Raw genomic sequence first — 102,161 nt, forward strand, 5'->3', positions numbered from 1 at the left:
ATAGCACGATCCTTTCCTGGCGCGAGTTTTGCGGTAAAAGCGGCCATGACGTCTTCCAATCCCGCCGCGATCCCCGATTTCTCCGTCGTCGTGCCCGTGTTCGACGAGGGCGGCGCGGCGCCGGCCCTGGCGCGCGAGATCGCGGCCGCCTTCGCTGGCGAGTCCTACGAGATGATCTTCGTCGACGACGCCAGCCGCGACGACACCAAGGCCCTGCTGACCGCCCTGAAGGCCGAGATCCCGCAGCTGCGCGTGCTGGGCCACCGCAAGAACTCCGGCCAGAGCCGGTCGATCCGCAGCGGCATCCTGGCCGCCCGCGCCCCGATCGTGGTCACCATGGACGGCGACGGCCAGAACGACCCGGCCGACGCGCCGCGCCTGGCCAAGGCTTTGCAGACGGCTCCGGCGCAGCTGGCCCTGGTGGGCGGCGAGCGGGTCAAGCGCCAGGACAGCAGCGCCAAGCGCTTCGCCAGCAAGTTCGGCAACGGGGTGCGCAAGCGCCTGCTGAAGGACACCGCCAACGACACCGGCTGCGGCCTGAAGGCCTTCCGCCGCGAGGCCTTCCTGCGCCTGCCCTACTTCGATCACATCCACCGCTACATCCCGGCGCTGATGCTGCGCGAGGGCTACGAGATCGCCTTCCAGCCGGTGAACCACCGTCACCGCGAGACCGGGGTGTCGAAATACACCAACTTCGGCCGCCTGAAGGCCTCGATCAGCGACCTGTTCGGCGTGATGTGGCTGCAGTCGCGGGCCCGCAATCCGCAGGGCGTGGACGAAGCGTAGGGCGGGGCGACGTTCGGGGCCTCGGCCATTTTCCACCGAGTATCCCCGCTAAGGCGAGGATCCAAGCCGAGGCTGAACATGGCCCACGGCCGCGCCTTCTCCCGAAAGTCAGCTTGGGTCCCCGTTTTCCGCGGGGAAATCGGACTTGAAGAACGGCGCAGAGTCGATCCGACCTGAGCGCCGTCGGCCGTCCTTCCGCGCAAATGAATCCAGGGTTGTATTTTTATCAACCTCTCGCTTGACGACTTTCTCACTTGGAGAGAACGTTGTTATCCAAAGCTCGGCCTTGGCTGGGCGCCGGTTCATTCGCGGGGGCGGGCATGAGCGAGGGCGGGGCCGGTACGGCCAGCGAGATCTTTCGGCTGAGGCTGAACAGTCGGCGGGGCTATGTCGGCTGGGGGTTGGGATTGCTGCTCCTAGTGTCGCTGCTGCTCGGCGGGGTCATCACCTTCGTCAAGGGTCGTGACGACAGCGCCATCTGGTTCGTCGGCCTGCTGGTCATCTTCATTACCGCGATGGCGACCACGGCGGTGGTCTTCAAAGGGCTGAGGCTGGGATCGGCCCAGGAGGCTTTCGGCCTACCGTCGGGGTCGATCCGGGCGCTGTTGGCCGTCGGCATCATGGTGCTGTTCGTGGTCTTCGGCCTGAACTACGTCACCTTGAGCCAGAAGCCGGAGGTTCTGTCCTTCCTCACCGAGACCTCCGTCGCGGCGGATCAGGTCCAGGCCGAACGCGCGCGGTATGAGGCCCTGGGCTTCCGGGTGGCGATCAGGGATGTCGGCGCGGCGGCGGTTCCCGCTTCGGCGGGGGTGGCCGCAACGCCCGCCAAGCCCGCCAAGCTGGCGCTCTACAGCACCAATGGTCCGAGCACGGAGTCCCAGGAGTTGGTGCGCCAACTGCTGACCGCCATCATCACCCTTCTGACCACGGTGATCGGCTTCTACTTCGGCTCGCGCACGGCCGTCGAAAGCCGCAAGGAAGAAGGGCCGGGCGCGCCCGCAGCGCCGCCGTCGCCGCTGGTGGTCGAACGCGACGCCCTGGGCAAGGACCTAGAGGCCGTAACCGGCGAGCTCACGCCGCTCGCCCAGCGCCTCCAGCAGGTCGTCCAGGCGCCCGATTTGGCCGATCCGCTCGAGCAGGCCAAGCGCAAGGCCTTGCAGGCGACCGCCGTCGCCGACGGCAAGACCCTGGAGGACCAGTGCGCCGCAGCCGCCAAGGGGCTGGAAGACTACGACAAGGAGGCCGCCGCGCTCGCCGCCGGACCGCAGCCGGACGCTCTGGACGTCCACCGGACGGCGGCCGCCGAGGCGATCAAGGCCGCCCGGAGGGCGATCGAGCAGATCCGCGCCGGCCTCGACGCCTACAAGCGTCAGGTCGAGGCGCTCGAACAGCTGACGGCGGAGGGCTGAGTCATGAGCGTCTATCGCGTCACCGCGCACGCCCTGAACCTGCGGGCCGAACCGGCCAAAAGCGCCACGCGCCTGGCGGTCATGCCGGGGGGAACCTTGGTCGACAGCGAAGGTCCCAGCAGTGATCCTGCCTGGCTTAAGGTGGCCTGGAACGGGCTCGCCGGCTATGCGGCGGGGCTGCACCTGGCGCTCGATCCCGGCCGCGTCAGCGCGCCGACGTCGCCCGCGACCACCTGGCCCTCGACCTTTCCACCCGCGCCGTCGGTCGAGAGCCGCGATCGCCGGGACGACCATCTGCACCCCGCCGTACGGGAAGCGGTTCAAAAGGTCCTGGCGACCCTGAATGGCGAAAACATCCCATTCGCGCTGTTCGAGGGCTATCGCACGCCGGAGCGCCAGGCCTGGCTCTACGCCCGGGGGCGGACCAGTCCCGGGGACAAGGTGACGCGCGCCCAGCCCTGGAGCTCCTATCACCAGTACGGTCTGGCTTGCGACCTGGTGCTGTTCGAGAACGACGCCTGGAGTTGGAACGACAAGGGCGAGCGAGGGGCCTGGTGGGATCGGATGACCGAGGTGGCCAGGGCCTACGGCCTGGAGACCCTGAGCTTCGAGCGACCGCACGTGCAGTGGGCCGGCGTGACCGACCTGGCCAAGGGGCACGGCTTTCCTCCCGACGGCGATGTGAGCTGGTACGAGAACCTAAGCCTGTGCGCCGCGCGCTGGAGTCGGGGCGGACGCTCGCCCGGCGCCCCGCCCCTGACCTTCGCCGAGCGGCCGCCGTTGCCCGAGCCGTAGGGCCCTGGGCGCGACCGGGGTCGGTGGCGGGCTACACCGTGGGCCTTAGGGGCGGGGTCGCTCGCCCGACAGGCGGCCCCGGCTTCACCACGGCCCCGAAACCGGTTAACCCTGAAAGCCGTCTCGGGGGAATTCACCGCAATGTTCGCCGCCTTTCCGCTGCTGGCCCTGCCGGTGCTGATCTACAATCTGCTGGCCCTGACCGTCGGCGGCGGCTTTTCGTCCGACGCGGCCAGCTACCGGTTCGGCGAGCAGCTGTTCCGCATCCACATGGCCTCGCGGGTCGACTGGATCGTCAGCTGGGGCGACCTCTTGCTGGGCGCCTCGCTGGTGGTGCTGTTCGTCGAGCTCCTGAAGTCGACGACCAGCCGCAAGATCGCGATCATCAACCACTCGCTGTCGATGGTGCTGTTCATCGTCTGCCTGGTGCAACTGCTGCTGCTGCCGGCCTTCGCCACCTCGGTGTTCTTCCTGATCACCCTGATGGTGCTGCTGGACGTGCTGGCCGGCTTCATCGTCACCATCGTGGCCGCCCGTCGCGACGTCGATTTCGGCGACCGCTGAGGCGTTTCTTCAAGCCGTGGGCCGGCCGCGCGCGTTAGCCTCCCTGCCCAGGAGGCCCCGATGGACGACGACCAGCCGCCGGAAGACAGCAAGCTCACCCGCAGCAAGGAAGCCTGGGCCAGGGCCGGCAAGTTTCTGACCGGCCACACCGCAAGGCCCGAGGCCGAGCGCCTGCCGCCCGGCCAGCACCTGACGCGCGACTGGCCGGTGCTGGATCTGGGCCTCAAGCCCGACCTGCCGACGGCCGACTGGCGGCTGCGCATCGACGGCCTGGTGGCCCGCCCCGCCACCTGGGACTTCCAGGCCCTGCTGGCCCAGCCGCAGAGCGCGCCGGTGTCGGACATCCACTGCGTCACCACCTGGTCGCGCTACGACAACCACTGGCAGGGCGTGCTGACCCGCGACCTGGCCGAGGCCGTCGCGCCCAGGGACGAGGCGCGTTTCGTGGTGCTGCATTCGTACGACGGCTACACCACCAACCTGACCCTCGACGACTTTCTGCATGACGGCGTGCTGCTGGCCCACGGCTGGGAGGGCGCGCCGATCGCGGCTGAGCATGGCGGGCCGGTGCGGCTGGTGGCGCCGCACCTCTATTTCTGGAAAAGCGCCAAGTGGCTGAAGCGGATCGAGTTCGTCGCCGCCGACAAACCGGGCTTCTGGGAGGAGCGCGGCTATCACAATCGCGGCGATCCCTGGGCCGAGGAACGCTATTCGTGAGGGCGGCGGATTTCGACAAGCGCGGCGGTCCGCGCGCGCCTATCTATCGGTAACAGACCCTCTTACGGACGCCGTTCATGACCGCTTCCAACCTCTGGCTCGCCGCCGGCCTGCGCACCCCCTTCGCCAAGGTGGACGGCGCCCTGGCCGCCCATGACGCCATCGACCTCTCCGTGCCCGTGGTGAAGGCCATGCTGGAGAAGGGCGCTCGACCCGACTTCGCCGTCTGGGGCACGGTGATCCCCAACCTGACCTGGAGCAACATCGCCCGCGAGGTGCTGCTGGACGCCGGGGCCGATCCCACCGTCCCGGCCTTCTCGACCGTCATGGCCTGCTCGACCAGCATGGCCGGCGTGCTCGAGGCGGCCGGCATGATCGACGGGCGCGGCCGGGATCTTGCTTTGGTCGGCGGCGTCGAGGCGATGAGCCGGGTGCAGATCGGGCTGTCGGTGCGGCTGTCGGACTGGATCCGCCGCTTCCAGCAGGCCCGCGACCTGAAGGGACGGCTCAGTGTGCTGTCGGCGTTCAAGGCGGCCGATGCGCGGCTCTATGTGCCCAAGGTGGCCAATCGCACCACGGGCCTGTCCATGGGCGAGCACACCGAGATCACCGCCAAGGAATGGGGTCTGGCCCGCGCCGACCAGGACGCCATCGCCTTCGCCAGCCACCAGAACGCCGTGCGCGCCTGGGAGAGCGGGTTCTTCGACGACCTGGTGATCCCCATCGGCGAGGCCCGGCGCGACACCATTCCGCGCAAGGACAGCACGCTGGAGAAGCTGGCCAAGCTGAAGCCGGCCTTCGACAAGACCAGCGGCCAGGGCACGCTGACGGCCGGCAATTCCTCGCCCCTTACCGATGGCGCGTCCAGCATCTGGGTGGCTTCGGAGGCGGGGCTGGCCCGCCTGCCCGAGCGAACGCCACGGGTGAAGATCCTCGACTACGAGGTCACCGCCATCGACCTGCGCAACGAGGGCCTGCTGATGGCCCCGGCCTACGGCGTGCCGCGCATGCTGGCCCGCAACGGCCTGACGCTGGGCGACATCGGGCTGTGGGAGATCCACGAGGCCTTCGCCGCCCAGGTGCTGTCGCACATCGCCGCCTGGGAGAGCAGAAAGTTCCTGGCCGAGAAGGCCGGCGTCACTGCCGACCTCGGGGCCTTCCCGCGCGAGCGGATGAACCCCACCGGCGGCAGCCTGGCGATCGGCCACCCGTTCGGGGCCACCGGGGCGCGGATCCTGTCCCAGGCGACCAAGGAACTGGCCGCGCGCGGCAAGGGCGAGAAGGCCATCGTCAGCATCTGCGCCGACGGCGGCCAGGGCACGATGATGCTGCTGGAAGCGGCGTAGGCGCTTTCTGTCCGTCTGCACGATTCCCGTGAAACGGTAGCGAAAATCTGCCGATGTGCTGGAGGCTGGACGTAGAACCGGCCCGAGGACTAGGGGCAACCTCGGGCCGGCGGTACGCATGTCGCGTTGTGGGGGGTGAACGCGACGTCCTGAAATTGAACCCGCTCGCCCCTTCAATCAAGCGAATGAACGTCGCTCGGCGCTTTTGTCGCAGGGAAGCGTTGTCAGGAAAACGTTGTCAGGTCAGGGCCGTGAAGATCAGGGTGACGACGGCGACGTCGAAGGCTCGGATCAGGAGGGTCAGCATAGGTCGGCGCGCTCTGCGGAAAGATTCAGGGCTCGACCTAGCAAGACTGGCGCCAAGCCGGCCTTCGGCGCTAACAATTCCACATGACGTTGTTTTTCGACCCTGGGTGGTATGACGCGCGGCTGGCCGAGCGCGGGCTCGATCGCGCCGCCCTGGCCGCGGCGGCGGGTCTGAGCGCCGAGGCGCTGGATCTGGCGTTCAAGGACCAACGCGAGCTGAGCCCGGCCGAAGTGGCGGTTTTCGCCGAAATGCTGGGGGTTTCGCGCGAGGAGGCCGCGCAAAGGGCCGGGATTGGCGCGCATGCGGCGCCGGTCGATCCCGCCGCGCGGCGCATCGCCGAACTGGAGGCGAGGGTGGCGGCGCTGGAAGCCCGGCTGGCCGCCCTGGAGCGCTAGATCTCGGTCTTCTTGATCAGGCCCGCCTTGGGACGGCGGTCGGCCGGGCCGGAATATTCCGTGCCGAGATAGGTCGAACGGGCGTTGTCGAGCACTTCCTGCCCACCGCGCAGCCCGCGCTTCTGGCCGGGCTGACCCATCAGGTGGGCGGCGAAAGTCGCGAAGGCCCCGCGCCGCGGAGGCGGCGGCGGGGCCGGCGTTTCCTCTTCCTCGCGAACATGAGTCACGTCTTCCCCGTCCGCCTCTCGGCGGTCGGAGTCCCGGGGCGCTGGCAGCGCCCGGCGTGCGTTGGCCGCACGTCGGATGGGATCGATCGGACCGTTCATGGTGAGTAACCCTAGCGGCGCGTCCGTTAAGAACGAATGCGCCGGCATGGTTGACGCCCGTTCAGGATTTACGGCTTGGTCGCCAGCTTGGCGATCTGCTCCTGCATCGCTTCCAACTGGCGCTTGAGGTCGGCCAGGCTGTCCTCGCTGGGCGCGGACGGGGCCGGCTGCGGCGCCGGGGCGGGCGAGGCCTCGGCGGCCGCCCCGTCTTCCGGGCGATTGTAGGCGAAGGGCGAGAACATCTTCATGGCCCGGTCGAACAGGGCCATGTTCTGGCGGATCTGTTCCTCGTAGATCGCCATGCCCGGCGCTGCGGCCTTGCCGGCCAGGCCCTGGCCGGTGAACTGCTGGCGCATGCGCTCCTGCTGCTTGGAGAAGCTTTCCAGCGACATCTCCAGGTAGCTGGGCAGGAAGGCCTGCATCGAGTTGCCGTAGAAGCCGATCAGCTGGCGCAGGAACTGGATGGGCAGCAGGTTCTGGCCGCCGCCGCGGTTCTCTTCCTCGAAGATGATCTGGGTCAGGACCGAGCGGGTGATGTCGTCGTTGGACTTGGCGTCATAGACGACGAAGTCGACGCCCTCCTTCACCATGTCCGACAGGTGCTCGAGGGTGACGTAGGAACTGGACGCGGTGTTGTAGAGCCGGCGGTTGGCGTACTTCTTGATGACGACGCGCTGGCCCGACCCTTTTTCAGCTTTGTCAGCGCCGGGGGCGGCTTCGCCTTTTTCGGGGTTCTCGGACATTTCGTTCCCTGGGACAGCGGTGTCGCCCGCCTTTTCGCATCGCACTATCGCCAATGCAAAGGCATGGCGCCAGTCCCGCGAATAGCTGGACTGCGCATCATGACGTGAAAATGTATTCGTGACGAACGCCGTTCGTTTCGGCATGGTGCTGTTGCACTGCAAAAGTGTGGGCGCCGCACCTGCGAAGGCGTCACCGAACAGTCACGGGAAAACGAAAGCCAATGACCGACATCGTCATCGTCTCCGCCGCTCGCACGCCGGTGGGCTCCTTCCTCGGCGCGCTGTCCAGCCTGCCGGCCTCCGAGCTGGGCAAGACCGCCATCGTCGCCGCGGTCGAGCGGGCGGGCCTGACTCCGGCCGACGTCGATGAAGTGATCCTGGGCCAGGTGCTGCAGGCCGGCGCCGGCCAGGGTCCCGCCCGCCAGGCCTCGGTCAAGGCCGGCGTGCCGGTCGAGAGCCCGGCCTGGAGCCTGAACCAGCTGTGCGGGTCTGGCCTGCGCGCGGTGGCCCTGGGCGCCCAGCAGATCCTGTCGGGCGACGCCAAGATCGTGGTGGTCGGCGGCCAGGAGAGCATGAGCCAGGCCCCGCACGCCCAGGCCTTGCGCACCGGCCAGAAGATGGGCGACCTGGGCTTCGTCGACACCATGATCAAGGACGGCCTGTGGGACGCCTTCCACGGCTACCACATGGGCCAGACCGCCGAGAACATCGCCAACCGCTGGCAGATCACCCGCGAGGACCAGGACAAGTTCGCCGTCGCCAGCCAGAACAAGGCCGAGGCGGCCCAGAAGTCCGGCAAGTTCGCCGACGAGATCGTCGGCGTGACCATCAAGGGCCGCAAGGGCGACACCGTCGTCGACCAGGACGAATACATCCGCCACGGCGTGACCCTGGAGAGCATCTCGGGCCTGAAGCCGGCCTTCGCCAAGGACGGCTCGGTCACCGCCGCCAACGCCTCGGGCCTCAATGACGGCGCCGCGGCCCTGGTGCTGACCACGGCCGAGGAAGCCGAAAAGCGGGGCCTCAAGCCCCTGGCTCGGATCGTCTCGTGGGCCAACGCCGGCGTCGATCCGGAGATCATGGGCACCGGCCCGATCCCGGCCAGCAAGAAGGCCCTGGAAAAGGCCGGCTGGACCGTCGCCGACCTCGACCTGATCGAGAGCAACGAAGCCTTCGCCGCCCAGTCGATCTCGGTGGTGCGCGAGCTGGGCCTCGACCCGGCCAAGGTCAATGTCAACGGCGGCGCCATCGCCATCGGCCACCCGATCGGCGCCTCGGGCGCGCGGATCCTCACCACCCTGGTGCACGAGCTGAAGCGCTCGGGCGGCAAGAAGGGCCTGGCGACGCTGTGCGTCGGCGGCGGCATGGGCGTGGCCCTCTGCATCGAGGCCGTCTGACCCCGGAAGAAGTCTTCGTGACAAATCGCGTCCGGGGCTTGCGCTCCGGACGCGATGGCGTGCAACCATGACGTAACGGTAGCGGGAGACTTCTGAATGGCTAGAGTTGCATTCGTGACCGGCGGCACGCGAGGCATCGGTCGGGCGATCTGCGAGCGGCTGGTGGCCGACGGGTTGAAGGTCGCCGCGGGCTATTCCGGTAACGAGGCGGCGGCCGAGGCCTGCGCCAAGGAACTGGGCGTGACGGTGGTCAAGGGCAATGTCGGCTCGTTCGAAGACTGCCAGGCCGCCGTGGCCAAGGTCACCGCCGAACTCGGCCCCATCGACGTGCTGGTCAACAACGCCGGCATCACCCGCGACGGCTTCCTGCACAAGATGACCTACGAGCAGTGGTCGGAAGTGATCCGGGTCAACATGGACTCGGCCTTCAACATGACCCGCCCGGTGATCGAGGGCATGCGCGAGCGCGGCTGGGGCCGGATCGTCAACATCAGCTCGATCAACGGCCAGAAGGGCCAGGTCGGCCAGACCAACTATTCGGCCGCCAAGGCCGGGCTGATCGGCTTCACCAAGGCCCTGGCGCTCGAGAACGCCAAGAAGGGCGTGACCGTCAACGTCATCTGCCCGGGCTATATCGACACCGAGATGGTGGCCGCCGTCCCCGAGACGGTGCTGGCCGGCATCATCGGCGCCATCCCCGTCGGCCGCCTGGGCAAGGGCGAGGAGATCGCCGACATGGTCTCGTTCCTGGCCGGCGAGCGGGCCGGCTTCGTGACCGGCGCCACCCTGTCGTTGAACGGCGGCCAGTACCTCGCCTGACGGTCGTTGCGCCCGGGCCGGAAGGCTTGTGGCTTGACCGCACGGTCCCGGTCGGCGTCTGTAGGCGCCGACCGGGATGTTCAGGGGGCGCGTGGCGATTGCCGGGTGCCAGGGAAGCGTTGCAGAAAAGTCGCATGGCGACGCTTGCCAGGAAGCGCCGCCTCCACGTCCAAGAATCGCCCCAGTCGGGGACCATCACCGTCGCCATGATACGACCGACGGTGGAAACGATGGGGCCGAGAGGCTGCGCGGCCGCGCTGGCGCTCACCCTGATCGGAGCAGGGTTCTGCGCCTCGCCCGCCGCCGCCCAGTCCAAGCACAGCCTGCGCGACGCCCTGTTCGGCGACCGCGCCACGGCGGAAGCCCGCAAGCCGCCGGCGCCGCCGGTGGCCCGCTACGTCTCGGAAGGCGGCGGGGCCTTCGTGCTCGACCGCGCCACGCCGACCGCCCTGCTGAAGTTCGAGAACAGCAGCGAGGTGTGGGTGCTGTCGCCCCACGCCGGGCCGCGCGGCGACGTGATCTACAAGAACGAGCTGGGCGAGCCGGTGCTGCGCGCCACCAAGCTGGGCGGCATGATCCTGTTCACGCCCGACCGCCCGGCCGGCGCCGCCGCGGCCCTGATGGGCCGGGCCACGACCATCCAGCCGCCGGCCTTCATCAAGCCCAGCGCGCTCTTCCTGCGCATGGCCCAGGCCGCCGACCGCGCCAGCCGCGCGGCGCGCCACCAGGTCAGCTTCGAGACCGTGCAGGACGCCCGGCCCGAGACCTCGGTGCTGGTCGCCGAAAGCGCCAATGTCGCGGCCGAGGCCTTCGAGCGTATGGCCCGCAACGGCGACCGCAACCTGCTGAACCGCATCGGCCGCGTGCTGCTGGCCGAGGGCCGCAAGCCCGGCGCGGCGATCAAGGACGACGCCCTGATCATCACCTACGCCTCGGGCAAGGGCCTGGCCGGCCGCCCGTCGTCGGAGCGGATCATCAAGGTGGTGGACCAATAGGCCTCGCCTATCGGAGCGTTTAAGGGGCGCCCAGCCTCGGCTGTGGACTCCCGGAAAACTTGGCTCTAGGGTGCCTGGATGATCCTCGCCGCCAGCCAACAGCTGTTTTGGTATTTTAGCTATCCGACGCCTCTGGCGCCGGGAGGGGATCGTTTGGCCTGAGATCAGGCCGCCAAAAACGCCTTTCACCAGCCGCCAGGGGTCTCCCGGGCGGCTTTTTTAATGGCCGCCGGACCTCCCGAACTTTTCCGAACCTTCAGGAACCGCGCCATGCCTTCTTCTTCCACCGCCGCCAGCCTCGTCTCGCTGCCCGTTCCCACCGACGACCTGCGCATCTCGCGCCTGCAGACCCTCAGCCCGCCCGCCCAGGTGATCGGCGAGGCGCCGGCCTCCTCGTCGACGGCCGAGATCGTCGGCGACGCTCGCCAGGCGGTGCATGATGTGCTGCACGGCCGCGACGACCGCCTGGTGGTGGTGATCGGCCCCTGCTCGATCCACGATCCCAAGGCCGCCCTCGACTACGCCCAGCGCCTGGCGGCCGAGCGCGAGCGTCATGCCGGCGAGCTGGAAGTGATCATGCGGGTCTATTTCGAGAAGCCGCGCACGACGGTCGGCTGGAAGGGCCTGATCAACGATCCCGACCTCGACGGCGGCTTCCGCATCAACGAGGGCCTGCGGCTGGCGCGGCGGGTGCTGCTGGACGTGTCGGCCCAGGGCCTGCCGACCGCCTGCGAGTTCCTGGACGTCACCACCCCGCAGTACATCGCCGACCTGGTGGCCTGGGGCGCGATCGGCGCCCGCACCACCGAAAGCCAGATCCACCGCGAGATGGCGTCTGGCCTGTCGTGCCCGGTCGGCTTCAAGAACGGCACCAACGGCGACGTGAAGGTGGCGATCGACGCGGTGACCGCCGCGGCCCAGCCGCACCATTTCCTGGCCGTGACCAAGGAGGGCCGCGCGGCCATCGCCACCACCACCGGCAACGCCGACAGCCACGTGGTGCTGCGCGGCGGCAAGACGCCCAACTACGACGCCGCCAGCGTCGGGGCGGTGGCTGAAGCCCTGGTCAAGGCCGGCCTGCCGCCCAGGATCATGGTCGACGCCAGCCACGCCAACAGCGGCAAGAACCACGAGAACCAGCCCGCCGTCGTCGCCGACATCGCCGCCCAGGTGGCGACCGGGACCTCGCCGATCATGGGCGTGATGATCGAGAGCAACCTCGTCGCCGGCCGCCAGGACATCGTGCCCGGCAAGCCCCTGACCTACGGCCAGTCGGTCACCGACGCCTGCATCGACTGGGATGCGTCGGTGCGCGTGCTCGAGGAGCTGGCCGCCGCCGTGCGGGCCGGTCGCGCCGCCAAGGCGGGCTGAGGCGCTCGCCGCCAACGAAAAAGGACCCCGGCATGCTCCGCCGGGGTCCTTCGCAGTGGCCGCTTCTGATCCGCTTGGGATTGGGGACCGGTAATCGCGGGCGGCGGCCTCGTTGACGCGCCCAGACTGGGCCGCGCCAGACTGGGCCGCGAGCGAGGCGCGGGTGAAGTTACAAGCGCGACAGGTGGATTAAATCGCCGACAGGGTAGGCTAGGGTCGTCCTTCTCCCCTTGCGGGAGAAGGTGGCGCCCCCGGGTCCGGCGAAGCCGGCCCGAGGGTAAACTCCGGCCGTCGGATGAGGGGTTTCTCAAACTTTCGACGCTGGGGCCGGTCGATCCGCTCGTCGCGGCGGACAGGATTTTCGACCCCTCACCCGACCTCCCTCCGGGAGGCCACCCTCTCCCGCAAGGGGAGAGGGATCAGGTCTCAGAGGCTGGTGCCGCCCACCGTCAGGCCGGTGATCTTCAAGGACGGCTGGCCCACGCCCACGGGCACGCCCTGGCCGGCCTTGCCGCAGACGCCGATGCCGGGATCGAAGTCGAAGTCGTTGCCGATCATGGTCACGCGGGTCAGGGCGCTGGGACCGTCGCCGATCAGGGTCGCGCCCTTGACCGGCGCGGTGATCTTGCCGTCCTCGACGAGGTAGGCCTCGGTGCACTGGAAGACGAACTTGCCGTTGGTGATGTCGACCTGGCCGCCGCCGAAATTGGCGCAGTAGAGACCCTTCTTCATCGAGGCGATCATCTCGGCCGGGTCGTGGTCGCCCGCCAGCATGCCGGTGTTGGTCATGCGCGGCATCGGCATGTGGGCGTAGGACTGGCGGCGGCCGTTGCCGGTGGCGGCCATGCCCATCAGCCGGGCCGACATGCGGTCGTGCATGTAGCCGACTAGGATCCCGTCCTCGATCAGGATGGTGCGCTCGGTCGGCGTGCCCTCGTCGTCGATGGTCAGCGAGCCGCGGCGGCCGGGGATCGAGCCGTCGTCGAAGACGGTGACGCCCTTGGCGGCCACCCGCTCGCCGATGCGGCCCGAGAAGGCGCTGATGCCCTTGCGGTTGAAGTCGCCTTCCAGGCCGTGGCCGACAGCCTCGTGCAGCAGCACGCCGTTCCAGCCGGGGCCGAGCACCACGTCCATCTCGCCGGCCGGGCAGGCGACGGCGTCGAGGTTCACGAGCGCCTGGCGCAGGGCTTCGTCGACCTGGTCCCGCCACTTGTCGGGGCTGATCCAGGCAGCGAAGCCGGCGCGGCCGCCGGCGCCGGACGAGCCGGCCTCGCGCTTGCCGTCCTTCTCGACCGTGACCTGGACGTTGAGGCGCACCAGCGGGCGCACGTCGCGGATCAGCTTGCCGTCGGCGCGCAGGATCTCGACCACGCGGCGCTCGCCGGTCAGGCTGGCCATCACCTGGGCGACGCGGGGATCGCGCTGGCGGGCGAAGGCGTCGATCTCCTGGAGCAGCGACACCTTCTCGGAGAAGGCGGGCGAGGAGACCGGGTCGTCCTCGCCATAGAGCTTTTCGTTGGTCGAGCGTGGACCCTCGGCCGAAATGCCGGCATGGCCGCGCTTGGCGAGGCTGGCCGAGGCCGCGGCCCGGCCGATGGCGGCCTCGGAGATTTCCGAGGCGTGGGCGTAGCCGGCCGTCTCGCCGGCCACCACGCGCAGGCCGAAGCCTTCGCCCGAGTCATAGGAGGCGGTCTTCAGCCGGCCGTCGTCGAAGACGAAGGCCTCGCTCTCGGACCGCTCGAGGAAGAGCTCGCCGTCGTCGGCTCCGGCCAGGGCCTCGCCCAGGATGGCGCGGGCGCGTTGCGGATCGACGCCGGCGGCGTCCAGCAGGGAAGGGGCGGAGAGGGGAGCGGTCATCCGTACAAGTTAGGCGCTCGAAGGCCCCGCGTCATCTCCCTCCGCCCCGCGATCCTGTCGCGGGGCGGAGGGGAGGGGCTCACCAGTCCTCGTTGACCTCGCCCGAGCCGGCGATCGACTTGGACAGGCGGGCCGGGCGCTCGGTCAGGGTGACGTCGCCGCTGCCGGCGATGCTGACGTCGGCCTCGCCCGTCGGGCCGAGCTTGGCCTCGCCGCTGCCGGCGATCTCGACCTTGGCGTCGGCGACGGTCAGGGCGCTCAGCTCGGCCTCGCCGGATCCGGCGATGTGCAGGTCGACGGCCTTGGTCTTGCCCGAGGCGTAGACCTCGCCGCTGCCGTTCAGCGCCAGGGCCAGGCTCGGCTGGTCGTAGGACTGGATGTCCAGGTCGCCCGAGCCGTTGAGCACGAAGCTCTTCACCGACGGGGCCGAGACGCGGATGATCAGGTCGTCGGAATGGGCCAGCAGCCGCACCCCGTCGCCGGTGATCGTGAAGCCGCGGCCATTGCCGTCGCCGTCGAGGTGCAGGCGGTCGCCCGACAGCACCACGCGGCGGACCAGGCCTTGCGGACCCTCGACGGTGACGCCCGCCTTGTCGCTCTGGGTGAAGATCACCCGGGCGGGCAGGTCGATGCGCAGGGCCTCGCCGCCGGTCCAGGCGATCTGGCGGGTGGTGTTGGGACCGTGGTCCTCGATCGTCACTTCGCCGTTGCGATGGACGGAGACGCGGCCGTCGTTGTCCTCGACGTTGAAGTGGATGTTGGCGGGGATGGTCCAGCCGCCTTGCTGGATCATCTGGCGGCCGCCGATGGCGAAGGCGGTTCCAAGGCACGCCACGGCCAGGACGAAGCTGGCGACGGCGATGATGGTCAGGTTGCGGATCATGGCGCGACCTCAGGCTTGCGGTTCGATGGCCGGCTTCAGCAGCCGGTAGTGGAGGCGGCCGTACCAGACCAGCACATTGACCAGGCCGACCGTGACCAGGCCGGTGACGGCGGTCAGGGCGGTGGCCGCGGCCATCAGGCCGATGCCGCCCAGGATGGCGACGGCGGGGCCGCCTGGCGGGTTGAAGAACGGGCCGGCCGAGAACACCAAGCCCCCGGCGATGAAGACGCCGATCCCGGCCATGAAGAAGCCGAAGATCGCGCCGATCACGCCGATCAGGAAGGGCAGCAGGATCAGGATGTCGATCGCGCCCAGGCCCAGAACCGCGAACACGGCGGCGGCGGCGGCCGACGGGTTCTTGGTCTCTTCCCAGCGCTTGAGGCCGGCTTCGGCGCGCAGCTCGCGGGCCAGGCGTTCGGGATCGCCCAGGGCGGCGGCCGTCTCGGCCTCGGTGCGGCCGGCGGCGACGGCGTCGTCGAAGTGGGCGTCGTAGTCGGCGACCGCGTCGGCGATGGTGGTGGCCGGCAGGCCGGCCAGGCCGCGCTTCAAGCGGCTGATAAATTCGGCGCGGGTCATGCGGCGGCTCCCAGGATGTCGTCCACGGCCTTGGTGAAGGCGGCCCATTCGGCCTTCTGGGCGGCGAAGCTGTCGCGGCCGGCGGTGGTCAGGCGATAGTATTTGCGGGGCGGACCGCTGGTCGACTCGACCAGGTAGGTCTCGACCAGTCCGTCGGACTGCAGGCGTCTCATCAGCGGGTAGATGGTCCCCTCTCCCATGTCGATGTCGTGGGCCAGCTGGCTGGCGATCTCGTAGGCGTAGCTGTCGGCCTTCGACAGCAGGGCCAGCACGCACAGCGCCAGCACGCCCTTCTTCAATTGTGTTTCGATGGCTTCAGGCACGGCTCTCGGTTCCTGTTGGTAGGACCCTTGTACCGACAGGTAGTGTGTGATGCAAGGTAGCTGTTATTACAAGTTATCAATGTTCGGAGATCGGCGTGATTCGCCTGTCGGTCGTGCGGATGGATTTGGCGAAGTTATTGAGAATGCTTCGCAACTGGTGCGATTCCCCTGCTCCACATGTGGTTTCGGGTGCTTGGCAACAGGGATTGATGCGCGTATGCACGCCTGCGACCGATCGGCGCCATGGGGAGAGCTCCGACTTGTTGCAAAGTCGATTGCTTGAACCCCGGTATCCGGTCGTATTGTGCAAGTCGGCGCGGCGGGAGACGGAGTGTCACCCCGTTAGAACGCCGCCGAAACGGGCCGAGAGGGAAATGAAGCAATTCCAGGGGATGCGGCGGAAGTGGGCTGGCCTTTGCGCCGCCGCCGCCACGATGGCGTTCGCGGGGCAAGCCTTCGCCGAGGATCTATTGGGTCAGCCGACGCCTGGGGGGATCGCCCTCCAGCCCGCCGCGTCGGTGCTGAAGCATGACGCGATCTGGTTCCACAACTGGATCCTGCTGCCGATCATCACGGCCATCACCCTGCTGGTCCTGGGCCTGATCATCTGGATCGCCGTGCGCTACAACGCCAAGGCCAATCCGGTCCCCGCGAAGTTCAGCCACAACACCACGATCGAGATCATCTGGACGCTGGTGCCCGTGCTGATCCTGATGATCATCGCGATCTTCTCGTTCAAGCTGCTCTTCCGCTACAACGACATGCCCAAGCCCTACATGACCGTGAAGGCCACGGGCTATCAGTGGTACTGGGGCTACGAGTACCCCGACCAGAAGATCCCCGAGATCATCTCCAACGTGCTCACCGAGGAGCAGGTGGCCGCCAAGGGCCTGCCGCACAGCCTGTACCGGCTGGCCGCCAGCGAGGCGATGGTGGTGCCGGTCAACCAGGTGGTCCGCGTGCAGGTCACCGGCGCCGACGTGATCCACGCCTTCGCCCTGCCGGCCTTCGGCCTGAAGATCGACGCCATCCCGGGCCGCCTGAACGAGACCTGGTTCAAGGCCGAGAAGGTGGGCACCTACTACGGCCAGTGCTCGGAGCTCTGCGGCATCGACCACGCCTTCATGCCGATCGAGATCAAGGTCGTCAGCCAGGCCGAGTTCGACGCGTGGGTGAAGGCCAAGGCTCCGGCCGCGGCCCCCGCCGCCACGCCGGCCGCGACCGAAGCCGCCGCGCCCGCGGCCGCCCCGGCCACGACGACGCCCGCCGCCGCTGCTCCGGCCGCCGCTCCCGCTTCCGCTCCGGCCGCGGCTCCCGCCGCCGCGCCGGCGGCCTAAGAACGCTTTAGGATATCAGTCCGATGGCTCACGCCGCTGACATCGATCACCACGACGACGGCCATGGCGCCGACGAAAAGCCGCCCTTCTTCGCCCGCTGGTTCTTCTCGACGAACCACAAGGACATCGGCACGCTCTACATCCTGTTCGCCATCATGGCGGGCATCGTCGGCGGGGCCCTGTCGGGCCTGATCCGCTGGGAGCTGATGCACCCGGGCATCCAGGTCTTCACCGACAACGGCCTGCTGGCTCAGCTGGGCGTTTTCAAGGGCAAGCACGGCTACAACGCCGTGGTCACCGCCCACGCCCTGATCATGATCTTCTTCATGGTCATGCCCGCCATGATCGGCGGCTTCGGCAACTGGTTCGTTCCGATCATGATCGGCGCGCCGGACATGGCCTTCCCGCGGATGAACAACATCTCGTTCTGGCTGCTGGTCGCCGCCTGGGTGCTGCTGTGCACCTCGATGTTCGTCGACGGCGGTCCGGGCCACGGCTTCGGCGGCGGCTGGACGATCTATCCGCCGCTGTCGACCACCGGCCACACCGGACCGGCCATGGATCTCGCGATCCTGTCGCTCCACCTGGCCGGCGCCTCGTCGATCCTCGGCGCGATCAACTTCATCACCACGATCTTCAACATGCGCGCGCCGGGCATGACCCTGCACCGCATGCCGCTGTTCGCCTGGTCGGTGCTGATCACCGCCTTCCTGCTGCTGCTGTCGCTGCCCGTCCTGGCCGGCGCCATCACCATGCTGCTGACCGACCGCAACTTCGGCACCCACTTCTTCGACCCGGCCGCCGGCGGCGACCCGGTGATGTTCCAGCACCTGTTCTGGTTCTTCGGTCACCCGGAGGTGTACATCCTGATCCTGCCGGGGTTCGGCATCATCAGCCACATCGTCTCGACCTTCTCGAAGAAGCCGGTCTTCGGTTACCTCGCCATGGCCTACGCCATGGTCGCCATCGGCTTCGTCGGCTTCATCGTGTGGGCCCACCACATGTACACGGTCGGCATGAGCATCAACCTGCGCGCCTACTTCGTGGCCGCGACGATGATCATCGCCGTCCCGACCGGCGTGAAGATCTTCTCGTGGATCGCCACGATGTGGGGCGGTTCGATCAGCTTCAAGACGCCCATGCTGTGGGCGATCGGCTTCATCTTCCTGTTCACGGTCGGCGGCGTCACCGGCGTCGTCCTGTCGAACGCCGGCATCGACTACAGCCTGCACGACACCTACTACGTGGTGGCCCACTTCCACTACGTGCTGTCGCTGGGCGCCGTCTTCGCCATCTTCGCGGGCTTCTACTACTGGTTCGAGAAGATGTGGGGCGTGAAGTACAACGAGTTCCTCGGCGCCCTGCACTTCTGGATCATGTTCGTGGGCGTGAACCTGGTGTTCTTCCCGCAGCACTTCCTGGGCCTGGACGGCATGCCCCGCCGCTATGTCGACTATCCGGACGCGTTCGCGAAGTGGAACTACGTCTCGTCGGTCGGCTACATGATCACCGTGGCGGGCGTCGGCGTCTTCCTGCTGGTGCTCATCGAGGCCGCCGTCCGTCGCCGCAAGGCCGAGGCCAACCCGTGGGGCGAAGGCGCCACCACGCTGGAATGGACCCTGTCCTCGCCGCCGCCGTTCCACCAGTTCAGCGAGCCGCCGGTCATCAAGGCCGACGATCATCATTGATCACTGGCATCACTGATCTCTGGTAAGATAGCAGTATAAGCGCGGGGGGCGCGGATCCGGCGACAGCCGGGCCCGCGCCCTTCGCCCATCAAGACCCAGCTTTCCAAGATACCGTATCCCATGGCCAAGCCCGCCGTTCTCCCGTCAGACACGCACCGGACCGAGCCGGTCCGCGCCGCGCGCTGGCAGGACTATTTCCAGCTGATGAAGCCGCGCGTGATGTCGCTGGTGGTGTTCACGGGCCTGACCGGCCTGGTGGCCGCCCGCACCCACATCCACCCGCTGCTGGGCGCGGTGGCGGTGCTGTGCATCGCCGTCGGGGCCGGGGCCTCGGGCGCGCTGAACATGTGGTACGACGCCGACATCGACGCCAAGATGCGCCGCACCCGCGGTCGCCCGGTGCCGGCCGGCCTGGTCGAGGGCTCCGAAGCCGCCGCCCTGGGCGTGGTGCTGAGCCTGCTCTCGGTCATGCTGCTGGGCATGGCCATCAACTGGCTGGCGGCGGGCCTGCTGGCCTTCACCATCGTCTTCTACGCCGTGGTCTACACCATGTGGCTGAAGCGCTGGACGGCCCAGAACATCGTCATCGGCGGCCTCGCCGGCGCGCTGCCGCCGGCGATCGGCTGGGCGGCGGCCACTGGCTCGGCCCCGCTGAACGCCTGGCTGATGGTGCTGATCATCTTCCTGTGGACCCCGCCGCACTTCTGGGCGCTGTCGCTCTACATCAGCACCGACTACGCCAAGGCCGGCGTGCCGATGCTGCCGGTGGTCAAGGGCGCCAAGGCGACCCGCCAGCAGATCCTGATCTACAGCCTGATCTTCATTCCCGTCTGCCTGGCGCCGGCCTTCACCGGCCTGGGCGGGCCGCTGTACCTGGCCGTCTCGGGCCTGGGCGGCCTCGTGTTCCTCACCCTGGCCTGGCGGGTGTTCCGCAGCGACGCCGGTGACGCGGCCGACCCGCGCGCCGCCGACCGCGCCCTCTACGAGGTGGACGCAGCACCCGCTCCCGCCGCTGAACCGGCCCTCGAGGGCAAGCGCCCGCCGCCGGTTGGCGGGGCCAAGGACGCCCGCAACCTGTTCGCCTTCTCGATCCTCTATCTCTTCGCCCTGTTCGCCGCCCTGCTGGCCGAGGCCATGATCGGCGTGAAGGCTCTGGAGCTGATTTCTTGACCGACCCGAAGAAGACCCTCTCCGTCCAGCCGGACAAGGCGGACGCCATCAAGGCCCGCAACGGCCGCAACATCGCGCTGGCCGTGGGCCTGGTCGCCTTCGTCGTGCTGGTGTTCGTGGTCACCATGGTGAGGCTGGGCGCCAATGTCGGAAACCGGTTCTGATCCCACGCCGGGCGGGGCCGGCGCCGACAAGACCACGCTGCAGGCCCGCCGCAACAAGCGCGTGGCGCTGATCTGCGCCGTCGCCTTCGTCGGCATGGTCGGCGCGGCCTATGCGGCGGTGCCGCTGTACAAGCTGTTCTGCCAGGCCACCGGCTTCGACGGCACGGTGCGCCGCGCCGAAGCCGCCCCGACCAAGGTGCTCGACCGCACCGTCCAGATCCGCTTCGACGCCAACGTCCGCAGCCTGCCCTGGACCTTCACCACCGAGCAGGTCAGCCAGGACATCAAGCTGGGCGCCTCGGGGCTGGCCTTCTTCAAGGTCACCAACACCAGCGACAAGCCCCAGACCGGGCGGGCGATCTACAACGTGGTGCCCGAGCAGGCCGGCCCGTACTTCCAGAAGATCGAGTGCTTCTGCTTCTCGAACCAGACGATCCAGCCCGGCCAGACGGTGGAGTTCCCGGTCGTCTACTTCGTCGATCCGCGCTTCGCCGAGGATCCGGAGACCAAGGGCAAGTCCGAGATCACCCTGTCCTACACCTTCTTCCCGGCCGTCGAAGGCCAGGAAGGCAAGACGGACGTGCCTCGCATCGTCGAGCCTCTTGGCGGAACAGCGTCCGGCAGACTATAGCTTTCGGCAAGGGAGAGGCGCGGGCCGGGGGGACCCAAGCGACGCGCCATCAATAAGATTAAAGAGGGTTCGCGACACATGGCCCACGGCGCCGTCAAACACGACTACCACATCCTGCCGCCCAGCCCGTGGCCGTTCGTCGGCTCGGCCGCCGCCACGGTCATGGCGCTCGGCCTGATCGCCTGGATCAAGGGCGGGGTGTTCGGCATCGAGAAGGGCCAGTGGTGGCTGTTCGCGACCGGCCTGGCCGGCGTGCTCTACACGATGTTCGGCTGGTGGCGCGACGTCATCAAGGAAGCCAACGCCGGCGACCACACCCCGGTCGTCTCGATCGGCCTGCGCTACGGCATGGTGCTGTTCATCGCCTCGGAAGTGATGTTCTTCGTGGCGTGGTTCTGGATCTTCTTCGAGATGGCCCTGTTCCACCATCACCGCACCCTGTCGGGCATCGAGGAAGTGCGCACCGCCTGGGCCGCCTGGCCGCCGGCCGGCGTCGAGACCGTCTCGCCTTGGCACCTGCCGCTGGTCAACACCCTGACCCTGCTGCTCTCGGGCACGACCATCACCTGGTCGCACCACGCCCTGCAGCAGGGCGACCGCAAGGGCGCCCAGTGGGGCCTGATCCTGACCATCCTGCTCGGCGCGCTGTTCACGACCATCCAGGTCTACGAATACGCCCACATCAACCACGAGCAGCTGTTCTACAACGAAGCCGCCGCCAATTCGGGCCTCTACGGCTCGACCTTCTTCCTGGCCACCGGCTTCCACGGCTTCCACGTCTTCGTGGGCACGCTGTTCCTGATCGTCTGCCTGATCCGCCTGATGAACGGCGCCTTCACGCCCAAGCAGCACTTCGGCTTCGAAGCGGCCGCCTGGTACTGGCACTTCGTCGACGTGGTCTGGCTGTTCCTGTTCGCCTTCATCTACGTGATCTTCGGCGCCTCGACGCACTAGAGGTCACGGAGTTCCGAAAGGCCCGGAGCGCAGACCAGCGTTCCGGGCCTTTTTCGTTTTCAGCGTCTGCGGGGATCGCATGCCCAAGACCAACCCCTACGCCGCCGGCGCCGCCGGGCGATGCCCCGTCTGCGGCGAGGGCTTCCTGTTCGAGGGCTTCCTCAAGATCGCGCCGCGCTGCGAGGCCTGCGGCTACGACCTCGCCAAGCTCGAGACCGGCGACGGGGCGTCGACCTTCGTCATCCTGATCGCCGGCTTCCTGTGCGCGTTCGGGGCGCTGTTCTCGATGTTCGCCTGGAACTGGCCGGTATGGCTGCTGCTGGTGGTCTGGCTGCCGTTGACGGGGCTGGCGTGCCTGTTCCTGATGCGGCCGGCCAAGGGCCTGATGGTCGCCGCCCAGATCGCCAACAAGGCTTCGCAAGCGGGGCGCGACGATGTCTGAGACCACCCCGAAGAAGCCCGGCTTCCCGATCGGCCTGACGATCGCCACCCTGATCGCCTTCGCCATCCTCTGCGGCCTGGGGACCTGGCAGGTGAAGCGCCTGGCCTGGAAGGAAGACCTGCTGGCGCGGATCGAGAAGCTGAAGACCGCGCCGGCCATTCCGCTGGCCCAGGCCCTGGCCCGCGCCGACAAGGGCGAGGACCTCGCCTGGACGCGGGTCGAGACCGGCTGCCGGCCGGTGGCGCCTGGCGCATTGTCGCCCTTGGTCTACGGGGTGCGCGACGGCCAGATGGTGTGGCGGCCCCAGATATTGTGCGGGTCCGACCATGGGCCGATCATCGTCGATATCGGGGTGGCCGAGGGCCTCACCGGCCAGGTCCAACCCGATCGTCATGTGACCTTCGGCTACCCCTCCAGGGTCACCGGCGTGCTGGTCGCCGCCGATCAGCTGGGCGGCAAGGAGCGTGAAGGCCTTCTTACCGACGAAGCTGGAAAGTCGCCCAAGTACGTCCTGATGGCCGAAGCCACGACACCCGCCGTTCCCGGCGTCACGCCCGCGCCCTTGCCGGCAGAAATTTCCAACCGGCACCTGGAATACGCGCTTACGTGGTTTGGTCTTGCCGTCACCCTGCTCTTTATCTATGCCGCCATGCTCTGGCGGAGGATGAGGCCCTGATGCGTTACGTCTCGACCCGGGGCGAGTCCCCCTCGATCGGTTTCCTGGACGCGGTGCTGGCCGGCCTGGCCCCCGACGGCGGCCTGTACGTGCCCGAGACCTGGCCGACCTTCACGCCCGAAGAGATCGCCGCCTTCGCCGGCAAGACCTACGCCCAGGTGGCCGCCGCCGTGCTCGGCCGGTTCGTCGGCGACGACATCCCGGCCGACGACCTGCAGACCATGTGCGACGAGGCCTATGCCAGCTTCACCCACGCGGCGGTGACGCCGCTGAAGCAGCTGGCCGCCAACCGCTACCTGCTGGAGCTGTTCCACGGCCCGACCCTGGCCTTCAAGGACGTTGCGATGCAGCTCCTGGGCCGGCTCTACGACTACGTGCTGTCGCGCCAGTCGCGGACCATGACCATCATCTGCGCCACCTCGGGCGACACCGGCGGCGCGGCCGTCGAGGCCTTCCGCGGCCGCAGTAACGCCCGCATCGTCGCGCTCTTCCCCGAGGGCCGGATCAGCGAGGTACAGCGCCGGTTCATGACCACGGCGGCCGACGCCAACGTCAGTTGTGTGTCGGTGCAGGGCTCGTTCGACGACTGCCAGGCCATCGTCAAGCAGGCCTTCCAGGACGACCAGTTCCGCCACGCGGTGGATCTGTCGGGCGTCAACTCGATCAACTGGGCGCGGATCGCGGCCCAGAGCGTCTATTACTTCACCGCCGCCGTCAGCCTGGGCGCGCCGGCCCGCGAGATCGCCTTCGTCGTGCCGACCGGCAACTTCGGCGACGCCTACGCCGCCTTCGTGGCCAAGCAGCTGGGCCTGCCGATCGCCAAGGTCGTGGCCGCCACCAACAGCAACGACATCCTGGCGCGCGCCTTCGAGGATGGCCGCTACGCCCGCGGGGCCGTGGCCGCCACCCAGAGCCCGGCCATGGACATCCAGGTCGCCTCCAACTTCGAGCGCCTCTATTTCGAGGCCGTGCGTCGTGACGGCATCGAGACCGGCCGGGCCTTCCGTGGCTTCGCCACCACCGGCGTGCTCGACATCCCGCCCAGCGCCCATGCGATGATGCGCGAGCTGTTCGTCGGCGCTTCGGTCAGCGAGGCCGACACCGCCAAGACCATGCTGGCCACGCTGAACGAGACCGGCGAGATCGTCGATCCGCACACGGCCGTGGGCCTCGCCGCCGCCGCCCGCCTGCGCCTCGAGGATCCCACGACTCCGGTCGTGGTGCTGTCGACCGCTCACCCGGCCAAGTTCCCCGAAGCCGTGCTGGCCGCCACCGGCGTCGTCCAGGGCGTGCCGCGCGGCGCGCCCGACCTGTCGGCCAAGCCCGAACGCTTCGACCGCCTGCCGGCCGATCCGGCGGCCGTGAAGGCCCACGTGCGGGCGTTCGCGGGGAAGTGACTTGAGAGAACCTCCCCCTGTGGGGGAGGCGATCGCGCAAGCGATCGGTGGGGGGAGCGGGCGATTGACGGCTTCGCAAAGCGGAAGCTGAAAACGTCCCCCCTCCGGCCTTCGGCCGCCTCCCCCACAGGGGGAGGTTCCCGGATCTGTGGCTTTCGCGCGCTTACGCGTCTACACGGAGGGAAATGACCCTTCCGACCCTCCACACCCTGCCCAATGGCGTCCGCGTCGTCTGCGATCCGATGCCGGGGCTCGAGACCCTGGCCCTGAGCGTCGTCGCCGGGCGTGGGGCGGCCTATGAGGATCCGGCGCGGTCGGGCTGGTCGCACCTGCTCGAGCACATGGTGTTCAAGGGCGCGGGCGGCCGCAGCGCGCGCGACATCGTCGAGGTGGTCGAGGCCCAGGGCGGCCAGATCAACGCCGCCACTGGCTATGAGCGCACCAGCTTCCAGATCCGGGCGCTGAAAGGCGGCCTGCCGCTGGGCGTCGAGGTCCTCGCCGACCTCGTGCGCCGGCCCACGCTCGACGCCGCCGATCTGGCCCGCGAGAAGCAGGTGGTCGCCCAGGAGATCGCCGAGGCCGCCGACGCGCCCGACGACTACGTCTTCGACCTGCTGCAGAAGGGCGCCTGGGGCGACCATCCGGTCGGCCGGCCGATCCTGGGCACGGTCGACACGGTCGAGGCCGCCACGCCCGAAGCGTTGTCGGACTGGCGCGCCAGCCTCTACGCCGCCGACCGGCTGGTGGTCAGCGCCACCGGCGCGGTCGAGGAAGCCGAGCTGCTGGACCTGGCGCAGAAGGCCTTCGGCGACCTGCCGGCCACGCCCGGCGCGCCGGTTCCCGAGCCCGCTCCGTTCGTCGGCGCATCCTTCGCCGAGACCCGCAAGCTGGAGCAGGCGCACTTGGTGCTGATGCTGCCGGCCGCCGGCTCGCGCGACGACGACTATTTCGCGCTGCGCGTCTTCGCCGAGGCCCTGGGCGGGGGCATGTCGTCGCGGCTGTTCCAGGAAGCCCGCGAGAAGCGCGGTCTGGCCTACAACATCGACGCCTATGCCGACACCTATGCCGACATAGGGGCGCTAGGCATCTATGCCGGCTGCGCGGCCAAGGACGCAGGCCAGACCGCCCAGGTCTGCGCCGAGCAACTGCTGGCCCTGGTCGAGCGCATCGACGAGGCCGAGCTCGCCCGCTGCAAGGCCCAGCTGAAGGCGCACATGTTCATGGCCCGCGAGCAGCCCCTGGCCCGCGCCGAGCAGGCCGCCGGCCAGGCCCTGACCTTCGACCGATTGTTCTCGCCCGCCGAGCTGGCGGCCGGGGTCGACGCGGTCGGCGCGGCCGACATCGCCCGCCTGGGCCGGCGGATGCTGGCGCCCGCCAAGGTCGCCACGGCGGTCCTGGGGGCCAAGGGCGCGCTGGGCGCCGGGGAAATCTTCCGGCGGACGTTGTTCGGCGGACAATAAGCCGCAATTGTGCGGCCCTGCTGTTCGAGACCCGTCCTTGTCCGCCATTCTCCGTCTTCTCCGCATCGACCAGGGCCCGCGCATCGAGGGCGATCGGGTCTATCTGCGCCTGCCGCGCCTGGGCGATCACAAGCCGTGGGCGGAGCTGCGCGGCGGCTCGCGCGCCTTCCTGACGCCGTGGGAGCCGACCTGGCCGGCCGACGACCTGACACGGGCCGCCTTCCGCCAGCGTCTGGCCGCCTACGCCCGCGAACTCGAGCTGGGAGAAGCCTTTCCGTTCTTCGTGTTCCGCAAGTCGGACGACGCCATCGTCGGCGGCGTGCGGCTGTTCAACATCCGCCGGGGCGTGGCCCAGACGGGTGTGGTCGGCTACTGGGCCGGCGAGGCGCATGCGGGGCAGGGCTACACGACCGAGGCCGTGCGGGCGGTGATCGATTTCGCCTTCGGTCCGCTGGGTCTCCACCGGCTGGAAGCGGCCTGCATGCCGCATAACGCGCGCTCGGCCGGCCTGCTCACGAGATGCGGGTTTTCCGAGGAGGGATATGCGCGCGCTTATCTTAAAATTAACGGCGAGTGGCGAGATCATCGTCTGTTCGGGTTGATTGCTCCGTCGTGAGTTTCGCCCCGGACCGCACGCCGTCCATCCATGGGGGATCGGGCGGCGCGGGAACGGGCATGTCTTTCAAGGTAGCCGAGCGTAGGATCTGGGACGCGACGACCACGCTGGAAGCGTTGGGCGCCGCGGAGGTCGCGCTGTGGCACTGGGACCCCGAGACCGACCGGCTGCGCATCAACGGCGCGGCCCGGGCCCTGGGCCTGTCGCCCCTGGCCCCCGAATGCGCCTCGGCCGCCTTCCGCGCGCTCGCCCTGCCGCAGGACCGCGCCCAGGCCGAAGAACTGCTGCGGGTGCGCGAGGCCGGCTCCGAGATCGTCGTGCGCATGCGCATGCGCGGCGGCGAGACCTGCATCTGGCGCGGCGTCTGGCTGGAAGAGGGCCTGCGCGCCGCCGGCGTCATCGCCCCGGAAGTGAAATTCGCCGCCTCGGGCAAGGACGACCTCACGGGGCTCCTCGACCGCCGCAGCTTCATCGCCCGCGCCCGCGAGCGCCTGACCCATACCGGCGTGCATGAGCTGGTGGTCGCCGACCTCGACCGCCTGCGCCGCCTGAACGAGGCCCTGGGCCACGAGCGCGCCGACCTCGTCCTGGCCGCTCTCGGCTCGCGCCTGGCCGCCGCCTTCCCCGAGGGCTCGATCCTGGGCCGCATCGGCGAGGACGAGTTCGCCGTGCTGTGCGAGCCGCACGGCTACGAGCCCGCCGAGTTGCTGCGCTCGGCGCTGGAACAGCCGTTGCGCATCGCCGGCTTCGACATTCACCCGACCCTGACCATCGGCGCCGTCTCGGCCGAGGGCGGCGAGGACGCGCCGGAGGCCGCCGAGCTGGTCCGCCGGGCCGAGCTGGCCGTCGAGGCCGCCGCCGCCAACGGACGCGGCTCGGCCGCCGCCTACGGCCGCTCGATGGAGACCGACGGCCTGTCGCGCCTGGCGCTGGAAGCCGACCTGCGCGGCGCCATCGGCCGTGGCGAGATCATCCCCTATTTCCAGCCGGTCGTGCGCCTGTCGACCGGCGCCCTTTCGGGCTTCGAGGCCCTGGCGCGCTGGATCCACCCGCGCCGCGGCCTGCTGCCGCCCGACGAGTTCCTGCCGCTGATCGAAGAGATGGGCCTGATGGCCGAACTCGGCGAGCACATGATGCGCAGCGCCGGCAAGCAGCTGGCCGCCTGGCGTCACACGCACCCGGCCGTCGGCGCCCTGACCGTCAGCGTCAACCTGTCGACCGGCGAGATCGACCGTCCGGGCCTGGTGCACGACGTGGCCCAGGTGCTTCGCGAGAACGGCCTGCCGCGCGGCGCGCTGAAGCTGGAAGTCACCGAAAGCGACATCATGCGCGATCCCGAGCGGGCCGCGGTGATCCTGCGCAGCCTGCGCGAGGCGGGGGCCGGCCTGGCGCTGGACGACTTCGGCACCGGCTTCTCGTCGCTGTCCTACCTGACGCGCCTGCCGTTCGACACGCTGAAGATCGACCGCTATTTCGTGCGGACCATGGGCGGCAACGCCGGCTCGGCCAAGATCGTCCGTTCGGTGGTCAAGCTGGGCCAGGATCTCGACCTGGAAGTGGTCGCCGAGGGCGTCGAGAACGCCGAGATGGCCCATGCGCTGCAGAAGCTGGGCTGCGACTACGGCCAGGGCTTCGGCTACGCGCCGGCCCTGTCGCCGCAGGAGGCCGAGGTCTATCTCAACGAGGCCTATGTCGACGGCGCCGCGCCGGTGAAGGCGCGGGGCTGAGGCTCCGCACCTCCGCCCACTAACTTTCCGTCATTCCCGCCCTTGTGGCGGGAACCCCTCTGTCAGCCGCAAGTGCGGATGGGGCGGCGTGCTGAGCACGCCGCTTGTGTCTCAGGTGTCAGCGGAACCAGGGTTTCCCGCCACAAGGGCGGGAATGACGGGAGAAAAGGGAAGGGCCGTTGCGCCTGTATCCCTGCAGCCCCTCACCCCTTGGCTAAGTCCCCGTAGAGCCAAGCGGCCGTCACTCCGCCGTCCATCAGGATGTCGCTGCCCGTAATGAAGCCGCCGTCGGGACCCATCAGCAGGGCGCCGACGGCCCCGACCTCGTCGGGCGTTCCGGCGCGCCCCGCCGCCGATCCCTCGATCATCCGGCGGTAGCCTGCGCCGCGCGGGCCGGTGAGTTCGTCGCGGGCCAGGGGCGTCATGACGATGCCCGGGCTGATGGCGTTGATCCGTGCTCCACGCGCGCCCCAGCGCACGGCCTGGGCGGCCACCCGCAGGGAATTGCCGCGCTTGGAGAGCTGGTAGGCGTTCAGCGGATCGGTGACCACTTCCGGAGCCAGGAAGGGCAGGGCCAGCAGCGCTTCGGTCGGGGTGGTCGCCAGGGCGTGGCTCTGCTCTTCGGGCAGCGGCGGCAGGCGGTGGCCCGATTGCGAGGCGATGACGACGCCCGATCCGCCCCTGGCGATCACCTCGCCGAACAGCTCCAGCACCAGCGCCGTCCCGTAGAGATCGACCTTGAGGATGACGTGCGCCGGCGCCTGGCTGGGCGAGACGCCGGCGGCGTGGATCAGGCCGGTGACCGGGCCCAGGGCCGTGGCGGTCGCCACCAAGGCCTGGACGCTTTCCCGCGAGGCGACGTCGACCACGGCGACGTGGGTCTCGTAGCCGGCGTCGGCCAGCACCTCGGCGGCGGCCTGCGCATTCTCGCGCTTCATGTCGGCCAGCAGCACGCGCTTGCCGACGGCCACGCGCCGGGCGATCGCCTGGCCGATCTGGCCGGCCCCGATGACCACGATGACGTCGCTCATGAGCTTCTCCTGCGTTCAGGAGGCTCAGATAGCGCCCTTCAGGCGACGGGATTAGCCACGGGCGCGTCCACGGCCTGCTGAGCCCGCTTCAGCAGTCTGGGCGCTCAGCCCTCGGCGTCGCTCAGCACCATGGCGAAGGGGACCTGGGCACCATCGCGGTTCACATAGCCGCTGACCAGCTTGTGGCCGGGGTTCAGCACGCCCAGGTCCACGTCCTCGGTGGGGAAGACCACGGTGCGGCGGTCGCCGACGCAGACCACCAGTTCGTAGCCGTCATAGGCCCGCTGCGACATCGCCTTGATGCGGCGGTAATAGGGCTCGCGCTTCCAGGCCGCCGGCTTGCCGGGATCGACCACCACGTTGAGCCGCTTGCCGTCGCGGTCGGAATACATCAGGAAACCGGCCTTGTCGGGCCGCCAGGTCTCGTCGAGTTTTTCCGAGGTCAGCCACAGGCAGTGGAAGCCGCGGCAGGCGCCCGGACGGGTCTCGTAGGAGCCGCAGCCGCCGCCCTTCCTGAAGTGGCCGCACCAGACGCCGTCGGGCTTGTTCAGTTCGTCGATGGCCAGCACCTTGCAGCACATGCCGCAGGAGCCGCAGGCCTTGCCTGGGGCGGGGCCCGGAACCGGCGAAAGCGCGACGTCGCTCATTGGGGGGCTCCCGCGAAGGGCTTGGCGGCCATGTCGCGGACGATGCCGAGGTCGACATCGCCGTCGGCGCGGATCTCGAAGGCGCGCGGGCCGACCAGCACGTTGAGGGTCAGGCCGCCAGCCGCGCCGCGCCGGGCCCAGTCGCGAAAGGTGGCGTGGTAGGGGGCCTTGCGCCAGGCCTGGGGCTGGGCCGGATCGACCTCGACGATCAGCCGCCGGCCGCCGTCCTCGCGGTGCAGGACGAAGCGGGCGCGGTCGGGCCGCCAGTCGTCCGACAGGCCCTCGGCGTTCAGCCAGTAGCAGGAGAAGTCGGCGCAGGCCGTGGGACGGTCGGCATAGATCGCGCAGCCGGCGCCTTTGCGGAAGTGGCCGCACCAGGCGTGCGGCGCCTTGCCGATGGCCTCGACGCCCATCAGCTTGCAACACATCCCGCAGTCGCCGCAGCTCCGCTGGCCCACCTGGATTCCCCAATCGTCAGGGTGCGGAACTTAGCGGGGGTTTGTGACGGTTTTTCAGGTTCCCTCTCCCCTTGCGGGAGAGGGTGGCCCCGCGGAGCGGGGTCGGGTGAGGGGTCTCTCAGAACTGAAAGCTGCGTGGGGCCGGCCAGGCCGGGTGAGGGGTCTCCCATCTGAGAGACCCCTCACCCGTCGGCTTCGCCGCCACCTTCTCCCGCAAGGGGAGAAGGATCATTCGAATCCCGTCGCGCTCCATACGGCCAGCTCGTTCCCCGCCGGATCGAGGAAGTGGAACCGCCGGCCGCCGGGGAATTCGAAGATCGGTTTCACGACCACGCCGCCGGCGGCCGTCACCTTGGCTTCCATGGCTTCCAGATCGACGGCGTAGAGCACCACCAGCGGCTTGGCCGGTTCCTCGGTGACGTCGCCGACGAAGCCGCCGTCGGCGCCCTGGCCTTCGAAGGCCGCGTAGTCGGGGCCGTAGTCGGTGAAGGTCCAGCCGAAGGCGGCCGAATAGAAGGCCTTAGTGGCCGGCAACTCGCCGCCCGCCCACTCGATATAGTCGATCTTGCCGTCCTCGCGCATGGGCGGGCCTCCACTTATGTTCCGCAAATGTTCTAGTTTGGCGTCAGGGCAGAGTCCAGACGCTGGTGCGCTTGACGGCCAGGTCTTCCAGCTCGCGGGTGGTGGGCACCTGGTATTCGGCCAGCTTCACCAGGCCCTCCTTGGGGAAGTAGGTGCGGCCCGGATCGCCGACCAGCACCGTCGCCCCGGCCGCGCGGCCCTGGGCCAGCCAGGCCATGACCGCCTTGGCCATCGGGCCCTCGTAGCAGATGTCGCCGGCCAGCAGCACGTCGGCGAGCGGCGGCGGGGCGTCCAGCAGGTTGACGTCGGTGAAGCCGATCTCGACCCCGTTGGCCTCCGCGTTCATCGCCACCGCAGCCTCGCAGAAGACGTCGATATCGGCCGCCAGCACGCTCGCCGCGCCGGCCTTCATGGCCGCGACGGCGACGATGCCCGAGCCGGTGGCGAAGTCGATCACGTGCTTGCCGCGCACGATCTCGGGGTGGTCCAGCACGTAGCGCGCCAGAGCCTGGCCGCCCGCCCAGGCGAAGGCCCAGAACGGCGGCGGCAGGCCGATCTCCTCCAGCGCCTCTTCGGTCAGCTTCCAGATCGGCGTGATCTCGTCGGCCAGGTGCAACAGGAGTTCCGGCGCGTGCGGCGTGGGCAGCAGGCGGGTGTTGTCGCGGATGAAGGCCCGACGGCCTTCCAGGGTCTGGACGATCATGGGCGGGTTATAGGCGTTTCGCGCTCACGCGAGACCCCCTCAGTCGCTCCGCGACAGCTCCCCCAGAGGGGGAGCATCTTGATGGCGGGGCGTCGCTAGATCCTCCCCCTTTGGGGGAGGTGGCCCGGAGGGCCGAAGGGGGCTTACGCCGCCACCTTGCTCGACGCCGCCTTCAGCACCGTCAGATAGCCCGGCGCGTTCAGCATGCCCTCGGTCAGCCCCTTCTCGGCCAGCAGCCGGTGCGCCCGGGGCAGGTTCCAGCACGGTACGTGCATGAAGAGGTGGTGCTCGGCGTGGAAGTTGACGTGGTAGGGCGCGACCAGGGCGCGCTCGAGCCAGTTGGCCTTGGTGGTGCGGGCATGGCGGAAGGGATCGGGCTCGTCCTTGGCGACCAGGGCGTGCTCGGCGATGTTGCGCAGGCGCGTGACGAGCGGGAACCAGGTGGCCATGGGCACGATCCAGAGGGCCAGCCACGCCCACCACAGGCCGGCGGCGCTGAGCGCCACCAGCATGGCCAGGTTGATCAGCAGGAACCGTTTCTGGCCTGCCGCCGCGCGGGCGAAGATCGCGCCCGGCGCCTGGCCGTGACCGCGCTTCTTCAGGCCCGCCAGGATCGGCCCGAACCGCTGCTTGAAGAAGGTCTGGCCCGTCAGGTCACGGATGATCTTGCGGCGCAGGGACGCCCGCGTGGTCGGGAACGGGGCCGACAAAACGAGGTCCGGATCCTCGGCCTGCTGGGCGAACTTGTGGTGGGTCAGGTGGTAGGGGCGGTAGGCGTTCAGCGACGCCCCCAGCGGGGCCGCGCACAACCACTCGCCCAGCCAGTCGTTGACCTTGAGGTTCGGGTGCAGCCCGCCATGAGCAGCTTCGTGCATCAGGATCGCCAGGCCCAGTTGCCGGGCGCCGATCAGCATCACGGCGACGATATAGGTCAGCGGGTTGGGCCAGACCACGAAGACGGCTCCGGCCAGCAGGATCACGCCCCAGGCGTGGGCGACCATGGCGATCCCGCGCCAGGACGAGCGGCGCGACAGGCGGGCCCAGTCCTCTTGCGAGAACAGTTCCTGCGGCTTGATGCGAGCGGCGACGGCCATGGAACGGATCATCGCACATTCAGGTTCCAGCCGACAGAATGCCGTTAGGTCAGGTCCTTTTCCGGAGGTTTTTCATGCGCTTGCCTGTTGTCGTCGCCCTTATTTCGCTTGGCCTCGCGGGGGCTGCTCACGCCGCCAGCTTCGACTGCGCCAAGGCCAGGAGGGCCGACGAGAAGGCGATCTGCGCTGATCGCAGCCTCGACAACAAGGATGTGCGGATGAGCGTGCTCTACGACGTCAACAAGAAGACGATGGGCATGGGCGCGCGCGGGGCGCTGATGGACGAGCAACAGGCCTGGTTGAACGAGCGGGCGGGCTGCAAGGCCAACCGGGCCTGCCTGGCGCGGGCCTATGACCGGCGGCTGGGCGAGCTGGAGCGGTCGATGGAGCGGATCTACCGCGCGGGGCCGTTCTGACCGGGGAAGCCCCCTCCGGCCCTCCGGGCCACCTCCCCAGAGGGGGAGGATTTAGTAGCGCCGAGCCAAGGAGATGCTCCCCCTCTGGGGGAGCTGTCGCGGAGCGACTGAGGGGGTCTTGCGGCCTCAGAACCCCGCCGGCGTCCAGGCGCCCGCCACCAGCGCCAGCACCAGGATCGCGCCGGCCTGGGCGTTGGACTTGAAGAGCTTCAGCGCGCCCGGCCCGTCGTCGAGCTTCACGGCCACGGCCTGGCGCGACAGGTGCAGGCCGTAGAGGCCCAGCAGCGGCAGGAACAGCGGTCCGAGGCCGCCGGCCCAGGCGGCCGCCAGGGCCAGCACGAAGGCCAGGATGTAGAAGATCGCCACGCCCTGGCGGACCTTCGATCCCAGGCGACGGGTCGACGACTTCACCCCGGCCAGGGCGTCGTCCTCGATGTCCTGGATGGCGTAGATGGTGTCGTAGCCGAGGGTCCAGAAGATGCCCGAGGCGTAGAGCAGGGCGGCAGACCAGCTCAGCGAATGGGTGGCGGCGGCGTAGCCGAGCAGGGCGCCCCAGTTGAAGGTCAGGCCCAGCCACGCCTGCGGCCACCAGGTGATCCGCTTCATGAACGGATAGCCGGCCACCAGCAGCAGCGAGGCCACGCCCAGGCCGATCGCCAGCCAGCCCAGGCAGATCAGGATGAGGAAGCTGGTCAGGCTGCATCCCACCAGGAACAGCCAGGCCTGCTTGACGGTGATCAGGCCGGCCGGGATCGGGCGCAGGGCGGTGCGAGCCACCTGGGCGTCGAAGTCGCGGTCGACGATGTCGTTGAAGGCGCAGCCGGCCGCCCGCATCAGGGCCGCCCCGACGAAGAAGGCGATCAGCAGCCAGGGATTGGGCAGTTGGCCCTTCTCGGCCGCGGCCAGGGCGATGCCCTGCCAGCCGGGCAGCATCAGCAGCCAGATGCCGGCCGGGCGGTCGAACCGTCCCAGCTTCAGCCAGGGGCGCAAGGCGGCCGGGGCGTAGCGGTCGACCCAGTTGGCGGCGGCGGCGTCGGGCAGGATGGCGGTCATGGCCCTGGATTAGACCGCCGGACGCTCCGGGTCGAGGCGTGGCCGTTCAAGACCCGCCCTATGGTCCTGCCTAGAGTCTGATAGATCGAGCCGATGCTGTCGGCAAAAACGATCAATTGGATTTATCGGATGCCGCCTGGGACAGTGGCGCTACGAGATGACGAGGGCCGAGATGACCAAGATCACCATGACGACGAGCGCCGGGGCGCCGATCGCGGACAACCAGAACAGCCTGTCGGCCGGCCCGCGCGGGCCCCTGCTGATGCAGGACTATCAGCTGATGGAAAAGCTGGCCCACCAGAACCGCGAGCGGGTGCCCGAGCGCGCCGTCCACGCCAAGGGCTCGGCCGCCTACGGCGTGCTGAAGATCACCCACGACATCAGCGGCTGGACCAAGGCCGCGGCCCTGCAACCGGGCGCGGAGAGCGAAGTGCTGCTGCGCTTCTCGACCGTGGCCGGCGAGCGCGGCGCGGCCGACGCCGAGCGCGACGTGCGCGGCTTCGCCCTGAAGGTCTACACGCAGCAGGGCAACTGGGACCTGGTGGGCAACAACACCCCGGTGTTCTTCCTGCGCGATCCGCTGAAGTTCCCCGACTTCATCCGCACCCAGAAGCGCCATCCGGTGTCGAACCTGCGCTCGCCGACGGCGATGTGGGACTTCTGGAGCCTGTCGCCGGAAAGCCTGCACCAGGTGACGACCCTGTTCTCGGACCGGGGCCTGCCGCAGAGCTATCGCCACGTCCACGGCTTCGGCAGCCACACCTACAGCTTCATCAACGCCGCCAATGAGCGCGTGTGGGTGAAGTTCCACTTCAAGACCCAGCAGGGCATCAAGAACTGGACCAATGCCGAGGGTAACGCGGTCATCGCCAACGACCGCGAGAGCGCCCAGCGCGACCTCTTCGAGTCGATCGAGAAGGGCGATTTCCCGCGCTGGACCTTCTACGTGCAGATCATGACCGAGGCCCAGGCCGCGAGCTTCCGCTGGAACCCGTTCGACCTGACCAAGGTGTGGCCGCACGCGGACTATCCGCTGATCGAGGTCGGGGTGCTGGAGCTGAACCGCAATCCGGACAACTACCACGCCGAGGTGGAGCAGAGCTCGTTCTCGCCGTCCAACATCGTGCCGGGCATCGGCTTCTCGCCCGACAAGATGCTGCAGGCGCGGATCTTCGCCTACGCCGACGCGCACCGCTACCGGATCGGCACCCACTACGAGGCGCTGCCGGTGAACCGTCCGCGCTGCCCGGTGCACCACTACCACGCCGACGGCGCCATGCGGTTCGACAGTCCGCCGCGCACCGACGCCTGGTACGAGCCCAACAGCTTCGGCGGGCCGGTGGAGGATCCGTCGGTCGCCGAGCCGCCGCTGCCGATCCACGGCGACGCCGACCGCTACAGCCACCGCGACGGCAATGACGACTACACCCAGCCGGGCGACCTGTTCCGGCTGATGAGCCCCGACCAGCAGCGCCAGCTGTTCGACAACATCGCCGCGGCCATGCACGGCGTGCCGGTCGAGATCCAGAAGCGCCAGCTGGTGCACTTCCATCGCGCCGATCCGGCCTACGGGGCCGGCGTCGCCTACCGACTGGGGATCTCCGCCGACGAGATCGCCATCGCCGCCGAATAGCCTGGAAAGGACTATCCGGCGGCCCGAGGAGGACCGCCACACCGCCCAGCCCCCGGCGGTCCTCCTCGACCCCACAAGAAAGGAGCACGACCATGACCCGTCCTGATCGCATCACCGCCCGTGCAGCCGGCTGGAGCCTGCTGGCCCTCGGCCTCGCCGCCGGCGTCGTCGCGCCGCATCCGGCGACCACGGCGCTGTGGTCGGCGGCCGCCCGGGCGTTCCGCCGGGCGGGGGACGAGGTCATGGTCGCGCGCCTGCTGTCGGCGACGAAGTTCGGGCCGCGTATCCGCCGGGGGCTCGCCCAGCCGATGGCGGGGACGCTGTATTACGGTCGGGCGGGGCTGGCTTAGGCCGGTCCGCCTCCACGGCGGACGGTCCACCCTTGGCCGCGGTCCCGCGTGGCGGTTCTCGGGCGTGTGGGTGCGGGAGCGGGAAATCTTTCGAAACTCGACGAGGCGGGGGCGGCGCGGCAGTCTCGCGTCAAGCCAAGTGCTGACGGGTCCGGCATCCAGAAGCGCTCAAGGCGAAATCGAGAGCAGAGGCCGATGCGCTCGCCCATCGTCAACTCCGAACTGCGCGTGAGCGAGGCCAACGACGCGGTGGCCGCGCTCGCTCGCCGGCTGGCCGACCTTCCCCCGCCCGGTGGCGATGGCTCGCGCGAGCGCGCCCTGGCGGTCTGGTTGCCGCCGCCCTGGCGGCAACGCATCCGGGACAACACCCGCGACCCGCTCTCCCCCTTCCTGACTGGCGAGGAACGCTCGCTTTCCACCTTCCTGGATCGCCGGCCGCTGGATCCCGTAGGGCGCACGCTCTGCGCCAACGCCGCCTTTCCGATGACGATCGACCGGCTGCGACGGATCGCCGGCGGGTGCGTCGGCCGACGAGGACAGCAGATCCGGGCAAGCCAGCATCGAACCCAACCGGACAAGGATGGGCGCGCGGTGGATTTCATTGCGCCGGAGGAGGTGAAGCCGGCCTTGGAGCGCATTTGCGCGCGTTGGGACGCCTTGTCGGATGAGACGCAAGAGGCGGCGGTCGCCTCGGCGGTGTGGATCCTGGTGGCCGTGCTGAACACCCACGCCTTTCCGAACGGCAACGGTCGGCTGGCGCGCGTGCTGTTCAGTGGCGCGCTGGCCCGCGCCGGCGCGTGCCGCCATGGCTACATCCCGCTTGGCCCGCTGATCTACGCGACCCAAGGCAATTTCGAGGTCAGCGTGCGCCGCGCCGAATTGCACGATGATTGGGGTTCGGTCGTGCGGACGGTCGATCGAATGATCACGGACTATGGAGCCCTGCTGCCCGACTTCGAACAGCATCTGGCGACGCTCGCGCCCCGGACCGGTGATCCCACGTGAACGACAATCGGAGCGCCGCGGCGGCGCTGGGCTTTCCGGTCTACGTGGCCGCCGAGGCCGAAAGTTTCCCAGGCAATTCCAGTCCCTACGTATTCGAGCGCGACGACCTCTTCCGGCAGTTCGGGGGCGACGCGGTCCGCCTCGAACTGCTCAGGAGGCTGGAGGGGTTTCTGTTGCGGCTAGAGGCGCGCGGGGTCATCGCCGATGCGGTGTTGATTGGCGGCGGCTTTGTCCGGCGCATCCCCGACCCGCCCAGCGATCTCGATGGACTCGTGCTCTATCGCCTGGCGGACGAGGCGCCCGCCGCGGCGATCCAGGTCCTGACGGACGCGCGTCGGCAGGCCCGGCGAAAGGGGCTGGACCTGCGATTCTGCGCCGTCGACGCCGATGCGGTGACCATGACGCGGTCCATCGCCTTCTTCACCATGCTCTACGCCAAGGCGGCGGGCAGCCTGGAACTGCGCAACGGGCTGCTGCTGTACGACCGGCGGAGCGACCAGGGCGCTCGGGTGTTCAACGAGGCTTGAAGCCGCGCCTAGGCCTCGATCGATTGCGGGGCCGCGGGAGAGACGGGCGGGGTCCGCCGGATGGCGAACTCGGCTCCGGTGCCCACGAAGGCGCCCCGCTCGAGGTCGAAGACGCGATCGGCCGTTCGGATGGTCTCGATCCGGTGCGCTATGACGACCCGCGTCGTCTTCAGCCCCTTGAGGCTGCGGTTCACGTGACCTTCGCGACGGACGTCAAGGTGAGAGGTCGCCTCGTCCAGGAAGAGCAGCGACGGCTGCTTGTACAGCGCCCGGGCGATCAGTAGGCGTTGCTTCTGGCCGCCCGACAGCGCCCCGCCCATGTCGCCGACGAAGGTCTCGATCTGCATGGGCATGGCCGTGATCTCCTCGCGCAGGCCCGCGGCCTCCAAGGCGTCCCAGATGCGGTCGTGGTCGATGGTCTCGTCGAAGAACGCGACGTTCTCGGCGATCGTCCCCGATAGCAGTTCGTCATCCTGCAAGACCACGCCGCAGGTCGAGCGGAACGCCCGCGGTCCCCAGGCCGAGACGCTCTTGCCGTCGACCCGGACCTCGCCGGCCGACGGCGTATAGAGCCCGCACATGATCTTCAGCAGCGTGCTCTTGCCCGACCCGGACCGGCCGACGATGGCGACGTACTCGCCCGCCTCGATGGTGAAGTTCAGGTTCTTGAAGATGTAGCCGTCCTGGGTGGAGTAGCGGAAGGCCAGGTTCTCCACCTCGATGCGGCCCTGGAAGCGGATATCGCTGGTCTCGACGCGATCGATGCCTTCCTCGCGCGGCGTCAGTACGATGTCGGCCAGGCGGAAGGAGTAGATGTCGGTCAGCCGCACCTGGATCACCTGCTCGATGACGTTGGTGACCGCCGACGAGAACTGCGAGCGATAGGACAGGAAGGCGTAGAGAACGCCCACGGTCATCTGCTTCTCGATGATCTCGTGCACGCCGATGAACACGACGGAGGTCGCTGTGAGGACCTCCAGCACCTGGAACGCGGCCTTGATCGCCGCCTGGGTGCGGTTGTTGATGAAGTCGCGCCGGACGTAGTTCGAGAACTTGTTGGCCCATTGGGCCTCCTGCTCGTTTTCCGCCCCCATCACCTTGATGGTCTGGATCGCCTTGATCGTCTCGATCCGCTTGCTGTTCTCGGCGATCTGGGCCCCGAGGGTCTCGGCGCTCATCCGCATCGACAGCGGCAGGGTGGACAGCCGCAGGATCGCGTACAGCGCCACGCCCGCCGCCACCACGGTCGCCAGCCGCCACGAGACGTAGAACATCAGGCACAGCGTGGTGATCGCCAGCAGGCCGTCGATCAGGGCGGTGATCAGGGCGCCCGACAGCAGGTCGCGAATGGGCTTGACGGAGTCGAAGCGCGAGATGGTGTCGGCCAGGCGTCGCCGCTGGAACCAGCCCAGCGGCAGGCGCACCAGGTGCCGAAACAGCCTGAGGCTCATGTTCCAGGACAGGGTGGCGCCGATCTGCTGTATCGCGAAGCTGCGCAGCACCGAGGCGCCGGCGTTGAACAGGCCGAACAGGCCGAAGCCGATCGCCAGGGTCGTCAGCATCTGCAGGTCGCCGCGCAGCGCCGCCTGATCGACCGCCAGCTGGATGTAGAAGGGGCTGGCCACGATGTAGGCCTGCATCATCAGCGACAGCAGCAGCACCTGGCCCAGGCCCGCCATCATCTGCGGTTCGAAGCTCACCCACGACCAGATGGTCAGGGGGCTGCGCTCCTTGCGGCGGCGGAACTGTTCGGAGCGGTGGATCTCCAGGGCGACGCCGGAGAACAGCCGGCCGGCTTCCTCCAGGCTGAAGGTCAACCGTCCCTTCGCGGGATCGTGGACGACGACGCCGTTCTTGCGCACCCGATCGAGCACGACGAAATGGTTCATCCGCCAGTGCAGTATGGCCGGCAGCTTCAGTCCGGCCAGCTCGTCGAGTTCGCAGCGCACGGCCCTGGCTTCGAGATTCAGCGCTCCGGCGATGTCCGCCATCTGCTTGAAGGACAAGCCGCGCGACGAGCCGCCGTACTTGCGGCGCAGCTCCGCCACGTCGAGGTCGGCGCCCAGGCGCGACGAGGCGTAGGCCAGGCAGATCAGGCCGCACTCGGCGTTTTCGGTCTGATGGTATTTCACCGCGGGGTTTCCGATGCTTGCTGCGGCGGCGCGCCGCCCAGTTCCCGGGCCAGGAGCAGGATGACCGAGTGCTGTCGTCCTCCGATGACCAGGAGCGGGTTTTCCATGTGGTCGTAGGGGTGCTCGACGAACCTGGCCTGGCTCGGCCCGCACAGGCGGTAGTCCTCGCGCGGATGGACCGTGGCGTCGTCGCGGCCGACGATGATCGTCGTCGGCGCCTTGAGCGGGCAGGCGGTCAGGCCGGCGAAGAAGCGGTTTTCCCGCTCCATCGTGCCACGCCCCCAGCCCTGCTCGTTGATCGCCTTCCAGATCGGCTCTTCGCGCATGTCGACCGAGCCGCTGGGCGCGTCGAGGACGCGGCGGTCCAGCCGCGCCAGGAAGGCCGCGCTGAAGTGGCGATAGAACAGCCCGCCGAAGCTGTTTGCGTAGAGCGAAACCTTCTGGTCGTCGCGATAGGTCGCGGCGACATAGGCCTCGATGGTCGCCGCGTCGCGGTCGATCGAAGTCGGCCCTTCGAGCAGCAGGCGGTTGGACAGGTCGAAGGTGTAGCTCGAACCGCCATAGTGGACGACATCCACGTTCAGGCCGCTGTCGAGAAAGGTCAGGATGCGGTCGGGCAGTCCGGCGGCGAGGTTCACGTAGCGCGACGGGCCGCCGTAGAGGAACAGCGCCGTGGCGGTCGCGCCGGGCCGCCGATAGCGGTCGACGAACAGGAAACTCCCGGGTCCGCCGATCCGCACCACGTCGTGCTGCGCCGGCGCGCCGCCGCCACAGTCGATCTCGCGGCGAACCCCGTCGCGGACATAGAGGTGGCGGTAGGTCGCGCCGCGGCCGGCCTTGGTCTCGGCGAGCAGGGGGCCGGTGCTGATGACGAAGGCGGCGGAACGGTTGTTGACGCTGATCCCGGACACGTCGGCCAGGGATGATGCGGCCAGGCTGGCCCTGAGCGGGCCCAGCGTAGCCGACGCGGCGCCTTTGAGTTCCGCGCCCTCGGCGCTCCAATAGCCGTAGTAACCGGCGGGGTCGTCGCCCAGGACCAGGGCGGCGCGCGAGCGCCCCTTGGTCAGGTCGCGCGGGGCTCCCTGCCCGATCCTCAGCACCCCGCCCTGGGCCAGAACCACGACGTCGTCGCCGTCGAAGCGGAAATCCAGGTTGCGCGTGCGCTCCTCGAAGGCATGGCCGTTCGGCCACAAGGCGCGTTCCTGGCCGTCGCGGCCGTACATGACCGAGAAGTCCGCGTCGCGACGATAGAGATAGACGAACGACTTTCCGGAGATCCGTCCGTACAGGTTGCGGATATTGTAGGTCTGTTTCGACTGCCGCGAGGCGGCGAGGTCGAGCCGCGCCTGCACCGACTTCCAGTAGTCGCCGCCGTCTCGCCCGTCGGGCGGCGAGACGTCGATGGCGTCCAGGACGTCCTGGTCGGTGGGCAGTGGAAATTGCGCGACCTGGGCGGGCGCCAGGCCTTTCGACGCCTGCTGGGCGTCGATCTCGTACACCGTGTTGCCGCTGGTGGCCCGACCGCTCTGCGAAACCCCGGCGCCATAGGCGAAGAGGCGCCTGTCGTCGGCGTCGAATTGGATGTCGCCGCGGGCCAGGGGCGCTGGATTCCAGACCTCGGTGACGTCGCAATCGGCCGCTGGCGAGGCCAGGCAATCGGCGCGGGCCACCAGGATGCGCGAGGGCTTGCGGGCGAAGACATAGGTTCCGCCCGGCGATATCTCCAGGCGTTCGGCCTTGCAGAAGTCCTGAAGAGTCTCCGCAAGCGAAGGCGCATGCGGGATCGTCGCCAACACGGCGCCGAGGAAAATACCGTTACGCGACATCCGCTGCTCCGGTGTGACCTTGCGCGCTTGCGCGCGCAAGGTCGGTTTTACGCTTACTGATCGGGTCTTACGGCTTCAGGTCGGCGATGACCTGATCGCCGGTGCCGTTGGCGTCCCAGTCGGCCGAGACGATGCCGGTATCCGAGTTGTAGAGGATGCCGGTGTCGATCACGCCGTCGCCGTCGCGGTCGGCATAGAGATTGCCGCTGTCGCTTTCGTAGATGGTCACGTCGTCGACCTTGCCGAGGGTGTCCATCTTGTTGGTGTCGACGCTCTCGTTGTCGTAGCCGCCGGCGATCTTCAAGAAGAGCTCGTTGGCGTCGACCCCGACGGCGTTCCAGTCGATATCGCTGAGCGCCTTGGCGATCGCGGCGGCCGCCTCGGCGAGTTCGGCGGCCTCGGAAGCGCCGGAGCCGCCGCCACCGCCACCGCCGCCGCTGTCGATCGTGTCGATGTAGGTGTAGGAGGTGTACCAGCTCGTGGTGCCGGAGCCGGGGGTCACGACGATCGAGGAAACCTCGTTCGAAGAATCGTAACCGCCGCAGATAACTTCAAGTTCTGCTTTCGTAAGACTACGCATATTTGCCCCTTTTGAGATAAACTTAAGCGTACAACTTGATGGTTCTGGTTGATGCTGAGTTTTGATTGCTTGGCTGGCGTTCTCCTGGGCTGTGGAATGAATGCTGAGCGGCGGGATCAGAGCGCTGAGCGCTCTCGCGTCGCCGCGATGGGGTCGAGAAGCCATTCCAGCAGCGACTTCTCGGACAGCACGAGATCGGCGGTCAGCCGCATCCCCGGCGTCAGCGGCCAGTCCTTGCCGTAGGCGCGCAGGCTGCTGCGCTCGAGGCGGGCCGTGATCTTGTACATCTGCTCCTTCGTCTCGATCGGGACGGGGAGGTCGCCGGGCATGATCGGGGCGCGCGAGATTTCCGAGACCCGGGCCCAGACCACGCCGAAGGTCTGGTAGGGAAAGGCGTCGAACATCAGTCGCACCTTGTCGCCGGGCCGGACGAAACCGACGGCGCGCGAAGGCGCCCACAGGGTCACTTCCAGGTCGCCGCCGCTGTCCGGCGCCAGCAGGGCCAGGGGCGCGCCGGCTTCCACCGCGTCGCCAGCCCGAACCTGGAGGTTGGTGATGCGACCGGCCTTGGGGGCCACGATCCGCACGCCCCTGGCGGCCTCGTCCTGCAGGCGCTTCTCGGTGAGTTGAGCCTGGGCCAGGTTCAGGTTCGCCAGGGCCTCTTCCCGCGAATAGAGCAGGTTGGCCCGCTGCGCCTTGCCCTGGGCGATCTGGCTCGAAGCCTCGCTGATCGAGCGGTCGAGGTCGGTCAGGCCTTGCCGGGCCGAAAGCAGGGAGTCCTCGCGCTGGCGCAGGACCACCGACGACATCAGGTTCTGCGCGGCCAGGGCCTGGGAGGCGGTCACGGTCTTCTCGAGCAGGACGATCCGGTCCAGCTGGATCCGGCGCTGCTCGCGATAGGCGCCGACCGCCTGGGTCAGGCTGTCGGTCTTGGCGTCGAGTTCGGCGATCGCCGCGCTCACCTGGCCGCTCCTGGCCTGGCCCTGCATGCGGCTGGCTTCCAGCTGGTCGCGGCCGACCGCCTCCATCCGGCCGCCCAGTCTGGCGCCGTTTTCCAGGACCGTGTCGTAGGACAGCATGAAGAGGGTCTGGCCGGCGCCGACCTGGCTGCCGCTGGGCGTCAGCACCGTCCGCACCACGCCGGCCTTGGGGGCGAAGATCCGGGCGACCCCCGCCGAAGGCGTGACCTCGCCGAGCGCCGTCTCGGTCTTGGCGTAGCGCGCCAGGCAGAGGAACGCGACGGCGACGCTCAGGGTCGCGGCCATGAAGAGCGTGAGGGCCCAGCCCGCCACGCCGGTCATCTCGACGGGGCGCCCCATGCGGGAGCGGGCCGACTCCACGGCCGAAGTGCGAAAAAGTTCAACGCTCACTGACATCGCAACACCTACTCGTGCTTGTGAAGGCAGCACGCTGCAGCGCAGGTTTGCAAATAGAATTTTAGATCAAAAAAGTTCTGTATAATTCAAATTTGAAAAACTAAAGCATAAAATAGAAGATTGACAGTCGCATTAAGTGAATATCTGAGTTGCTCACCTCGAAACGCTATCGCTATTCGGCAGCATTTCGGGATCTGCGGCGTCTATTTTTGCAGTTTTGTAAAAAGGGTGAGGTGTTGCTTAACGTAGATCAACTGTATCGGCGGGAGCACGACCTCCCCGTCGTTCCTGGAGGCGCGCGTCAGACCTACATGGTCGCCTCCGTTCCGCGAAGCGGAAGCACCTATTTCGTTCTGAGGCTTTGGGCGGCCGGCGCATTCGGCGCGCCGCTCGAATACCTGAACATGAACACCAACCGGCCGGTCTTCAATCGGCTGCCGCACAATACTCTGGATGAATATTGGCTGGCGCTTCAGAGGATCAGAAGCGGCGGCAATGGCGTCTTCGGCTACAAGATGTTCATCCCGAATTACCGGGAAGTATCAGATCGAGAGGACGCTTTCCTGCAGCGGATAGCGCCCGATCACGTGCTCTACTTCACGCGCGAGAACAAGGCGGCGCAGGCCGTCTCCTATGCGCGGGCCATCCAGACCAAGCGCTGGTTCGCCATCGCCAAGGAGATCAACGAGCCGACCTACGACTATGCGCTCATTCGCCGGCAGGAGCTCTCCGTCGCCAAGCAGGAGGCGGCCTGGGAGAAGATCTTCGCCCTCACCGAAACCGCGCCCTTGCGCATCGGATACGGCGAGGTGCTGGACGATGAGGAGGGGGTCCTCGACCGGATCGCCGCCTTCATGGGGGTTGAATACGACCGGAGCCGGCGGGTCGAGATCGGCCGTCTGGATCGTCAGTCCGACAGCCTCAACGACGAATGGATCGAGAGATACGTCGCGGACAAGAAGGAACGCGGCGACGACCAAATTCCCAATGCACGGAGCGTGGAACATGCGGAATCTGTCTAAGGAAGAAGTCGCTCTGGTGACCGGAGGCTACGACAGCGAGGTCGTCTCCACCATTTCGCCGACGACGTTCTACACGACGACCTCGTATCCGATCTCGACCCCCTATACCTACAGCGCCGGACCGGGAGGCTCGTCCCCGGCCAACGACCTGCAGACGATCGCCGATGCGCTGGCGGCCCTGCCCCAGAACGGCGCCGCCGTGAACGCCGCCGAAGCTTCCCTTGCCGCGAACGGCCTCTACAACGGCCTGACCACGGCGAACGCGTCGCTGACCGCCGTCGCCGTCAGCGGCGGCGCGGTCGTCTACGCCGACGACAACGGCGCCCTCTATGGCGACCGCGACGGCGACGGGGCGGTCGATACCGGCATCCTGGTCGCAGACGGCGTCGCCTCGCTCGACCTGAACTGCGATGGCGTGGCCGACCAGGCGCTGACCTCGCTCTGAGGCCTGCCAATCAAATACGAGGGGGCGCAACATCCGCTCGCGCCCCCTCGACGACCCCTTCCCGCAAGGGGACAGGGATCAGAAGCGGGGATGAAAATCCCTCGGACTCCACCCGAAATCCCTGACCGCATCGGCGGCGTCGAAGGTCAGGTCCTGGCTCATCCGCGCGCCCATGGCCGCCGTCGCGCCGGGGAAGAACGGCCGGGCCAGGGTCAGCAGCAAGCTGAACAGCCACGGCGGCAAGGGCGCGATCAGCGGCCTGCGGCCGAGGCCCTCGTAGATCCGGCGGACCATGTCGCGATAGGCCAGGGTCTCGCCGCCGACCAGGGCGTAGGCCCGGCCGGCCGCCGCCGGGGCGGTCGCCGCCGCGATGGCGCCGGCCGCCAGGTCGTCGGCATGGACCGGCTGGCGCAGGCCCTCGCCCGAACCCGACAGCGGCAGCACCTTGAAGCGGCGGATCAGGCCGGCCAGGCGGCTGACGTTGCCGTCGCGGCCCTCGGCGTAGATCAGGGTCGGGCGCAGGATGGTCCAGGCCACGCCATGTTCCGAACAGAAGGCCTCGACGGCGGCTTCCGCGTCGGCCAGGGCCTTGGCCACGGCGCGCTCGGCGGGCTCGGGCGAGGCCTCCTTGGTGAAGCGGCTGGTCGAGGAGAAGGCGACGAGACGTGTCATGCCGCGGGCCTTCAGCAGCGGCAGCACGTCGGGCAGCAGCCAGATCGGCGACAGGGCGAAGACGGTGGCCGCGCCGGGCAGCTGCTCGGCCAGGTCGTCGGCGCGCAGGTCGGCGTCGATCCAGCAGGCGTCGCCTCCGGGAGGCCGTCGCGACAGGCCCATGGGCTCGTGGCCGGCGGCCTGCAGCCGCGCCATCAGGAAGGTCCCGATCAGGCTGGTGGCGCCCAGCACCAGGATCGGCGTCTTCAGAGTGTTTTCCGCGCTCATACTGCATCTATAGTCGCGGTACGGGAGCTTCGCCCATGCCCATGACGTATGAAGAGGTCCGCGCCTTCGCCTTTTCCCTGCCGCTGGTCGCGGACGGGACGTCCTATGGCTATGCCTGCCTCAAGGCGAACGGCAAGTTCCTGACGAGGCTGAAGGAGGACGGCGATACGCTCGTCCTGACCGGCGTGCCGTTCGACGAGCGCGAGATGCTGATCGAGGCCGCGCCCGAGGTCTTCTATTTCACCGACCACTACCGCAACTATCCGATGGTGCTGGCCCGGCTGTCGGCGGTGGAGCCGGGGACGGTGAAGCGCATTCTCGAACGGCAATGGCGCGCCAGCGTCCCCAAGAAGGTTTCCAAGGCCCATGACCAGCCCAATGACCAATAGGGCTGAGCGCGCCTGGCGCCTGGTCGCGGCGGCGATCGTCTGGTTCGGCGTCGTGCTGCAATACGGCCTGACGATCGAGGGTCGGGACCTCGGGGTCCAGACGGTGAAGTTCTTCAGCTACTTCACCGTGCTCAGCAACATCCTGGTCGGGACGGCGCTGGTCGCCTCGGCCCTGGCCCCGGAAAGCCGCCTCGGCGTCTGGGCGCGGCGGGCGGGCACGCGGGTGGCGGTAGGCGTCTATATCGGCGTGACGGCGCTGGTTTATCACGTGCTGCTGGCCGGTCTGTGGGACCCGAAGGGCTGGCAGCTGCTGGCCGACACCCTGCTGCACACGGTGACGCCGCTGCTGTTCCTGGCCGACCTGCTGGTCCTGCCGCCGCGCGAGGCCGCCCGCTGGGGCCAGGCCTGGAAGGCGCTCGCTTTGCCGTTTGCCTTCGGGGTCTGGACCCTGATCCACGGGGCGCTGTCGGGCTGGTATCCCTATCCGTTCCTCAATGTCGCCAAGCGGGGTTATCCCTCGGTGCTGGTGACGATGGTGGTGATGGCGGCCGGGTTCTTCGCCCTGACCCTGGTGCTCACCGGCGTGCAGCATCTGCAACTACGGCTGGCGAAGCGGGACCGGGCGCCTATATCCGCCTGAGCGTTTTTCCAGGAGTTTCCCCATGGCCCAGCCTACCGTTCGCTCCGGCGACATCGACATCCCGGCCATCGGCCTGGGCACCTACCAGCTGGAGAACGGCCTGGCCCAGACCGTGACCGAGAAGGCGCTGGAGGTCGGCTATCGCCATGTCGACACCGCCCAGATCTACGGCAACGAGCAGGACGTCGGTGCGGCCCTGGCGGCCACGGGCGTGCCCCGCAGCGAGATCTTCGTCACCACCAAGGTATGGATCGACAAGTTCACCGACGGCGACCTGCAGCGCTCGGTCGACGAGAGCCTGAAGAAGCTGCGGGTCGACCAGGTGGACCTGCTGCTGCTGCACTGGCCCAAGCCCAAGCCGGCGCTGGCCGAAACCATCGCCGCGCTGAACGCGGTCAAGACCGACGGCCGCACGCGGGGCATCGGCCTGTCGAACTTCCCCTCGGCGCTCTGGGAGGAGGCGGCGGCCCTGTCGGAGGCCCCGCTGGCCACCAACCAGGTCGAGTATCACCCCTACCTGTCGCAGAAGACCCTGCGGGCCACGGCTGAGAAGCTGGGCGCCTCGATCACCGCCTGGTCGCCGCTGGCCCAGGGCAAGGTCGGCGACGACCCGGTGCTGAAGGCGATCGGCGCCAAGTACGGCAAGACGCCGGGGCAGGTGACGCTGCGCTGGCAGGTGCAGCAGGGCGTGGTGACCATTCCCCGCACCAAGAACCCGGCGCGGCTGGCCGAGAACTTCGCGATCTTCGACTTTACGCTGACCGACGAGGAGATGGCGCAGGTGTTCGCGCTGGCCCGTCCGGACGGCCGCATCGGCGACTGGATCGACGCGGCGTTCCGCTGGGACGTCGACTAGTTTCTGAAGATGCTCCCCCTTTGGGGGAGCTGTCGCGGAGCGACTGAGGGGGCCTTACGCGCCGCGTCTGCCCCCTCCGGCCCTCTGGGCCACCTCCCCCAGAGGGGGAGGATCTACGCAACTGAACTCCTCCCCCGCTTGCGGGGGAGGGGGACCGCGAAGCGGTGGAGGGGGCGAGACTGGACGCCGTGCCGGCCGTCGCCCCCTCCGTCACGGCGCGGATAGCGCCGCGCCACCTCCCCCGTTTCACGGGGGAGGAGCTTGGGCTCCGGACCAACAAAAAAGGGGCCGCTTTCGCGGCCCCTTTCCGTATCTCGAAAGACTAGAACCCTTACAGGTCCAGCAGCAGGCGCTGCGGGTCTTCCAGGGCTTCCTTGACCTTCACGAGGAAGGTCACGGCGCCTTGGCCGTCGACCACGCGGTGGTCGTAGGACAGGGCCAGGTACATCATCGGACGGACTTCGATCTTGCCGTTGACGACCATGGCGCGTTCCTTGATCGCGTGCATGCCGAGGATGCCCGACTGCGGCGCGTTGAGGATCGGGGTCGACATCAGCGAGCCGTAGATGCCGCCGTTGGTGATCGTGAAGGTGCCGCCCTGCATGTCCTCGATGGCCAGGCCGCCCGAGCGGGCCTTCTTGCCGAGGTCGCCGATGGCCTTTTCGATCTCGGCCAGGTTCAGGGCGTCGGCGTCACGGACGACCGGAACCACCAGGCCCTTGTCGGTGCCGACGGCGACGCCGATGTCGTAGTGGTTCTTGTAGACGATGTCCGTGCCGTCGATCTCGGCGTTGACGTCCGGCACGGCCTTCAGGGCGGCGACGACGGCCTTGGTGAAGAAGGACATGAAGCCCAGCTTCACGCCGTGGCGCTTTTCGAAGACGTCCTTGTACTGGGCGCGCAGGGCCATCACCGCGCTCATGTCGACCTCGTTGAAGGTCGTCAGCATGGCGGCGTTGTTCTGGGCTTCCTTCAGGCGACGGGCGATCGTCTGACGCAGGCGCGTCATCTTCACGCGCTCTTCGCGCTCGTGGATCGGACGCGGGGCCGACGGCGCGGCGGGCGCCGGAGCCGGGGCGGCGGCGCGGGCTTCCAGGGCGGCCAGGGCGTCGCCCTTGGTCACGCGGCCGTCCTTGCCGGTGCCGGCGACCTTCGACAGGTCCAGACCCGTCTCGGCGGCGATGCGGGCCGGGGCCGGGCTGACCGGAGCGGCGGCCGGAGCAGCCGGAGCGGCGGCGGCGACGGGAGCCGGAGCGGGCGCGGGGGCCGGAGCAGCGGCCGGGGCGGCGGCGGGAGCGGCCGAGGCGGTCGCGCCTTCGGTCACCACGCCCAGGACCGTGCCCGGAACCACGGTGGCGCCTTCTTCGGCGCTGATGGCGACCAGGACGCCGTCGGCCGGCGAGACGACTTCGAGGCTGACCTTGTCGGTTTCCAGCTCGACGAGCAGCTCGTCCTTCTTCACGGCCTCCCCGGCCTTCTTGGTCCAGCGGGCGACCGTCGCTTCGGTGACGGATTCGCCCAGGGCGGGGGTCATGATGTCGGCCATGGTTAGGTTCCGATGTCTCTTTTTGATCTGGCGGTCAGGGTCGGGTGCGAACTTAAACCGCCGCGCCTATCGAACAAGTCGAAGGGCGCGGCGGCTTGAAGGTTTGAACTCTTAGGCGAAGGCTTCGGTGAGGAAGGCTTCGAGTTCCTTGAGGTGGCGGCTCATCAGGCCGGCCGCGGTGGAGGCGCTGGCCGGGCGACCGACGTAGCGGGCGCGCTTGGCCTTGATGTCCATCTTGTCGAGGGTGAGCTCGATCCACGGATCGACGAAGGTCCAGCCGCCCATGTTCTTCGGCTCTTCCTGAACCCACAGCAGCTCGGCGTTCTTGAAGCGGTTCAGCACGCCCATGACCGACTTCAGCGGCCACGGATAGAACTGCTCCAGACGCAGGATGTAGACGTCGTCGCGGCCGGTCTTGGCGCGCTGGTCGATCAGGTCGAAGTAGACCTTGCCCGAGCACATGATGACGCGCTTGATCTGATCGTCGCTCTTCAGTGTGATCCCGCCGACGTCGCAGCCGGCTTCGGCGCCGTCCACCATCACGCGGTGGAAGGCGGTGCCTTCGGCCAGATCGCTCAGGTTCGAGACGGCGCGCTTGTGGCGCAGCAGGCTCTTGGGCGACATCACGATCAGCGGCTTGCGGTACTCACGGTGCATCTGGCGACGCAGGGCGTGGAAGTAGTTGGCCGGGGTGGTGCAGTTGACCACCTGCATGTTGTCTTCCGCGCACGACTGCAGGAAGCGCTCGAGCCGGGCCGAGCTGTGCTCGGGACCCTGGCCTTCGTAGCCGTGCGGCAGCAGCATCACGAGACCGCTCATCCGCAGCCACTTGCGCTCGCCCGAGCTGATGAACTGGTCGATCACCACCTGGGCGCCGTTCACGAAGTCGCCGAACTGGCCTTCCCACAGGGTCAGGGTGTTCGGGTCGGCCAGCGAGAAGCCGTACTCGAAGCCCAGCACCGCCTCTTCCGACAGGGCCGAGTCGATGACTTCGTAGTTGGCCTGGCCCGGACGGATGTTGTTCAGCGGCGTGTAGTGCTCTTCGGTCTTCTGGTCGATGACGTCGGAGTGGCGCTGGGTGAAGGTGCCGCGGACCGAGTCCTGGCCCGACAGGCGGACCGGGAAGCCTTCGTCGAGCAGGGTGGCGAAGGCCATGTGCTCGGCGGCGCCCCAGTCGAGGCCTTCGCCTTTGGTGAAGGCGTCGCGACGGTTCTCGATGGCGCGGCGCACGGTCTTGTGGGCGTCGATGCGCTCCGGGATGGCCGTGATCTTGGCGGCCAGTTCCTGCAGCTTGGCGAGCGGCACGTCGGTCTTGCCGCGGCGCTCTTCGTCGCCGGGCTGGGCCAGGCCCTTCCACTTGCCGTCGAGCCAGTCGGCCTTGTTGGCCTTGTAGCTCTTGCCGCTCTCGAATTCGTTGTCGAGGAAGGTCTCGAACTCCGAGACCCAGCCGTCGGACTCGCCCTGGGTGATCAGGCCTTCGCCGATCAGGCGGTTGGCGTAGAGTTCGCGGGTCGGCGGGTGACCCTTGATCTTCGCGTACATCAGCGGCGACGTCATGGTGGGATCGTCGCCTTCGTTGTGACCGAAGCGACGGTAGCAGACCATGTCGATGACCACGTCCTTACCGAACTTCTGGCGGTATTCGGTGGCCACCTTCGAGGCGAACACGACCGCTTCCGGGTCGTCGCCGTTCACGTGGAAGATCGGGGCCTCGACCATCAGGGCCATGTCGCTCGGGTACGGCGAGCTGCGCGAGTAGCGCGGGCTGGTGGTGAAGCCGATCTGGTTGTTGACGATGAAGTGGATGGTGCCGCCCGTGCGGTAGCCCTTCAGGCCCGACAGGGTGAAGCACTCGGCCACCACGCCCTGGCCGGCGAAGGCCGCGTCGCCGTGCAGCAGCAGCGGCAGCACGTGGCCGCGGCCGGCGTCGGGGGTCTCGCGCAGCAGGAAGGCCTGCTTGGCGCGGGCCTTGCCGATGACGACCGGGTTGACGATTTCCAGGTGCGACGGGTTGGCGGTGAGCGACAGGTGGACCTTGTTGTCGTCGAACTCACGGTCCGACGAGGCGCCCATGTGGTACTTCACGTCGCCCGAACCCTCGACGTCCGAGGGCACCGACGAGCCGCCTTGGAATTCGTGGAAGATCACGTGGTAGGGCTTGCCCATCACGGCGGCCAGCACGTTCAGGCGGCCGCGGTGCGGCATGCCCAGGACGATGTCCTTCACGCCCAGCGCGCCGCCGCGCTTGATGATCTGCTCCATGGCCGGGACCATGGCTTCGCCGCCGTCGAGGCCGAAGCGCTTGGTGCCGGGGAAACGCTTGTGCAGGAACTTCTCGAAGCCCTCGGCCTCGATCAGCTTCTTGAGGATGGCGACCTTGCCCTCCTTCGAGAACACGATCTCCTTGTCGCGACCCTCGATGCGCTCCTGCAGCCAGGCCTTCTCGTCGGGGTTCGAGATGTGCATGTACTGCACGCCGACGTTGTCGCAGTAGGTGCGGCGGACGATCGACAGGATCTCGCGGATCGTGGCGGTCTCCAGACCCAGCACGAAGTCGAGGAAGATCGGGCGGTCATAGTCGGCTTCGGTGAAGCCGTAGGTGGCCGGGTCGAGCTCGGGCGCGGCCTTCGGCGGCTCCAGACCCAGCGGGTCGAGGTTGGCGGCGAGGTGGCCGCGCATCCGGTAGGCCCGGATCATCATGATGGCGCGCAAGCTGTCCAGCGTGGCGGCGCGGACCGCTTCGGCGGAGACGCCGGGAGCCTTGGCCTCGACGGCCTTGGCGATCTTGGCTTCAACGGCGGGGGCGACGGTGGCCCACTGGCCGTCGAGGGCCGAAAGCCAGTCGGGACGGACGCTGGGGACCTTCTTGGGGGTCCAGGCCGGGTCCTGGGCGGCGCGCTTGACCTGGTCGGCCTGCTCGGCCAGCGAGGAGAAGAAGGCGTTCCAAGAGGGCTCGACCGACCCGGGGTTCTCCGCCCACTGGGCGTAGAGGTCCTCTACGAAGGCGGCGTTCGCGCCGTAGAGGAAGGAGGTCTCGGTCAAGACCTGATTGATGATGCCTGCGTCGTCCGCCATCGTCTTCGCCTCGATGCTCGCCCGCCGAGGCCATCCGGCGGGATCACGAGCTCGTTTGAAACATGAAGCGCGACGACCGGTTGGCCGCTATCCATTTTCGGCCGCCACGCTTCGGATCCGTTTACGGGACCGGTGGTTAGACCGGTCCCGTAAATATAGTCTGTCAATCTCCCGTCGCCCGCGCCGGATGGCGAGGCCCAGGTGATTTTTTCGGATCGTCGACTGGCGGTCGCAAAAAACCTGGGCCCCGCACGGGGCGGGGTTTCGGTGTAGTTCTTAGCCCTTGAGGACTTCGAGCAGGGTCTCGCCCAGCTTCGCCGGCGACGGCGAGACGCGGATGCCCGCTTCTTCCATCGCAGCGATCTTGTCCTCGGCGCCGCCCTTGCCGCCCGAGATGATGGCGCCGGCGTGGCCCATGTGACGGCCCGGAGGAGCCGTGCGACCGGCGATGAAGCCGACCATGGGCTTCTTGCGGCCGCGCTTGGCTTCGTCCTTCAGGAACTGGGCCGCTTCTTCTTCGGCCGAGCCGCCGATTTCGCCGATCATGACGATCGACTTGGTGGCTTCGTCGGCCAGGAAGAGTTCGAGCACGTCGATGAACTCGGTGCCCTTCACCGGGTCGCCGCCGATGCCGACGGCGGTCGTCTGACCGAGACCGGCGTTGGTGGTCTGGAACACGGCTTCATAGGTCAGGGTGCCCGAACGCGACACGACGCCGACCGAGCCTTCCGAGAAGATGCCGCCCGGCATGATGCCGATCTTGCACTGGTTCGGGGTCAGGACGCCCGGGCAGTTCGGGCCGATCAGGCGCGAACGCGAACCCTTCAGGGCCTTCTTCACGCGCACCATGTCCAGCACCGGAATGCCTTCGGTGATGCAGATGATCAGCGGGATTTCGGCGTCGATGGCTTCCAGGATCGAGTCGGCCGCGAAGGGCGGCGGGACGTAGATCACCGAGGCGTCGGCGTTGGTGGCTTCCTTGGCTTCGCCGACCGTGTCGAACACCGGCAGGCCGATGTGCGTCTGACCGCCTTTGCCCGGGGTGACGCCGCCGACCATCTTGGTGCCGTAGGCGATGGCCTGTTCCGAGTGGAACGTGCCCTGGGCGCCGGTGAAGCCCTGGGTGATGACCTTGGTTTCAGAACCGATGAGGATCGACATGATTAGCGAGCACCCTTCACGGCCGCGACGATCTTTTCGGCGCCGTCAGACAGATCGTTGGCGGCGATGACGTTCAGGCCGCTTTCCGAGATGATTTTCTTACCCAGCTCGACGTTGGTGCCTTCCAGGCGAACGACGAGCGGAACCTGCAGGCCGACTTCCTTCACGGCGGCGATGACGCCTTCCGCGATGATGTCGCAGCGCATGATGCCGCCGAAGATGTTGACCAGGATGCCCTTCACGGCCGGATCGGCGGTGATGATCTTGAAGGCCGCGGTGACCTTCTCCTTGTTGGCGCCGCCGCCGACATCGAGGAAGTTGGCCGGCTCGGCGCCGTACAGCTTGATGATGTCCATGGTGGCCATGGCCAGGCCCGCGCCGTTGACCATGCAGCCGATTTCGCCGTCGAGGGCGATGTAGGCCAGGTCGTACTTCGAGGCTTCGATTTCCTTGGGGTCTTCTTCGGTCTCGTCGCGCAGGGCGCGGATGTCCGGGTGACGGAACAGCGAGTTGCCGTCGAACGACAGCTTGGCGTCCAGGACGCGCAGGTGGTCGTCGGCCGTGACGATCAGCGGGTTGATCTCCAGCATGGCCATGTCCTTGGCCAGGAACGCCGTGTAGAGCTGCGTCAGCAGCACGGCGGCTTCCTTGGCCAGGCCGCCGGTCAGGCCCAGGGCCTTGGCCAGCGCGCGCTGGTGGGTCGGCCACACGCCGGTGGCGGGGTCGATCGAGAACGAGTGGATCTTTTCCGGGGTGGCGTGAGCCACGTCCTCGATGTCCATGCCGCCTTCGGTCGAGGCGACCACCGAAACCATCGAGGTTTCACGGTCGACCAGCAGCGACAGGTAGAATTCCTTGGCGATCGCAGCGCCTTCCTCGATGTAGAGGCGGTTCACTTGCTTGCCCTTGGGACCGGTCTGGTGGGTCACCAGCACGCGGCCGAGCATTTCCTCGGCCGACGCCTTGACGTCTTCGACCGACTTGACGACGCGGACGCCGCCCTTGGCGTCGGGGCCGAGGCCCTCGAACTTGCCCTTGCCGCGGCCGCCGGCGTGGATCTGGCTCTTCACGACGAAGACCGGACCGCCCAGCTTCTCAGCGGCGGCGACGGCTTCGTCGGCAGTGAACGCCGCGAAGCCACGCGGGACGGGGGCGCCGAACTCCGCGAGGACGGCTTTGGCTTGATGCTCGTGAATGTTCATGAGGGGACCGGTCTTCCGCGACGGTTCTTGAATGTGGCGGCGTTATAGGAGCGTGATTTCGCAGGCGCAACCGCATGGGGGCGATAAGGCGCCCCCTTCTGCCGATCGATCGTCAGAAAGAACGCCCGCGCCCCATCGGAGAAGGCGAGAGGCAGGAAAAACCTGCACTTTTACGAAAGCGCCCACAGACTCCGGTTATCTGGAATGGCGGTTTTGGACGCGCGCCGACGGCGGTCGGTTTTTTGGGCGTGCGGCGCCTGCGAAATGGGCGGCGTGAGGCCCGGAGAGGGTCGGGCCGGGCGCGAGGCGCTTTTGTCGCAGAACCGCGATCTTCCACTCAAGCTTAGCCATTCGGCGCTGAAGCTTCTCGAAGAAACAACGGCTTAAATACGATGCTTTTCGTGCGCAATAGGCTGGCGGGAGTCGGGCTCTACTTGGGGTTTCGAGACGCTGCCGTAGTATAAATAATCTATTTACCGCATCGAAGCTCTTGCTAGCCCGACACGCGCCCGGCGACCCCCTTGTCCCGGCCTGCAATGGAAGACTTCCATGTTCAATCGCTCGCAAGTCCAGGCCGTCGAGACCCTGGCCGCGCTGGACCGGTCGCTGGCGACCATCGAGTTCGATCCCAAGGGCCGGATCCTCACCGCCAACGAGAACTTCTGCGCGGCGATGGGTTATGCGCTGTCGGAGATCGTCGGCCGCCACCACAGCCTGTTCGTCGAGCCGGACTACGCCGCCAGCGCCGACTACGCCGCCTTCTGGGCCAAGCTCGGGCGCGGCGAGTTCGACGCCCGCGAGTACCTGCGCGTGGGCAAGGGCGGCCGCGAGGTCTGGATCCAGGCCTCCTACAATCCGATCCGCGGCGCGCGCGGGGGCGTCACCCGCATCGTCAAGGTCGCCACCGACATCACCGAGCAGAAGCGCCGCGCCGCCGAGCAGCACGGCAAGATGGAGGCCGTCAGCCGCGCCCAGGCGATGATCGAGTTCACCCCGGCCGGCGAGATCGTCACCGCCAACCAGAACTTCCTCGACGCCCTGGGCTATACGCTCAGCGAGATCCAGGGCCGCCATCACCGGATGTTCGTCGACGGCGCCTATGCCAACTCGCCGGACTACGCCGCCTTCTGGGACCGCCTGAACAGCGGCGAGTTCGTCGCCGCCGAGTTCAAGCGCGTGGGCAAGGGCGGGCGCGAGGTGTGGATCCAGGCCTCGTACAACCCGATCTTCGACCACAAGCGCCGCATCGCCAAGGTCGTGAAGTTCGCCACCGTGGTCACCGGCCGCGTGCACGCGGTCAACGAGATCGCCCAGGGCCTCGACCATCTGGCCCGCAACGACCTGACCTATCGCATCAGCAAGCCGGTCGATCCGCAGTTCGACAAGGTGCGCAACGACTTCAACAGCGCCATGTCGGCTCTGGACGGGGCCATGGGCGTGGTGTCGTCGGCCACCCGCAGCGTCGGGGCCGGGGCGCAGGAGATCTCGATCGCGGCCGACGACCTGTCGCGCCGCACCGAGATCCAGGCCGCCAATCTCGAGGAGGCCGCCGCCGCCCTCGACCAGATCACCGCCACCGTCAACCGCAGCGCCGAGGGCGCGCGCGAGGTCTCGCAGGTGGCTTCGGCCGCCCGCGTCGACGCCACCCGCTCGGGCGAGATCGTCGGCGAGGCGGTCGCGGCCATGGGCGAGATCGAGGAAAGCTCGGGCAAGATCACCAGCATCATCGGCGTGATCGACGAGATCGCCTTCCAGACCAACCTGCTGGCCCTGAACGCCGGGGTCGAAGCCGCGCGGGCGGGCGACGCCGGCAAGGGCTTCGCGGTCGTGGCGTCGGAAGTGCGGGCGCTGGCCCAGCGCTCGGCGGAAGCCGCCAAGGAGATCAAGGCCCTGATCGCCAAGAGCACCTCCCAGGTCGGTCGCGGCGTGCGGCTGGTCGGCGAGACCGGCGAGGCCCTGTCGACCATCGTCGAGAAGGTCGGCCGCATCGACGGCCTGATCCTGGAGATCGCCGAGTCCTCGCGCGAGCAGGCCACCGGCCTCTCGGAGGTCAACACCGCCGTCAACCGCATGGACGAGGTGACCCAGCGCAACACGGCCATGGTCGAGGAGGCCACGGTGGCCTCGGCCAGCCTGAAGATGGAGGCCGCCGAACTGGCCCAGCTGATCTCGCGCTTCAGCACCAGCGGCGGCGGCCAGATCGCCCCGTCCGAGATCCGCCGCCAGCCGGCGTCGCGTCCCGGCCGGTCGCGCCCGGCCCCTCGCAAGGTCGCCAGCGGCGGCGGGGCCGTCGCCGCGGACGAGTGGACGGAGTTCTGATCCCAGGAACCTCCCCCTGTGGGGGAGGCGATCGCGCAGCGATCGGAGGGGGGAGTGTCTGCGGACCTGCCGAGGCTGCGGAAGCTGAGACCGGCCCCCCACCGGCCTTCGGCCGCCTCCCCCAGAGGGGGAGGTTCTCTACCTACTTCACCGCCGCGGTCGCTCGCCGTTCCAGCTTGCCCCAGCCGACGCGGCCGCCGCGCACGGCGGTCAGCACCGACTTGACCACCACGTAGTACATCAGCTGGCGGTAGCCGAAGCGCTGCACCGGCAGGTAGGGCAGGTCGGCCCAGGGGGCGCGCTTTTCAAGCGCCATGCCCAGGGCGCCGGCCGACAGGTCGACCAGGATGAACACCGCCCAGTAGAGCAGGCCCCGGATGGTGTCGTCGGGACGCCATTCCACCGGGTGGGCCACCGCGCCGTAGAGGCCCGAGACCAGGCTCCAGACCACGGCCAGGTCGACCAGCGGCGCGGCCACGGCCAGCAGGATCTGGAACAGCCAGATCTGCGGCAGGGCCACGAAACCCAGCACCGGGGTCTTGGGGTTGAACATCGCCGAGCGATGCTTCCACACGCACTGCAGGGTGCCGAACGACCAGCGGAAGCGCTGCTTGAGCAGGCCGCCCACCGTGTCGGGCGCCTCGGTATAGGCGCGGGCGGCCGGGTCGAAGGCCACCTTCCAGCCGGCGCGCTGGCAGGCGATGGTCAGGTCCTGGTCCTCGGCCAGGGTGTCGGACGGATAGCCGCCCAGGGCGTCGAGCACGCTCTTGCGCCAGGCCCCGACCGCGCCGGGCACCACGGTGACCGCGCCCAGCGCCGCCAGCGCCCGCCGCTCCAGGTTCTGGGCGGTGACGTATTCCAGGGCCTGCCAGCGGGTGACGATGTTGAGGCGGTTGCCGACGATGGCGTTGCCGGCCACCGCACCGATCTTCGGGTCGGCGAACCAGCGCACCAGGCGGCCGATCGTCGACTTCGGGAACAGGGTGTCGGCGTCCAGCGCCACCACGAACTCGCCCTTGGCCACGGCCAGGCCCCGGTTGACGGCCCGCGCCTTGCCGCCGTTCTCGAACGACAGCAGCGTCACGCGCGGGTCGCCGGCGAAGTGGTCGCGCACCTCCTGGGCCGTGCGGTCCTTGGAGCCGTCGTCGAGGACCAGCACCTCGATATTGGTCCAGTCCGACTCCAGGATCCGGGCGATCGAGGCGGCGATCACCTTCTCCTCGTTGAAGCAGGGGATCAGCACGCTGACCAGCGGACCGGTGGCCGGATCAAGGTCGTCCGGCGTGTGCTCGGTCGCCTTGTGGACCAGGGCCAGGGCCGCCAGGAACACCAGCCGCGCGACACCCAGCGCGATGGCGGTGATGAACAGCCAGGTCAGCAGGGTGTTCAGTCCCCGGAAGAAGCCGAAGCCCAGGCGGTCCAGCGCCAGGCCGACCGGGTCGCGGGTGGTCGGCGGCATCACCTGGTCGGGCGTCATGCCGGCCAGCTCGCCGACCGTGACCAGGCGGTAGCCGCGGGCGCGGATGCCGTCGATCAGGCCGGGCAGGGCCTTGATGGTGTTCTCGCGGTTGCCGCCGGCGTCGTGCAGCAGCACCACCTGGCCGGGGTTGGGACCCGGATTGTCGAGGCGGTCGAGGGCGCGGTCGATGATCGTCTGGGGCGGCGGCTTCTGCCAGTCGTCGGTGTCGATCCGCAGGCCGACGATCAGGTAGCCCAGGGTCTGGGCGATGACGAGGGGATCCACCTCGCGCGGGGTCGAGGGCTCGGCGTCGCCGAAGAACGGCGGACGGAACAGGCGCATCGAGCGGCCGGTGACCACCTCGAACAGCCGCTGGGTGGCGTTCAGCTCGACCTGGGTCTGGGGCAGCGGCGTCTCGCCGATGTTGGGGTGGGTCCAGGTATGGCCGCCGACGTCGTGGCCCTCGCGCATCTCCCGCTCCACCAGGCCCGGATGCTTCTGCATGTTCTGGCCGATGACGAAGAAGGTCGCGGGCGCGTTCTTCTCCTTCAGGATGTCGAGGATCTTCGGCGTCCAGCGCGGGTCGGGGCCGTCGTCGAAGGTCAGGGCCACCAGGCCGGGCCGCTGGCCGTAGCGCTCGATGACGTAGGAGCTGGGCAGGACGTCGTAGGTCTCGCCCGAGATCAGGCCGGTGTCGGGATCGGTCTCGAGGCTGCGTTTGCCGGGCGTGGGCAGGGACGAGACGCGCAGCACCTCGCCGCCGCCGTCGAAGTCGACGCTCTGGCCCGACGGGATGCGGGTCAGGCCCGCGGCCGTGCCCTTGCCGTAGGGCTGGCCCAGCACGCTCCACACGCCCGGATCCTCGCCGCCCATGCGCCACAGGCCATAGCCGCGCGGCCGGAACGGGTCGCTGGCCTTGACCTGGTTGAACAGGGTGGGGGCGTCCAGGAACCAGACCACGTGCTTGTCGCCGTTGTCGGCCTGGTAGCCGTAGGTGGGGTTCAGGGCGTCGTCGTCCATGCGGATGTCGGCGCCGGCGTCCTGGGCGTTGCGGATGGCCTCGTGGAAGGTGGCCGCGTCGCCGCTGGCCGCCGTGCCGTCGGCCTTCAGCGTCCAGTCATAGCCGTAGGCGCCGAGCGCCAGCACCGTGCGGGCCGGGTCGAGGGCCGAGAAGCGCTTGTCGAGCTCGCTCTCGTACCAGTCTTGCCCTGCGTTGGGGCCGGGGTCGCCGCCGCCGTAGTGCTGGTCGTAGGCCATCAGCACGATGGTGTCGGCCGACTGCTGCAGGCGCTTCAGCGGCCAACCCTGCTCGTCGAACGGCGCGGTGACCCAGACCTCGCGGCCCGAGGCCTTGAAGGCCGCGCGGGCCTCGTCCAGCAGCAGCGGATAGTTGGCCAGGCCCTTGGGCGACAGGTTCTCGAGGTCGAAGATGTAGCCGCCGAAGCCGCGGCGCTGGGCCAGGGCGGTCAGGTTGTCGATCAGGGCCTTGCGGGCGGCGGGATTGGCCAGCAGGGCGTCGGCCATCGGGCCGTCGAACTTGGCGTCGGCCGAGTTGTGGACCAGCGGCAGGACGGTGGGATGGTTGGGCGCGGCGGCGATGCGGGCGGTGCCGATCGGATCATCGTCGGCCGTGATGTCGCCCGTCCGGCCCTTCAGCGCCACCCACTGCGGCGAGACCACGTCCAACTGGGCGACGTGACGGCGCAGGGACTCGCGGCTGTCCTCGTCCCAGGGCACGTAGAAGCCGACGCTGAGCGGCTTGGCCGCGCCGATGGCGGCTGGGGTCTTCGGGGCGGGCAGACGGCGCCAGGCCGAGGGCTTGCCGGGCTTGAGGCGGTGCACGGTCTCCTCGTGCAGGGCCGACAGCACGTGCGGGTCCTTCAGCGTCACCGCCGGCAGGCGCGGGGCGAAGGCCAGGGTCGCCAGGAAACCGGCCACGACGGCCGCCACCCCGGACAGGGCGATCCCCGCCGCCAGGGTGAACCTGCGCCGGCGCTTGCCGGTGGGGTCGTGGAAGATATGCCGATCGTCGCCGCTCATCGCGCCAAAACCTGTCCGTCCCGCCAATAACACGGTTTCGGCGGCGCAATGATCCTGGATCATGTCCGAACGGTGGCGCTAGGACCCTCGTTACGCGCCTGCGACTTTTTGGCTGTGCACGGCCCCCTCCCGCACCTCTCTCTCCCGTCATTCCCGCCCTTGTGGCGGGAACCCCTCGTTCCGCCCACACGTGAGGCGCAAGCGGATCGCCGGCGATCCGCCCCACCCACCCTTGCGGCTGACAGAGGGTTTCCCGCCACAAGGGCGGGAATGACGGGAGTTGGGGGGATCCTAGTCCACCCAGTCCTTGTCCAGGCGCTTGCTGGCCAGGAAGAACAGCAGGGCGGCGACGAGGTAGAAGCCCATGCCGCTGTAGATCGACCAGCGCAGCGACTCCGCCCCGAAGGTCGGCTTCAGCAGGTCGGAGACCAGGCCGAAATAATAGATGCCGACGGCGATGCCGAGCAGGTTGTTGATCAGCAGGAACAGGGCCGAGGCGGTGGTGCGCATCGGGGCCGGGCCCAAGTGCTGGACGGCGGCGGTGATTGGGCCCAGCCACGCCAGGTTCAGGCCCGTCGGGATCAGGAAGATCACGAAGGCCACGGCCAGCGAGGCCTTGCCGCCGAGGCCGCCCATCAGGCTGCCGCTGTTCATGGCCAGCAGGAAGCACGGCACCGAGATCAGGAAGGCGATGGCCGGGGTGATCGGATAGCCGGCCTTGGACTTGGCCCCCAGCCTGTCGGCCACCGCCCCGCCCAGCCAGATGCCCAGCAGGCCGCCGAACAGGGCGATGCCCGAATAGTACCAGGCCGTCTGCGACAGGGTCAGGCCCAGGCTGCGCATGAAGAAGCTGGGCAGCCAGGCGGCGACGCCGTAGCCGCACACCGACGACGAGGCCGCGCCGAAGGCCAGCAGCCAGAACGACGGCTTGGCGGCCAGCAGGCGCGCGGCCTGGCCCAGCGGCATGGCCGGGGCGGGCGGCGCTGGCGGCGCGCCTTCCACGCGGTCGGCGCCGCCGCGCACCGGATCGCGAACGACAGCGCGGAAGATCGGGGCCAGCACCACGCCGAGGCACCCGACGACGATGAAGGCCGTGCGCCAGCCGTAGGTCGCCGCCAGCAGGCCGCCGACCAGCGTGCCCAGGCCCGAGCCCAGCGGGATGCCGAAGGCGTAGGCCGCGAGCGCCCGGGCGCGCTGGCGCTTGGGGAAGTAGTCGGCGATCAGCGAATAGGCCGGGGCGACGCCGCCGGCCTCGCCGATGCCCACGCCCATGCGGGCCAGGAACAGTTGTCCGAACCCGCCGGCGAACCCGCACAGGGCGGTGAAGCCGCTCCACACGGTGAGGGCGGCGGTCATGATCCAGACGCGGCTGAAGCGGTCGGCCAGCCAGGCGATCGGGATGGCCAGGGTGGTGTAGAGCAGGGCGAAGGCCAGGCCGCCCATCAGGCCGAACTGGCCGTCGGTGAGGCCGAACTCGTCCTTGATCGGCTTGGCCAGGATCCCGAGGATCTGCCGGTCGAGGAAGTTCAGGGTGTAGACGAGGATCAGCGTCGCCAGCACCAGATAGCGGTAGCGGCTGCCGCCCGTCGCGGCGCCTTCGCCGTTCGCTTCGCTCATCGCCCGCCCCCTTGAACTGTACGCATGCGCCTTCCGGAAAAGGACGACGGGGCCCGTTGCAGCGGGCCCCGTCAGATCTCGACCGAGAAGCCTTTGGTTTAACGCATTTTCTTCACGCGAACCGGAGTCCGCTTCGCTCGAAAATGCTTCAGAAGTTGAACTCCAGGCTCGCCGACACGCTGCGCGGCGGGCCGTAGAAGCCGATGACCGAGTTGTTATAGGTCGCGACGCCGAAGTTGTAGCCGCCGATGCGATAGGTTTCGTCGGTCAGGTTCTTGCCGACCAGCGAGACCTTGTAGCGGCCGCCCGGCGCGTTCCACACGGCGCTGAGGTCGACCAGGGTGAAGGCCTTCTGGTCGAGGGTCGGCAGCGGCTGCTCGAACTGCTGGTACTTGTCGCGGTAGCTGACCATCGGGGTGACGGCCAGGCGGCCGCCCAGCAGTTCGCCGGTCCAGGTCACGCTGAGGTTGGCGGTCTTTTCCGGCGTGTTCTGGAAGCCGTAGAGGTTGGCGACGTTGACGATCGTGCCGGTGACGGCGTCGTAGCGCTCGAACTCGTCGTACTTGGCCTTGATGTAGCCCAGCGCCAGGGTGCTCGACAGGTTGGGCGTGAAGCGCGCCGTGCCTTCGAACTCCAGGCCCCAGATGGTCGAGGCGCCGGCGTTGTCGACCGAGCTGGCGATGCCGCTGGGCACGGCCACCTGGGTGGTCACCTGCTGGTTCTTGTACTTCGAACGGAAGGCCGCCGAGGCGAACGACAGGCGGCGGTCGAACAGATAGCCCTTCAGGCCGGCCTCGTAGGCGTCGACCGTCTCGGGATCGTAACCGGACGTCGTCTGCGGGGTCAGGAAGGCGTCGCCGCGCATGTCCCAGCCGCCGGACTTGAAGCCCTTGGAATAGGAGACGTAGCCGGTCAGGTCGTCGGAGAAGTCGTAGGAGGCGCTGACCCGCGGGGTGAACTCCTCGAAGGTCTTGGTGGCGGTGTAGTTGGTGCGGGTCTGCAGCACCGGCCGAGCCGTTCCGCCCTGCCACGGGGTCTTGGTGGCGCCCAGATAGAACAGGCGCACCACCGTTCCGGTCTTGTGGTCGCGTGTGGCGCGGCCGCCCAGCGAGACCTTGAAGCGGTCGGTGAAATTGGCCGAGACGTCGGTGAACACCGCGAAGCTGCGGGTGTTGACCTTGCCGGCGGCGGCGATGGCCACGCCCAGGTTGCCGGCGATGGTGTCGAACTCGCCCGAGGCCTGGCTGTTCATGTAGTAGACGCCGAACACGCCCTGGAAGGTCTCGTCGGCGTAGACCGCCTGCAGTTCCTGCGAGAACTGGCGGTCGCCATAGGTGGCGGGCACGTCCAGCGTCGGCAGCGGCGTGCCGTCGAAGTCGATATTGGTCTGGGTGTGGCCCTTGCGGTTGGCCGTGATCGACTTGAAGGTCAGGTGCTCGCTGGCCTTCCAGGTGGCCAGGGCCGAGACGCCTTCGGTCTCGACGTGGTTGGCGTCGCCCAGGCCGGCCTGGGTGTCGTAGGTGTCGAGCACCTTGTAGCCGCCGGTCAGGGTGGGCAGCTCGCGGTGGCCGTGGCGGGCGTTGCTGTCGTCGACCACCTTGTCGTAGGCGATGCGGAAGAACAGGTCGTCGTTGGGCGCGTACTCGACGCTCAGGCGGCCGGCCTGGACGTCCTTGTTGTACTGCTCGGCGCCGGTGGTCAGGTTCTTGCCGTAGCCGTCGCGCTTGTAGATGGCGAAGGCGCCGCCGACCGACAGGCCGCCGCCCAGCGGGGTCGAGGCGGCGATCAGGCCGTCACGCTGGTTGTACGAGCCGACCGTGCCCTTCAGCTTCAGCGCCGTCTCGTCGTCGTGCTTCTTGGTGACGTACTTGATGGCGCCGCCGATGGTGTTGCGGCCGTAGAGCGTGCCCTGCGGGCCGCGCAGCACCTCGATGCGCTCGATGTCGAAGATGTCGAGCACCGCGCCCTGCGGGCGGGCCACGTAGACGTCGTCGATATAGAGGCCGACGCCCGGCTCGAAGCCCCACAGCGGGTCCTGCTGGCCGACGCCGCGGATGTAGCTGATCAGGGTGGAGTTCGAGCCCCGGGCCACCTGGACGGTGATGTTGGGGGTGGTCTGCTGCAGGGTGGTGATGTCGGACGCGCCCTGGCGTTCCAGCGCCGCGGCGCTGAAGGCCGAGACGGCCACCGGCACGTCCTTGAGGGTTTCCTCGCGCCGGCGGGCGGTGACCACCACCTCCTCGACGCCTACGCTTTGCTCCGCGGCCGGCTTTTCCTGGGCCACCGCCAGGTTGCAGGTCGCACCCCACGCCGCGCCAGCCAGCAGCGCAGCCTTCCACATCGTTTTCATAGGCAAGCCCCTCTTCCCTAGATGCGTTTCGTCCCTTCCGCCGATCGAGCCATCTCACGCAGCCTCGTATCCGGCGTTTCCCGCACGATTTCACCGCCGCAGGAATTCGACGGCACTGTCACCTAGGTTGAGGGAATGCGCCAGCGTTTTTTCACCAGGTGATGAAAAGTGCAATCCGGGGGCGGATGGTCGTCATTGGAAAGCCCTCCCCCTCGATGGGGGAGGGTTGGGTGGGGGTGGTCGCGGAGGCGGCGGCTGAACCGCCGCGTCACCCCCATCCCCGGCCCTTCCCCCATCCGCCAACGGGAAGGGAGCTAGGCTTTGCGCTTGGCGACCACGGCCTCGAAGCCCGCCGCGCAGTAGGCGAACAGCCGCGCGCGCACGGCCTCCAGGTCGCTGGAGTGGCACAGGCCTTCCGACAGCGAGTCGATGCGGCCGGTCTCAGACAGGGCCAGCATCATCGAGCCGGTCAGGAACTGGTAGCACCAGTAGAGGTCGCGATATTCCGCGTCGGGACGGACGATCTTCAGCGTGTCGACCAGCTGGTGGACGACGGGGTCGAAGAACCGGGCCATGGTTTCGCCGCCCCAGGCCGGGGTGTTGTTCACCTGGGCCACCAGGGCGAAGTAGCTCTTCCAGCCCTGGCCGCCGTCCTGCGAGATGCGCAGCAGCGGGTCGATGAAGGCTTCGATCACGCCTTCCACCGTCATGGCTTGGCCGTGGGTCTCGACATAGGCGTTCATCGAGACGCTGCGGGCCTGGTTGAGGATCTCGGCGCGGCGCACGAACACCGCGTCGAACAGCTCGCGCTTGGCGCCGAAATAGTAGTGGATCAGGGCGGTGTCGACGCCGGCCTCGGCGGCCACCTGGCGGGTGGTCACCCCATGGAAGCCGTGGCGCGCGAACAGGCCCTCGGCGGAGTCGAGGATGGTCTCCTTCAGGTCCAGGCCCGTGGCCTTGGAAGGACGGCCCCGCCCGCCGGAACGGGCGCGGGGCTTGGCGGCGGTCATGTCGGGGAGGCCTCTCCGAGAACTTCGCTGTCCCCGGATAGGCCTGCTTTCGCTACCCTGGCAAGAGCGCCGCCGTTCCGTGAACGAAGCGTCAGGCCGTGAAAATCCCGTGGAATCCCAGCGGCAAGGCCGTGTTCGCCCGCCAGGTGACCAGCGGACCGTCGGCGACGCGGCGGGCGTCGAAGGCGTGCAGCTCGGTCGCCTGGGCGTCGAGATTGAGGCTCGTGCCGACCAGCCAGCCGTCGAACTCCTCGGCCGATCCGGGGCGGGGGACGAACACCATCTCCTCGACCAGATGCCGGCGGCCGAAGTCGAAGGCGGTCTCGCGGCCGGTCTTCCAGTCGCGCACGGCCAGGCCGTGGAAGGCCGGCTTGCCGACCTCGCCGATCGCCGCATGGACGCTGAAGCGGCGGCCCTGGCCGGCGAAGCGATCGTCCGAGCGCGGGAACTCGGCCACCGTCTCGAACCGCTGCAGGTCGGCCTTGCCGTCGGCGTGCAGGGTGACGAAGCCGAGTTTGGGCGGGGCCACGCCCTTGAACGGCACGCCGCGCAGCAGTTGCTCGCCGGCCGCGGCCGTGCCGCGGGGATCGTCGTCGATGCAGGCGTCGAAGCGGATGGTTCCGTCCTTGTCCTCCCAGGCGTCGCCCAGGTGGAAGAAGAAGAACGGCGGCAGGTCGAACACCCGGCGCTGGGTCAGGTCGGCCTTGTCGAGCACCAGCACCTGGGTTCCCAGCTCGGGCTTCCAGGCCATGCCGGCGATGTAGGGCACGCCGCCCCGCTCCTGGATCCAGGGCTGCAGCACGATCACCAGGTGGCGCTCGGTGGCGGTGAAGTCGTGGATGTAGCTGGCGCGGGGCAGGGCGATCAGCTGGGCGTCCTCCAGGCTGCCGTCGGCGGCCAGGCGCCAGACGATGGCGCGGTGGCCGGCCAGGCCCAGGTTCCAGGTCCGGCCGTTCGGTTCGCGACGGGGATGGGCCAGGAACGGCATGGCCTTGAGGTCGGGCCGCAGGGTCTTGAAGCCCTTGGTCTCCAGGGTGACGGGATCGAGCACGCAGGGCGAGCCCGGCTCCCACAGCGCCCACAGCTCGCCGCCGGCCATCATCACCGAGGTGTTGGCGGCGTTGGCGTCGTCGGGACCGCCCACGGCCGCCCCGGGGCCAGGGGCGGTGCCGAAGCCGGGGGTGATCACCGCGTGGGCGGCCGTGTCGGCGCGGCGCTTGGGGGTGTCGACGAAGCGGGCGGCCAGGGTCGCCTCGCCGTCCTGGATCGAAAAGCGCCGCACCAGGCCGTCGCCGTCGAACCAGTGGCCGACCGACCCGCCCGGCCGGCGGAAGCGGGCCGGGCCGTTGCGGACCAGGGCGCCGGCCAGGTCGGCCGGGGCCTTGCCGCGCAGGCGGGTCAGGCCGGTGGGGGCGATGTCGGCCTCGACGTTGCGGAAGCCCAGGGTCCAGTCGGCCGCCCCGGCGGCGAACACGGTCTCGGGGGTCAGCAGGGCGGCGGCGCCGGTCAGGCCGGCGGCGCGGAGGAAGGTGCGGCGATCCATGGGTCTTCCGTCTGTCTTGGTCTTTTAACGCAGGGCGATGGCCTGGGCGTTGTCGCCCGGCGTGACGGTGAAGGCGGCCGCGGCGAAGGCCGGCGGGCCCATGTTGGCCTTGGCGCCGCCCGAGAAGCCGTAGGGCTCCACCGGCAGGCCGAAGGGGTTCATGCTCAGGCGCTGATCGCCGTCGAGGTCCTGGAACACCCGGGCCGCGTAGGTCCCGGCGGCCAGGTCGTGGATCTGCACCATCGGTTCGGCCGACGCGGCCTGGACGAAGGCGACCCGCACGGGCTTGCCGCCGGCCCAGGCCGCCTGGCTGTCGAACAGGGCGACCATCAGCACGCCGTCGTGCGACTTCAGGGCGGGGAAGACCAGGGCCAGGCTGGCGTCGCCGGCGGCGGGAGCGGGGGTCGGAACGGGAGCCGCGGCGGCGTCCGGCACGACGGTCTGGCACAGGCCGGCGGCGGGAGCGGTCAGCAGGGCGGCGCAGGCCAGGAGCGGGAGAAGGCGCATCGGAAGGGTCCTTGTGGTTGGAGGTGCGAGGAAAGGGGTTGGTCGGAGCGACAACGCTCAGCCGAAGAACACGCGCCACATCAGGCGGCCGGGCAGGAAGGCGAAGCCGCCGGCGACGATCAGTCCGCCGACGAACAGGCCGGTCATGAACCGGCGGTGCAGGCTGACCTTGTGGCGGCGGGCGGCGTAGACGGCGATCGGCAGGGCGATGATCGTCCAGCCCGACAGCAGGTGGATCCAGCTCATGGCGCCGTGGTTCATCTCGTGGATGAACAGCGAGCTGATCGCCGTGGTCGCCATGGCGATCACCCAGGCCCAGCCCAGCGTGCGGTGGAGGGCCGAGCCCTTGACCCCGATCATCAGCACCGTGCCGATGACCAGAGCGCTGAGGGCGGCGGTCAGGTGGATCTGGATCTTGGTCGGGGCGGCCAGCACCAGCGACAGGTCGGGCAGGTGCGCCCCGCTCCGGCTCGCCAGCAGCACGGGGGCGGCGGCGAGCGCCGTGGCGACGAGCACCCCGGCCACGCCGCGGCGGCGGATGCGGCGGGCGTCGGCGTCATGCATTGACAGAGCGGTCTCGGACATCTTGATCTCCGTGGGCGGCGGGCTTGCGTCGCCGCTTTCGAAGACCGCTTTAGGAGCCCGCCGGGCCGTGCCTCAATCGACGTTACGCCAGCCGACGGCCCCGCTTCGCCAATCGCCGCCGGGCGCCGTTCACGCTTCGCGAATGGCGGTCCTCGTCGCCCGTCACGGGCGCGGCTTTCTGGTGGCGGGGATCGCCGGCGTGTTCCTGGCCCTGGTCGGCGCGTTCGGCACCGGCGACGCGCCGCTGGGGATCCGCATCGCCTACTGGCTGGTGCTGTGCTGGTCGGGCGCGGCGGCGGGAGCGGGCGTCAGCGCCCTCGTCCAGAACAGCGGCCTGACCGAGCGGCGGCCGTTCATTGGCGGCGTGGTCATCACCCTGGGCGTGGCCCTGCCGGGCACGGTCTATGTCTGGGCGGTGTCGAGCCTGCTGTTCGGCCAAGTCCCGCACGCGGCGACCCTGCCGCGCTTCTTCCTGCCGGTGCTGGTGATCACCGCGGCGATCACGGCGCTGAACTTCCTGACCACCCGCCAGCCGGTCGAGACCCACGCCGCCGCGCCCGAGGCCCCGCCGCCGCGCTTCCTGGAGCGCCTGCCGGCCAAGCTGCGCGGCGCGACCCTCTACGCCGTCGCCGCCGAGGACCACTATCTGCGCCTGCACACCTCCAAGGGCGAGGACCTGATCCTGATGCGCCTGTCCGACGCCGTCGCCGAACTGGAAGGCATCGAGGGCGCCCAGACCCACCGCTCCTGGTGGGTGGCGCGCGAGGCGGTGGTCGAGGCCAGACGCGGCGACGGCCGCGCCACCCTGACCCTGGCCTCGGGCGCCGAGGTCCCGGTCAGCCGCGCCTACGCCAAGGCCCTGCGCGAGGCCGGCTGGTTCTAGCTGGCCGCGCCGCTCGTCCGGCGCTCGGCCAGCAGGGCCTGCAGGCGCGTCCAGCCCTTGTCGGCGGCCCGCTGATCGATCGAACCTGCGGCTGGCGCGCCGCTGGGGGGCGGCCCGACGGCGGCGCCGCCTTCGACGAGGACGACGGCCAGATCCTCGGTGTCGGCCGCGTCCAGCGGCCTGAAGCCCTGGCTGTCGCGAACGTTCGGGTCGGCGCCTCGTCGTAGAAGCAGGCCTGCGACAGCCGCCGACGTGACCCGATGCAGCGGCGTGCGGTTTTGCTCGTCACGCGCGGCGGGGCTGGCGCCGCGATCCAGCAGAAGCTTCGCCGTGGCCAGGGCCTCCTTCTCGGACGCCCAATGCTCGCACCAAAAGGCGTTCGGCGGCGTCGCGGTGAAATCGAAGCGGGCGCCGGTGTCGAGCAGGGCGTTCAGCATGTCCGGCCGGCACCCTCGCGCGGCGGAGGCCGCAAGCCGCGCACGCGCGGCCGGGGTGACGCTGTCCAGGGCGCCGGCGGCGATCAGGATCCTGGCGGTCTCGTCGCGCCGGTTGTCCAGGGCGACGGCCAGGGGCGTCGCCGCAGCGGGGTCGTATCGTTCGACGCGGGCGGCGCGGTCTATCGGAAAGCCCGCGGCGATCAGCGCCCGCATGGCGTCGGGCGAAAGCGACCTGGCGGCCTGGACGACCAGCCTCTGGCCGCCGATGGAGCGCGGATCGATCCCATGCTCGCCGAAGAGTTCGAGCGTGTGGTCGTCGGCGGTCAGCCAGCGGCGGGGCGAGGCGAGCTGGTCGACGCCGACGGCGATCTCGCCGAACGGGGCCGGCGCGCGGCCGCCAAACAGCCTGGAGCCGCGGGAGCTCACGCACTTTTCCCGCACGCCCTGGCGAAGGCAGACGGTCGTCGTGTAGTCGCCGCCCAGGAAGGCGCTGTAGCGGGGCCGCAGCCAGCGGAAGCGGGAATTGTCGACCAGGGCGAAGAAGGCGGCCACCCGTTCGGGAGGCGGCCGATAGACGTGTCGCCCCGGCAGCAACACCTCGGGGCCGCCTTCGAACACGACCTCGCCGCCGCGATGGATCTCGATCTTGTGGACTTCGGTCGGGTCGCTGCTGGCCTCGTAGGCCATGAAGACGACGTCCGGCGCGCCGAGCCCCGCGACGGGCGGGGTGTTCCGTCCTTGTCGGATCAGCAGGAAGGCGGCGAGGACGCCGATCGCCAGGGCCAGGCCCAGAAGGGCGAGACGCACCTTCGGGTCGCCGAACACGGCGACGGCGGGCTTCATCGCCGGCTCAGCCGGCCTCGGATGGTCTTCGCTCACTTCGCCCCCGACGGATGGGGGCAGAGGACAGCCAAACCGCTAGCTTTGCAATCCGCGCTTAAGGCCGCGCAGCTTGAACGCCGTGAAGACGATCGACGAGATCAGCGCCAGCTCGCCGGCGTTGCCGAGCCAGAAGATCCCGCTGCCGGCGGCGGCGAACATCGACAGGGCGCCGAGACACAGCCACGGCAGCTTCTCGCGCCGCCAGAGGATCGCGCCGACCCCGATCAGCACCACCACCGTCACGATCGAGGGGATGGGCGGGCTGGCGTGGGCGTAGGCGTAGCGCAGGGTGCCGGCGTATTCCCGCACCTCCAGGCTCATGTGCACGAGGTCGGTCCAGACGCCGACGGCGATCAGCGCGGCGGTCAGCACCCAAACCCACAGCCGGCGGCGCAGTCCGGCGACGCCGAACACCACCAGGATCAGCATCGGCGTCAGCACCGCGTGGGCGACGTAGCGCGGGATCGACAGGTTGCGCAGCAGGTCGCCGGCCCCGATCGAGGATCCGGCGGCGATGATCAGGTTGTCCCAGCACAGCGCCGCGGCGATCAGGGCCAGCAGCCATATGCGCAGCGAGCCTGCGAAGGCGGCGGCGGCCAGCATGCCGGCGGCCAGCAGCCAGAACACGATAGGGATCACAGGGCGCTCCGTCCGATTCGTCAGCTAGGACAGTAGAGCCCCATCGGGCGCCGGGGACGGCGGCAATGGGAGTCGTCGCTACACGGTCACGGGCGTCATGCCGACGGGGCGACGGCCTTGAGGCGTCCGGCGACGCGTGCGACCTCATGGGCATGATGCGCTTTCCGCCCAATCCTCACGACATGCTGCGGTTCGACTGGGAGGCGGTCGAGGGCGTGCGGGTCTCGGCCGTGCTGGCTTACGAGACGCCGGCTGAACCGGGCGAGGACGCCGGCGCGCCGGGCCAGTGGGAAAAGATCGCCTTCGTGCTCGATGGAGAGGCGGTGGTCGTCTCCGTCGACTTCGACACCGACCAGCTGTTCGTCGAGCGCCTGCCGTTCGACCCAAAGGCCCCGCTCTGGGTTCCGCCGCCGGCGCTGGCCTATGCTGTGGGCCAGCGGTTGGGTTGGGCCTGGGAGGTCCGCAACTATCGCGGCTATCTGGACGGCTTCATCCTGGCCTTCGAGGCGGACGAAGACTTGAGCGCGACCCTGGCGCCGCGTTGCCTGCTGCTGGGCGTCGCCTCGCGGATCGAGATCCTGGCGATCGGCTGATCAGGGCGTTTGGGGCGTCAGCTCCCGGAGATCGCCGCACGGCAGCTTGCGGGCGGGGCGGACGGTCCCGTGCGGCTTGCACAGGGCCTGCAGGCGGCACATCGCCGGCATATAGGCGCCGACCATCCTACTCTCGTTGAAGCGGACGCTTTCGTCAGCGCCGCCAAAATCGCGGATCTCGCTAGCCGGGGGCAGGGCGCTGATCAGCAGGTGGCGCATCTGCTCGATCTTCGACATCCCGGCCGTTCGTCCGCGTTCAGCCAGGATGTAGTAGCGGAAGTCGCGGCTGAACTCCTTTGGATCGGTCATCTGCGCCGCCGGCAGGGATAGGTAGAAGTCGAAGATCGCGCCGCCGGGAAGCTGCTCGGGGTCGTATTCGTACGGACCTCGAAGGCTTTCGCCGCTGGACCGGGCGAGGCGGATCTGGTCGCGGTTGTTCCACCGCGTCGCCGCGCCGAAGACCGCGCAGATCTGCTTCTCGGTCGAGCCCACCGGCATCCAGTCCGAGCTTTTGAAGCTTTCTTCGCGAAGGGGCGCCGTGCCCTCGCAGGAGGCCGCCACGAGGGTGGCCTCCACGGTCTTGGGCGCATCGGCCAGGTCTTCCGGCAGGCCGAACGCCTCGTAGGGGATGTGGCTCTTCTGGGTGTAGCCCTCGACCAGGCGGGCGACGCAGTCGCGCTCGCAGCGCCGGATCGCGTCGGCCTTCAGCGGATAACGCTTGCCGGCGACCTGCAGCACGATGGGTCCGCCGTCGGGGCCGCCGTTCAGAATCCAGTCCTCGCGCATGCAGACGGGCGTCTTGCTGGAGGCCTCGAACAGCAGCGAGATCACGCCGTGCTGGGGCTGGTCGACCACCGTATGGGGCAGGATTTCCGGGACCGGGCCGGATGAGGCGAGCGCGAAGGCGGAAAGCACCAGTCCGATCATCCGCAGTCGCATTCGACGTCCCCCGACACCATCCGGTCCGCTTTGGAGACCGGTGTTCGTGTCGTGGTTTAGATTGCCGCGTCACGCAACGAAAAAGGGCGGCCCTCGCGAGCCGCCCTTTCCGTCAGTGGCTGAACCGGTCGGCTCAGAACTCTTCCCACTCATCGACCTTGGTCGCGGCGGCGGTGGCCGCGCCGCCGGAGCGGCCCGGGCGGACGAAGGTCTGGGCGCGGGCCTGGGCGGCGTGCACCGGGCCGGGCGCGGAGGCGGGGGCGCGGATGGCGCTTTCTCCGCCGACCCGGAAGCGGCCGACCAGGGCGGCCAGCTCGCCGGTCTCGCCCTTCAGCGAGTGGGTGGCGGCGGTGGCTTCCTCGACCATGGCGGCGTTCTGCTGGACGACCTGGTCCATCTGGTTCACGGCGCTGTTGACCTGGTGCAGGCCGGTCGACTGCTCGGTGGCCGAGGCGGCGATCTCGTTGACCAGGCTGTCGATGGTGGCGACCTGGTCGACGATGCGCTGCAGGGCCTCGCCGGTCTGGCCGACCAGGGACACGCCCGAGCCGACCTGCTGGGTCGAGGTCGAGATCAGGGTCTTGATCTCCTTGGCGGCTTCGGCCGAGCGCTGGGCGAGCGCCCGCACTTCCTGCGCCACGACCGCGAAACCCTTGCCGGCGTCGCCGGCGCGGGCGGCTTCGACGCCCGCGTTCAGGGCCAGCAGGTTGGTCTGGAAGGCGATCTCGTCGATCACGCCGATGATGTTGCCGATCTGGCCCGAGGACTGCTCGATGCCGGCCATGGCGCTGACGGCCTGGCTGACGATCTGGCCCGAGCGCTCGGCGTCGGCGCGGGCGGCGGCGACCACGCTGGAGGCTTCCTTGGCGCCGGCGGCGGTCTTGCGGACGGTGGCGGTGATCTCGTCGAGGGCGGCGGCGGTCTCTTCCAGGCTGGCGGCCTGTTGTTCGGTGCGGCGCGACAGGTCGTCGGAGGCCTGGGCGATTTCTTCCGAACCGGCGCGGATGCCGCCGGTGGCGCCGTTGATGCCGCGCATGGCGTCCTGCAGGCGGCCGGCGGCGGCGTTGAAGTCGGACTTCAGCTGCTCGGCCTTGGGCGCGAAGTGGGCGTCGATGCGGTAGGTCAGGTCGCCGTCGGCCATGGCGCCTAGGGCCGAGCCCAGGGCCTGGATGGCGATGCGGTCGGTCTCGGCCTCGGCGGCCTTCTCGGCTTCGCGTTCGGCGCGCTCGCGCTCGGTGCGGGCGGCGGCGGCGGCGGCCTCTTCTTCCAGGCGCAGCTTGTGGATGGCGGCGTCCTTGAAGGTGGCGACGGCGCCGGCCATCTCGCCGATCTCGTCCTTGCGGCCGGCGGCGGGCACGGCGACGGTGTTGTCGCCGGCGGCCAGGCGGCGCATGGCGGTGGTCATGGCGGCGACCGGAGCGGCGATGCCGCCCGTCAGCATCAGTCCGCCGGCGACGGCGACGGCCAGGACGATGGCGATGCCGATGGCCAGCACCAGGGTGTTGCGCAGCGAGGCGGCGGCCTGGGCTTCGGCCTGGGCGGTGACGACGGCTTCGGCGTCGTCGGTGATGGCCTGGATGGCGTCTTCCACCGGCTCGACGGCCTTGTCGGCGACGCCGTCATGCTTGACCAGATCGACGGCCTGGGCGCGGGTCGCCGGATCGGCGCCCAGCTGCTCGGCCGGCTCGATGGCCATCTTGCGATAGTTGGCGTAGGCGGCCTCGACGGCGGCGATGCGGTTCAGGTCGGCTTCGTCGCCGCCGGCCAGCTTGCGCAGGTCGTCGAGCGCGCCGAGGAACTTCGGCTTGTGAGCCTCTTCCAGGCGCTTGACGTAGTAGTCGTCGCCCGAGAGCAGGAAGCCGCGCAGCGAGTTTTCCTGGCGGGTCAGGCGGAAGGCGGCCGTGTCGGCGGCGCGAAGACTCTGCTGGGCGAGCGTCGACTGCTTCACCGAGGCCTCGTAGACCTCCTGGTTGACGTAGAGGGTAACACCCATCGCCAGGATCGCGGCCAGCATCACGCCGAACACGACCATCAGCTTCTGGGGAATCTTCAAGTCACCAAACCGCACAGCCCGCCTCCAGAGTTCATTCCCGACATCTGTGCCCACGAGCACATGTCACGACGGAAGCTCTGGCGAGTTCGCGGTTTCCACGACATTAACCGTACTGTGGCGGAACGTCGCACCCTGGAGACTGAAAATGTCAGCCATTCGCAGCTGGCTCGACCTGCGGATACTCAGGATTGCGCTGCGTAAAGGGTTACCGCTGATAACACGACGCCCGCTCCACCTGGGGCGGAGCGGGCGTGCGACAAAGGCGCAGTGAAGTTTTTTGCCTGCAACGTTGATTTAGTGGGCTTCGTCCCAGTTGCTGGCGGCTCTCGCCTCCACCGTGAGGGGAATGGAAAGCGCCACGGCCGGCTCGGCCGCGCCCTCCATCACCCGGCGAGCGAGCGCGCAGACGGCCTCGGCCTCGGCTTCCGGAGCTTCGAAGACCAGTTCGTCGTGAACTTGCAAAAGCATGCGCGCCTCGAGGCCCGCCTCTTCCAGCGCGCCCGGCATGCGCACCATGGCCCGGCGCATGACATCAGCGGCCGCGCCCTGGATCGGGGCGTTGATGGCGGCGCGTTCGGAGAACTGCCGCTGGCCCACCGACTTGGCGTGGATGTCGGGGATGTTGATCTTGCGGCCGAAGATCGTGGTCACGTAGCCGTGCTCGCGCACGAAGGCCCGCGTGGCGTCCATATAGGCCTGGATGCCGGGGAAGCGCTCGAAATAGGTCTTGATGTAGGCCCCGGCCTCGCCCTGGCCGATGCCCAGCTGGTTGGCGAGACCAAAGGCGCTGATGCCGTAGACGATGCCGAAGTTGATGGCCTTGGCCCGGCGGCGGATCAGCGGGTCCATGCCCTCGATCGGGGTGTCGAACATTTCCGAAGCCGTCATGGCATGGATGTCGAGGCCGTCGCGGAAGGCCTTTTGCAGCTGCGGGATGTTCCCGATGTGGGCGAGTAGACGCAGCTCGATCTGGCTGTAGTCGGCGCTGATCAGCACCTTGCCCGGCGCGGCCACGAAGGCCTTGCGGATCTTGCGGCCTTCCTCGGTGCGGACCGGGATGTTCTGCAGGTTGGGGTCCGACGACGACAGGCGGCCCGTGGTGGTCGCGGCCAGGGCGTAGGAGGTGTGCACCCGGCCCGTGCGCTCGCTCATCGCGGCGATCAGGTTCTCGGTATAGGTGCCCTTGAGCTTGCTCAGCTGGCGCCAGTCGAGCAGCACGCGGGGCAGCTCGTGGCCTTCATTGGCCAGGCTTTCCAGCACGTCGCTGTCGGTCGACCATTGGCCGGTGGCGGTCTTCTTGCCGCCCTTCATGTTCATCTCGCCGAACAGCACGTCGCCGATCTGCTTGGGGCTGCCCAGGTTGAACGGGCGGCCGGCCAGCTTTTGCGCCTGCTCCTCGAACTCGGCCATGCGCAGCGAGAACTCGTTGGAGAGCCGGCGCAGGGTCTCGGGATCGACGCGTATGCCGTCGTTCTCCATGGTCGCCAGCACGGCCGGGAGGGGCCGCTCCAGGGTCTCGTAGACGGTCAGCAGGCCCTCGGCCGCCAGACGCGGGCGCAGCACGTTGTAGAGCCGCAGGGTGACGTCGGCGTCCTCGGCGGCGTAGGCGGTCGCCTTGTCGAGGGCCACGTGCTTGAAGCTGATCTGGCTCTTGCCCGTGCCCGCCACTTCCTTGAAGGAGATGGGCTTGTGGCCCAGCCACAGCTCCGACAGCTCGTCCATGCCGTGGCCGTGCAGGCCGGCTTCCAGCACGTAGCTGATCAGCATGGTGTCTTCGATCGGGGCGACCTTGATCCCCCGACGCAGCATCACGGCGATGTCGTACTTGGCGTTCTGGGCGACCTTCAGCACCGAAGGGTCTTCGAGCAGCGGCTTGAGGGCGGCCAGGGCCTCTTCCTCGGAGATCTGCTCCAGCTTGGCGGGGGCTTCGAAGATCAGGCCGCCGTCCTGGGCCTTCTCCTCGTGGCTGACGGGGATGTAGCAGGCCTCGCCCGGCGCGATGGCCAGCGACACGCCGCACAGGCCGGCGTTGGCCGACGACAGGGCGTCGGTCTCGGTGTCGAAGGCGACCACGCCCTTGGCGCGGGCCTTGTCGATCCAGACCTGAAGCGTCGCCAGGTCGCGCACGCAGACATAGGCCGCGGTGTCGATGGCGACGGGTTCGGCCACAGGGCTGGCCGCGGCGCGGGCGGCGGCCGAGGCGTAGGAGACGGTGGTGACCGGCGCGGTCACGGGCTTTTCCGAGGGACGGGCGTCGAGCGAGCGGGGCGCGGCCGCGGCGTTGCCGTCGCCGACCCGGCGAGCCAGGGTGCGGAACTCCATCTGCTCGAGGAAGTCGGCCAGCACGGCCTTGTCGGGCTCGCGCACCACCAGGTCGTCCAGCGGCTCGGGCAGGGGGGTGTTGCAGTCCAGGGTGACCAGGGCCCGCGACAGGCGGATCTGGTCGGCGAAGTTGATCAGGGTCTCGCGGCGCTTGGGCTGCTTGATCTCGCCGGCCCGGGCCAGCAGCGTGTCGAGGTCGCCGTATTCGGTGATCAGCTGGGCGGCGGTCTTGACGCCGATGCCCGGCGCGCCGGGAACGTTGTCGACGCTGTCGCCGCACAGCGACTGCACGTCCACGACATGCTCGGGATAGACGCCGAACTTCTCGAACACCTCGTTGCGGCCGATGCGCACGCCCTTCATGGGGTCGAACATCGAGACGCTGTCGCCTACCAGCTGCATCAGGTCCTTATCGGACGAGACGATGACCGCCTCGCCGCCGGCGTCGCGCGCGGCGCAGGCATAGGCGGCGATCAGGTCGTCGGCCTCGTAGCCCGGCAGCTCGATGGCCGGCACGCCGAAGGCCCGGGTGGCGTCGCGCACCAGCGGGAACTGCGGGATCAGGTCTTCCGGCGGCGGCGGACGGTGGGCCTTGTACTGGTCGTACAGTTTGTTGCGGAACGTCTTTTCCGAGTGGTCCCAGATCACCGCTAGGTGCGTGGGGGCGTCGCCCTGCATGTCGCGCATCAGCTTCCACAGCATGTTGCAGAAGCCCTGCACCGCGCCGACGGGCAGGCCGTCGCTCTTGCGGGTCAGGGGCGGCAGGGCGTGATAGGCGCGGAACAGATAGGCCGAGCCGTCCACCAGGAAGAGGCGCATGGTCGGACCGTCCTGGGTGAGGGGACGGGTCTGGGCGGAATCGGGCGCGGCGACGTCGGTCATGGCGGCGAACATAAGGGGCCGGGAGCCCATCGGAAACCGCCTTGGCGAGACCTGCACGGTAACGCTTTGCAACCATCATTCGCCCAAATAAGGCGAGATCGCCCTTAAGGCGCCCCAGGCTGGACCTGTGGACGGTTTAGAGGCAAAAGCGCGTCCGCCTCTCCGGCGGACCACGTGCCGCATGGCGCGCCCGGGAACCGACGGGCATGTCTGCGACTTGGTTTCAGTACGTAAAAGCGCCCTCCCCGACGCGGATACCTTTTTGACCATGACCTTGAAGAAGACCATCGCCCTGGGCCTTGGCCTGGGAACCTGCAGCCTTGTCGTCGCCGCCGTGCTGGCGACCGGGACCTTCAGCCCGCCGCCGGTTTCGGATCATCCGACCAGCGAACCGGTCGAGCTCCGCGCGCCCCTGGCGCCGGCCGAGCAGGGCGCGCCCCTGCCCAAGCAGTACGTGGTCTGAGGCTCCGCCCTTTCCAAACGCCCGTCATTCCCGCCCTTGTGGCGGGAAGCCCTCTGTCAGCCGCAAGGGCAGATGGGGCGACGTGCCGAGCACGTCGCTGGCGCTTCACGTGCGGGCGGAACCAGGGGTTCCCGCCACAAGGGCGGGAATGACGGGCGGATAGGGTATGGAGGTCTAGCCTAGGGCTTCGACTTCGCCGCTTCGGTTTCCTCGGCCGGCGCAGGCTCAGGAACCCCCGCCAGGGTCAGGTCGAACACCGAGCCGCCGGGGCCGGTCTCGACCAGCGCCAGGTCGCCGCCGTGGCCCTGGGCCAGTTCGCGGGCGATGGCCAGGCCCAGGCCCGTGCCGCCGCGGCGCACCGATCCCACGAACGGCTGGAACAGGTTGGCCCGCGCCCGCTCGGGCACGCCGGGGCCGTCGTCCGACAGCCGCAGGTGGCTCATGCCGTCGACGCGGCGCAGCTCCACGAACACCCGGCCCTTGCCGCCGCGATCGGGCGCGCCCTCGATGGCCTCGCGGGCGTTGCGCAGCAGGTTGGTCAGGATGCGGTGCAGCTGGTCGGGATCGGCGATCACCAGTTCGCGTGGGTCGATCACCGTCTCCAGGGCCACGCCCTTGGGCGACAGGCCGGAGTCCTCGGCCGCCATCTCCAGCGCCGCGCGCAGGGCCACGGTGCGCGACACCGGGGCCGGCTCCTTGGACTTGCCATAGGCCATGACGTCGCTGGCCAGGGTGATGGCGCGGTCGAGAGCCCGTTCCAGGCGCGGCAGGGCCTGGGCCACCTTGGGATCGCCCAGGGCGGCCAGGCGGTCGGACGCCATCTGGGCGCTGGTCAGCATGTTGCGCAGGTCGTGATTGATCTTGGCCACCGCCTCGCCCAGCGCCGCCAGGCGGGCCTTGGCCTGGAGGGCGGTGCGCAGGTCGGTCTGCATGGCGTCGAGCTCGGCCTCGGCGCGGCCGATCTCGTCGCGACGGCGCGAGACGACGACGCGGGCCTCGGGATCCTCGGGATCGGCGCGGAACCGCTCCATGGCCTTGGTGATGCGCTGCATGGGGCGCACCAGCAGGAAGTTCAGCGACAGATAGATCAGGCCCCCGGCCAGGCCCGCGGCGAACAGGGTGACGCCCGCCAGGCGCCAGAAGTTGGCGATCAGATAGGCCTTCAGCGGGGCGTCGGGCAGCACGATCTCGACGAACTCGGCCTCCTGGCGGAAGCGCGGCTCGGCCATGACCCGCACCAGGCTGCCGGGTTTGCTCTTCAGGGTGAAGAACGGGGCGGCCAGCCACGAGCCGGAGTTCTGGCGGCGCAGGTCGACGAGATAGGGCTGCTCGATGCTGCGCGGCTCGGTCGGCAGGACGAGACGCCGGGCGCCGTCGACCTGCAGGGCCACGATGACCACGCCGGCCTGATCGAGCAGGCGCTGGGAGACCTGGTCGGTGACCCGGCGCTCGGGATCGGCGTCGGCGATGGTCGAGGCCAGTTCGGCGGCGCGCACTCGGTCGAGCAGCCACTGCTTTTCCAGGTCGGCCAGGGCGGGCGGCAGGATGCAGGCGCCGGCCAGGAACACGAACAGGGCGGTCAGCAGCAGCAGGCGCGCCGATAGGCCGCCGGGCCACGGAAGGCGTCTTCCGGGCGGCTTGTCGGGTGCGGCGGGCGGCGTGACCGGTTCGGCCATGTGTCTGGGTTACTTCACGTCGGGGGCCGGGGCAACGCGGCGCCTGCGCGCGGTCTTCCAGAGCGGCGGGATCAGCGCCAGCACGCCCAGGCCGACGATCGGCAGATAGATGCGCGGCGAGGCCAGGGTGGACAGGGTCACCGGCTCTCCCGTGGCGAACAGATGACCAAGGCCCGAACCGATCCCGGCATAGATGAACGAGCTCGGCGCCATGCCCAGCACCGAGGCCAGCAGATAGGTGCGGAAGGGGATGCGCATCAGGCCCGAGGCGACATTGACCAGCAGCAGCGGGAAGGCTGGGATCAGTCGCAGGGTCAGGAGGTAGGAGAAGGCGTCGGCCTTGAAGCCTTCCTCGATGCGGGTCAGCAGGGCGCCCGGCTTGCGCCGCAGGAAATCGCCGAAGGCGGTGCGGCAGGCCGCGTAGACCACGGTCGAGCCGCCGGTGACGCCGGTCAGGGCCAGGGCGCCGCCCAGCGGGCCGAACAGAAAGCCGCTGCTCAGCGACAGGATCAGCGCTCCGGGCAGCGAGACCGAGACGGTGGCCACATAGACCAGCACGAAGATCACGGCGCAGCGCGCCGGATGCCGGTGGGCGAAGGCCTGCAAGGCCTGGCCCTGGGCCTGGAGGGTCTCCAGGGAGAGTTTGCCGGCCAGGCCCGACCCCAGAGCCACGGCGAGCAGGATCGCCAGAACCGCGAGCGGTCCGAAGCGTCTCAGCCAGGCCAGGCTCTGGTCGGGATTCATGCGGTCCCGATCGCCTCGGAAACGCTGGCGAAGCCCTCGGCGCGCAGGCGGGCGGCCAGGTCCTTCTTGATGCGGACCACCAGGCCCGGCCCGCCATAGACCAGGGCCGAATAGAGCTGCACCGCGCAGGCGCCGGCCTTGATCTTGGCCAGGGCGTCGGCCCCGCTGGCGATGCCGCCGGCCCCGATCAGCGCCAGGCGGCCCTTGGCGGCGGCGTGGAACTGGGCCAGCACCGCGGTCGAGGCGGTCAGCAGCGGCGCGCCGGAAAGCCCGCCGCCCTCGCCCTTCTGCGCCGAGCGCAGCGTATCGGGGCGGGCGATGGTGGTGTTGGAGACGATGATCCCGTTCAGGCCCTGGGCCAGCACGGTCTCGACGATGGCCTCGACCTCGCCGTCCTCCAGGTCGGGCGCGACCTTCAGGAAGATCGGATAGTCGGCGCCGCCCTTGGCCAGGCCCGCGCGCGCTTGCGCGATCCGGCCAAGCAGTTCCTCGAGCGCCGCCTTGGTCTGCAAGGCGCGCAGGCCTGGCGTGTTGGGCGAGGAGATGTTGACCGTGAAGTAGTCCGACAGGCCCCACAGGCGGGTCAGGCCCGTCACGTAGTCGCCGATGCGATCCTCGGCGTCCTTGTTGGCCCCGATATTGGCGCCGAACACGCCCAGGCGGTCGGCGTGGGCGTGCTTGCGGGCCGCAAGACGCGCGGCGAAGGGCTCCAGCCCTTCGTTGTTGAAGCCCATGCGGTTGATCACCGCCTGGTCGTCCGTGAGCCGGAAGAGGCGCGGGCGCGGATTGCCGGCCTGGGCCAGGGGCGTGACCGTGCCGGCCTCCACGAAGCCGAAGCCGGCGGCCAGCATGGCGTCGGGAACCTCGGCGTTCTTGTCGAAGCCGGCGGCCAGGCCCACGCAGTTGGACAGTTGCAGGCCCGCGACGCTGGTGGCCAGGATCGGATCATCGACGCCGCCGTCGCGCGGGCCCAGGCCCCACTTCAGGCCGCGGATCGCCCAGCCGTGGGCGTCTTCGGGGTCCAGCGCGTGCAGGGCGCGGGAGGCGATGTCATGCAGGCTCATGCGGAAAGGTCGCCCAGTTGCGGCACGCCGTCGGCGTCGAGGGGGATCGGCTTTTCCGAAACGGCTTCGGCCGGAGACAGCGACCGGAAGAGGTGCGGGAACAGGGCCCCGCCGCGCGAGGCCTCCCACTTCAGGTCCGGACCCAGGGCGTCGGCGTCGAAACCGACCAGGAGAAGATCCTCCTGGCCGCGGAAATAGAGGGCGGCGGTTTCCTGGGCCTGGCCGGCGGCCGACAGGTGGATGAAGCCGTCGGCGTGGTCGATGGGGGAGCCGTCAAAGCGGCCGGCCGCCTTGGCCTCGTCCCAGAGGGCCTTGGGCAGGATCTTGTAGACCAGGGTCATTCGCCGCCGTGCCCGCCGTGTTCGGATGCGTAGAAGACGCGCGCCAGCCGCGGGGCGCCGGACGCGTCGATGTCGAAGACCGCCGCCGTGGCGGTGGGAAAGCGGCCGCGCAGCTTGGAAAGCTCGCCCGCGTCGGCCGGACCGCCGAGGGCCAGGCGCAGCGACAGGTCGTGCAGGCCCGGATTGTGGCCGACCACCATCACCGTGCCGGCGGGGGCGTCAGCCTCGCGCACGGCGGCCAGAACCTCCTGGGCCTCGGCGTGATAGAGGCTCTTGTCGATTTCGGCGGTCGCGCCGGGGAAGGCGCCGGCGGCGGCGTCCCAGGTCTCGCGGGTGCGGCGGGCGGCCGAGACCAGCACCAGATCGGGCGCGAGGCCTTCCGAAGCCAGGGCAGACGCGATCAGCGCCACGTCCTGGCGGCCGCGCTCGGCCAGAGCGCGCTCGAAGTCTCCGCCCTGGGCGGCGTGCCGCTCGGCCTTGCCGTGGCGCATCAGGATCAACCGGTCCATGCGGCTCTCCATAGAGCGGTTTCTTGACGGGGCAAATGGCGAGAAACGCCGTCTCGACGATCTCCTCATACGGGGCCGGGAGCCTGGCGCAAAGCGCATGGTTGACACCTTCGCCGACAGGCGGTCCAAGGCGACATGGCCGATCTCGACCTGGACGTTTCCGCGCCGCTCGGCGGCGGTGTCTGGCGCTTCCCCGCCGACCGTCCGCTGGTGCTCGATTCAGGGGCGAAGATCGCCGGCCTGGAGATCGCCTACCAGACCTATGGCGCGCTGAACGAGGACGGCTCCAACGCCATCCTGATCTGCCACGCCCTGACCGGCGACCAGTACGTGGCCGGGGCCAATCCGACGACGGGCAAGCCCGGCTGGTGGACGCGGTTGGTGGGCCCCGGCAAGCCGATCGATCCGGCCCGGCATTTCGTCATCTGCTCCAACGTCATCGGCGGCTGCATGGGCTCGACCGGCCCCGCCTCGATCAATCCGGCCACGGGCGAGCCCTGGGGCCTGTCGTTCCCGATCCTGACCATCGCCGACATGGTGCGGGCCCAGGCCATGCTGATCGACGCGCTCGGGGTCGACACCCTGCTGGCGGTGGTCGGCGGCTCGATGGGCGGCATGCAGGTGCAGCAGTGGGCGGCCGACTATCCGCAAAAGCTGTTCAGCGCCGTGATCGTGGCCTCGGCCTCGCGGCACTCGGCCCAGAACATCGCCTTCCACGAGGTGGGCCGCCAGGCGATCATGGCCGATCCCGAATGGCGCGGCGGGGCCTATGCCAGCCAGGGCGCGCGGCCCGAGAAGGGCCTGGCCGTGGCGCGGATGGCCGCCCACATCACCTACCTCTCCGAGCCCGCCCTACAGCGCAAGTTCGGGCGCGAGCTGCAGCGCGACGGCCTGTCCTGGGGCTTCGACGCCGACTTCCAGGTCGAGAGCTATCTGCGCCACCAGGGGGCGGCGTTCGTCGATCGGTTCGACGCCAACTCCTACCTCTACATCACCCGGGCCATGGACTATTTCGACCTGGCCGCGCCGCACGGCGGGGTGCTGGCCAACGCCTTCAAGGCCGCGCGCGAGGTCAGGTTCTGCGTGCTCAGCTTCACCAGCGACTGGCTCTATCCGACCTCGGAGAGCCGCCACATCGTCCGCGCCCTGACCGCCGCCGGCTGCCGCGCGGCCTTCGCCGAGATCGACAGCGACAAGGGCCACGACGCCTTCCTGCTGGACGAGCCGGTGATGGACGCGGCGCTGACCGGGTTCATGGCGTCGGTGGAGCGGGAACGGGGGATCGGGCGATGAGGGCTGTACTTCGGGAACCTCCCCCCGTGGGAGAGGCGATCGCGCAGCGATCGGTGGGGGGAGTGTTGCAAGGACGATCCGCCGCCTCGGAAACTGAAAACGGCCCCCCACCGGCCTTCGGCCGCCTCCCCCAGAGGGAGAGGTTCCTTTGACGTTCATCCGCGAGGACTTCCGCGAAATCCTGCGCCTCGTTCGCCCCGGCGCGCGGGTGCTCGACGTCGGCTGCGGCGAGGGCGCGCTCCTGGAGCTGCTGACCCGGGAGAAGGAGGTCGACGGCCGGGGGCTGGAGATCAGCGCCCACGGCGTGGCCGCCTGCATGGCGCGGGGGCTGTCGGTGGTGCAGGGCGACGCCGACCAGGACCTCGACCACTTCCCCGACAAGACCTTCGACTACGCCATCCTGTCCCAGACCCTGCAGGCCACGCGCAATCCGCGCCACGTGCTGGACGAGCTCTTGCGCATCGCCGACCGCGCGATCGTGTCGTTCCCCAATTTCGGCCACTGGAGCGTGCGCTGGTCGCTGCTCAGCCGGGGGCGGATGCCCGAGACCAAGGCCCTGCCGACGCCCTGGTGGGCGACGCCGAACATCCACCTGTGCACCCTGGCCGACTTCATGGCCCTGACGGAGGACCTGGGCGTGCGCGTGGATTCCAGCGCCGCCTTCGCCGGAAACGGCCCCGCGCGGCCCATCGACCCGACCAAGGCCCTGGAGAACTGGCGCTCGGAGAGCTGTCTTTTCCTGCTCAGCGGGGGGGCGCCCGCTCAGCGTGTGGAACCTAGCGCCGTTTCAGGCGATCTTCTGATCCCATGAAGCTGCGGCTGATGACCTACAACGTCCACCGTTGCGTGGGCGGCGACCGCAGGCTCGACGTGGAACGCGTGGCCGAGGTGATCTCGGCGCATGAGCCCGACGTCGTGGCCCTGCAGGAACTCGACGTCGGCCGGCTGCGCACCGGCAACGTCGATCAGGCCCACCGTCTGGCCGAATTGCTGAAGATGGGCTTCCACTTCCACCCGGCCATGACGGTGGAGGAGGAGCTCTACGGCGACGCCATCCTCACCCACCTGCCCGAAAAGCTGATCAAGTCCGGCCCGCTGCCGTTCTATCGCGCCGTGCCGGGGCTGGAGCCGCGCGGGGCGCTGTGGGTCGAGGTGATGGTCGGCGGCAAGCCGGTGCAGATCATCAACACCCACCTTGGTCTGGTGCCCCAGGAGCAGAAGCGACAGGCCGCCGCCCTGGTCGGCGAGGCCTGGATGGCATCCGATCGCTGGACCGCGCCGGGCGTGCTGCTGGGCGACTTCAACGCCACCCCCTATTCGGCCACCTACCGCCTGCTGAAGGCCGCCGCCCGCGACGCCCAGACCCTGGCCTCGGGCTGGGGCAAGGCCCCGACCGCGACCTTCCCCTCGAACTTCCCGTTCATGCGCATCGACCACGTCTTCCTGACCAAGGGCCTGCGCACGGTGAACGTCTTCTCGCCCTATGACGCCCTGGCCCGGGTGGCGTCGGATCACCTGCCGCTGGTGGTGGATCTGGAGATCGAGGAAGGGTGAAATCCCTCTCTCTTTGAGAGAGGGAGGGGCCCGCCGCGAAGCGGTGGGAGGGTGAGAGGTTTCACCGTCGGCCGGAGAAACCCTTACAGGTTCCGCTCCGCACCCAACCGCGCTCAATTCTGTGAGGGTGTACCCTCTCACCCTCCCACGCCTACGGCGTGGGCCCCTCCCTCTCTCCATGAGAGAGGGGTCTACAATTGCAAATGCTCCGGCGGTTCCGGCGGCGGGGCGGTCAGGCGCGCCAGGTCGTGCCGCAGCCGCTTGCGGCGACCCCAGGGGCGCCAGGCGTCGTCGGGGGCGATGGCGTCGCCCAAGCTCCAGTCGGCGACGAACTTCTTGAGACCCTTCAGCGGCACCACGCCCACCGGCTCCAGCCGGCGCGGGCCGGTCTTGCCGTCCAGCGCCTCGATGGCCGGGCCAAGGCCGCCATATTCCAGGAAGGCCTCCAGCAGCACCTCGGTCTCGACCCCCAGGAAGTGGCCGACCAGCCGCCCGAGGAAGGCGGCGATGGCCAGGCGCTCGTCCTCGTCGCGGGCCTCGAAGCCGATGTCGCACTCGGTGTCGAGCCCGATCGAGCGGTTGTTGAGATTGGCCGAGCCCAGGCGCAGCACCCGGTCGTCGGCCACCGCCACCTTGGAATGGACGATGATCGGCGCGCCCTTGGGCGTGCGGGCGCTGAAGGCGTAGAAGCGGCCGTGGACGTCGACCTCGCGCAGGCGGTTGATCGCCGCGGTGCGGGCGCTGTCCATGGTCACCTGGTCGAAATAGCTCGGGCTGCGGGCCGGGCCGATGGTCACCACCTCCGGACCGTCGGGCTCGGCCAGGCGCTCGGCCAGGGCTTCGACCACGATCGGCGAGGTCAGGTACTGGTTCTCCACATAGATCAGCCATTGGGCCGTGCGGATGGTCTGCAGGTGCAGCTGCAGGCACTCGGTGATCTCGGGGTCGTGGCGCCAGGCCGGCTGGGTGCGGGCGATGGCCACCGGCACGCGGCGCAGCAGCGGCGTCAGGCCTTGGGGCCAGGGCGTGATCGCCGGACGCTGAGGCGGATCGACCGTTTCACCCGTCGCCTTTCGCCAGCGCTCGGCGAAGAGCTCGCCCAGGGCCTCGGCGGTGCGGCCGTCGACCAGGGCGGCGACCTCGTGGCGGGCCGGATAGTGATGCCCCGTGGGCAGGCGCCGGCGCGGATCGTTGTCGAGGTGGGCGGTGGTGTCCCAGCGGTCGACGCCGATGTCGCCGCCGCTGAGCAGGGCCGTGACCCCGTCGACCACCACCACCTTCTGGTGATGGCAGGCGCTGGCCGGCAGGGTGTTGTCCAGCCGGTACTTGACCTTGGAGCCGGCGAAGAAGGCCGCGCCGCGCTGGGGGCCGAACAGCTGCGAGGCGGCGATCGGGAACGGCATGTCCCAGGCCAGCACCCGCACGTCCAGCGCCGGGTTCAGCGCCGCCTGCCGGCGCAGCAGAAGGCCGATGCGGTCGGCGTGCTCGGGATCCCGGCTCTTCTTGACCCGGTCGGGATCGAGCCTGGTGAGCGGATCGAACACCCAGGCCAGGATCCAGATCGAGTGCTTGGCCGACAGCAGCAGGGCCTTCAGCGCGTCGAAGGCCTCGTCGTTGTCGATGAACAGCGCAAGCCGGTCGGCGGTCTCGACCCGCCAACAGGTCGAGCCCGGACAGAAGACGGATTCGGATTCTGCCATGACGCCCCTACGCCGCTACTCCGCTCGAAAACGTGCGGCGGCGAATATGGCTCCGCTTGCCGGAAAGATCAGCCGGCGATGGCGGCGGCGTCGCGCTCGCCGGTGCGGATGCGCAGGGCCTGCTCCAGGTCCATGACGAAGACCTTGCCGTCGCCGATCTTGCCGGTGTTGGCGGTGCGCTGCAGGGCCTCGATCACCGCGTCGGCCACGTCGGTGGGCACGGCGATCTCGAGCTTGACCTTCGGCAGCAGCTTCACCTCGTACTCGGCGCCGCGATAGACCTCGGTCTTGCCCTTCTGGCGGCCGTAGCCACGTACTTCGGTCACCGTCAGGCCCGAAGCGCCGGCTTCTGTGACCGCTTCGAGCACGGCGTCCAGGCGGCTGGGCTTGATCACGGCGACGATCATCTTCATGGCGCGGCATCCCCTTCATACGCGGCCGGTTACGGCTGTGTCGGCGACTCCAGGCTAGGCCCTGCCGCCACAGCTTCCAATAGTATTCCGGTCCTTACGGTTCCCGGCGCCTTTCGAACAGGCGCCGCGCCCGCCGGAACGGGCGGCATGACCGGCGCGAACACCCGCGCCCGGGCCCGCGTGCCCCGCGGCTTGACCGCGAAGGTCTGCTTGACCGCCTCCATCAGGATCAGGCCGGCGAAGCGCGGCCACAGGCGCGCGCCGACCTGCTCGAAGCCCTCGGCCCAGCCGGCGGTGAAGGCCATCGGCGGCGCGTAGAGCGCCCGCGTCCAGCCGGCGGGCTCCAGGTCGGCCTCGCGCAGCAGGCTTTCCAGCTGGCTGCGGCTGAACGGGCGGCCGTGCCCGAAAGGCGTGCTCTCGGCGCCGGCCCAGACGCCGTCGCGCGAGGCCACGGCGACGATCAGCCGGCCGGACGGAGCCATCACCCGCCAGATCTCGCGCAGCACGGCGGCCGGGTCGTCGGCCTCCTCCAGGGCGTGGACGGCCAGGATCCGGTCGAACATGGCGTTGGGAAAGGGCAGGGCGGTTTCTTCGACCAGGGCCGCCTGGTTGCGCTCACCGCCGGGCCAGACTTCCACGCCTTGGGTGGCGGGCATGGCGGCCACCACCCGGCGGGCCTTGGCGCGGGCCTCGTCGAGGAAGGGGGTGGCGTAGCCCAGGCCCAGCACGTCCAGCCCGTTGGCGTCGCCCCAGGCCTCGGCCACCTTGCGGCCGAGCATCTCCCGCGCCACCCGGCCGAGCGGGGCGGCGTAGAAGGCCCTGAGGTCGAGCACGTCGCGGCGCATTGAATCTCCGTGGCCCAGGCGTCACTTATTTAGGCGGGCGAATCCTCCACGTCACGCCCGCCGACCCCCGTCCGTGACCGAGGCCGTTCGCATGTCGCTCGAAATCCACCAGTTTCCCTGCCTGTCCGACAATTACGGCTTTCTCGTGCGCGATGTCGCGACCGGCAAGACCGCCTGCATCGACACGCCGGACGCCGACGCCATCCTGCTGCAGCTGGAAAAGCTGGGCTGGGGTCTCGACATGATCCTCAACACCCACTGGCACCCCGACCACGCCGGCGGCAACGAGAAGGTCAAGGCAGCCACCGGCGCGACCATCGCCGGCCCGCAGGAGGTGACCCGCATCGCGCCGCTCGACCGTGCGGTTGCCGGCGGCGATGTGGTCGAACTGGGCGAGACGACGTTCGCGGTCATCGACAGCGGCGGCCACACCCTGGGCCACGTGGCTTATCACGACGCCGGCGACCAGATCGCCTTCGTCGGCGACACCCTGTTCGTCCTGGGCTGCGGGCGGATGTTCGAGGGCGATCCCGAGCAGATGTGGGCCTCGCTGTCGCGGCTGGCCGACCTGCCCGACGACACCACCGTCTACTGCGCCCACGAATACACCGCCTCCAACGCCCGCTTTGCTTTGTCGGTCGACGCCGACCCGGCCCTGAAGGCGCGGGCGGACGAGGTGTTCGCCGCCCGCGAGCGCGGCGAGGCCACCGTGCCCACTAGCATCGGCCTGGAGAAGGCCACCAATCCGTTCCTGCGCGCGCCGTTGCTGCGGCCGGGCCTTGCGCCGGCCCAGGCCTTCGCCGAGATCCGCGCGGCCAAGGACAGTTTCAAGGGATGAGTTCGATGACTTTGGCTGGAATCTCCGGCGCGGCCCTTTCGGGTGATTTGGGCGCGGGCGAGATCGTGCGCCTGCTCGGCATGGCGCCGCATCCCGAGGGCGGCTGGTACGTGCGGGTGTTCGAGGACGCCCCCAACGCCGAGGGCCGTCCGGCCTCGACGGCGATCTACTACCTGCTGGAGGCCGAGCAGATGTCGGCCTGGCACCGCATCGACGCGGTCGAGGTCTGGCACTGGTACGCCGGCGCCCCGATCTCACTCACCCTGTCGCCGCCCGACGGCGTCGGCATGACGCCGCATACGCTGGGTCCGGACCTGCGGGCCGGCTGCCGGCCGCAGGTGGTGGTGCCGGTGGGGTGGTGGCAGACGGCGGTGTCGCTGGGCGCCTGGACCCTGGTCGGCTGCACCGTGGCGCCGGGGTTCCGGTTCGAAGGGTTCGAGCTGGCCCCGGACGGGTGGCGGCCTAAAGCGTAGGTCTGGAGTCCGATGGCGTCACTCAAGGAAACTCCCCCTGTGGGGGAGGCGATCGCGCAGCGATCGGAGGGGGGAGTGTCGACAAAGCCGGCCTTATCAGCGGCAGTTGAAAACGTCCCCCCACCGGCCTTCGGCCGCCTCCCCCACAGGGGGAGGTTTCTCTAGGATGGCCTTCGCCGACACCTCTCCCTTCAGGGAGAGGGTCTCTGACGCCACTCCGTCCGCGTCTGCCCCCAAACCTCATTCGGAACCTCCGAATACGGCGCCGGCAACGGCTTGGGCCCCCGGTTGCTCGACCCCAGCCGGATCGCCACCTGCTGCGAGGCGACGTTCTCCGGGTGGATGCAGTGGATCACCTCGTCCCAGCCCAGGTGGTCGAAGGCCCAGTCGATGGCGGCCGTGGCGGCCTCCACCGCATAGCCCTTGCCCCAGGCGTGGCGGATCAGGCTCCAGCCGACCTCCGTGCCCGGCCAGCCCTCCGGCCGCCAGGGGCCGATGCGGCCGACCCACTCGCCGGTCGTCTTCTCCAGCAGCGAGAACATGCCGAAGCCGTTCATCGCCCAGGAGCCGGCCATTGAGGCCATGCCGCGCCAGGCGGTGTCGCGGTTCTGGTAGCCGCCGATATATTGGGCGGCCTGCGCGTCGCCCATCAGTTCGGCCCAGCCGTCGAGGTCCTCGGCGGCGGTGGGGCGCAGGGTCAGGCGGGCGGTCTCCAGCGTGGGACCAGGCGCTGTGGCCATCGAACTTCCTCCCTCTTTTTCTTCTCTAGATGACGCAGGCTTCCAGGCCGTCGCGGCGCACCGTGCCCGAGGCCGCGCCGATCCGGCGCGAGCGCTTCTGGACGTAGCGGCCGGGCTTGACGGCCTTCCACTTCAGCGGGCTTGGCAGGATCGCCGCCAGCCGCGCCGACTGGGCGGGCGTGAGGTTGGCGGCGCTGGTCTTGAAGTAGCGCTGGGCGGCGGCCTCGGCGCCATAGATGCCGGGGCCGAACTCGATGGAGTTCAGATAGACCTCCATGATCCGCTGCTTGCCCCAGCCCAGCTCGATCAGCACCGTGAACCAGGCCTCCAGCCCCTTGCGCAGGTAGGAGCGGTCCGGCCACAGGAAGACGTTCTTGGCGGTCTGCTGGCTGATGGTCGAGCCGCCGCGCACCTTCTTGCCCTTCTCGTTGTTCTCATAGGCCTTCTGCAGGGCCTCGACGTCGAAGCCGTGGTGCTCGCAGAAGCGGGCGTCCTCGGCGGCGATCAGGGCGCGGGGCAGGCTGGGCGAGACCTTGGACAGCGGCCGCCAGCGGTGGTCCCAGCCCCTGCCCTCGACCGCGCGGATGACCATCAGCGGCGTCGCCGGCACGGGCACGAAGCGATAGACCAGCACCGCCAGGATCGGGCCGACGACCAGCACGATGAACAGCGCCAGGAAGATGTTGCGCAGCAGAACCTTCAAACTCGACGCCCCTTGCCTTGACCTTGCGGCCGGATGCTAGCCAACGATCGAGACGCTCGATAGGGCGCGTTGGTTAGGGAGGCCTTGATGCCTGATGGCATGAGCGTGTCGGAAGCGGTCGCCGCGCGGTTTTCGGCGCGGGCCTTCAAGGCCGATCCGGTGCCGGGCGAGACGGTGCGGGCCATCCTCGAGGCCGCCGCCCGCGCGCCCTCGGGCGGAAATCTCCAGCCGTGGAAGGTCCACGCCGTCGCCGGCGAGGCGCTGGCCGACTTCAAGGCCCAGGTCGCCGCCCGGCTGGGCTCGCCCGACGAGGCGCAATACGCCGTCTATCCGGCCAATCTCTGGGAGCCCTTCCGCAGTCGCCGCTTCCAGGTGGGCGAGGACCTCTATGGCGCGCTGGAGATCCCCCGCGAGAACAAGATGGGCCGCCTGATGCAGTTCGCCCGCAACGCCGAGTTCTTCGGCGCGCCGGTGGGTCTGTTCTTCTCCATCGACCGCCAGCTGGGCCCTCCGCAATGGTCGGACCTGGGCATGTACATGCAGACGGTGATGCTGCTGGCCACCGAGCGGGGCCTGGCCACCTGCGCCCAGGAGTTCTGGTCGGCCTACGGCAAGCTGTCGGCCGATTTTCTGGGGCTGCCGGACGACCACATGGTGTTCTCGGGCATGGCGCTGGGCGTCGCCGACGAGGACGCGGCGGTGAACCAGTGGCGCTCGCGGCGGGAGGCGTTCGAGGTCTGGGGGGAGCTGCGGGGGTTCTAGGCAAGGAACCTCCCCCTGTGGGGGAGGCGATCGCGTAGCGATCGGTGGGGGGCGTGTCTGCGAAACCGGCCACCTCTCCGGCAGCTGAAAACGGCCCCCCTCCGGCCCTCTGGGCCACCTCCCCCAGAGGGGGAGGATCTTTGGCGCCAAAAGAAAAAGCCCCGGCCGTTGCCGGCCGGGGCTCTTCGTCAGTTCTGAACGCTCAGGCTCAGGCCGGTTGCTGGACGCCGGCTTCGGTCAGCCATTCCAGGATCTTGGCCTTGGGCATGGCGCCGACCTTCATCGAGGTCATCTGGCCGCCGCGGAACAGCATCATGGTCGGGATGCCGCGGACGCCGTAGCGCGACGGGGTGGTCGGGCTGTCCTCAATGTTGATCTTGGCGACGACCACGTGGTCGGCGAGCTCTTCGGAGATCTGCTCCAGGGCCGGGGCGATCTGCTTGCACGGGCCGCACCACTCGGCCCAGAAGTCGACGAGCACGGGGCCCTCGGCTTGCAGGACGTCTTGTTCGAAGGTGGCGTCGGTCACCGTCACGGTGCTCATGGGTCAGGCTCCTTGCAGGCGTCGCGGGTCGGGGGCGGCCGCGACGCGGAATTGAGAACAGTGGCGGTTCCAGCCGCCTCTTGTCCGAAGATGTAGGCGTGGGAAAGCCGCCCGGCAATAACTCAGAAGAGGCGCGAAAGCGCCGCCGCCCGCACGTTTTCTGGAACGGCCATCAGTTTGGGACCATCCGTCCACACGATGGCGGCGTCGATCTCGCGCCCGGGGAAGATCTCGGCCAGCACCGCCGCATAGACCGCCATCTGGGCCAGATAGGCCGGGTCGGCGTCTTCGATGCGGTCGGGCGAGGGGCGGTTGGTCTTGTAGTCGACGACCAGCACCCGGTCGGGCGAGACCACCAGCCGGTCGACCCGGCCCGAGATCGCCATGCCCTGCGGCAGCCTGGAAGCGGCTCCAGCCAGGGCGGCCTCGGCGCGCGAGCCAGGGCCGAACACGGCGGCGAAGCGGTCGTCCTCCAGCACCCCGAAGGCGGCGGCGGTCATCTCGGCCCGTTGCGGATCGGTCAGGTCGCGCTCGGCGGCCAGCAGGCGCGCGGCGGCGGTTCGGCGTTCGGCGGGCGCGATGTCGGGCAGAAGCTGCAGGAGCCGGTGGATCACCTCGCCCCGGCGATAGCGGCCCAGGCCCTCGATCCTGGCCAGCGGCGAAGGGGCGGAGCCGACGGCCTCCTCCTCGGCCTCCAGCGCCGAGGGCGCGGCCCAGCGGGCGCCGGCCGACACCGGGTCGGCCGCCTTGCGCGCCCAGGCGGGCAGGGCGTGGGGGGCGGCGTCGGCCACTTGCGCCGCCGGCGGGGCGGGCAGGGGATCGGGGCCGTAGCGTAGGACCCCGGTCTCCGAGTCACTCTCCGCGTCGATCGTCCGGGTGTCGCCCTCGATCAGCGGATGGGCGAAGGCCGCGCGAGCGGCGGCGTACCAGCCGCCGACGTTCTCGTCCTTGGTGCGCGCGTCGATGCGGCCGCACAGGATCAAGCGGTCGCGCGCCCGGGTCAGGCCCACATAGAGCAGGCGATAGGCCTCCTGCTGGGCCTTGTCCTCGCGCAGCTTTCGGGCGCTCGCCGAGGCCTCGCAGTCGTACTTGCCCGAGGCGCACCAGACATAACCCTTGTCCGCCGTGGCCAGCAGCGGCGAGCCGCGCGCCCCGCCCTTCATCGTCGTCTCGGGCAGGAAGACGATCGGCGCCTCCAGGCCCTTGGCGCCGTGGGCCGTCATCACCCGCACCTGCCGGCGCACGCCCTCCATCTCGCGCTTGACCACGATGTCGAGCGCCGCGAACTCGGCGACCAGGGTCTCCAGATCCCGCACGCCGCGCGCTTCGGCGTTGGTGATCTGGGCCAGGAACTCGTCCAGGGCGTCGGCGGCCTCTTCGCCCAGGCGGGTGAGGGCGCGGGCGCGGTTGCTGGTTCCGTTGACGTCCAGCTTGCCCAGGAACAGGGCGTAGAATTCGTAGGGCTGGCGGCGGCGACGGGCGTTCAGGGCCCAGTCGAGCAGGGCGTGGGCCTCGCGCCAAAGCGGCCGCTCGTCAGCGCGCGCGGTCAGCACGGTCCACAGCGTCCCGCGCCGTCCCTTGGCCAGGGCGTAGAGATCATCGTCCGCCAGGCCGCAGAACGGGCTCTTAAGAAGCGCCGCCAGAGTCAGGTCATCGCCCGGGAACAGGCAGAAGCGGCCAAGCGCCAGCAGGTCGTCGAAGATGATGTGAGCCGACAGCGACAGCCGGTCGGCGCCGGCCACCGGCACGCCGCGCCGCTTCAGCGCCCGCAGCACCTCCTCGAACAGCGCCTTGCGCCGCCGCACCAGCACCAGCACGTCGCCATAGTGGGCCGGGCGCCAGGTCCGGCTGTCCTTGTCGAACACCGCATCGCCGCGCTCGACCAGGGCCTTGATCTCGGCGGCGATCTTCTCGGCCAGGCGGCGGTTGGCGCCCTGCTCGGTCTCGACGTCGAGCGGCGCGTCCCAGGCCTCGCGCTCGGCGGCGACCGGCTCGCGCTCCAGCGGCCACAGGTCCACGCACCCCGGATGGTCGCGGCGGAAGGCCTCGTGGCCCGGGATGTCCTCGCCGGTCGGAGCCAGGCCCAGCCGCGCGTCCGGCGCCTCGAACAGGGCGTCGACGAAGCTCAGCACCTGCTGGGTCGAGCGGTAGGACATCGACAGCGGCACGGCCTTGCCCGTGCGGCCGACGGCCTCGATGCGGGCGATGTAGCCTTGCGTCTCGATCAGCAGCCGCTCGGGCTGGGCGCCCTGGAACGAATAGATCGACTGCTTCTCGTCGCCGACGATGAACAGGGTGCGGCCGTCGGCGGCCTTGCCGTCGCGGCCCGGCGCCCCGGCCCCGGCGAAGAAGTCCTCGGTCAGGGCCGACAGGATCTCCCACTGCTCGGGGGCGGTGTCCTGGGCCTCGTCGAGCAGGATGTGCGACACCCCGCCATCCAGCTTGTAAAGCACCCAGGCCGCGTCGACCTTGCGGGTCAGCAGGTCACGGGTCTTCTCGATCAGGTCGGAGAAGTCGAGCGCCCCGTGGGCCTGCTTTTCCTCGATGAACTTGGCCAGATAGAGCGCCGCCAGCCGCAGGGCCGCGACGCTGTCCTCGGCCACCTTGGCGGCGCGGAGGTATTCGCGGGCCTCCTCCAGGCGCTCCTGTTCGGCCAGCAGCCGTTCGCGCAGGTCTTCCCGGCTCTTCAGGCCCGAGGTCTTGGCCGGCCAGGTCGCGGGCGTGCCCACGCCCTTTTCGGTGAAGAGGGCCGCCAGGGCGTCTTCCAGCGTCGCGCCGGGATCGACGGCGACGGCCCGCATCTGCTCGCCGCACTTGATGTCGGTCTTGCCGCCGCCCGCCAGCACGTCGGCGATCGAGCGCCACAGCACCCGGTCGAGATCGGCCATGGCCTCGGCCGCGACCTCATCGGCGGTGGTCGGTTCGGGAAAGCCGCAGACGGTCCAGAGATCGGCGATCACGCCCTCCAGGCCGCCGCAGCGGTCGAGATAGGCGGCGATGCCGGAGCGCTGGTGCTCGAAGGTCGCGAACATCGCCTCGAACGAGGCGAAGTCCAGGGCCACCGAGAAGCGGGCATAGGCCTGCGCGAACACGTCGTCGCTGTGGGTGACGTGGTCGGCCAGCTTGTGCAGGGCCGCCTGGGCCACGGCCGACGAGGCGCCGTCGTCCATCACCTGGAAGCCGGGCGACACCCCGGCCTCGATCGGGAAGCGCCGCAGCAGCTTCTCGCAGAAGGCGTGAATGGTCTGGATCTTCAGGCCGCCCGGCGTCTCGAGGGCTTTCGCGAACAGGCTGCGGGCCTTGGACAGGGCGGCCGCGTCGAACTCGTTGGCCGGGCGGTCCACGAGGTCGGCGATCTCGGCGCGCAGCGCGTCGTCGGGCGTGATGCACCACTTGCCCAGCCGGTCGAACAGGCGGTGCTGCATCTCGGCGGCGGCGGCCTTGGTGTAGGTCACGCACAGGATCGCCGCCGGCTCGGCGCCGCCCAGCAGCAGGCGCGCGACCCGGTCGATCAGGGTCTTGGTCTTGCCCGAACCGGCGTTGGCCGTGACGAAGGCGGAGATCGCCGGGTCGGCGGCGATGCGCTGGGGATCGAGGGCGATCAAAGGGAACCTCCCCCTCTGGGGGAGGCGATCGCGCAGCGATCGGTGGGGGGAGTTATTCGGAAGTCGGCCAGCGCGGCGGCCGTTGAAAACGCCCCCCCACCGGCCTTCGGCCGCCTCCCCCAGAGGGGGAGGTTTCTTGAGAACAGCGCCGCCCTCATTCCCCGTCCCCCTCGTCGCCGCTGGTGGACCACTCGAACACCCGCGCCAGGTGACCGTAGTCCCCCGCATGGTCGTGCACGAACTGCGGGGCGGTGCGCGACAGGTAGGGCCGCGTCGGCTCGTCGTACTTGCGGATCAGCTCGACCAGGCCGTCGAAGGCCTTGCGGGCGGCGTCCTCGCTCTCGCCGCCGGCCCTGGCGCGGGTCTGCTCCTCGCCGGCCGGGCGTCGGCCGGTGACGCGGACATAGGTGAGATCCCCGGGCGCGCGCGGGCCGAGTGCGGGGAAGCCGCCGTTCTGCAGGATGGCCGCCGTCAGGGTCAGCTGCGGTGAGAAGCCGGTGTCCACCTGCTTCTGGCTGGGAGCGGCGCCGGTCTTGTAGTCGAGGATGTGGGCGGAAAGGCCGTCGCGGGTCGGCTCCAGGCGGTCGGTCTTGGCCGTCAGGGTGAAGGGCCGGCCGTCGACCTGGAAGGTGATCTCGCCGGCGGCCTCGACGACGATCTTCTCGGCGTTCGCGCGGCGGCGGGCCTCCAGGTCCATGACCCACAGGGCGGCTTCGCGGGCCAGGGCGCGTTCGCGGGCCAGGGCCGAGGGCGGCATGCCGGCGGCGACCAGCTCGGCGATGTAGAGGCCCTCGAAGATCTCCGCGCCGTTGGCCGGCAGCGCCTGCGGGTAGGTCTCGGCGAACACCTCGAAGGCGGCGTGGATGGCCGTGCCGCGCGCGCGCGCCTCCACCGGCTCGTCCGGACGGTCGAGGGGGTAGAGCTTGAGGATGTCGCGCGCCCAGACGGCGTAGGGATCGCGCGTCAGGGCCTCGACGCGGGTGACGGCCATCTTGCGGGGACGGTCGGCGACCGGCGGGCAGGGAGCAGGGCGCCGGACCGGGGCGTAGGGGCCGGGGGCGTCGAGCGCCCGGGCCCAGTCCAGCACGTCGGGGCGCTCGGTCAGGGTCAGGTTGGCGCCGCGCGCCAGGGTTTTCATTCGCCACAGCCAGCGGCTCTCGACGGCCGGCGCGCCGCCGCGGCGCTGGCTGTGCACCAGGATGACGTCGGGGGCGCTGGCGGCCTGGGCGAAGTCGTGGGCGGTGAGGCCGATCTTGCGCTCGGGCGGCGGCAGGCCGAGCTTCTCGCGCATCGGCCGCGACAGGAACGGATCGATCGGGGCCGCCTGCGGCCAGACGCCTTCCTCCAGCCCGGCCAGGATCAGCCGGTCGGCGCGCACCAGACGGGCCTCGATGGCGCCCAGCATCCGCAGCTGAGGATGCGTGGCGCCGCCGACGCGCAGGGTCTCCTCGTCGACCAGCCGGCCCAGCAGGTCGAGGAAGCCCAGCGGATTGGTCGGCGGTAGGGCCTGGCCGTCGTCGATCAGGGCCGAGATCAGCGCCGCCAGGGCTTCGCCGCCGGAGCCGGCCCACAGCGCCTGGGGCTCGGCCAGGCTTTCCAGCGCTTTCGCCAGGGCTTCGGCGGCGAGGTGCGGCGGGGCGACGGGGCCGGCGGCGTAGGGCTCGGCGGCGATCTCGACGGCGGCGTGGATGCGGCGGGCCAGGTCCACGGCCTCGGGATAGGCGGCGATGCGGCGTTCGAGAGCGGCCGCGTCGGCCGGGGCCGAGCCGCGCAGGCCCCGCAGCTCTAGCGTCCGCGCGGCGTCGTCGGCCTTGAGCAGCGGGTGCTTGGCGACGGCCAGCAGACCGACCGGATCCAGCGGCGCCAAAACGAGCCCGGCCAACTTGCGGGCCAGCACGGCGGGGGGCGAGGCGGCCAGGGGCGCGCCGGCCGAGCTGTCGGGCACGACGCCCCAGCGGGCCAGATAGAGCCCCGCGCGGCGGGCCAGCTGCTGGTCGGGGGTCACGAGCGCGGCGGTCTTGCCTGGCGTCTCCAGGGCCTCGCGTAGCAGCAGGGCGCAGGCCAGGGCGGCCTCTTCCTCGCCGGAGGCGTTGACCAGCGACAGGCCCGACAGGCCCTCGGCGATCGGGTCGAGCGTCGCGGACTCCGCGCGCAGTTTGGCGATCTGGGCCAGCCAGTCGGCGGTGGCCTCGGCCGGGCGCAGGGCCTCGTTGACCAGGCGGCGACGCCAGCGGCCCCGGCTGTCGGCCTCGGCCCGCCAGCGGCGGACGGCGCCGCGATCGACCTCGGCGCGGTGGAGCAGCCGGCGCATGGCGCCCTGCGGATGCTGCTCGCCGACCTTGTCCCAGGCGTCGTCGGCGAGATCCTCGTCCAGGCCCGGCAGCACGACGCAGCCTTGCGGGGCGCGGGAGATGGCGATCAGCAGGTCGGCGGTGGCGGGGGCGGTGCCGGTCGAACCGGCGGCGACCAGCACGCCAGGCGGCGGATTGGCCATCCACTGCTCGGCCAGGGCGCGCAGCAGCCGCACGCGGCGCTCGCTGACGTCCATCATCTGGAGGTCTTCGAGACGAGCGGTCCAGCCCTCGACCATGGCCCGGATGAACCGCGCCGAGACCTGCCAGTGGGCGGCCAGATCCCCGTCGGCCAGGCCGTCGAGGCGCTCGATGATCGGGACCTCCTCGATCTGGCAGCTGTCGAGCAGGTCGGACACGGCCTTGGCCATCTCCAGGGCCTGGCCGGCGCTGGGCGGGCTGTCGAGCAAGGACGCGTTGTCGTGGACCAGGCGCGCCAGTTCGAACCGGCGGCGGCGGCTGGAGACGGCGGGCGGCAGGTCGAGCGCCAGGTCGCCGGGCTCGAACGGCGGCTCGCCCTCGTCGAGGTCGCCCAGCGGGCGGATCTGCGGCAGCAGCACGGCCCGCCCGCCGCCGGCCGCCACGAAGGCGTCGGCCAGGGCGCGGGCGCCGCGGCGGGTCGGGGTCAGCAGGGTGGCGTGCGACAGGGCGTCGGGACCCAGATGGGCCAGGCGCTCGAGGAGGCCGGCGGCCACGTCGTCGACGAACGGCCGGTGGGCCGGGATCGAGAACCAGCCGGAACCGGCCGGGCCGCTCATCCCGCCGGGACCTCGGCCAAGCGGGCCTCGGCCTCGTCGCGCGCGCCGGGATCGCCGACGTGCATCCAGAAGCCGTCCATGACCACGCCGTGCACGCGGCCCTGGGGCGCGAGCTTGCGCCAGATCGTCGCCAGCGAGAACGCGCCCTCGGGGCCGTCATCGACCAGGCCCGGCTTGCAGATGTGCACGCCCATATAGGCGAACGGCGCGCTGGTGGCCTCGCCCCGGAAGGTCAGGGCCCCGTCCTCGGCCAGGAAGAAGTCGCCGGCCCCGTCGAAGCCGAGGGTGCGGTCCAGGCGCGCCAGCAGCAGGCAGACGTCCATCCGCTCCGGATCCCAGGCCTTGGCCAGGCTGTCGATCGCCGGCGCGCCGTCTTCGGTCCAGACGGAGTCGATATTGGCGACGAACACCGGCTCTTCGCCCAGCAGCGGCCGGGCCTTGCGCAGGCCGCCGCCGGTCTCCAGCAGTTCGCCGCGCTCGTCGGAGATGACGATCGTCGGCGCGCTGGCGCGGGCCTTGAGGTGATCCTCCAGCCGGTCGGCGAAGGCGTGGACATTGACCACGGCGGTCTCGACCCCGGCCTCGGCCAGGCGGTCGAGCATGTGGTCCACCAGCGTGCGGCCGGCGACTTCCACGAGGGCTTTCGGCCGGTCGTTGGTCAGGGGGCGCATGCGGGTGCCAAGGCCCGCGGCCAGCACCATCGCCTTCTTCGGAGAAGCGCTCACGAGCGGGCCTCCGCCGGGACGTGGGCGTCGAACCAGGCCTTCAGCCCCGCCAGCGCCGGATCGGCCAGGCAGCTGTCCAGATAGCGCCACAGGCGGGGCATGAAGCTCTCGTACTTGGGCTTGCCGTCGCGGGTGACCAGGCGGGCGAAGATGCCGAGGATGCGGGCGATGTTGAGCGCCCCCAGCGCATGGTAGTCGGCCAGGAACTGGGTGCGGTCGAGCTCGGGGCGGGCGGCGAGATAGCGGTCGAGGCCGCGTTGCTCGATTTCCGGCGAGACGTCGCGGCGGGCGTCGTGCAGCAGCATCGAGAAGTCCCAGGCCGGGTGGGCGACCACGGCGTCCTGGAAGTCGATCAGGCCCACGCGCGCCGGACCCTCGCGGTCGGGCAGCCACAGCAGGTTCTCGGCGTGATAGTCGCGGTGGCAGAACACCGAAGCGCCGGCCTCGGCCCGGGCGCGGATCGGGCTCCACAGCGCCTGCCAGTCGGCCAGGGCGGCGGCGTCGAAGGTCACGGGCTTCAGCTTGGGCAGCCACTCGACGAACAGGTCCTGGGCCATCTGCAAAGCCAGGTCGTCATAGGTCAGCAGCGGCCAGGTCGAACCGCCGGCTTCCAGCACGGCGGGCGGCGCGACGGCGTGCAGGGCGACCAGGGCGTCGACGGCGGCGTCGTAGAGCAGCGGCTCGTCGCCGCCCTCGGCGATCACCTTGGCGTAGAGGTCGTCGCCCAGGTCTTCGAGGACGGCCAGGCCCAGGGTCGGCTCGGCGGCCAGCACCTCGGGGGCCGAGAGGCCTTGCGCCCGCAGCCAGCCGGCCACGGCCACGAAGACGTCCACCCGGCCGGCGGCCAGGCGATAGGCGGCGTTGAAGCCCAGAGCGCGGCGCTCGTCCGGCGTCGCGTCGGGCGGGCAGGGGGCGGTCTCCAGGGCCGGCGGCTGGTCCATGAAGATGAAGGTCTGCTCGCCGCGATGCAGGCGCTCGTACGAGCGGGTCGAGGCGTCGCCGCCCAGCGGCTGGCGGCGCGCGTCGCCATAGCCGTGGCGGGCAAGAAAGTCGGCCTTCAGGGTTTCGCGGTCAGAGCTCAAGCTTGCGTTCCTTGAAGGCGCCGTAAGGAGTGATGCGGACGCGGCGGGCTTCGCCGGCGGCCCCATTCAGAGGCTCGTCCAGAACCGCGGAAATCTCTACATCGAGTCGGTCGGGCGGCAGACGGCCCTCCAGGCGCTGGGGCCATTCGATCAGGGCCGCGCCGTCCTCCAGGGCCTCTAGGAGACCGATCTCGTAGGCCTCGTCCGGATCCTCCAGGCGATAGAGGTCGAAATGGGCCAGCGGGAAGGCTTCCGCTTCGTAGAACTGCACCAGGGTGAAGGTCGGACTGGGCACCTCTTCTTCGGGCGAGGTCAGGGCGCGCACGAGGGCGCGGGCCAGGGTCGACTTGCCGGCGCCGAGCGGACCGTAGAGGCACAGGGCCGCGCCCGGAAACAGCACGGCGGCCAGCCGTTCGCCGAGCGCCTTGGTGGCGGCCTCGTCGGGCAGGTCGATTTCTAGGGGGGCGGCGGTCGCGGGCGCCTGTGACATGGACATCGCGCCAATCTAGAGTCCCCGACGCGGGCCTCAAGCGGCTTTCAGGAATTTTGCCGTCGCCGAAGGGCTCGCGGCGTCCTATTCACCGGCTTCGGCAATTCCTAGGGGATCGGTAGAGATGAAGAAGTTCAAGCTGTGGGCCGGTCTGGCGGTCGTCGTGGCGGTGGTCGGCGCCGGCCTGTGGGCATGGTGGAACTTCGACCTGCGCTGGCGGCCCAAGACCATCACCAAGAACCAGGCCGAGATCGCCAAGATCCTCGAAGGCTCCGGCTGGGTGTCGCCGGGCCTGAAGGGGGGCAAGCTCTACATGGTCAGCTTCCGCACCTGCCCCGACTGCATCCGCTTCAAGAAGGAAGAGTATCCCAAGCTGCACAAGGCGGGCGTCGACACCCGCCTGATCGAGATCGCCCGCGCCGACCGCAACGGCGTGCCCAAGTCGACGCCGGTGGAGCGGGCGACGGTGGCCGAGCTGTGGATCAACCGCTCGTGGGAACTGGCCGAGAAGTGGGACGCCACCCCGGTCGAGGCCTGGAAGGCCCCGGGGATCAAGCCCGCCGACGGCGACATCGCCCGCACCGCCGTCATCGAGGCCGGCCGCAAGTCGGTCGAGGACCTGCGGCCGCTGCTCAAGGACAACGGCGTCAACTTCGCCTATCCGCTGCTGGTGTGGTGGACGCCGGACGGCCAGATGAAGGCCTGCGCGTGCGAGAAGCGCGAGACGTACCGGTTCGTGCGGAAGGACCTGGGGGTTTAGATTGCTAAATCCTCCCCCTCTGGGGGAGGTGGCCCAGAGGGCCGGAGGGGGCGGCACCGCCTTCGGCGGCCCCCTCAGTCGCTCGGGGGGGGTTCCCCCGAGGGGGGGG

95 protein-coding genes and 1 pseudogene are annotated in these 102,161 nt (G+C 69.4%); 46 read left to right on the forward strand and 50 right to left on the reverse strand.

The window, feature by feature from the left end:
- Window positions 1–45: 45 nt before the first annotated feature.
- The 7 genes from AC1RRS_RS05815 (at window position 46) to AC1RRS_RS05845 (ending at window position 6,319) form a co-directional block, all read left to right on the forward strand.
- The gene (locus AC1RRS_RS05815) at window positions 46–786 is read left to right on the forward strand and encodes a glycosyltransferase family 2 protein (RefSeq protein WP_492854303.1); all 741 of its coding nucleotides are present in this window, start codon (window positions 46–48) and stop codon (window positions 784–786) included.
- Between the two features lie 320 nt (window positions 787–1,106).
- Window positions 1,107–2,195, forward strand: coding sequence for a hypothetical protein (locus tag AC1RRS_RS05820; protein WP_492854304.1), 1,089 nt, complete (start codon window positions 1,107–1,109; stop codon window positions 2,193–2,195).
- A gap of 3 nt (window positions 2,196–2,198) precedes the next feature.
- Window positions 2,199–2,990, forward strand: a complete 792-nt coding sequence (locus AC1RRS_RS05825) for a D-alanyl-D-alanine carboxypeptidase family protein (RefSeq protein ID WP_492854305.1) — start codon at window positions 2,199–2,201, stop codon at window positions 2,988–2,990.
- A gap of 141 nt (window positions 2,991–3,131) precedes the next feature.
- The gene (locus tag AC1RRS_RS05830; protein WP_110120940.1) at window positions 3,132–3,554 is read left to right on the forward strand and encodes a hypothetical protein; all 423 of its coding nucleotides are present in this window, start codon (window positions 3,132–3,134) and stop codon (window positions 3,552–3,554) included.
- Window positions 3,555–3,614: 60 nt separating this feature from the next.
- On the forward strand, window positions 3,615–4,271 hold the full coding sequence (locus AC1RRS_RS05835; protein WP_492854306.1) for a sulfite oxidase-like oxidoreductase: 657 nt from the start codon (window positions 3,615–3,617) through the stop codon (window positions 4,269–4,271).
- 77 nt (window positions 4,272–4,348) lie between these two features.
- Window positions 4,349–5,617 (forward strand): acetyl-CoA C-acyltransferase, encoded by a 1,269-nt coding sequence (locus tag AC1RRS_RS05840; protein WP_492854307.1) that lies wholly within the window; start codon window positions 4,349–4,351, stop codon window positions 5,615–5,617.
- 390 nt (window positions 5,618–6,007) lie between these two features.
- Window positions 6,008–6,319, forward strand: coding sequence for a DNA-binding protein (locus AC1RRS_RS05845; protein ID WP_492854308.1), 312 nt, complete (start codon window positions 6,008–6,010; stop codon window positions 6,317–6,319).
- Here AC1RRS_RS05845 and AC1RRS_RS05850 read toward each other — a convergent pair.
- Both AC1RRS_RS05850 and phaR read right to left on the reverse strand, forming a co-directional pair.
- Entirely contained in the window at window positions 6,316–6,645 is a 330-nt protein-coding gene (locus AC1RRS_RS05850) for a hypothetical protein (RefSeq protein ID WP_492854309.1), read from the reverse strand. The genes AC1RRS_RS05845 and AC1RRS_RS05850 overlap by 4 nt on opposite strands.
- Window positions 6,646–6,713: 68 nt before the next feature.
- Window positions 6,714–7,388, reverse strand: a complete 675-nt coding sequence (gene phaR, locus AC1RRS_RS05855) for a polyhydroxyalkanoate synthesis repressor PhaR (protein ID WP_492854310.1) — start codon at window positions 7,386–7,388, stop codon at window positions 6,714–6,716.
- A 221-nt stretch (window positions 7,389–7,609) separates the two neighbouring features.
- Here phaR and AC1RRS_RS05860 point away from each other — a divergent pair, with 221 nt between their 5' ends.
- The 5 genes from AC1RRS_RS05860 to AC1RRS_RS05880 all read left to right on the forward strand — a co-directional run bounded on the left by AC1RRS_RS05860 (window position 7,610) and on the right by AC1RRS_RS05880 (window position 11,970).
- Window positions 7,610–8,785, forward strand: coding sequence for an acetyl-CoA C-acetyltransferase (locus AC1RRS_RS05860; protein ID WP_492854311.1), 1,176 nt, complete (start codon window positions 7,610–7,612; stop codon window positions 8,783–8,785).
- Between the two features lie 96 nt (window positions 8,786–8,881).
- Window positions 8,882–9,604 (forward strand): acetoacetyl-CoA reductase, encoded by a 723-nt coding sequence (gene phbB, locus AC1RRS_RS05865; protein WP_487290058.1) that lies wholly within the window; start codon window positions 8,882–8,884, stop codon window positions 9,602–9,604.
- Window positions 9,605–9,834: 230 nt separating this feature from the next.
- The gene (locus AC1RRS_RS05870; protein WP_492854312.1) at window positions 9,835–10,599 is read left to right on the forward strand and encodes a DUF4908 domain-containing protein; all 765 of its coding nucleotides are present in this window, start codon (window positions 9,835–9,837) and stop codon (window positions 10,597–10,599) included.
- A gap of 78 nt (window positions 10,600–10,677) precedes the next feature.
- The gene (locus AC1RRS_RS05875) at window positions 10,678–10,761 is read left to right on the forward strand and encodes a hypothetical protein (protein WP_101711352.1); all 84 of its coding nucleotides are present in this window, start codon (window positions 10,678–10,680) and stop codon (window positions 10,759–10,761) included.
- Between the two features lie 108 nt (window positions 10,762–10,869).
- On the forward strand, window positions 10,870–11,970 hold the full coding sequence (locus tag AC1RRS_RS05880; RefSeq protein WP_492854313.1) for a 3-deoxy-7-phosphoheptulonate synthase: 1,101 nt from the start codon (window positions 10,870–10,872) through the stop codon (window positions 11,968–11,970).
- Window positions 11,971–12,396: 426 nt separating this feature from the next.
- Here AC1RRS_RS05880 and tldD read toward each other — a convergent pair whose 3' ends face one another.
- The 4 genes from tldD to AC1RRS_RS05900 all read right to left on the reverse strand — a co-directional run bounded on the left by tldD (window position 12,397) and on the right by AC1RRS_RS05900 (window position 15,609).
- Complete coding sequence (gene tldD / locus AC1RRS_RS05885) at window positions 12,397–13,827, reverse strand: metalloprotease TldD (RefSeq protein WP_492854314.1); 1,431 nt, start codon at window positions 13,825–13,827, stop codon at window positions 12,397–12,399.
- 79 nt (window positions 13,828–13,906) lie between these two features.
- Window positions 13,907–14,710, reverse strand: coding sequence for a GIN domain-containing protein (locus AC1RRS_RS05890; RefSeq protein WP_492854315.1), 804 nt, complete (start codon window positions 14,708–14,710; stop codon window positions 13,907–13,909).
- Window positions 14,711–14,719: 9 nt separating this feature from the next.
- Window positions 14,720–15,286 carry a DUF1700 domain-containing protein gene (locus AC1RRS_RS05895; RefSeq protein WP_492854316.1) on the reverse strand — a complete coding sequence of 189 codons (567 nt, stop codon included), beginning with the start codon at window positions 15,284–15,286 and terminating at the stop codon, window positions 14,720–14,722.
- Complete coding sequence (locus AC1RRS_RS05900; RefSeq protein WP_110121359.1) at window positions 15,283–15,609, reverse strand: PadR family transcriptional regulator; 327 nt, start codon at window positions 15,607–15,609, stop codon at window positions 15,283–15,285. The genes AC1RRS_RS05895 and AC1RRS_RS05900 overlap by 4 nt, the downstream gene beginning before the upstream one ends.
- A 374-nt stretch (window positions 15,610–15,983) precedes the next feature.
- On the opposite strand from AC1RRS_RS05900, the gene coxB reads away from it, so the two are divergent.
- From coxB to AC1RRS_RS05965, 13 genes and pseudogenes are all read left to right on the forward strand, one after another.
- Window positions 15,984–16,946 (forward strand): cytochrome c oxidase subunit II, encoded by a 963-nt coding sequence (gene coxB, locus AC1RRS_RS05905; protein ID WP_492854317.1) that lies wholly within the window; start codon window positions 15,984–15,986, stop codon window positions 16,944–16,946.
- Between the two features lie 23 nt (window positions 16,947–16,969).
- Window positions 16,970–18,634 carry a cytochrome c oxidase subunit I gene (gene ctaD / locus AC1RRS_RS05910; RefSeq protein ID WP_492854318.1) on the forward strand — a complete coding sequence of 555 codons (1,665 nt, stop codon included), beginning with the start codon at window positions 16,970–16,972 and terminating at the stop codon, window positions 18,632–18,634.
- Between the two features lie 120 nt (window positions 18,635–18,754).
- A complete protein-coding gene (gene cyoE, locus AC1RRS_RS05915; RefSeq protein ID WP_492854319.1) occupies window positions 18,755–19,804 on the forward strand; it encodes a heme o synthase in 1,050 nt (349 codons plus the stop codon).
- Window positions 19,805–19,851: 47 nt separating this feature from the next.
- Entirely contained in the window at window positions 19,852–19,968 is a 117-nt protein-coding gene (locus AC1RRS_RS05920; protein ID WP_492854461.1) for a cytochrome c oxidase system small membrane protein, read from the forward strand.
- A complete protein-coding gene (locus AC1RRS_RS05925) occupies window positions 19,949–20,599 on the forward strand; it encodes a cytochrome c oxidase assembly protein (protein ID WP_110121355.1) in 651 nt (216 codons plus the stop codon). Before AC1RRS_RS05920 ends, AC1RRS_RS05925 begins: the two co-directional genes overlap by 20 nt.
- Before the next feature lie 78 nt (window positions 20,600–20,677).
- Entirely contained in the window at window positions 20,678–21,553 is an 876-nt protein-coding gene (locus AC1RRS_RS05930; RefSeq protein WP_110121354.1) for a cytochrome c oxidase subunit 3, read from the forward strand.
- Window positions 21,554–21,632: 79 nt separating this feature from the next.
- The gene (locus AC1RRS_RS05935; protein WP_110121353.1) at window positions 21,633–21,995 is read left to right on the forward strand and encodes a DUF983 domain-containing protein; all 363 of its coding nucleotides are present in this window, start codon (window positions 21,633–21,635) and stop codon (window positions 21,993–21,995) included.
- The gene (locus AC1RRS_RS05940; protein ID WP_492854320.1) at window positions 21,988–22,671 is read left to right on the forward strand and encodes an SURF1 family protein; all 684 of its coding nucleotides are present in this window, start codon (window positions 21,988–21,990) and stop codon (window positions 22,669–22,671) included. Before AC1RRS_RS05935 ends, AC1RRS_RS05940 begins: the two co-directional genes overlap by 8 nt.
- Window positions 22,671–24,068 carry a threonine synthase gene (gene thrC / locus AC1RRS_RS05945; protein WP_492854321.1) on the forward strand — a complete coding sequence of 466 codons (1,398 nt, stop codon included), beginning with the start codon at window positions 22,671–22,673 and terminating at the stop codon, window positions 24,066–24,068. The genes AC1RRS_RS05940 and thrC overlap by 1 nt, the downstream gene beginning before the upstream one ends.
- A gap of 185 nt (window positions 24,069–24,253) precedes the next feature.
- Window positions 24,254–25,528, forward strand: a complete 1,275-nt coding sequence (locus AC1RRS_RS05950; protein ID WP_492854322.1) for a M16 family metallopeptidase — start codon at window positions 24,254–24,256, stop codon at window positions 25,526–25,528.
- A 37-nt stretch (window positions 25,529–25,565) separates the two neighbouring features.
- Window positions 25,566–26,144 (forward strand): GNAT family N-acetyltransferase, encoded by a 579-nt coding sequence (locus AC1RRS_RS05955; protein ID WP_487292559.1) that lies wholly within the window; start codon window positions 25,566–25,568, stop codon window positions 26,142–26,144.
- A 59-nt stretch (window positions 26,145–26,203) separates the two neighbouring features.
- The gene (locus AC1RRS_RS05960) at window positions 26,204–27,871 is read left to right on the forward strand and encodes a putative bifunctional diguanylate cyclase/phosphodiesterase (RefSeq protein WP_487292558.1); all 1,668 of its coding nucleotides are present in this window, start codon (window positions 26,204–26,206) and stop codon (window positions 27,869–27,871) included.
- 27 nt (window positions 27,872–27,898) lie between these two features.
- Window positions 27,899–28,034: pseudogene (locus AC1RRS_RS05965) on the forward strand (hypothetical protein); the annotation flags it as partial.
- Between the two features lie 40 nt (window positions 28,035–28,074).
- Here the strand turns inward: AC1RRS_RS05965 and AC1RRS_RS05970 are convergent.
- From AC1RRS_RS05970 to AC1RRS_RS05995, 6 genes are all read right to left on the reverse strand, one after another.
- Window positions 28,075–28,902, reverse strand: coding sequence for an SDR family oxidoreductase (locus AC1RRS_RS05970; RefSeq protein WP_492854323.1), 828 nt, complete (start codon window positions 28,900–28,902; stop codon window positions 28,075–28,077).
- Window positions 28,903–29,006: 104 nt separating this feature from the next.
- Window positions 29,007–29,549, reverse strand: a complete 543-nt coding sequence (locus AC1RRS_RS05975) for a YkgJ family cysteine cluster protein (protein WP_492854324.1) — start codon at window positions 29,547–29,549, stop codon at window positions 29,007–29,009.
- Complete coding sequence (locus AC1RRS_RS05980) at window positions 29,546–29,977, reverse strand: YkgJ family cysteine cluster protein (RefSeq protein ID WP_492854325.1); 432 nt, start codon at window positions 29,975–29,977, stop codon at window positions 29,546–29,548. Before AC1RRS_RS05980 ends, AC1RRS_RS05975 begins: the two co-directional genes overlap by 4 nt.
- 258 nt (window positions 29,978–30,235) lie before the next feature.
- Window positions 30,236–30,589 carry a VOC family protein gene (locus AC1RRS_RS05985; RefSeq protein WP_110121343.1) on the reverse strand — a complete coding sequence of 118 codons (354 nt, stop codon included), beginning with the start codon at window positions 30,587–30,589 and terminating at the stop codon, window positions 30,236–30,238.
- A 43-nt stretch (window positions 30,590–30,632) separates the two neighbouring features.
- Window positions 30,633–31,292, reverse strand: coding sequence for a class I SAM-dependent methyltransferase (locus AC1RRS_RS05990; protein WP_492854326.1), 660 nt, complete (start codon window positions 31,290–31,292; stop codon window positions 30,633–30,635).
- A gap of 143 nt (window positions 31,293–31,435) precedes the next feature.
- On the reverse strand, window positions 31,436–32,386 hold the full coding sequence (locus AC1RRS_RS05995) for a fatty acid desaturase family protein (protein ID WP_492854462.1): 951 nt from the start codon (window positions 32,384–32,386) through the stop codon (window positions 31,436–31,438).
- A gap of 74 nt (window positions 32,387–32,460) precedes the next feature.
- Here AC1RRS_RS05995 and AC1RRS_RS06000 point away from each other — a divergent pair, with 74 nt between their 5' ends.
- A complete protein-coding gene (locus AC1RRS_RS06000) occupies window positions 32,461–32,802 on the forward strand; it encodes a lysozyme inhibitor LprI family protein (RefSeq protein ID WP_492854327.1) in 342 nt (113 codons plus the stop codon).
- A 126-nt stretch (window positions 32,803–32,928) separates the two neighbouring features.
- On the opposite strand, the gene ubiA is transcribed toward AC1RRS_RS06000, so the two are convergent.
- Window positions 32,929–33,855, reverse strand: coding sequence for a 4-hydroxybenzoate octaprenyltransferase (ubiA, locus tag AC1RRS_RS06005; protein WP_492854328.1), 927 nt, complete (start codon window positions 33,853–33,855; stop codon window positions 32,929–32,931).
- Between the two features lie 172 nt (window positions 33,856–34,027).
- Between ubiA and AC1RRS_RS06010 the strand changes: the two genes are divergently transcribed.
- The 4 genes from AC1RRS_RS06010 (at window position 34,028) to AC1RRS_RS06025 (ending at window position 37,370) form a co-directional block, all read left to right on the forward strand.
- Window positions 34,028–35,488, forward strand: a complete 1,461-nt coding sequence (locus tag AC1RRS_RS06010; protein WP_492854329.1) for a catalase — start codon at window positions 34,028–34,030, stop codon at window positions 35,486–35,488.
- A 92-nt stretch (window positions 35,489–35,580) separates the two neighbouring features.
- Window positions 35,581–35,838, forward strand: a complete 258-nt coding sequence (locus AC1RRS_RS06015; protein ID WP_492854330.1) for a hypothetical protein — start codon at window positions 35,581–35,583, stop codon at window positions 35,836–35,838.
- Between the two features lie 195 nt (window positions 35,839–36,033).
- Entirely contained in the window at window positions 36,034–36,843 is an 810-nt protein-coding gene (locus tag AC1RRS_RS06020) for a Fic family protein (protein ID WP_492854331.1), read from the forward strand.
- A complete protein-coding gene (locus AC1RRS_RS06025) occupies window positions 36,840–37,370 on the forward strand; it encodes a DUF6932 family protein (RefSeq protein ID WP_492854332.1) in 531 nt (176 codons plus the stop codon). The genes AC1RRS_RS06020 and AC1RRS_RS06025 overlap by 4 nt, the downstream gene beginning before the upstream one ends.
- An 8-nt stretch (window positions 37,371–37,378) precedes the next feature.
- Here AC1RRS_RS06025 and AC1RRS_RS06030 read toward each other — a convergent pair whose 3' ends face one another.
- From AC1RRS_RS06030 to AC1RRS_RS06045, 4 genes are all read right to left on the reverse strand, one after another.
- The gene (locus tag AC1RRS_RS06030; RefSeq protein ID WP_492854333.1) at window positions 37,379–39,502 is read right to left on the reverse strand and encodes a peptidase domain-containing ABC transporter; all 2,124 of its coding nucleotides are present in this window, start codon (window positions 39,500–39,502) and stop codon (window positions 37,379–37,381) included.
- Window positions 39,499–41,328, reverse strand: a complete 1,830-nt coding sequence (locus tag AC1RRS_RS06035) for an alpha/beta fold hydrolase (protein WP_492854334.1) — start codon at window positions 41,326–41,328, stop codon at window positions 39,499–39,501. Before AC1RRS_RS06035 ends, AC1RRS_RS06030 begins: the two co-directional genes overlap by 4 nt.
- Before the next feature lie 67 nt (window positions 41,329–41,395).
- Window positions 41,396–41,830, reverse strand: a complete 435-nt coding sequence (locus AC1RRS_RS06040; RefSeq protein WP_492854335.1) for a hypothetical protein — start codon at window positions 41,828–41,830, stop codon at window positions 41,396–41,398.
- A 194-nt stretch (window positions 41,831–42,024) separates the two neighbouring features.
- A complete protein-coding gene (locus tag AC1RRS_RS06045) occupies window positions 42,025–43,227 on the reverse strand; it encodes an HlyD family secretion protein (RefSeq protein ID WP_492854336.1) in 1,203 nt (400 codons plus the stop codon).
- Between the two features lie 206 nt (window positions 43,228–43,433).
- Between AC1RRS_RS06045 and AC1RRS_RS06050 the strand changes: the two genes are divergently transcribed.
- Window positions 43,434–44,306, forward strand: a complete 873-nt coding sequence (locus AC1RRS_RS06050; protein WP_492854337.1) for a Stf0 family sulfotransferase — start codon at window positions 43,434–43,436, stop codon at window positions 44,304–44,306.
- A complete protein-coding gene (locus tag AC1RRS_RS06055; protein WP_492854338.1) occupies window positions 44,290–44,751 on the forward strand; it encodes a hypothetical protein in 462 nt (153 codons plus the stop codon). The genes AC1RRS_RS06050 and AC1RRS_RS06055 overlap by 17 nt, the downstream gene beginning before the upstream one ends.
- Before the next feature lie 78 nt (window positions 44,752–44,829).
- Here the strand turns inward: AC1RRS_RS06055 and AC1RRS_RS06060 are convergent, their stop codons facing one another.
- Entirely contained in the window at window positions 44,830–45,690 is an 861-nt protein-coding gene (locus tag AC1RRS_RS06060; protein WP_492854339.1) for an NAD-dependent epimerase/dehydratase family protein, read from the reverse strand.
- 35 nt (window positions 45,691–45,725) lie between these two features.
- On the opposite strand from AC1RRS_RS06060, the gene AC1RRS_RS06065 reads away from it, so the two are divergent.
- The 3 genes from AC1RRS_RS06065 to AC1RRS_RS06075 are packed head-to-tail and all read left to right on the forward strand — an operon-like array spanning window position 45,726 to window position 47,575.
- Entirely contained in the window at window positions 45,726–46,079 is a 354-nt protein-coding gene (locus AC1RRS_RS06065) for an MmcQ/YjbR family DNA-binding protein (protein ID WP_492854340.1), read from the forward strand.
- Complete coding sequence (locus AC1RRS_RS06070; RefSeq protein ID WP_492854341.1) at window positions 46,069–46,719, forward strand: Pr6Pr family membrane protein; 651 nt, start codon at window positions 46,069–46,071, stop codon at window positions 46,717–46,719. Before AC1RRS_RS06065 ends, AC1RRS_RS06070 begins: the two co-directional genes overlap by 11 nt.
- A 22-nt stretch (window positions 46,720–46,741) precedes the next feature.
- Complete coding sequence (locus tag AC1RRS_RS06075; protein WP_492854342.1) at window positions 46,742–47,575, forward strand: aldo/keto reductase; 834 nt, start codon at window positions 46,742–46,744, stop codon at window positions 47,573–47,575.
- Window positions 47,576–47,906: 331 nt separating this feature from the next.
- On the opposite strand, the gene odhB is transcribed toward AC1RRS_RS06075, so the two are convergent.
- The 4 genes from odhB to sucC all read right to left on the reverse strand — a co-directional run bounded on the left by odhB (window position 47,907) and on the right by sucC (window position 54,559).
- A complete protein-coding gene (odhB, locus tag AC1RRS_RS06080; protein ID WP_492854343.1) occupies window positions 47,907–49,121 on the reverse strand; it encodes a 2-oxoglutarate dehydrogenase complex dihydrolipoyllysine-residue succinyltransferase in 1,215 nt (404 codons plus the stop codon).
- A 111-nt stretch (window positions 49,122–49,232) separates the two neighbouring features.
- Window positions 49,233–52,196: a 2-oxoglutarate dehydrogenase E1 component gene (locus AC1RRS_RS06085; protein ID WP_110120084.1), complete on the reverse strand. Its 2,964-nt coding sequence runs from the start codon at window positions 52,194–52,196 to the stop codon at window positions 49,233–49,235.
- A gap of 276 nt (window positions 52,197–52,472) precedes the next feature.
- A complete protein-coding gene (gene sucD, locus AC1RRS_RS06090; RefSeq protein WP_110120085.1) occupies window positions 52,473–53,357 on the reverse strand; it encodes a succinate--CoA ligase subunit alpha in 885 nt (294 codons plus the stop codon).
- A gap of 2 nt (window positions 53,358–53,359) precedes the next feature.
- Entirely contained in the window at window positions 53,360–54,559 is a 1,200-nt protein-coding gene (gene sucC, locus AC1RRS_RS06095) for an ADP-forming succinate--CoA ligase subunit beta (RefSeq protein WP_487290033.1), read from the reverse strand.
- A gap of 549 nt (window positions 54,560–55,108) precedes the next feature.
- Between sucC and AC1RRS_RS06100 the strand changes: the two genes are divergently transcribed.
- Window positions 55,109–56,878, forward strand: coding sequence for a methyl-accepting chemotaxis protein (locus tag AC1RRS_RS06100; RefSeq protein ID WP_492854344.1), 1,770 nt, complete (start codon window positions 55,109–55,111; stop codon window positions 56,876–56,878).
- 142 nt (window positions 56,879–57,020) lie between these two features.
- Here AC1RRS_RS06100 and AC1RRS_RS06105 read toward each other — a convergent pair whose 3' ends face one another.
- The 7 genes from AC1RRS_RS06105 to AC1RRS_RS06135 all read right to left on the reverse strand — a co-directional run bounded on the left by AC1RRS_RS06105 (window position 57,021) and on the right by AC1RRS_RS06135 (window position 67,989).
- Window positions 57,021–60,377, reverse strand: coding sequence for a glycosyltransferase (locus AC1RRS_RS06105; RefSeq protein WP_492854345.1), 3,357 nt, complete (start codon window positions 60,375–60,377; stop codon window positions 57,021–57,023).
- Window positions 60,378–60,668: 291 nt separating this feature from the next.
- Window positions 60,669–61,994 carry a spinster family MFS transporter gene (locus AC1RRS_RS06110; RefSeq protein WP_492854346.1) on the reverse strand — a complete coding sequence of 442 codons (1,326 nt, stop codon included), beginning with the start codon at window positions 61,992–61,994 and terminating at the stop codon, window positions 60,669–60,671.
- 148 nt (window positions 61,995–62,142) lie between these two features.
- Window positions 62,143–64,344, reverse strand: coding sequence for a TonB-dependent receptor (locus AC1RRS_RS06115; RefSeq protein ID WP_492854347.1), 2,202 nt, complete (start codon window positions 64,342–64,344; stop codon window positions 62,143–62,145).
- Between the two features lie 314 nt (window positions 64,345–64,658).
- Entirely contained in the window at window positions 64,659–65,354 is a 696-nt protein-coding gene (locus tag AC1RRS_RS06120; protein ID WP_492854348.1) for a TetR/AcrR family transcriptional regulator, read from the reverse strand.
- Window positions 65,355–65,445: 91 nt separating this feature from the next.
- Window positions 65,446–66,897, reverse strand: coding sequence for a carotenoid oxygenase family protein (locus tag AC1RRS_RS06125; protein ID WP_492854349.1), 1,452 nt, complete (start codon window positions 66,895–66,897; stop codon window positions 65,446–65,448).
- A gap of 24 nt (window positions 66,898–66,921) precedes the next feature.
- Window positions 66,922–67,404 carry a DUF2141 domain-containing protein gene (locus AC1RRS_RS06130; protein ID WP_492854350.1) on the reverse strand — a complete coding sequence of 161 codons (483 nt, stop codon included), beginning with the start codon at window positions 67,402–67,404 and terminating at the stop codon, window positions 66,922–66,924.
- 57 nt (window positions 67,405–67,461) lie between these two features.
- A complete protein-coding gene (locus tag AC1RRS_RS06135) occupies window positions 67,462–67,989 on the reverse strand; it encodes a DUF2306 domain-containing protein (RefSeq protein ID WP_492854351.1) in 528 nt (175 codons plus the stop codon).
- Between the two features lie 142 nt (window positions 67,990–68,131).
- Here AC1RRS_RS06135 and AC1RRS_RS06140 point away from each other — a divergent pair, with 142 nt between their 5' ends.
- Window positions 68,132–68,872: a LytTR family DNA-binding domain-containing protein gene (locus AC1RRS_RS06140; RefSeq protein ID WP_492854352.1), complete on the forward strand. Its 741-nt coding sequence runs from the start codon at window positions 68,132–68,134 to the stop codon at window positions 68,870–68,872.
- Here the strand turns inward: AC1RRS_RS06140 and AC1RRS_RS06145 are convergent.
- Entirely contained in the window at window positions 68,869–70,152 is a 1,284-nt protein-coding gene (locus AC1RRS_RS06145) for an ankyrin repeat domain-containing protein (protein ID WP_492854353.1), read from the reverse strand. The two genes, AC1RRS_RS06140 and AC1RRS_RS06145, sit on opposite strands and share 4 nt — an antisense overlap.
- A gap of 75 nt (window positions 70,153–70,227) precedes the next feature.
- The gene (locus AC1RRS_RS06150) at window positions 70,228–70,830 is read right to left on the reverse strand and encodes a hypothetical protein (RefSeq protein ID WP_492854354.1); all 603 of its coding nucleotides are present in this window, start codon (window positions 70,828–70,830) and stop codon (window positions 70,228–70,230) included.
- 152 nt (window positions 70,831–70,982) lie between these two features.
- Between AC1RRS_RS06150 and AC1RRS_RS06155 the strand changes: the two genes are divergently transcribed.
- Window positions 70,983–71,423 (forward strand): DUF6334 family protein, encoded by a 441-nt coding sequence (locus tag AC1RRS_RS06155; protein ID WP_492854355.1) that lies wholly within the window; start codon window positions 70,983–70,985, stop codon window positions 71,421–71,423.
- Here the strand turns inward: AC1RRS_RS06155 and AC1RRS_RS06160 are convergent, their stop codons facing one another.
- The 3 genes from AC1RRS_RS06160 to polA all read right to left on the reverse strand — a co-directional run bounded on the left by AC1RRS_RS06160 (window position 71,424) and on the right by polA (window position 77,619).
- Window positions 71,424–72,362, reverse strand: a complete 939-nt coding sequence (locus AC1RRS_RS06160) for a hypothetical protein (protein ID WP_492854356.1) — start codon at window positions 72,360–72,362, stop codon at window positions 71,424–71,426.
- Between the two features lie 133 nt (window positions 72,363–72,495).
- Window positions 72,496–74,430 carry a methyl-accepting chemotaxis protein gene (locus AC1RRS_RS06165; RefSeq protein ID WP_492854357.1) on the reverse strand — a complete coding sequence of 645 codons (1,935 nt, stop codon included), beginning with the start codon at window positions 74,428–74,430 and terminating at the stop codon, window positions 72,496–72,498.
- A gap of 279 nt (window positions 74,431–74,709) precedes the next feature.
- Window positions 74,710–77,619: a DNA polymerase I gene (gene polA, locus AC1RRS_RS06170; RefSeq protein ID WP_492854463.1), complete on the reverse strand. Its 2,910-nt coding sequence runs from the start codon at window positions 77,617–77,619 to the stop codon at window positions 74,710–74,712.
- 268 nt (window positions 77,620–77,887) lie between these two features.
- Between polA and AC1RRS_RS06175 the strand changes: the two genes are divergently transcribed.
- Entirely contained in the window at window positions 77,888–78,082 is a 195-nt protein-coding gene (locus AC1RRS_RS06175; protein ID WP_487290005.1) for a hypothetical protein, read from the forward strand.
- 179 nt (window positions 78,083–78,261) lie between these two features.
- Here AC1RRS_RS06175 and AC1RRS_RS06180 read toward each other — a convergent pair whose 3' ends face one another.
- The 5 genes from AC1RRS_RS06180 to AC1RRS_RS06200 are packed head-to-tail and all read right to left on the reverse strand — an operon-like array spanning window position 78,262 to window position 82,416.
- Complete coding sequence (locus AC1RRS_RS06180; protein WP_487290003.1) at window positions 78,262–79,758, reverse strand: sensor histidine kinase; 1,497 nt, start codon at window positions 79,756–79,758, stop codon at window positions 78,262–78,264.
- Window positions 79,759–79,767: 9 nt separating this feature from the next.
- Window positions 79,768–80,502, reverse strand: a complete 735-nt coding sequence (locus AC1RRS_RS06185; RefSeq protein ID WP_492854358.1) for a TVP38/TMEM64 family protein — start codon at window positions 80,500–80,502, stop codon at window positions 79,768–79,770.
- Complete coding sequence (locus AC1RRS_RS06190) at window positions 80,499–81,566, reverse strand: quinone-dependent dihydroorotate dehydrogenase (RefSeq protein WP_492854359.1); 1,068 nt, start codon at window positions 81,564–81,566, stop codon at window positions 80,499–80,501. Before AC1RRS_RS06190 ends, AC1RRS_RS06185 begins: the two co-directional genes overlap by 4 nt.
- A complete protein-coding gene (locus tag AC1RRS_RS06195; RefSeq protein ID WP_492854360.1) occupies window positions 81,563–81,907 on the reverse strand; it encodes a DUF952 domain-containing protein in 345 nt (114 codons plus the stop codon). The genes AC1RRS_RS06190 and AC1RRS_RS06195 overlap by 4 nt, the downstream gene beginning before the upstream one ends.
- A complete protein-coding gene (locus AC1RRS_RS06200) occupies window positions 81,904–82,416 on the reverse strand; it encodes a SixA phosphatase family protein (RefSeq protein ID WP_492854361.1) in 513 nt (170 codons plus the stop codon). The genes AC1RRS_RS06195 and AC1RRS_RS06200 overlap by 4 nt, the downstream gene beginning before the upstream one ends.
- 135 nt (window positions 82,417–82,551) lie before the next feature.
- Here AC1RRS_RS06200 and metX point away from each other — a divergent pair, with 135 nt between their 5' ends.
- The 3 genes from metX to AC1RRS_RS06215 all read left to right on the forward strand — a co-directional run bounded on the left by metX (window position 82,552) and on the right by AC1RRS_RS06215 (window position 85,263).
- Window positions 82,552–83,709 carry a homoserine O-acetyltransferase MetX gene (gene metX, locus AC1RRS_RS06205; RefSeq protein ID WP_492854362.1) on the forward strand — a complete coding sequence of 386 codons (1,158 nt, stop codon included), beginning with the start codon at window positions 82,552–82,554 and terminating at the stop codon, window positions 83,707–83,709.
- A gap of 148 nt (window positions 83,710–83,857) precedes the next feature.
- A complete protein-coding gene (gene metW / locus AC1RRS_RS06210; RefSeq protein WP_492854363.1) occupies window positions 83,858–84,520 on the forward strand; it encodes a methionine biosynthesis protein MetW in 663 nt (220 codons plus the stop codon).
- Window positions 84,517–85,263 carry an endonuclease/exonuclease/phosphatase family protein gene (locus AC1RRS_RS06215; RefSeq protein WP_492854364.1) on the forward strand — a complete coding sequence of 249 codons (747 nt, stop codon included), beginning with the start codon at window positions 84,517–84,519 and terminating at the stop codon, window positions 85,261–85,263. Before metW ends, AC1RRS_RS06215 begins: the two co-directional genes overlap by 4 nt.
- Before the next feature lie 191 nt (window positions 85,264–85,454).
- On the opposite strand, the gene AC1RRS_RS06220 is transcribed toward AC1RRS_RS06215, so the two are convergent.
- The 3 genes from AC1RRS_RS06220 to AC1RRS_RS06230 form a co-directional block, all read right to left on the reverse strand.
- Entirely contained in the window at window positions 85,455–86,963 is a 1,509-nt protein-coding gene (locus AC1RRS_RS06220) for a phospholipase D-like domain-containing protein (protein ID WP_487289985.1), read from the reverse strand.
- Window positions 86,964–87,031: 68 nt separating this feature from the next.
- Window positions 87,032–87,376, reverse strand: a complete 345-nt coding sequence (locus tag AC1RRS_RS06225) for a P-II family nitrogen regulator (protein ID WP_110120108.1) — start codon at window positions 87,374–87,376, stop codon at window positions 87,032–87,034.
- 29 nt (window positions 87,377–87,405) lie between these two features.
- The gene (locus tag AC1RRS_RS06230; RefSeq protein ID WP_110132827.1) at window positions 87,406–88,221 is read right to left on the reverse strand and encodes a class I SAM-dependent methyltransferase; all 816 of its coding nucleotides are present in this window, start codon (window positions 88,219–88,221) and stop codon (window positions 87,406–87,408) included.
- Between the two features lie 91 nt (window positions 88,222–88,312).
- Between AC1RRS_RS06230 and gloB the strand changes: the two genes are divergently transcribed.
- Both gloB and AC1RRS_RS06240 read left to right on the forward strand, forming a co-directional pair.
- Window positions 88,313–89,059 (forward strand): hydroxyacylglutathione hydrolase, encoded by a 747-nt coding sequence (gloB, locus tag AC1RRS_RS06235; RefSeq protein ID WP_492854365.1) that lies wholly within the window; start codon window positions 88,313–88,315, stop codon window positions 89,057–89,059.
- Window positions 89,056–89,532, forward strand: a complete 477-nt coding sequence (locus tag AC1RRS_RS06240; protein ID WP_492854366.1) for a cupin domain-containing protein — start codon at window positions 89,056–89,058, stop codon at window positions 89,530–89,532. Before gloB ends, AC1RRS_RS06240 begins: the two co-directional genes overlap by 4 nt.
- Window positions 89,533–89,723: 191 nt before the next feature.
- Here the strand turns inward: AC1RRS_RS06240 and AC1RRS_RS06245 are convergent, their stop codons facing one another.
- Window positions 89,724–90,272 carry a GNAT family N-acetyltransferase gene (locus AC1RRS_RS06245; RefSeq protein ID WP_492854367.1) on the reverse strand — a complete coding sequence of 183 codons (549 nt, stop codon included), beginning with the start codon at window positions 90,270–90,272 and terminating at the stop codon, window positions 89,724–89,726.
- Window positions 90,273–90,297: 25 nt separating this feature from the next.
- Entirely contained in the window at window positions 90,298–90,975 is a 678-nt protein-coding gene (gene mtgA / locus AC1RRS_RS06250) for a monofunctional biosynthetic peptidoglycan transglycosylase (RefSeq protein WP_487289977.1), read from the reverse strand.
- Window positions 90,976–91,074: 99 nt separating this feature from the next.
- On the opposite strand from mtgA, the gene AC1RRS_RS06255 reads away from it, so the two are divergent.
- Complete coding sequence (locus tag AC1RRS_RS06255; RefSeq protein ID WP_492854464.1) at window positions 91,075–91,737, forward strand: nitroreductase; 663 nt, start codon at window positions 91,075–91,077, stop codon at window positions 91,735–91,737.
- Between the two features lie 208 nt (window positions 91,738–91,945).
- On the opposite strand, the gene trxA is transcribed toward AC1RRS_RS06255, so the two are convergent.
- The 6 genes from trxA to tsaE all read right to left on the reverse strand — a co-directional run bounded on the left by trxA (window position 91,946) and on the right by tsaE (window position 101,292).
- The gene (gene trxA / locus AC1RRS_RS06260) at window positions 91,946–92,281 is read right to left on the reverse strand and encodes a thioredoxin (protein WP_487289975.1); all 336 of its coding nucleotides are present in this window, start codon (window positions 92,279–92,281) and stop codon (window positions 91,946–91,948) included.
- Between the two features lie 122 nt (window positions 92,282–92,403).
- The gene (addA, locus tag AC1RRS_RS06265) at window positions 92,404–95,883 is read right to left on the reverse strand and encodes a double-strand break repair helicase AddA (protein WP_492854465.1); all 3,480 of its coding nucleotides are present in this window, start codon (window positions 95,881–95,883) and stop codon (window positions 92,404–92,406) included.
- A 157-nt stretch (window positions 95,884–96,040) separates the two neighbouring features.
- Window positions 96,041–98,995 carry a double-strand break repair protein AddB gene (gene addB / locus AC1RRS_RS06270; protein WP_492854369.1) on the reverse strand — a complete coding sequence of 985 codons (2,955 nt, stop codon included), beginning with the start codon at window positions 98,993–98,995 and terminating at the stop codon, window positions 96,041–96,043.
- A complete protein-coding gene (gene murU / locus AC1RRS_RS06275) occupies window positions 98,992–99,696 on the reverse strand; it encodes an N-acetylmuramate alpha-1-phosphate uridylyltransferase MurU (RefSeq protein ID WP_492854466.1) in 705 nt (234 codons plus the stop codon). Before murU ends, addB begins: the two co-directional genes overlap by 4 nt.
- 20 nt (window positions 99,697–99,716) lie before the next feature.
- Window positions 99,717–100,802, reverse strand: a complete 1,086-nt coding sequence (gene amgK, locus AC1RRS_RS06280) for an N-acetylmuramate/N-acetylglucosamine kinase AmgK (protein WP_492854370.1) — start codon at window positions 100,800–100,802, stop codon at window positions 99,717–99,719.
- The gene (gene tsaE, locus AC1RRS_RS06285) at window positions 100,792–101,292 is read right to left on the reverse strand and encodes a tRNA (adenosine(37)-N6)-threonylcarbamoyltransferase complex ATPase subunit type 1 TsaE (RefSeq protein WP_492854371.1); all 501 of its coding nucleotides are present in this window, start codon (window positions 101,290–101,292) and stop codon (window positions 100,792–100,794) included. Before tsaE ends, amgK begins: the two co-directional genes overlap by 11 nt.
- Window positions 101,293–101,416: 124 nt before the next feature.
- On the opposite strand from tsaE, the gene AC1RRS_RS06290 reads away from it, so the two are divergent.
- Window positions 101,417–102,052: a hypothetical protein gene (locus tag AC1RRS_RS06290; RefSeq protein ID WP_492854372.1), complete on the forward strand. Its 636-nt coding sequence runs from the start codon at window positions 101,417–101,419 to the stop codon at window positions 102,050–102,052.
- Window positions 102,053–102,161: the final 109 nt, after the last annotated feature.

The sequence above is a fragment of the Caulobacter sp. GW821-FHT12A07 genome (genome assembly GCF_058807655.1).

What these genes read in the sequence shown, in the direction of transcription:
- AC1RRS_RS05990 (WP_492854326.1), bottom strand. Translation starts at nt 31,292, where the DNA reads ATGATCGTCCAGACCCTGGAAGGCCGTCGGGCCTTCATCCGCGACAAC.
- AC1RRS_RS05850 (WP_492854309.1), bottom strand. Translation starts at nt 6,645, where the DNA reads ATGAACGGTCCGATCGATCCCATCCGACGTGCGGCCAACGCACGCCGG.
- AC1RRS_RS06055 (WP_492854338.1), top strand. Translation starts at nt 44,290, where the DNA reads ATGCGGAATCTGTCTAAGGAAGAAGTCGCTCTGGTGACCGGAGGCTAC.
- AC1RRS_RS06155 (WP_492854355.1), top strand. Translation starts at nt 70,983, where the DNA reads ATGATGCGCTTTCCGCCCAATCCTCACGACATGCTGCGGTTCGACTGG.
- AC1RRS_RS05825 (WP_492854305.1), top strand. Translation starts at nt 2,199, where the DNA reads ATGAGCGTCTATCGCGTCACCGCGCACGCCCTGAACCTGCGGGCCGAA.
- AC1RRS_RS06070 (WP_492854341.1), top strand. Translation starts at nt 46,069, where the DNA reads ATGACCAATAGGGCTGAGCGCGCCTGGCGCCTGGTCGCGGCGGCGATC.
- AC1RRS_RS06190 (WP_492854359.1), bottom strand. Translation starts at nt 81,566, where the DNA reads ATGAGCCTGCATGACATCGCCTCCCGCGCCCTGCACGCGCTGGACCCC.
- metX (WP_492854362.1), top strand. Translation starts at nt 82,552, where the DNA reads ATGGCCGATCTCGACCTGGACGTTTCCGCGCCGCTCGGCGGCGGTGTC.
- AC1RRS_RS05950 (WP_492854322.1), top strand. Translation starts at nt 24,254, where the DNA reads ATGACCCTTCCGACCCTCCACACCCTGCCCAATGGCGTCCGCGTCGTC.
- AC1RRS_RS06060 (WP_492854339.1), bottom strand. Translation starts at nt 45,690, where the DNA reads ATGAGCGCGGAAAACACTCTGAAGACGCCGATCCTGGTGCTGGGCGCC.
- AC1RRS_RS06125 (WP_492854349.1), bottom strand. Translation starts at nt 66,897, where the DNA reads ATGGATCGCCGCACCTTCCTCCGCGCCGCCGGCCTGACCGGCGCCGCC.
- trxA (WP_487289975.1), bottom strand. Translation starts at nt 92,281, where the DNA reads ATGAGCACCGTGACGGTGACCGACGCCACCTTCGAACAAGACGTCCTG.
- AC1RRS_RS06045 (WP_492854336.1), bottom strand. Translation starts at nt 43,227, where the DNA reads ATGGGGCGCCCCGTCGAGATGACCGGCGTGGCGGGCTGGGCCCTCACG.
- AC1RRS_RS06065 (WP_492854340.1), top strand. Translation starts at nt 45,726, where the DNA reads ATGCCCATGACGTATGAAGAGGTCCGCGCCTTCGCCTTTTCCCTGCCG.
- odhB (WP_492854343.1), bottom strand. Translation starts at nt 49,121, where the DNA reads ATGGCCGACATCATGACCCCCGCCCTGGGCGAATCCGTCACCGAAGCG.
- AC1RRS_RS05835 (WP_492854306.1), top strand. Translation starts at nt 3,615, where the DNA reads ATGGACGACGACCAGCCGCCGGAAGACAGCAAGCTCACCCGCAGCAAG.
- AC1RRS_RS06195 (WP_492854360.1), bottom strand. Translation starts at nt 81,907, where the DNA reads ATGACCCTGGTCTACAAGATCCTGCCCAAGGCCCTCTGGGACGAGGCC.
- tldD (WP_492854314.1), bottom strand. Translation starts at nt 13,827, where the DNA reads ATGACCGCTCCCCTCTCCGCCCCTTCCCTGCTGGACGCCGCCGGCGTC.
- sucC (WP_487290033.1), bottom strand. Translation starts at nt 54,559, where the DNA reads ATGAACATTCACGAGCATCAAGCCAAAGCCGTCCTCGCGGAGTTCGGC.
- AC1RRS_RS06085 (WP_110120084.1), bottom strand. Translation starts at nt 52,196, where the DNA reads ATGGCGGACGACGCAGGCATCATCAATCAGGTCTTGACCGAGACCTCC.
- AC1RRS_RS06140 (WP_492854352.1), top strand. Translation starts at nt 68,132, where the DNA reads ATGGCGGTCCTCGTCGCCCGTCACGGGCGCGGCTTTCTGGTGGCGGGG.
- tsaE (WP_492854371.1), bottom strand. Translation starts at nt 101,292, where the DNA reads ATGTCACAGGCGCCCGCGACCGCCGCCCCCCTAGAAATCGACCTGCCC.
- AC1RRS_RS06290 (WP_492854372.1), top strand. Translation starts at nt 101,417, where the DNA reads ATGAAGAAGTTCAAGCTGTGGGCCGGTCTGGCGGTCGTCGTGGCGGTG.
- AC1RRS_RS05970 (WP_492854323.1), bottom strand. Translation starts at nt 28,902, where the DNA reads ATGAGCGACGTCATCGTGGTCATCGGGGCCGGCCAGATCGGCCAGGCG.
- AC1RRS_RS05995 (WP_492854462.1), bottom strand. Translation starts at nt 32,386, where the DNA reads ATGGCCGTCGCCGCTCGCATCAAGCCGCAGGAACTGTTCTCGCAAGAG.
- AC1RRS_RS05860 (WP_492854311.1), top strand. Translation starts at nt 7,610, where the DNA reads ATGACCGACATCGTCATCGTCTCCGCCGCTCGCACGCCGGTGGGCTCC.
- AC1RRS_RS06180 (WP_487290003.1), bottom strand. Translation starts at nt 79,758, where the DNA reads ATGGCCGAACCGGTCACGCCGCCCGCCGCACCCGACAAGCCGCCCGGA.
- AC1RRS_RS05930 (WP_110121354.1), top strand. Translation starts at nt 20,678, where the DNA reads ATGGCCCACGGCGCCGTCAAACACGACTACCACATCCTGCCGCCCAGC.
- AC1RRS_RS06230 (WP_110132827.1), bottom strand. Translation starts at nt 88,221, where the DNA reads ATGCGCCGCGACGTGCTCGACCTCAGGGCCTTCTACGCCGCCCCGCTC.
- AC1RRS_RS06240 (WP_492854366.1), top strand. Translation starts at nt 89,056, where the DNA reads ATGAGTTCGATGACTTTGGCTGGAATCTCCGGCGCGGCCCTTTCGGGT.
- AC1RRS_RS05985 (WP_110121343.1), bottom strand. Translation starts at nt 30,589, where the DNA reads ATGCGCGAGGACGGCAAGATCGACTATATCGAGTGGGCGGGCGGCGAG.
- AC1RRS_RS06135 (WP_492854351.1), bottom strand. Translation starts at nt 67,989, where the DNA reads ATGTCCGAGACCGCTCTGTCAATGCATGACGCCGACGCCCGCCGCATC.
- AC1RRS_RS05890 (WP_492854315.1), bottom strand. Translation starts at nt 14,710, where the DNA reads ATGATCCGCAACCTGACCATCATCGCCGTCGCCAGCTTCGTCCTGGCC.
- AC1RRS_RS05975 (WP_492854324.1), bottom strand. Translation starts at nt 29,549, where the DNA reads ATGAGCGACGTCGCGCTTTCGCCGGTTCCGGGCCCCGCCCCAGGCAAG.
- AC1RRS_RS06010 (WP_492854329.1), top strand. Translation starts at nt 34,028, where the DNA reads ATGACCAAGATCACCATGACGACGAGCGCCGGGGCGCCGATCGCGGAC.
- AC1RRS_RS06145 (WP_492854353.1), bottom strand. Translation starts at nt 70,152, where the DNA reads ATGAAGCCCGCCGTCGCCGTGTTCGGCGACCCGAAGGTGCGTCTCGCC.
- phaR (WP_492854310.1), bottom strand. Translation starts at nt 7,388, where the DNA reads ATGTCCGAGAACCCCGAAAAAGGCGAAGCCGCCCCCGGCGCTGACAAA.
- AC1RRS_RS05940 (WP_492854320.1), top strand. Translation starts at nt 21,988, where the DNA reads ATGTCTGAGACCACCCCGAAGAAGCCCGGCTTCCCGATCGGCCTGACG.
- AC1RRS_RS06185 (WP_492854358.1), bottom strand. Translation starts at nt 80,502, where the DNA reads ATGAATCCCGACCAGAGCCTGGCCTGGCTGAGACGCTTCGGACCGCTC.
- AC1RRS_RS05820 (WP_492854304.1), top strand. Translation starts at nt 1,107, where the DNA reads ATGAGCGAGGGCGGGGCCGGTACGGCCAGCGAGATCTTTCGGCTGAGG.
- AC1RRS_RS05880 (WP_492854313.1), top strand. Translation starts at nt 10,870, where the DNA reads ATGCCTTCTTCTTCCACCGCCGCCAGCCTCGTCTCGCTGCCCGTTCCC.
- AC1RRS_RS06120 (WP_492854348.1), bottom strand. Translation starts at nt 65,354, where the DNA reads ATGACCGCCGCCAAGCCCCGCGCCCGTTCCGGCGGGCGGGGCCGTCCT.
- AC1RRS_RS06035 (WP_492854334.1), bottom strand. Translation starts at nt 41,328, where the DNA reads ATGTCGCGTAACGGTATTTTCCTCGGCGCCGTGTTGGCGACGATCCCG.
- AC1RRS_RS05960 (WP_487292558.1), top strand. Translation starts at nt 26,204, where the DNA reads ATGTCTTTCAAGGTAGCCGAGCGTAGGATCTGGGACGCGACGACCACG.
- AC1RRS_RS05840 (WP_492854307.1), top strand. Translation starts at nt 4,349, where the DNA reads ATGACCGCTTCCAACCTCTGGCTCGCCGCCGGCCTGCGCACCCCCTTC.
- AC1RRS_RS06000 (WP_492854327.1), top strand. Translation starts at nt 32,461, where the DNA reads ATGCGCTTGCCTGTTGTCGTCGCCCTTATTTCGCTTGGCCTCGCGGGG.
- ctaD (WP_492854318.1), top strand. Translation starts at nt 16,970, where the DNA reads ATGGCTCACGCCGCTGACATCGATCACCACGACGACGGCCATGGCGCC.
- AC1RRS_RS05935 (WP_110121353.1), top strand. Translation starts at nt 21,633, where the DNA reads ATGCCCAAGACCAACCCCTACGCCGCCGGCGCCGCCGGGCGATGCCCC.
- AC1RRS_RS05845 (WP_492854308.1), top strand. Translation starts at nt 6,008, where the DNA reads ATGACGTTGTTTTTCGACCCTGGGTGGTATGACGCGCGGCTGGCCGAG.
- AC1RRS_RS06255 (WP_492854464.1), top strand. Translation starts at nt 91,075, where the DNA reads ATGAGCGTGTCGGAAGCGGTCGCCGCGCGGTTTTCGGCGCGGGCCTTC.
- AC1RRS_RS06075 (WP_492854342.1), top strand. Translation starts at nt 46,742, where the DNA reads ATGGCCCAGCCTACCGTTCGCTCCGGCGACATCGACATCCCGGCCATC.
- AC1RRS_RS06225 (WP_110120108.1), bottom strand. Translation starts at nt 87,376, where the DNA reads ATGAAGATGATCGTCGCCGTGATCAAGCCCAGCCGCCTGGACGCCGTG.
- gloB (WP_492854365.1), top strand. Translation starts at nt 88,313, where the DNA reads ATGTCGCTCGAAATCCACCAGTTTCCCTGCCTGTCCGACAATTACGGC.
- thrC (WP_492854321.1), top strand. Translation starts at nt 22,671, where the DNA reads ATGCGTTACGTCTCGACCCGGGGCGAGTCCCCCTCGATCGGTTTCCTG.
- AC1RRS_RS06130 (WP_492854350.1), bottom strand. Translation starts at nt 67,404, where the DNA reads ATGCGCCTTCTCCCGCTCCTGGCCTGCGCCGCCCTGCTGACCGCTCCC.
- AC1RRS_RS06220 (WP_487289985.1), bottom strand. Translation starts at nt 86,963, where the DNA reads ATGGCAGAATCCGAATCCGTCTTCTGTCCGGGCTCGACCTGTTGGCGG.
- AC1RRS_RS05875 (WP_101711352.1), top strand. Translation starts at nt 10,678, where the DNA reads ATGATCCTCGCCGCCAGCCAACAGCTGTTTTGGTATTTTAGCTATCCG.
- sucD (WP_110120085.1), bottom strand. Translation starts at nt 53,357, where the DNA reads ATGTCGATCCTCATCGGTTCTGAAACCAAGGTCATCACCCAGGGCTTC.
- AC1RRS_RS05925 (WP_110121355.1), top strand. Translation starts at nt 19,949, where the DNA reads ATGTCGGAAACCGGTTCTGATCCCACGCCGGGCGGGGCCGGCGCCGAC.
- AC1RRS_RS06020 (WP_492854331.1), top strand. Translation starts at nt 36,034, where the DNA reads ATGCGCTCGCCCATCGTCAACTCCGAACTGCGCGTGAGCGAGGCCAAC.
- AC1RRS_RS05815 (WP_492854303.1), top strand. Translation starts at nt 46, where the DNA reads ATGACGTCTTCCAATCCCGCCGCGATCCCCGATTTCTCCGTCGTCGTG.
- addB (WP_492854369.1), bottom strand. Translation starts at nt 98,995, where the DNA reads ATGAGCGGCCCGGCCGGTTCCGGCTGGTTCTCGATCCCGGCCCACCGG.
- AC1RRS_RS06175 (WP_487290005.1), top strand. Translation starts at nt 77,888, where the DNA reads ATGACCTTGAAGAAGACCATCGCCCTGGGCCTTGGCCTGGGAACCTGC.
- AC1RRS_RS05830 (WP_110120940.1), top strand. Translation starts at nt 3,132, where the DNA reads ATGTTCGCCGCCTTTCCGCTGCTGGCCCTGCCGGTGCTGATCTACAAT.
- AC1RRS_RS06100 (WP_492854344.1), top strand. Translation starts at nt 55,109, where the DNA reads ATGTTCAATCGCTCGCAAGTCCAGGCCGTCGAGACCCTGGCCGCGCTG.
- AC1RRS_RS06215 (WP_492854364.1), top strand. Translation starts at nt 84,517, where the DNA reads ATGAAGCTGCGGCTGATGACCTACAACGTCCACCGTTGCGTGGGCGGC.
- AC1RRS_RS06105 (WP_492854345.1), bottom strand. Translation starts at nt 60,377, where the DNA reads ATGAGCGGCGACGATCGGCATATCTTCCACGACCCCACCGGCAAGCGC.
- AC1RRS_RS06015 (WP_492854330.1), top strand. Translation starts at nt 35,581, where the DNA reads ATGACCCGTCCTGATCGCATCACCGCCCGTGCAGCCGGCTGGAGCCTG.
- phbB (WP_487290058.1), top strand. Translation starts at nt 8,882, where the DNA reads ATGGCTAGAGTTGCATTCGTGACCGGCGGCACGCGAGGCATCGGTCGG.
- cyoE (WP_492854319.1), top strand. Translation starts at nt 18,755, where the DNA reads ATGGCCAAGCCCGCCGTTCTCCCGTCAGACACGCACCGGACCGAGCCG.
- AC1RRS_RS05870 (WP_492854312.1), top strand. Translation starts at nt 9,835, where the DNA reads ATGGGGCCGAGAGGCTGCGCGGCCGCGCTGGCGCTCACCCTGATCGGA.
- ubiA (WP_492854328.1), bottom strand. Translation starts at nt 33,855, where the DNA reads ATGACCGCCATCCTGCCCGACGCCGCCGCCGCCAACTGGGTCGACCGC.
- AC1RRS_RS06200 (WP_492854361.1), bottom strand. Translation starts at nt 82,416, where the DNA reads ATGGACCGGTTGATCCTGATGCGCCACGGCAAGGCCGAGCGGCACGCC.
- AC1RRS_RS06110 (WP_492854346.1), bottom strand. Translation starts at nt 61,994, where the DNA reads ATGAGCGAAGCGAACGGCGAAGGCGCCGCGACGGGCGGCAGCCGCTAC.
- polA (WP_492854463.1), bottom strand. Translation starts at nt 77,619, where the DNA reads ATGACCGACGTCGCCGCGCCCGATTCCGCCCAGACCCGTCCCCTCACC.
- AC1RRS_RS06245 (WP_492854367.1), bottom strand. Translation starts at nt 90,272, where the DNA reads ATGGCCACAGCGCCTGGTCCCACGCTGGAGACCGCCCGCCTGACCCTG.
- AC1RRS_RS05980 (WP_492854325.1), bottom strand. Translation starts at nt 29,977, where the DNA reads ATGTGTTGCAAGCTGATGGGCGTCGAGGCCATCGGCAAGGCGCCGCAC.
- AC1RRS_RS06115 (WP_492854347.1), bottom strand. Translation starts at nt 64,344, where the DNA reads ATGAAAACGATGTGGAAGGCTGCGCTGCTGGCTGGCGCGGCGTGGGGT.
- murU (WP_492854466.1), bottom strand. Translation starts at nt 99,696, where the DNA reads ATGGTGCTGGCCGCGGGCCTTGGCACCCGCATGCGCCCCCTGACCAAC.
- AC1RRS_RS06160 (WP_492854356.1), bottom strand. Translation starts at nt 72,362, where the DNA reads ATGCGACTGCGGATGATCGGACTGGTGCTTTCCGCCTTCGCGCTCGCC.
- AC1RRS_RS05895 (WP_492854316.1), bottom strand. Translation starts at nt 15,286, where the DNA reads ATGACCCGCGCCGAATTTATCAGCCGCTTGAAGCGCGGCCTGGCCGGC.
- coxB (WP_492854317.1), top strand. Translation starts at nt 15,984, where the DNA reads ATGAAGCAATTCCAGGGGATGCGGCGGAAGTGGGCTGGCCTTTGCGCC.